Annotated in this window: 96 protein-coding genes and 1 pseudogene (2 of these 97 only partly in view); 60 read left to right on the plus strand and 37 right to left on the minus strand. The window is 74.3% G+C overall.

What is annotated here, in order from left to right; all coding sequences use genetic code 11:
- The 4 genes from ACLJT4_RS28990 to ACLJT4_RS29005 form a co-directional block, all read left to right on the plus strand.
- Window positions 1-618: the final stretch of a purine-cytosine permease family protein gene (locus ACLJT4_RS28990; protein ID WP_411126681.1), read on the plus strand. 843 nt of this gene lie to the left of the window's left edge; only the last 618 of its 1461 coding nucleotides appear in the window; its start codon lies off the left edge, out of view; its stop codon occupies window positions 616-618.
- A 97-nt stretch (window positions 619-715) separates the two neighbouring features.
- A complete protein-coding gene (locus tag ACLJT4_RS28995; protein WP_411126683.1) occupies window positions 716-2383 on the plus strand; it encodes an amidohydrolase in 1668 nt (555 codons plus the stop codon).
- A 96-nt stretch (window positions 2384-2479) separates the two neighbouring features.
- Window positions 2480-4015 (plus strand): ATP-dependent DNA ligase, encoded by a 1536-nt coding sequence (locus ACLJT4_RS29000; RefSeq protein ID WP_411126685.1) that lies wholly within the window; start codon window positions 2480-2482, stop codon window positions 4013-4015.
- Between the two features lie 40 nt (window positions 4016-4055).
- Window positions 4056-4544 carry an NUDIX domain-containing protein gene (locus tag ACLJT4_RS29005; RefSeq protein ID WP_411126687.1) on the plus strand — a complete coding sequence of 163 codons (489 nt, stop codon included), beginning with the start codon at window positions 4056-4058 and terminating at the stop codon, window positions 4542-4544.
- Window positions 4545-4598: 54 nt separating this feature from the next.
- Here the strand turns inward: ACLJT4_RS29005 and ACLJT4_RS29010 are convergent, their stop codons facing one another.
- From ACLJT4_RS29010 to ACLJT4_RS29025, 4 genes are all read right to left on the minus strand, one after another.
- Window positions 4599-5450, minus strand: a complete 852-nt coding sequence (locus tag ACLJT4_RS29010) for a carbohydrate ABC transporter permease (protein ID WP_411126689.1) — start codon at window positions 5448-5450, stop codon at window positions 4599-4601.
- Window positions 5447-6358, minus strand: coding sequence for a carbohydrate ABC transporter permease (locus ACLJT4_RS29015; protein ID WP_044379479.1), 912 nt, complete (start codon window positions 6356-6358; stop codon window positions 5447-5449). Before ACLJT4_RS29015 ends, ACLJT4_RS29010 begins: the two co-directional genes overlap by 4 nt.
- Entirely contained in the window at window positions 6339-7724 is a 1386-nt protein-coding gene (locus tag ACLJT4_RS29020; protein ID WP_411126691.1) for an ABC transporter substrate-binding protein, read from the minus strand. The genes ACLJT4_RS29015 and ACLJT4_RS29020 overlap by 20 nt, the downstream gene beginning before the upstream one ends.
- A 118-nt stretch (window positions 7725-7842) precedes the next feature.
- On the minus strand, window positions 7843-8604 hold the full coding sequence (locus tag ACLJT4_RS29025) for a DeoR/GlpR family DNA-binding transcription regulator (protein ID WP_020931236.1): 762 nt from the start codon (window positions 8602-8604) through the stop codon (window positions 7843-7845).
- Between the two features lie 337 nt (window positions 8605-8941).
- Between ACLJT4_RS29025 and ACLJT4_RS29030 the strand changes: the two genes are divergently transcribed.
- Window positions 8942-9352: an STAS domain-containing protein gene (locus ACLJT4_RS29030; protein ID WP_016578903.1), complete on the plus strand. Its 411-nt coding sequence runs from the start codon at window positions 8942-8944 to the stop codon at window positions 9350-9352.
- 94 nt (window positions 9353-9446) lie between these two features.
- On the opposite strand, the gene ACLJT4_RS29035 is transcribed toward ACLJT4_RS29030, so the two are convergent.
- Window positions 9447-10421: a LysR substrate-binding domain-containing protein gene (locus tag ACLJT4_RS29035; RefSeq protein WP_411126694.1), complete on the minus strand. Its 975-nt coding sequence runs from the start codon at window positions 10419-10421 to the stop codon at window positions 9447-9449.
- 241 nt (window positions 10422-10662) lie between these two features.
- On the opposite strand from ACLJT4_RS29035, the gene ACLJT4_RS29040 reads away from it, so the two are divergent.
- From ACLJT4_RS29040 to ACLJT4_RS29050, 3 genes are read left to right on the plus strand one after another with little or no spacing between them, the layout of a single operon-like run.
- Window positions 10663-11868: an NAD(P)/FAD-dependent oxidoreductase gene (locus ACLJT4_RS29040; RefSeq protein WP_411126696.1), complete on the plus strand. Its 1206-nt coding sequence runs from the start codon at window positions 10663-10665 to the stop codon at window positions 11866-11868.
- Window positions 11869-11896: 28 nt separating this feature from the next.
- On the plus strand, window positions 11897-13333 hold the full coding sequence (locus ACLJT4_RS29045; protein ID WP_411126698.1) for a 2-oxoadipate dioxygenase/decarboxylase family protein: 1437 nt from the start codon (window positions 11897-11899) through the stop codon (window positions 13331-13333).
- Window positions 13334-13359: 26 nt separating this feature from the next.
- Entirely contained in the window at window positions 13360-14934 is a 1575-nt protein-coding gene (locus ACLJT4_RS29050; protein WP_411126700.1) for an aldehyde dehydrogenase family protein, read from the plus strand.
- Window positions 14935-14970: 36 nt separating this feature from the next.
- Here ACLJT4_RS29050 and ACLJT4_RS29055 read toward each other — a convergent pair whose 3' ends face one another.
- Together ACLJT4_RS29055 and ACLJT4_RS29060 are read right to left on the minus strand one after the other, a co-directional pair.
- A complete protein-coding gene (locus ACLJT4_RS29055) occupies window positions 14971-15744 on the minus strand; it encodes a hypothetical protein (RefSeq protein WP_411126702.1) in 774 nt (257 codons plus the stop codon).
- Window positions 15745-15796: 52 nt separating this feature from the next.
- A complete protein-coding gene (locus ACLJT4_RS29060) occupies window positions 15797-16396 on the minus strand; it encodes an RNA polymerase sigma factor (protein WP_233659619.1) in 600 nt (199 codons plus the stop codon).
- 345 nt (window positions 16397-16741) lie between these two features.
- Between ACLJT4_RS29060 and ACLJT4_RS29065 the strand changes: the two genes are divergently transcribed.
- On the plus strand, window positions 16742-17560 hold the full coding sequence (locus tag ACLJT4_RS29065; RefSeq protein ID WP_411126704.1) for an SAM-dependent methyltransferase: 819 nt from the start codon (window positions 16742-16744) through the stop codon (window positions 17558-17560).
- 23 nt (window positions 17561-17583) lie between these two features.
- On the opposite strand, the gene ACLJT4_RS29070 is transcribed toward ACLJT4_RS29065, so the two are convergent.
- From ACLJT4_RS29070 to ACLJT4_RS29090, 5 genes are all read right to left on the minus strand, one after another.
- Window positions 17584-17997, minus strand: a complete 414-nt coding sequence (locus ACLJT4_RS29070; protein WP_016570410.1) for a PTS-dependent dihydroxyacetone kinase phosphotransferase subunit DhaM — start codon at window positions 17995-17997, stop codon at window positions 17584-17586.
- Complete coding sequence (gene dhaL / locus ACLJT4_RS29075) at window positions 17994-18602, minus strand: dihydroxyacetone kinase subunit DhaL (RefSeq protein WP_411126859.1); 609 nt, start codon at window positions 18600-18602, stop codon at window positions 17994-17996. The genes ACLJT4_RS29070 and dhaL overlap by 4 nt, the downstream gene beginning before the upstream one ends.
- Before the next feature lie 69 nt (window positions 18603-18671).
- Window positions 18672-19664, minus strand: coding sequence for a dihydroxyacetone kinase subunit DhaK (dhaK, locus tag ACLJT4_RS29080; protein WP_411126861.1), 993 nt, complete (start codon window positions 19662-19664; stop codon window positions 18672-18674).
- Between the two features lie 1080 nt (window positions 19665-20744).
- The gene (locus tag ACLJT4_RS29085) at window positions 20745-20948 is read right to left on the minus strand and encodes a cold-shock protein (RefSeq protein ID WP_016575107.1); all 204 of its coding nucleotides are present in this window, start codon (window positions 20946-20948) and stop codon (window positions 20745-20747) included.
- A 419-nt stretch (window positions 20949-21367) separates the two neighbouring features.
- Complete coding sequence (locus ACLJT4_RS29090) at window positions 21368-22306, minus strand: alpha/beta fold hydrolase (protein ID WP_411126707.1); 939 nt, start codon at window positions 22304-22306, stop codon at window positions 21368-21370.
- Window positions 22307-22524: 218 nt separating this feature from the next.
- On the opposite strand from ACLJT4_RS29090, the gene ACLJT4_RS29095 reads away from it, so the two are divergent.
- Complete coding sequence (locus ACLJT4_RS29095; protein WP_411126709.1) at window positions 22525-23175, plus strand: TetR/AcrR family transcriptional regulator; 651 nt, start codon at window positions 22525-22527, stop codon at window positions 23173-23175.
- Window positions 23176-24247: 1072 nt separating this feature from the next.
- Window positions 24248-24769 (plus strand): annotated as a pseudogene (locus ACLJT4_RS29100) (solute carrier family 23 protein); the annotation flags it as partial.
- A gap of 184 nt (window positions 24770-24953) precedes the next feature.
- Here the strand turns inward: ACLJT4_RS29100 and ACLJT4_RS29105 are convergent.
- Together ACLJT4_RS29105 and ACLJT4_RS29110 are read right to left on the minus strand one after the other, a co-directional pair.
- Window positions 24954-25382, minus strand: a complete 429-nt coding sequence (locus ACLJT4_RS29105) for a PPOX class F420-dependent oxidoreductase (protein WP_411126711.1) — start codon at window positions 25380-25382, stop codon at window positions 24954-24956.
- A gap of 189 nt (window positions 25383-25571) precedes the next feature.
- A complete protein-coding gene (locus tag ACLJT4_RS29110; protein ID WP_411126713.1) occupies window positions 25572-27065 on the minus strand; it encodes an MFS transporter in 1494 nt (497 codons plus the stop codon).
- A gap of 335 nt (window positions 27066-27400) precedes the next feature.
- On the opposite strand from ACLJT4_RS29110, the gene ACLJT4_RS29115 reads away from it, so the two are divergent.
- The 6 genes from ACLJT4_RS29115 (at window position 27401) to ACLJT4_RS29140 (ending at window position 34713) form a co-directional block, all read left to right on the plus strand.
- On the plus strand, window positions 27401-28147 hold the full coding sequence (locus tag ACLJT4_RS29115) for a GntR family transcriptional regulator (RefSeq protein ID WP_411126715.1): 747 nt from the start codon (window positions 27401-27403) through the stop codon (window positions 28145-28147).
- A 103-nt stretch (window positions 28148-28250) separates the two neighbouring features.
- Window positions 28251-29429 (plus strand): adenosine deaminase, encoded by a 1179-nt coding sequence (locus tag ACLJT4_RS29120; RefSeq protein ID WP_411126717.1) that lies wholly within the window; start codon window positions 28251-28253, stop codon window positions 29427-29429.
- 146 nt (window positions 29430-29575) lie between these two features.
- Window positions 29576-31279: a right-handed parallel beta-helix repeat-containing protein gene (locus ACLJT4_RS29125; protein ID WP_411126719.1), complete on the plus strand. Its 1704-nt coding sequence runs from the start codon at window positions 29576-29578 to the stop codon at window positions 31277-31279.
- Window positions 31276-31683 carry a hypothetical protein gene (locus ACLJT4_RS29130; protein WP_411126721.1) on the plus strand — a complete coding sequence of 136 codons (408 nt, stop codon included), beginning with the start codon at window positions 31276-31278 and terminating at the stop codon, window positions 31681-31683. The genes ACLJT4_RS29125 and ACLJT4_RS29130 overlap by 4 nt, the downstream gene beginning before the upstream one ends.
- A 108-nt stretch (window positions 31684-31791) precedes the next feature.
- Window positions 31792-32763, plus strand: coding sequence for an alpha/beta fold hydrolase (locus tag ACLJT4_RS29135; protein ID WP_331249422.1), 972 nt, complete (start codon window positions 31792-31794; stop codon window positions 32761-32763).
- Window positions 32764-32919: 156 nt separating this feature from the next.
- The gene (locus ACLJT4_RS29140; protein ID WP_411126724.1) at window positions 32920-34713 is read left to right on the plus strand and encodes a protein kinase domain-containing protein; all 1794 of its coding nucleotides are present in this window, start codon (window positions 32920-32922) and stop codon (window positions 34711-34713) included.
- Window positions 34714-34734: 21 nt separating this feature from the next.
- On the opposite strand, the gene ACLJT4_RS29145 is transcribed toward ACLJT4_RS29140, so the two are convergent.
- Window positions 34735-35076: a DUF6300 family protein gene (locus ACLJT4_RS29145; RefSeq protein ID WP_411126726.1), complete on the minus strand. Its 342-nt coding sequence runs from the start codon at window positions 35074-35076 to the stop codon at window positions 34735-34737.
- Window positions 35073-38669: a DNA polymerase III subunit alpha gene (dnaE, locus tag ACLJT4_RS29150; protein WP_411126728.1), complete on the minus strand. Its 3597-nt coding sequence runs from the start codon at window positions 38667-38669 to the stop codon at window positions 35073-35075. The genes ACLJT4_RS29145 and dnaE overlap by 4 nt, the downstream gene beginning before the upstream one ends.
- A gap of 375 nt (window positions 38670-39044) precedes the next feature.
- Here dnaE and ACLJT4_RS29155 point away from each other — a divergent pair, with 375 nt between their 5' ends.
- Window positions 39045-39992 carry a LysR family transcriptional regulator gene (locus ACLJT4_RS29155; protein ID WP_411126730.1) on the plus strand — a complete coding sequence of 316 codons (948 nt, stop codon included), beginning with the start codon at window positions 39045-39047 and terminating at the stop codon, window positions 39990-39992.
- Here ACLJT4_RS29155 and ACLJT4_RS29160 read toward each other — a convergent pair.
- Both ACLJT4_RS29160 and ACLJT4_RS29165 read right to left on the minus strand, forming a co-directional pair.
- Entirely contained in the window at window positions 39989-40930 is a 942-nt protein-coding gene (locus tag ACLJT4_RS29160; protein ID WP_411126732.1) for a GNAT family N-acetyltransferase, read from the minus strand. The genes ACLJT4_RS29155 and ACLJT4_RS29160 overlap by 4 nt on opposite strands.
- A 41-nt stretch (window positions 40931-40971) precedes the next feature.
- Window positions 40972-41463, minus strand: coding sequence for a DNA-binding protein (locus tag ACLJT4_RS29165; RefSeq protein ID WP_411126734.1), 492 nt, complete (start codon window positions 41461-41463; stop codon window positions 40972-40974).
- Between the two features lie 239 nt (window positions 41464-41702).
- Here ACLJT4_RS29165 and ACLJT4_RS29170 point away from each other — a divergent pair, with 239 nt between their 5' ends.
- Complete coding sequence (locus ACLJT4_RS29170) at window positions 41703-43283, plus strand: alpha/beta hydrolase (RefSeq protein WP_411126736.1); 1581 nt, start codon at window positions 41703-41705, stop codon at window positions 43281-43283.
- 15 nt (window positions 43284-43298) lie between these two features.
- Here ACLJT4_RS29170 and ACLJT4_RS29175 read toward each other — a convergent pair whose 3' ends face one another.
- From ACLJT4_RS29175 to ACLJT4_RS29190, 4 genes are all read right to left on the minus strand, one after another.
- The gene (locus tag ACLJT4_RS29175; RefSeq protein ID WP_411126738.1) at window positions 43299-44417 is read right to left on the minus strand and encodes a Ku protein; all 1119 of its coding nucleotides are present in this window, start codon (window positions 44415-44417) and stop codon (window positions 43299-43301) included.
- Window positions 44418-44594: 177 nt separating this feature from the next.
- Window positions 44595-47018 carry a phosphoketolase gene (locus ACLJT4_RS29180; protein ID WP_411126740.1) on the minus strand — a complete coding sequence of 808 codons (2424 nt, stop codon included), beginning with the start codon at window positions 47016-47018 and terminating at the stop codon, window positions 44595-44597.
- Between the two features lie 40 nt (window positions 47019-47058).
- Window positions 47059-47316 (minus strand): DUF5133 domain-containing protein, encoded by a 258-nt coding sequence (locus tag ACLJT4_RS29185; protein ID WP_411126742.1) that lies wholly within the window; start codon window positions 47314-47316, stop codon window positions 47059-47061.
- 123 nt (window positions 47317-47439) lie between these two features.
- The gene (locus ACLJT4_RS29190; protein ID WP_233659638.1) at window positions 47440-47634 is read right to left on the minus strand and encodes a hypothetical protein; all 195 of its coding nucleotides are present in this window, start codon (window positions 47632-47634) and stop codon (window positions 47440-47442) included.
- 106 nt (window positions 47635-47740) lie between these two features.
- Between ACLJT4_RS29190 and ACLJT4_RS29195 the strand changes: the two genes are divergently transcribed.
- The 7 genes from ACLJT4_RS29195 to ACLJT4_RS29225 all read left to right on the plus strand — a co-directional run bounded on the left by ACLJT4_RS29195 (window position 47741) and on the right by ACLJT4_RS29225 (window position 55727).
- A complete protein-coding gene (locus tag ACLJT4_RS29195) occupies window positions 47741-48520 on the plus strand; it encodes a class I SAM-dependent methyltransferase (RefSeq protein WP_411126744.1) in 780 nt (259 codons plus the stop codon).
- A 126-nt stretch (window positions 48521-48646) separates the two neighbouring features.
- Window positions 48647-49822 carry an FAD-dependent oxidoreductase gene (locus ACLJT4_RS29200; RefSeq protein WP_411126746.1) on the plus strand — a complete coding sequence of 392 codons (1176 nt, stop codon included), beginning with the start codon at window positions 48647-48649 and terminating at the stop codon, window positions 49820-49822.
- 125 nt (window positions 49823-49947) lie between these two features.
- Complete coding sequence (locus tag ACLJT4_RS29205; protein ID WP_411126748.1) at window positions 49948-50712, plus strand: VOC family protein; 765 nt, start codon at window positions 49948-49950, stop codon at window positions 50710-50712.
- A gap of 186 nt (window positions 50713-50898) precedes the next feature.
- Window positions 50899-51351, plus strand: a complete 453-nt coding sequence (locus ACLJT4_RS29210) for an SH3 domain-containing protein (protein ID WP_411126750.1) — start codon at window positions 50899-50901, stop codon at window positions 51349-51351.
- A 222-nt stretch (window positions 51352-51573) separates the two neighbouring features.
- Entirely contained in the window at window positions 51574-52773 is a 1200-nt protein-coding gene (locus ACLJT4_RS29215; RefSeq protein WP_016573817.1) for an acyl-CoA dehydrogenase family protein, read from the plus strand.
- Between the two features lie 24 nt (window positions 52774-52797).
- A complete protein-coding gene (locus ACLJT4_RS29220) occupies window positions 52798-53712 on the plus strand; it encodes an oxygenase MpaB family protein (protein ID WP_411126752.1) in 915 nt (304 codons plus the stop codon).
- Window positions 53713-53738: 26 nt separating this feature from the next.
- Window positions 53739-55727: a protein kinase domain-containing protein gene (locus tag ACLJT4_RS29225; protein ID WP_411126754.1), complete on the plus strand. Its 1989-nt coding sequence runs from the start codon at window positions 53739-53741 to the stop codon at window positions 55725-55727.
- A 22-nt stretch (window positions 55728-55749) separates the two neighbouring features.
- Here ACLJT4_RS29225 and ACLJT4_RS29230 read toward each other — a convergent pair whose 3' ends face one another.
- Window positions 55750-57054 (minus strand): glycoside hydrolase family 27 protein, encoded by a 1305-nt coding sequence (locus ACLJT4_RS29230; RefSeq protein WP_411126756.1) that lies wholly within the window; start codon window positions 57052-57054, stop codon window positions 55750-55752.
- A 195-nt stretch (window positions 57055-57249) separates the two neighbouring features.
- Here ACLJT4_RS29230 and ACLJT4_RS29235 point away from each other — a divergent pair, with 195 nt between their 5' ends.
- The 7 genes from ACLJT4_RS29235 to ACLJT4_RS29265 all read left to right on the plus strand — a co-directional run bounded on the left by ACLJT4_RS29235 (window position 57250) and on the right by ACLJT4_RS29265 (window position 65905).
- Entirely contained in the window at window positions 57250-58821 is a 1572-nt protein-coding gene (locus ACLJT4_RS29235) for a phytoene desaturase family protein (protein WP_411126758.1), read from the plus strand.
- A gap of 100 nt (window positions 58822-58921) precedes the next feature.
- Window positions 58922-60025 carry an NAD(P)H-dependent flavin oxidoreductase gene (locus ACLJT4_RS29240; RefSeq protein WP_411126760.1) on the plus strand — a complete coding sequence of 368 codons (1104 nt, stop codon included), beginning with the start codon at window positions 58922-58924 and terminating at the stop codon, window positions 60023-60025.
- 36 nt (window positions 60026-60061) lie between these two features.
- Complete coding sequence (locus ACLJT4_RS29245; protein WP_411126762.1) at window positions 60062-61612, plus strand: acyl-CoA synthetase; 1551 nt, start codon at window positions 60062-60064, stop codon at window positions 61610-61612.
- Between the two features lie 138 nt (window positions 61613-61750).
- On the plus strand, window positions 61751-62371 hold the full coding sequence (locus tag ACLJT4_RS29250) for a hypothetical protein (protein ID WP_411126764.1): 621 nt from the start codon (window positions 61751-61753) through the stop codon (window positions 62369-62371).
- Window positions 62368-63393, plus strand: a complete 1026-nt coding sequence (locus tag ACLJT4_RS29255) for a tetratricopeptide repeat protein (protein WP_411126766.1) — start codon at window positions 62368-62370, stop codon at window positions 63391-63393. Before ACLJT4_RS29250 ends, ACLJT4_RS29255 begins: the two co-directional genes overlap by 4 nt.
- A gap of 59 nt (window positions 63394-63452) precedes the next feature.
- A complete protein-coding gene (locus tag ACLJT4_RS29260) occupies window positions 63453-65024 on the plus strand; it encodes an acyl-CoA synthetase (protein WP_411126768.1) in 1572 nt (523 codons plus the stop codon).
- 80 nt (window positions 65025-65104) lie between these two features.
- Entirely contained in the window at window positions 65105-65905 is an 801-nt protein-coding gene (locus tag ACLJT4_RS29265; RefSeq protein WP_411126770.1) for a VOC family protein, read from the plus strand.
- Window positions 65906-65919: 14 nt separating this feature from the next.
- Here ACLJT4_RS29265 and paaK read toward each other — a convergent pair whose 3' ends face one another.
- On the minus strand, window positions 65920-67257 hold the full coding sequence (gene paaK / locus ACLJT4_RS29270) for a phenylacetate--CoA ligase PaaK (RefSeq protein WP_411126863.1): 1338 nt from the start codon (window positions 67255-67257) through the stop codon (window positions 65920-65922).
- A 120-nt stretch (window positions 67258-67377) separates the two neighbouring features.
- On the opposite strand from paaK, the gene ACLJT4_RS29275 reads away from it, so the two are divergent.
- Both ACLJT4_RS29275 and ACLJT4_RS29280 read left to right on the plus strand, forming a co-directional pair.
- Window positions 67378-68076 (plus strand): alpha/beta fold hydrolase, encoded by a 699-nt coding sequence (locus ACLJT4_RS29275; protein ID WP_411126772.1) that lies wholly within the window; start codon window positions 67378-67380, stop codon window positions 68074-68076.
- 163 nt (window positions 68077-68239) lie between these two features.
- The gene (locus ACLJT4_RS29280) at window positions 68240-68869 is read left to right on the plus strand and encodes a chorismate mutase (RefSeq protein ID WP_411126774.1); all 630 of its coding nucleotides are present in this window, start codon (window positions 68240-68242) and stop codon (window positions 68867-68869) included.
- A gap of 79 nt (window positions 68870-68948) precedes the next feature.
- Here ACLJT4_RS29280 and ACLJT4_RS29285 read toward each other — a convergent pair whose 3' ends face one another.
- Complete coding sequence (locus ACLJT4_RS29285; protein WP_411126776.1) at window positions 68949-70577, minus strand: acyl-CoA synthetase; 1629 nt, start codon at window positions 70575-70577, stop codon at window positions 68949-68951.
- A 163-nt stretch (window positions 70578-70740) separates the two neighbouring features.
- On the opposite strand from ACLJT4_RS29285, the gene ACLJT4_RS29290 reads away from it, so the two are divergent.
- The 5 genes from ACLJT4_RS29290 to ACLJT4_RS29310 all read left to right on the plus strand — a co-directional run bounded on the left by ACLJT4_RS29290 (window position 70741) and on the right by ACLJT4_RS29310 (window position 75110).
- On the plus strand, window positions 70741-71586 hold the full coding sequence (locus tag ACLJT4_RS29290) for a crotonase/enoyl-CoA hydratase family protein (RefSeq protein WP_411126778.1): 846 nt from the start codon (window positions 70741-70743) through the stop codon (window positions 71584-71586).
- A 23-nt stretch (window positions 71587-71609) separates the two neighbouring features.
- A complete protein-coding gene (locus tag ACLJT4_RS29295) occupies window positions 71610-72557 on the plus strand; it encodes a Zn-ribbon domain-containing OB-fold protein (RefSeq protein ID WP_411126780.1) in 948 nt (315 codons plus the stop codon).
- Window positions 72557-73603, plus strand: coding sequence for a thiolase domain-containing protein (locus tag ACLJT4_RS29300; protein WP_275465706.1), 1047 nt, complete (start codon window positions 72557-72559; stop codon window positions 73601-73603). The genes ACLJT4_RS29295 and ACLJT4_RS29300 overlap by 1 nt, the downstream gene beginning before the upstream one ends.
- On the plus strand, window positions 73600-74781 hold the full coding sequence (locus ACLJT4_RS29305) for a thiolase domain-containing protein (RefSeq protein ID WP_411126782.1): 1182 nt from the start codon (window positions 73600-73602) through the stop codon (window positions 74779-74781). Before ACLJT4_RS29300 ends, ACLJT4_RS29305 begins: the two co-directional genes overlap by 4 nt.
- Window positions 74782-74867: 86 nt before the next feature.
- Window positions 74868-75110, plus strand: coding sequence for a DUF397 domain-containing protein (locus tag ACLJT4_RS29310; protein ID WP_016572844.1), 243 nt, complete (start codon window positions 74868-74870; stop codon window positions 75108-75110).
- 120 nt (window positions 75111-75230) lie between these two features.
- Here the strand turns inward: ACLJT4_RS29310 and ACLJT4_RS29315 are convergent, their stop codons facing one another.
- Window positions 75231-75584: a pyridoxine 5'-phosphate oxidase C-terminal domain-containing protein gene (locus ACLJT4_RS29315; RefSeq protein WP_411126784.1), complete on the minus strand. Its 354-nt coding sequence runs from the start codon at window positions 75582-75584 to the stop codon at window positions 75231-75233.
- A 154-nt stretch (window positions 75585-75738) separates the two neighbouring features.
- On the opposite strand from ACLJT4_RS29315, the gene ACLJT4_RS29320 reads away from it, so the two are divergent.
- Window positions 75739-76239 (plus strand): hypothetical protein, encoded by a 501-nt coding sequence (locus tag ACLJT4_RS29320; RefSeq protein WP_016571679.1) that lies wholly within the window; start codon window positions 75739-75741, stop codon window positions 76237-76239.
- Between the two features lie 90 nt (window positions 76240-76329).
- On the opposite strand, the gene ACLJT4_RS29325 is transcribed toward ACLJT4_RS29320, so the two are convergent.
- On the minus strand, window positions 76330-78342 hold the full coding sequence (locus ACLJT4_RS29325) for an N-acetylmuramoyl-L-alanine amidase (RefSeq protein ID WP_411126786.1): 2013 nt from the start codon (window positions 78340-78342) through the stop codon (window positions 76330-76332).
- 344 nt (window positions 78343-78686) lie between these two features.
- Window positions 78687-79820 (minus strand): phosphotransferase, encoded by a 1134-nt coding sequence (locus ACLJT4_RS29330; protein WP_411126788.1) that lies wholly within the window; start codon window positions 79818-79820, stop codon window positions 78687-78689.
- 286 nt (window positions 79821-80106) lie between these two features.
- On the opposite strand from ACLJT4_RS29330, the gene ACLJT4_RS29335 reads away from it, so the two are divergent.
- Window positions 80107-81633: a hypothetical protein gene (locus ACLJT4_RS29335; RefSeq protein ID WP_411126790.1), complete on the plus strand. Its 1527-nt coding sequence runs from the start codon at window positions 80107-80109 to the stop codon at window positions 81631-81633.
- 311 nt (window positions 81634-81944) lie between these two features.
- Here ACLJT4_RS29335 and ACLJT4_RS29340 read toward each other — a convergent pair whose 3' ends face one another.
- Entirely contained in the window at window positions 81945-83411 is a 1467-nt protein-coding gene (locus ACLJT4_RS29340; RefSeq protein WP_411126792.1) for a PP2C family protein-serine/threonine phosphatase, read from the minus strand.
- A 312-nt stretch (window positions 83412-83723) separates the two neighbouring features.
- On the opposite strand from ACLJT4_RS29340, the gene ACLJT4_RS29345 reads away from it, so the two are divergent.
- From ACLJT4_RS29345 to ACLJT4_RS29365, 5 genes are all read left to right on the plus strand, one after another.
- Window positions 83724-85148 carry a HEAT repeat domain-containing protein gene (locus ACLJT4_RS29345; protein ID WP_411126794.1) on the plus strand — a complete coding sequence of 475 codons (1425 nt, stop codon included), beginning with the start codon at window positions 83724-83726 and terminating at the stop codon, window positions 85146-85148.
- A gap of 113 nt (window positions 85149-85261) precedes the next feature.
- Window positions 85262-86395: a glycosyltransferase family 4 protein gene (locus ACLJT4_RS29350; RefSeq protein ID WP_411126796.1), complete on the plus strand. Its 1134-nt coding sequence runs from the start codon at window positions 85262-85264 to the stop codon at window positions 86393-86395.
- A complete protein-coding gene (locus ACLJT4_RS29355) occupies window positions 86392-87630 on the plus strand; it encodes a glycosyltransferase (protein WP_411126798.1) in 1239 nt (412 codons plus the stop codon). The genes ACLJT4_RS29350 and ACLJT4_RS29355 overlap by 4 nt, the downstream gene beginning before the upstream one ends.
- Window positions 87627-88487, plus strand: a complete 861-nt coding sequence (locus tag ACLJT4_RS29360; protein ID WP_411126800.1) for an SGNH/GDSL hydrolase family protein — start codon at window positions 87627-87629, stop codon at window positions 88485-88487. The genes ACLJT4_RS29355 and ACLJT4_RS29360 overlap by 4 nt, the downstream gene beginning before the upstream one ends.
- Window positions 88484-92104 (plus strand): hydantoinase B/oxoprolinase family protein, encoded by a 3621-nt coding sequence (locus ACLJT4_RS29365; protein ID WP_411126802.1) that lies wholly within the window; start codon window positions 88484-88486, stop codon window positions 92102-92104. The genes ACLJT4_RS29360 and ACLJT4_RS29365 overlap by 4 nt, the downstream gene beginning before the upstream one ends.
- 61 nt (window positions 92105-92165) lie before the next feature.
- Here ACLJT4_RS29365 and ACLJT4_RS29370 read toward each other — a convergent pair whose 3' ends face one another.
- The 4 genes from ACLJT4_RS29370 to ACLJT4_RS29385 form a co-directional block, all read right to left on the minus strand.
- Window positions 92166-92450, minus strand: a complete 285-nt coding sequence (locus ACLJT4_RS29370) for a hypothetical protein (protein ID WP_411126804.1) — start codon at window positions 92448-92450, stop codon at window positions 92166-92168.
- Window positions 92451-92616: 166 nt separating this feature from the next.
- Entirely contained in the window at window positions 92617-93510 is an 894-nt protein-coding gene (locus tag ACLJT4_RS29375) for a biotin-dependent carboxyltransferase family protein (protein ID WP_411126806.1), read from the minus strand.
- Window positions 93507-94253, minus strand: coding sequence for a 5-oxoprolinase subunit PxpB (pxpB, locus tag ACLJT4_RS29380; protein ID WP_411126808.1), 747 nt, complete (start codon window positions 94251-94253; stop codon window positions 93507-93509). The genes ACLJT4_RS29375 and pxpB overlap by 4 nt, the downstream gene beginning before the upstream one ends.
- On the minus strand, window positions 94250-95026 hold the full coding sequence (locus ACLJT4_RS29385) for a LamB/YcsF family protein (protein WP_411126810.1): 777 nt from the start codon (window positions 95024-95026) through the stop codon (window positions 94250-94252). The genes pxpB and ACLJT4_RS29385 overlap by 4 nt, the downstream gene beginning before the upstream one ends.
- Before the next feature lie 201 nt (window positions 95027-95227).
- On the opposite strand from ACLJT4_RS29385, the gene ACLJT4_RS29390 reads away from it, so the two are divergent.
- From ACLJT4_RS29390 to ACLJT4_RS29420, 7 genes are all read left to right on the plus strand, one after another.
- Entirely contained in the window at window positions 95228-95971 is a 744-nt protein-coding gene (locus ACLJT4_RS29390; protein WP_411126812.1) for a GntR family transcriptional regulator, read from the plus strand.
- A gap of 163 nt (window positions 95972-96134) precedes the next feature.
- Entirely contained in the window at window positions 96135-96845 is a 711-nt protein-coding gene (locus ACLJT4_RS29395; RefSeq protein ID WP_411126814.1) for a DUF969 domain-containing protein, read from the plus strand.
- Entirely contained in the window at window positions 96842-97810 is a 969-nt protein-coding gene (locus tag ACLJT4_RS29400; RefSeq protein ID WP_016578043.1) for a DUF979 domain-containing protein, read from the plus strand. The genes ACLJT4_RS29395 and ACLJT4_RS29400 overlap by 4 nt, the downstream gene beginning before the upstream one ends.
- Before the next feature lie 62 nt (window positions 97811-97872).
- Window positions 97873-98538 carry a pyroglutamyl-peptidase I gene (gene pcp / locus ACLJT4_RS29405; protein ID WP_411126816.1) on the plus strand — a complete coding sequence of 222 codons (666 nt, stop codon included), beginning with the start codon at window positions 97873-97875 and terminating at the stop codon, window positions 98536-98538.
- A gap of 109 nt (window positions 98539-98647) precedes the next feature.
- Window positions 98648-100186, plus strand: coding sequence for a hypothetical protein (locus tag ACLJT4_RS29410; protein ID WP_103377188.1), 1539 nt, complete (start codon window positions 98648-98650; stop codon window positions 100184-100186).
- Between the two features lie 94 nt (window positions 100187-100280).
- On the plus strand, window positions 100281-101291 hold the full coding sequence (locus ACLJT4_RS29415) for a hypothetical protein (RefSeq protein ID WP_411126818.1): 1011 nt from the start codon (window positions 100281-100283) through the stop codon (window positions 101289-101291).
- A 53-nt stretch (window positions 101292-101344) separates the two neighbouring features.
- Window positions 101345-106018: a hypothetical protein gene (locus ACLJT4_RS29420; protein WP_411126820.1), complete on the plus strand. Its 4674-nt coding sequence runs from the start codon at window positions 101345-101347 to the stop codon at window positions 106016-106018.
- 36 nt (window positions 106019-106054) lie between these two features.
- On the opposite strand, the gene ACLJT4_RS29425 is transcribed toward ACLJT4_RS29420, so the two are convergent.
- The gene (locus ACLJT4_RS29425; RefSeq protein ID WP_411126822.1) at window positions 106055-106858 is read right to left on the minus strand and encodes an IclR family transcriptional regulator; all 804 of its coding nucleotides are present in this window, start codon (window positions 106856-106858) and stop codon (window positions 106055-106057) included.
- Window positions 106859-107020: 162 nt separating this feature from the next.
- Here ACLJT4_RS29425 and ACLJT4_RS29430 point away from each other — a divergent pair, with 162 nt between their 5' ends.
- Window positions 107021-107350, plus strand: a complete 330-nt coding sequence (locus ACLJT4_RS29430) for a bifunctional 3-phenylpropionate/cinnamic acid dioxygenase ferredoxin subunit (RefSeq protein WP_233659679.1) — start codon at window positions 107021-107023, stop codon at window positions 107348-107350.
- A gap of 28 nt (window positions 107351-107378) precedes the next feature.
- Here the strand turns inward: ACLJT4_RS29430 and ACLJT4_RS29435 are convergent, their stop codons facing one another.
- Window positions 107379-107759 carry a hypothetical protein gene (locus tag ACLJT4_RS29435; protein WP_411126825.1) on the minus strand — a complete coding sequence of 127 codons (381 nt, stop codon included), beginning with the start codon at window positions 107757-107759 and terminating at the stop codon, window positions 107379-107381.
- Window positions 107760-108129: 370 nt separating this feature from the next.
- Between ACLJT4_RS29435 and ACLJT4_RS29440 the strand changes: the two genes are divergently transcribed.
- The 5 genes from ACLJT4_RS29440 to ACLJT4_RS29460 all read left to right on the plus strand — a co-directional run bounded on the left by ACLJT4_RS29440 (window position 108130) and on the right by ACLJT4_RS29460 (window position 113619).
- Complete coding sequence (locus ACLJT4_RS29440; protein ID WP_411126827.1) at window positions 108130-110874, plus strand: nitrate- and nitrite sensing domain-containing protein; 2745 nt, start codon at window positions 108130-108132, stop codon at window positions 110872-110874.
- Window positions 110871-111296, plus strand: coding sequence for a roadblock/LC7 domain-containing protein (locus ACLJT4_RS29445; RefSeq protein WP_411126829.1), 426 nt, complete (start codon window positions 110871-110873; stop codon window positions 111294-111296). The genes ACLJT4_RS29440 and ACLJT4_RS29445 overlap by 4 nt, the downstream gene beginning before the upstream one ends.
- Window positions 111297-111327: 31 nt before the next feature.
- Window positions 111328-111741, plus strand: a complete 414-nt coding sequence (locus ACLJT4_RS29450) for a DUF742 domain-containing protein (RefSeq protein WP_411126831.1) — start codon at window positions 111328-111330, stop codon at window positions 111739-111741.
- Window positions 111742-111928: 187 nt separating this feature from the next.
- Entirely contained in the window at window positions 111929-112798 is an 870-nt protein-coding gene (locus ACLJT4_RS29455; protein ID WP_411126833.1) for an alpha/beta fold hydrolase, read from the plus strand.
- 212 nt (window positions 112799-113010) lie between these two features.
- The gene (locus ACLJT4_RS29460; protein ID WP_411126835.1) at window positions 113011-113619 is read left to right on the plus strand and encodes a GTP-binding protein; all 609 of its coding nucleotides are present in this window, start codon (window positions 113011-113013) and stop codon (window positions 113617-113619) included.
- Between the two features lie 199 nt (window positions 113620-113818).
- Here the strand turns inward: ACLJT4_RS29460 and ACLJT4_RS29465 are convergent, their stop codons facing one another.
- A complete protein-coding gene (locus ACLJT4_RS29465; RefSeq protein ID WP_411126837.1) occupies window positions 113819-114190 on the minus strand; it encodes an MFS transporter in 372 nt (123 codons plus the stop codon).
- An 87-nt stretch (window positions 114191-114277) separates the two neighbouring features.
- Window positions 114278-114794, minus strand: partial view of an EAL domain-containing protein gene (locus tag ACLJT4_RS29470; protein ID WP_411126839.1) — the end only. The gene runs 1247 nt beyond the window's last position; the window shows 517 of its 1764 coding nt (coding positions 1248-1764); its start codon lies off the right edge, out of view; the stop codon is at window positions 114278-114280.

Raw genomic sequence — 114794 nt, forward strand, 5'->3', positions numbered from 1 at the left:
CTCGGGGCGATCGGCGCGGCGGCGGCGACCCGCACCGAGATGACCGACGCGGTGGCCGGCACGGAGAAGCTGCTCCCGGGGTGGTTCCAGGCCGCCTTCCTGGCCCTGGTGCTGCTCGGCTCGGTCACCAACTCGATCATCACGCTCTACTCGTCCAGCCTGAACCTCCAGGTCCTCGGCATCCCCTGGAGCCGCTCCAAGGCGATCCTGATCAGCGCCGCCGTCACCGCGCTCGGCGCGCTGGGCGCCCTGTTCTTCACCGACTTCACCGAGTCGCTGCTCTCCTTTCTCTCCCTGTTGATCATCGTCTTCGCCCCCTGGGGCGGGGTCTTCCTGGCCGACATGCTGATGCGCCGCTGCCGCTACGACACCGGGTCGCTGCACACCGGCCCGGCCGGCCGGTACTGGTACCGCAACGGGTACCACGCCCCGGGCATGGCGGCCCTCCTGATCGGCATGGCCTTCGCCGCGCTGACCTGCCACTCCGAACTGTGGACCGGCCCGCTGGTCGCCCCGCTGGGCGGCGCCGACCTCACCCTCCTCGGTGCCGTCGTCTCCGGCCTCGTCTACTGGGCGCTCGCCCGGCGCACGGTCGCCGCCACCACCCCGGCCGCCTGACCCGCCCGCTCCGCCCCGCCACGGCGCCCCTCCCGGCCCCCGGCCCCTCCCGACCAACCGATCGTCCGTACCACCGCACGACCCAGGAGACCCCGCGATGTCCCGTACCACCGCCCCGACCGGACCCGCCGACCTGGTCCTCACCGGCGCCCGCATCCACACCGTCGACCCGGAGCTGCCGGCGGCCCAGGCACTCGCCGTGCGCGACGGCCGGATCGCCTGGCTCGGCGCGGACGCCGACGCCGCCCGCTGGACCGGCCCCGACACCACGGTCATCGACGCCGGCGGCCGGCTGGTGCTCCCCGGATTCATCGACGCCCACAACCACGTCCGGCTCGGCTCCGACGACGCCTGCGTCCAACTCGCCGGCGTCCGCACTCTGGACGCCATCCACCACGAGATCCGCACGTGGCACGCCGCGCACCCCGACGCCGAGTGGATCGAGGCCGAGGCGTTCGACTACTCCGCGATCCCCGACGGCCGGATGCCGCGCGCCACCGACCTCGACCCGGCCACCGGCGACACCCCCGCCTTCGTCCTCAGCTACGACGTGCACACCGCCTGGTTGAACACCGCCGCACTGCGCCGCCTGGGCATCGACCGGGACCACACCAGCCTGCCGTTCGGCGAGGCCGAGACCGACCCGGAAACCGGCGAACCCACCGGATTCATCAAGGACTTCGCGATCAAGGGCCTCTCCCGCGACGGCCACCGCGCCCTCAAGGAGCTCGGCGTCCCGTGGGCCAGCGCCGACCGCCAGTACGGGCGGCTCGCCAAGAGCCTCGACGACGCCGTCCGGTTCGGCATCACCACCGTCGTGGAACCCCAGAACTCCCTCGACGACCTCTCCCTCTTCGAGCGCGCCCGCGCCGAGGGCCGACTCCGTTCCCGGATCGTCGCGGCGCTCTTCCACCCGCGCGGCACCACCGACGCCGACCTGGACGACTTCGCCGCCGCGGCGCAGCGCTTCACCGACGACCGGCTGCGGGTCGGCCCGCTCAAGCTCTACATCGACGACGTCGTAGAACCCCGCACCGCGGCCCTCCTAGAGCCCTACGCCGGCTGCGGCCACCACCGCGGCGAGACCTTCTACCCGGCCGCCGAATTCGGCGAGCTGCTGGTCAAGCTGGACGCGCGCGGCTTCCAGTGCTTCGTGCACGCCACCGGCGACCGCGGCATCCGCACCGTCCTGGACGCCGTCGAGGCCGCCCGGGCGGCCAACGGCCCCCGCGACGCCCGCCACCAGGTCGTGCACGTCGAATGCCTGGACCCGGCGGACACCTCGCGCTTCGCCGAGCTGGGCGTGGTCGCCTGCATGCAGCCCCGGCACTGCGCCCCGGAGATCGCCGGCCCCGGTCAGGACTGGGCGGAGAACGTGGGTCCGGAGCGCTGGCACAAGGCGTGGCCGATGCGCAGCCTGCACTCCGCCGGTGCCGTACTGGCCTTCTCCAGCGACTGGAACGTCGCCGAGATGGACCCCATGATCGGCATCTACACCGCCCTCACCCGGCAGCCGCTGGGCGGCGGCGTGCCCTGGCAGCCCGAGGAGACGGTGAGCGTCGAAACCGCCGTGCACGCCTACACCATGGGCTCCGCGTACGCCAACTTCCTGGAGGAGGAACGGGGTTCGCTGACCGTCGGCAAGCTCGCCGACTTCGTGGTGCTCTCCCGGGACATCCTCCGGGCCGCGCCCGAGGACATCCCCGGCACGGTGGCGGAGACCGTCGTCGTCGGCGGCGAGATCGTCCACGAGAGCGGGCGGTGACCGCCGGCGGGGGACGCCCGACCCCGTAATCGGGCGAATGTTCGAGGAGGGGGTGGTCCGGGGGCGGCGGCGCCGGCACGGGGGCAGGATGACCCTATGCTGCTCGCCGCCGTCGCCCGCGTGTCCGCGGAGGTCGCCGCCACCACGGCCCGATCGCGGAAGACGGCGCTGCTGGCCGAGCTGTTCCGCGCCGCCGCCCCCGAGGACGCCCCGGTGGTCATCCCCTACCTGGCCGGGCGGCTGCCCCAGGGCAGGATCGGCGTCGGCTGGAGCGCCCTGCGCGCCCCGCCGCCACCCGCCGACCGGGCCACCCTCACCGTCCGGGACGCGGACCGGGCACTGACCACGCTGGCCCGGGTGGCCGGCCCCGGTGCCCAGGCCGAGCGGCGGCGCCTGGTCCGGGACCTCCTCGCCGCCGCCACCGCCGAGGAGCAGCGCTTCCTGCACGGGCTGCTGACCGGCGAGGTCCGCCAGGGCGCCCTGGACGCGCTCGCCGTCGAGGGGCTCGCCGCCGCCACCGGCGCGGCCCCGGACGCGGTCCGGCGCGCCGTGATGCTCGCCGGCTCGCTCCCGGACGTCGCCCGGGCGCTGCTCTCGGAGGGGCCGCCGGCCTTGGCCGACTTCCGGCTCACCGTCGGCCGGCCGGTCGGACCGATGCTCGCGCAGACCGCCGCCTCGGTGGCCGAGGCGATCGACCGGCTCGGCCGCTGCGCCGTGGAGGAGAAGCTCGACGGCATCCGGGTGCAGGTGCACCGGGACGGCCCCGACGTGCGGATCCACACCCGCACCCTGGACGAGGTCACCGGCCGGCTGCCCGAGGTCGTGGCCCTCGTCCGGGCGCTGCCCGCCGCGCGCCTGATCCTCGACGGCGAGGTGATCGCCCTGGGGCCGGACGGGCGCCCGGTCCCGTTCCAGCGGGTCGCCGGCCGCTTCGGCTCCCGCACGGACGTCGCCGCGGCCCGGGCCGCCCTCCCGCTGACCCCGGTCTTCTTCGACCTGCTCGCGCTCGACGACCGGGCGCTGCTGGACCTCCCCGGCGAGCAGCGGCACGCCGAACTCGCCGCATGCGTGCCGGAGTCGGCCCGGGTGCGGCGCTGCGTGGTGGCGGACCCGGACGACCCCGGGGCGCGCGCCGCCGCCGCGGAGTTCTTCGACCGCACCCTGGCGCGCGGCCACGAGGGCGTCGTGGTCAAGGCCCTCGACGCGCCCTACGGCGCCGGCCGCCGCGGCGCGGCCTGGCTGAAGGTCAAGCCCGTGCACACCCTGGACCTGGTGGTGCTGGCGGCGGAGTGGGGCCACGGCCGCCGCACCGGCAAGCTCTCCAACCTGCACCTGGGGGCGCGGGCCGCGGACGGCGGGTTCGTCATGCTGGGCAAGACCTTCAAGGGGCTCACCGACGCCACCCTCACCTGGCAGACCGCGCGGCTCCAGGAGCTGGCCGTGGCGGACGACGGGCACGTGGTGACGGTCCGCCCGGAACTCGTCGTGGAGATCGCCTACGACGGGTTGCAGACCTCGTCCCGCTACCCGGCCGGGGTCACCCTGCGGTTCGCCCGCGTGGTGCGCTACCGGGACGACAAGCCGGCCGCGGAGGCCGACACCCTCGACACCGTGCGCGCCGCCCACGGCTGACCCGGCCCCAGGCGGCGGACGGGAAGGGAGCACCGGATCGATGGCAGGCAGACGCAGCGCCGGACTGCTGCTGCACCGCAGCGGCGCCGACGGCGGCACCGAGGTGCTGCTGGCGCACATGGGCGGCCCGCTGTGGGCCCGTCGGGACGCCGGCGCCTGGTCGGTGCCCAAAGGCGAGTACGTGCCGCCGGAGGAGCCGCTGGCCGCCGCCCGCCGGGAGTTCACCGAGGAACTGGGGCTGCCGCCCCCGGAGGGGCGGTACGTGCCGTTGGGGGACGTCCGCCAGTCCGGCGGGAAAGTGGTGACGGTCTGGGCCGTCGCGGGCGACCTCGACCCGGCGGCGATCACGCCCGGCACCTTCGAGCTGGAGTGGCCGCGCGGCTCCGGGACGCTCCGCAGCTTCCCGGAGGTCGACCGGGTGGCGTGGTGCACCCCCCAGCGGGCGCGCGCACGGCTGGTCACCGCGCAGCGGGAGTTCCTGGACCGGCTGGCGGACGCGCTGGCCGACGGGGCCGGCGACGTCCGTTGACCGCATCGGCCGCACCGGCCGGCCCGCCCGGACGGGACGGCCGGTGCGCCGCGGTCACTTCACCGCGCCCAGCGACAGCCCCTGCACCAGCTTGTCCTGCGCGGCGAACCCGGCGACGAGCACCGGCAGCGACACCACGGTGGCCGCCGCGCACACCTTCGCCAGGAACAGCCCCTGGCTCGTGACCAGTCCGGTCAGGAACACCGGAGAGGTGCCGGCCACGACGCCGGTCAGCACCCGCGCGAACAGCAGCTCGTTCCAGCTGAAGATGAACGAGATCAGCGCGGTCGCGGCGATGCCCGGCAGGGCGACCGGTCCCACGATCCGCAGCAGCGTCGTGGGCAGCCCCGCCCCGTCGATCGACGCCGCCTCCAGGATCTCCACCGGCACCTCGGCCAGGAACGACCGCATCATCCACACCGCGATCGGCAGGTTCATCGAGGTGTAGAGGATGACCAGCAGCCAGATGCTGTCCAGCATCCGGGTGTTCTGCGCGACCAGGTAGACCGGCAGCAACCCGGCCACCAGCGGCAGCATCTTGGTGGAGAGGAAGAAGAACAGCACGTCCCGCCACTTGCGCACCGGCCGGATGGCCAGCGCGTACGCCGCCGGCACCGCCAGCGCCAGCACCAGCAGCGTCGAAGCCACCGAGGCCGTCAGGGAGTTGAGCAGCGGCGGCCAGGGACTCACCCCCGCGCCGCCGACCCCGAAGAACTCCCGGTAGCCGTGCAGGGTGAGCGGTGCCAGCAGGCTCGGAGGGTTGGTCGCGGCGTCCGGCTCGCGGTGGAAGGAGGTCAGCACCATCCACGCCACCGGCAGGAAGAAGGCGATCCCGCACGCCCAGGCCAGCAGGCCCAGTGCCGCCCCGCGCACCCGCCGTCCGTCCCTGCGGTCTCCTCGCGTCATCGGGTGATCTCCTCGCGCAGCAGGGACGACACGGTGCGCAGGGCGAAGTTCGCCACCAGCAGTGAGCAGAGCACCACCACGACGCCCTGCGCGGACGCCCGGCCGTAGTCATGGGCCTGGTAGAAGGTCTGGTAGATGGTGTAGGGCAGGTTGGCGGTGCCCAGCCCGCCCGAGGTGAGGGTGAACACCGCGTCGAAGTTCTGCACGACGTACACCGTCCCCAGCAGCGCCGCCAGTTCCAGGTAGCGCCGCAGGTGCGGCAGGGTGAGGTGGCGGAAGACGTCGAACGTCGAGGCGCCGTCCATCCGGGCCGCCTCCACCGCGTCCGCGGGTCGGCTCTGCAGCCCCGCCAGCAGGATCAGCATCATGAACGGGGTCCACTGCCAGATCAGCGACAGCTCGACCGCGAGGAGCGGCGAGTCGGTCATCCAGTCCGGCTGCGGCGGGTCGCCGGCCCCGAACAGGTGCCAGAGCCAGGTCAGCACCCCGTTGAACAGTCCGTACGAGGCGTTGTAGAGCGCGTGCTTCCACAGCAGCGCGGCGGCCACCGGCACCACCAGGAACGGGGTGATCAGCAGGGTGCGGACGACGCCCCGGCCGCGGAAGCTCCGGTCCAGCAGCAGCGCCAGCCCCAGCCCCAACACCAGGCTGACCAGCACCACCGTCACCGTCAGCAGCACCGTCGTGCCCACCGACGAGCGCAACGCCGGATCGGTGACCACCGCCCGGTAGTTGTCGAAGGCGGCGAACCCGCGGTGGTCGGGCGCCAGCGCGTTCCACCGCATGAACGAGATCACCACCGTGACCACGAACGGCAGTTGGGTGACCAGGATCAGGAAGACCAGCGCGGGCAGCAGCGGGGCGCGCCGGGCCCAGCCCTTGGCCCGCTCAGCGACCGGTGTACGCATCGGACACCTCCCGCGCCAGTCGCTGGCCCGCCCGCAGCGCGTCGTCCACGCTCTGCTTGCCGGCGATCGCCGCGCTGATCTCCTGCGACACCTTGGTGCCCAGGTCCGAGAACTCCGGTATGCCCACGAACTGGATCCCGGGCGCCGGCCGCGGCTGCACCCCCGGGTCGTCCGGACGGGCCGAGGTGATCGCCCGCTCGGTCGCCGCGGCGAACGCCCCGGCCTCCTTCAGGTAGTCCGGGTCGCGGTAGAGCGAGGCCCGTTTCCCTGCGGGCACCCGCGACCAGCCCAGTTCCCGCCCCGCCAACTCCTCGTACGCCTTCCCGGACGCCCAGCGGACGAACTCCCAGGCGGCCTCCTGGTGCGTGCTGGCCTTCTGGATGCCCCAGGCCCAGGTGTAGAGCCATCCCGCGCTGGCGGTCCGCTCGACCGGTGCCGGTGCGTACCCGATCCGGCCGGCGACCGGCGAGTCCGCGCTCTCCAGCGAACCGGCCCCCGCGGTCGCGTCGTACCACATGGCGACCTTGCCCTGCTGCATGTCGTTGAGGCACTCGGTGTACCCGGCCTGCGGTGCGCCGGGCTCCCCGTGCGCGCGCAGCAGTCCGACGTAGAACCGGGCCGCCCTGGCGAACTCGGGGGAGTCCACGCGGGCCCGCCAGTCCTTGTCGAACCACGTCCCGCCGAAGGTGTTGACCACCGTCGTCAGCGGCGCGGTCAACTGCCCCCAACCGGGCTGCCCGCGCAGGCAGATGCCCTTCAGGCCCTTCCGGGAGCCGTCCAACTTGGCTGACATGGCGGTCACTTGGGCCCACGTGGGGTGGGCGGGCATGGTCAGCCCGGCGGCCTCGAAGAGGTCCTTGCGGTACATCAGGAACGACGACTCGCCGTAGAACGGCTCCGCGTAGACCTCGCCGTCGGCCGCGGTGAGCGAGGAGCGCACCGGGGCGAGCAGGTCCTTGTGGTCGAACTCCGGGTCCTTCGCGGCCCGTTCGCCCAGCGGGGTGAGCCAGCCGTTGCGGGCGTAGATGGGCGTCTCGTAGTTGCTGAGGCTGGCCACGTCGTACTGTCCGGCCTGGCTGGAGAAGTCCTGGCTCATCTTGTCGCGGAGGTCGTCCTCCGGCAGCACGGTGAAGTGGACCCGGATGCCGGTCTCCTTGGTGAAGTGCTCGGCGGTGAGCCGTTGCAGGTCCACCATCTGCGGGTTGTTCACCATCAACACGTTGAGGGTGCGCGGCCCGTCGTCGCCGGTTCCGCCGGCGCCGCGGTAGCAGCCAGCGGTGGCCAACGACAGGGCCGCCACGACGGCGGCCAGCCAGCGCCCGCGGCGGCCCGTGCCGCCGACGGCTCCGGGGGATCGTGCTCGCACGGCTCCTGCCTTTCCAAGGTGACTCGGCCCGTGGGGGGACGGGCCTGTGCATGAACGAACATGGGCATGTCAGATAGGTGCGGGTGGTCGGACCGAGGGCGGTGCCGGGACCGCGGTGTCAGACCCGGAGCACCTGCGGCCCCAGGAGGGAGTAGCGGTGCGCCTCCGGAGCGGAGAGCCCGGTGTCGGTGACGATCACGTCCAGGTCGCCGATCCCGGCGAACCGGCAGAAGCTGCTGGCCCCGAACTTGCTGTGCACGCCGACCAGCACCCGCCGCCGGGACGACCGCACCGCCTGCGCCTTCACGTCGGCGACCGCCGGGTCGGGCGTGGTCAGCCCGTGCTCCCGGGAGATCCCGTTGGCGCCGACGAACGCCAGGTCCACCACGAAACCGGCGAGCATGTCCCGGCACCACGGCCCGACCGTCGCCTGGGTCCCGGCCCGCACCCGCCCGCCGGCCAGCAGCACGGTCGTGGCGTCGGACGCCGCGACCAGCGAGGCGGTGCGCAGCGACGCGGTCAGCACGGTCAGCGGCCGGTCCGTCGGCAGCAGCGTCGCGACCAGCTCGGGCGTGTACCCCTCGTCGACGAAGACCGTCTCCGCCTCGCCGACCAGCTCCGCCGCGGCCGCCGCGATCCGCCGCTTCTCCGGCACCTGTTGGGTCTCCCGCCGCGCCAACGTGGTCTCGTACCCGGCGCTCTCGACCGGATAGGCCGCGCCGTGCGTGCGCCGGACCAGTCCCCGGCGCTCCAGCTCCCGCAGATCGCGCCGCACGGTCTCGCGGGCCACCCCGAATTCCGCCGCGGCGTCGGCGACCTCGATGCGTCCGGACTGCCGGGCGAGCACCAGGAGGCGGCTCTGGCGTTCCTCGGCCCTCATGGCTCTCTCCTGCCCCGGCGGGAATCCTCCCGCCGCGCTCCGTCCGCCGTCTTCCGTTCGGTCACGATCCGCACGGATCGCTTTCCGTTCGGTCACAGTGGTGCCCGTTTCTGCCCGCAGCCAGGTTTATAGCAACAGATCAATCGCCCGCAGCTGCCCGCAACGGCACCAAAGCTGCCCGTTTCTGTGCGCTTGTGGACGCGGTTCTCCGGGGTGCCGGCCCGGCGCCGGGCCCGTTCCTGGCCGTGCGCGCGCCCGCGGCGGCCGCCCGAGCCCGCCGGCGTGCGCCGGTGACACCCCGGTGGTGTGGGGTACGACGGCGCTTAGGCTGGACGGCATGAGCTCGGAGATGCGGTCGTTGGCGGTCACCGCACTCGTCCAGGAGGACGAGTGCGCGGTGCTGCGGGTCAGCGGGGAGCTCGACCTCCGCACCGAGCAGGCGTTCCTCGCCGAGGCACGGTCCATCGTCTCGGCCGGGCACCGCTTCCTCGTGCTCGACCTGACCGCGCTGCGGTTCTGCGACTCCCGGGGCCTGAGCTGCCTGCTCGCCCTGGAATGGCTCTGCCGTCGCCTGGAGGGCCGGCTCCTGCTGGCGTCCCTGGGCGTCCGGATGCTCAAGCTCCTGGTCGGCACGCAGTCGATGGGGGTCTTCTCCTGCTACCCGACGGTCGGCCACGCCCTGGCCGACGTCCCGGTCGACAGCCGTCCGACCTGGCCGCCGCCCGCGGACGACGCCACCGCCGGCTGATCCCCGGCCGACTGGGCCGTGTGGGGGAGGGGTCACGCCTGCGGGCGACCCACAGCCGACCCGCCGGTCTGAACTCCTGCGTGTGACGTTCCCCTCACCCGTCACCGCACCCGGACGGCGCACCGCCCGCCCCCGGATGCCCGGCCGCCCCGTCCGCCGTCGCGCCCGCCTCCCCCTCCGCCCCCGCCCGCAGCGCCGCGATCAGCGCGGCAACCGACGGCCGGTCCCGCGCCGCCGAGCCGACCGCGACCACGACGTGCCGCTCGACGGTCTCCCGCAGCGGCACCGCCACGATCCCCTCCGACCGCAACCGCAGCATCAGCCCCGTCAGCGGCGCCACCCCCAGCCCCGCCCCGACCATCGCCAGCGACGTCGCGGTGTCCGTCACCTCGTGCACCACCCGCGGTTCGCAGCCGGCCCGGCGACAGGCGTTCCGGATCGCCCGCCCGTAGTACGAGCCGGCCGCCGGCAGGATCCAGTCGTGGCCCGCCGCCAGGGACACCGGCCGACGGTCCGCCGCCCGGGGCGCCCGCCCCGCCGACACCGCCAACGCGAACCGCTCCGAGCGCAGCCGCACCAACTCCACCGCCCCGTCGCGATCCAGCGGCGCGTCCGGATAGTCCAGGCCCAGCGCCAGGTCCACCCGACCGGCCAGCACCTCCGCGTACGCCTGGTCCACGTCCACCTCGCGGCTCGCCACCCGCACCCCGGGGTGCCGGGCCGCCAACCGGTGCAGCGCCGGCGGCAGCAGCACCGCCGCCGCGGTCCCGAACACCCCCAGCCGCAGCCGCCCGCCGACCTCGCCCCGGGCCCGCTCCAGGGCCGCCACCGCCTCGGCCTGGGCGCCCAGGATCCGCTCGGCGTGCACCGCCAGGACCCGCCCGGCGTCCGTCAGCTCCACCCGCCGCCCGGCCCGCCGCACCAGTTCGGCACCGGTCGTCCGCTCCAACGCCGCGATGTGCTGGGAGACCGCCCCCGGCGTGTAGCCCAGCGCCGCGGCCGCCGCGGTCATGGTGCGGCTCCGGGTCAGCTCCAGCAGCGTCCTGAGCTGCACCCCGGGCAATTCCACGGCCGGACCCTACCCACCGGCCCGGCGCACCACCCGCGTCCCGGCAAACCCCCGGACCCGCACGGCTCCTCACAGATCACCTCCAGCGACTCTGCATGGACGGGCGCCCACCCGCCCGTCACCATCGAAGGGCACCGGCCCCGCGGCAGGCCCCGTCCCGCGGCGGCCGGCCGCCCCATGCGACGACGTGCCCCGGCACGGCGTGCCGACACGACCACGTGACGACGGGAAGGCGGCCCCGATGGCCCACCCCACGGCCCTGGCTCACCCAGTCCCCGACCCGCAGCCCACCCCGCTCCCCGACGCCGCCGACGTCGTGGTCGTCGGCGGCGGCGTGATCGGCGCCAGCATCGCCTTCCACCTGGCCGAGGCGGCCGTCGGCCGGGTGCTGCTGCTCGAACGCGACCTGCCGGCCTCCGGCTCGTCCGGCAAGCCCCTGGGCGGGGTCCGCGCCCAGTTCTCCGACCCGCTCAACATCCGCCTCGGCCGGCGCAGCCTGGACGCCTGGCGGGACTTCGCCCGTCGCCCGGGCGCCGACATCGCCCTGCACTCCGTCGGCTACCTCTTCCTCCTCGGCGACGAAGCCGAACGGGACACCTTCGCCGCGGGCGTCGAGGTCCAGCACGCCCACGGGGTGCCCAGCCGCCTCATCACCCCGCGCGCCGCCCGGGACCTGTGCCCCTACGTCGACCCCCGCACCCTGGTCGCCGCCGCCTTCTCGCCCACCGACGGCTACGCGACACCCGAGGCCGCCGTCACCGGCTACCTCCGGGCGGCCCGCCGGCTCGGCGCCACCGTCCGCACCCGCTGCCCGGTCACCGCCGTCGACACCGCCGACGGCCACCTCACGGCGGTCCGCACCCCGCACGGCACCGTCCGCACCCCCACCGTGATCTGTTGCGCCGGCGCCTGGTCCGCCGCCGTCGGCGCACTGGCCGGCGTCACCCTGCCGGTCACCCCGCTGCGCCGCCAGATCGCCTTCACCGGCCCGCTGCGCCCCCGCCCGCCGCGCATCCCCTTCACGCTGGACTACGCCTCCACCCTCTACTTCCACAACGACGGCGCCGACGGCCTGCTCCTCGGTCTGTCCGATCCGGACCAACGGCCGGGCTATGAAAGGGAGTTCAGTCGGGAATGGCTGACCCCCTTCCGCGCCGCCGCGGCCCGCCGGGTTCCGGACCTCGCCGGGATGCCGATCACCGGCGGCTGGGCCGGCCTGTACGAGATGACCCCGGACCGCAACGCCCTCATCGGCGAGGCCCCGCACCCCGGCCGCTTCCTCTACGCCACCGGCTTCTCCGGCCACGGCTTCCTCCAGGCGCCCGCCGTCGGCGAGATCGTCCGCGACCTGTACCTGCGCCGCGAGCCCTTCCTCGACGTCGGCCCGCTCGCCGCCACCCGCTTCGACGACCACCGCGCCGTCCGCCCCGAAGCCCACATCATCTGACCCCGACCGCTCCGGGAGAGGAGTCCCCATGGCCCTGACCCCCGCCTGGCGGCTGCGCGCCGCGTTCGCCCGCCGGCTCTCCGCCATGTACGGCACCGAAGTCCCCGCCTACACCACCCTGTTGGAGGTCACCGGGCAGATCAACGACGAGGTCGCCGGCCGCGACCCGGACGCCGGCCGGCTCGGCGGCATCGCCCGGGTCACCGCCGAACGCCACGGCGCCATCCGCGTCGGCACCCCCACCGAACTCCGCCAGGCCGGGCAGGTGTTCGCCGCGCTGGGCATGCACCCGGTGGGCTTCTACGACCTCCGCGACGGCGACGTCGGCGCGGTCCCCGTCGTCTCCACCGCCTTCCGCCCCCTGGACGCCACCGAACTCGACCGCAACCCCTTCCGGGTCTTCACCTCCCTCCTCACCACCGGCGACCGCCGCTTCTTCGACGCCGACCTGGAGTCCCGGCTGACCGCCTTCCTCGCCCGCCGCCGCCTCTTCCCACCGGAACTCCTCGACCTCGCCGCACGGGCGGAGCGCGAGCACGGCCTCGAAGAGGGGCCCGCGGAACGCTTCCTGACCCTGGCCGTCGACGCGTTCACCCTCTCCACCGAGCCCGTCGACCGCGCCTGGTACACCGAACTGGAACGGATCTCCGCGGTCGCCGCCGACATCGGCGGCGTCACCACCACCCACGTCAACCACCTCACCCCGCGCGTCCTGGACATCGACGCCCTCTACCGGCGGATGGGGGAGCGCGGCATCACCATGATCGACCGCATCCAGGGACCGCCCCGCTGGGACGGCCCCGACGTGCTGCTGCGCCAGACCTCCTTCCGCGCACTGGCCGAACCCCGCACCTTCCGCGAACCCGACGGCCGGCTCCGCCGCGGCGCCCTGCGCGTGCGCTTCGGCGAGGTCGAGGCCCGCGGCATCGCCCTGACCCGCACCGGCCGGGCCCGCTACGACGCCCTCACGGCCGAGACCGACCGCCGCACCGCCGGCCGCCCCGACGCCGAACGCCAGGCGACCGCCCGCACCCTGTGGGGGCGGGGCTTCCCCCGCACGGAAGCCCAACTCCGCGCCGAACGGCTGGCGTTCTTCACCTACCGCCCGGTGACCGACCGCCCCCGCGACGGCCGCCGCCCGCCCGCCGACCCCACCGCCCTGCTCGCCGACGGCTGGCTCACCGCCCACCCGCTCGTCTACGAGGACTTCCTGCCCCGCTCCGCCGCCGGCATCTTCCGCTCCAACCTCACCGGCGACGGCACCCGCGACCCGCACCGCGACGGCACCCCCTTCGACGCCCAGCGCCTCGCCGAAGCCCTCGGCCGTCCGGTGCGTGACCCGTTCGCCGGCTACGCCGCACAGCAGGACCGCTCGCTGCGCGCCGCACTGACCGCCCTGGGCGCCGACGAGGCCCTCCGCGCCCTGCCCGTCCCGGCCCCCACCGTGCCGGGACAGCACACCTAGCCACCCCGCCCCACGAGGAGTCACCGATGACCGTCCGCGCACACCCCGCCGCCCTCGACCTCCCCGACACCGACGCCCTGCGGACCCGCGCCAGCACCGCGCTGCGCCGCTGCGGCGCGGCCGGCCTCGACGCCCACCCGGCCCGCGACCCCGGCACCGGCGCCACCCTCGCCGCCCGCACCCCGCTCACCGGCGCCGTCCTCGCCCTCCTGCCCGCCACCACCCCCGAACAGGCCGAGGCCGCCCTCGCCGACGCCCACCGCACCTTCCTCACCTGGCGCACGGTCCCCGCCCCGGTCCGCGGTGCCCTGGTCAAACGCCTCGGCGAACTGCTCACCGCCCACCAGGAGGACCTCGCCGACCTGGTCACCCTCGAAGCCGGCAAGATCCGCTCCGAGGCGCTCGGCGAGGTCCGCGAGATGATCGACGTCTGCGACTTCGCGGTCGGCCTCTCCCGTCAGCTCTACGGCCGGACCATCGCCGGCGAACGCCCCGGCCACCGACTCTCCGAGAGCTGGCACCCGCTCGGCGTCGCCGGGGTGATCTCGGCCTTCAACTTCCCCGTCGCCGTGTGGTCCTGGAACGCCGCCGTCGCCCTGGTCTGTGGCGACCCGGTGATCTGGAAGCCCTCCGAACTCACCCCGCTCACCGCGCTCGCCTGCACCGCCCTGCTCGCCCGCGCCGCCGCCGACACCGGTGCCCCGCCCGGCGTCCACCACCTGCTGCTCGGCGGGCCGGAACACGGCGAACTGCTCGCCGACGACCCGCGGGTGGCCCTGGTCAGCGCCACCGGCTCGGTGCGGATGGGACGGCAGGTGGCGCCGCGGGTCGCCGCCCGCTTCGGCCGCTGCCTGCTGGAACTCGGCGGCAACAACGCCGCCGTCGTCACCCCCTCCGCCGACCTCGACCTGACCGTCCGCGGCGTGGTCTTCGCCGCCGCCGGCACCGCGGGCCAGCGCTGCACCACACTGCGCCGGCTGATCGTCCACGAGGACCTCGCCGCCCCGCTCGTCGAGCGCCTCGCACACGCCTACGCGCAGCTCCCGCTCGGCGACCCGTACCACCCGGACACCCTCGTCGGCCCCCTGATCAGCACCGCGGCGCACGGCGCCATGACCGAGGCGCTGGCCGCCGCCCGCCGCGACGGCGGCACCGTCGTCACCGGCGGCGACCGCCGCTTCGCCGACGAGGCCCCCGACGCCGCCTACGTCCGACCCGCCCTCGTCCGGATGCCCGACCAGACCGCCGTCGTCCGCACCGAGACCTTCGCCCCGATCCTCTACGTCCTGACCTACCGGACCCTGGAGCAGGCCATCGCCCTGCAGAACGGCGTCCCGCAGGGCCTGTCCTCCAGCATCTTCACCCGCGACCAGCGGGAAGCCGAACGGTTCCTGGCCGCCGACGGCTCCGACTGCGGCATCGCCAACGTCAACATCGGCACCTCGGGGGCGGAGATCGGCGGCGCGTTCGGCGGCGAGAAGGACACCGGCGGCGGCCGGGAATCCGGCTCCGACGCCTGGCGCTCCTACATGCGCCGGGCCACCAACACCGTCAACTACTCCACCGACCTCCCCCTGGCCCAGGGCGTCAACTTCCTCTGAAACAGCCCACGTTGAAGGCGCCCGTCGATCCCGCCATCAGTGCAGCGCCGCCCGCCCCAGGTCCGCGACCAGCGTCGGCGACGGTCGGGGGATGGCGCCGAAGTCCTCGTCGTCCCCCTCCACCACCAGTCGGTTGATCACGTTCTCCAGCGCGGTCGGCAGCGTCGGCGCCAGCCCGCTGTGCCACTGCACGAGCAGGTTGTGCCGGGCCTCGTCCGGCAGCAGCTGCTTCTCGTCGAACGCCGCCACCGCCCGGGGCCCCTCGTCGGGCGCGTGCGCGGCCTGCTCGCGCCAGTAGGCGGCGTCCCGGAACTCGCCGTCCCGGCGGTGCGCCAGGTACAGGCAGTACGCCGCGGTCCGGCTGCCGGCCCCGGCGCCGAAGTGCCACCAGAAGTGCGCCGCCGCGGACCGCCCGGTGATGTGCAGCAGGCACCCGAAGACCAACGCCCCCTCGGGGTCGATGTGGTGGTCGTCCACCAGCCGCTCCAGGCTCGCCGCGGCCGCCGCCGCATTGACCACCAGCGCGCACGCCAACTGGAGTTCCTGGGTGGCCTCGTCCCGAGCGCTGGGATACCCGCTCGGTGCGGCCCGCCCGGGCCGGACCGGCGGCGGCACCACCGCGGGCGGCACCTGCGCCCCCGGCCCCGGCGGCGCGGACGGCGCCAGGCAGCCCAGCCCGTCGAGCGCCCCCGCGTCGTCCAGCGCGCTGAAGTCCGCCAGCCCGCCGATCCCGGCCACCGCCGCCGCGGCGCTGAGCAACGTCTCGACGGTCTCACGCCGTTCGCCCGCTTCCGGATACGCCCTCGTCATGTTCCGTTCCCCCATGTTCGACTCCCGCTGAGCTGTCCGGCCACCCGGCCGGCTATCCCTGATCGATGCCGAGCGCGGCGGCCAGCTTCCGCTTGCCCCGGCTCGCGTACGAGCGCACGGTGACCTCGTCCACCCCGAGCAGCGCGGCGATCTCCCCGTCGCGATACCCGACGACGTGCCGGAGCACGATCACGTCGCACTGCCGCTCCGGCAGCCGCGAGATCGCCGCGTAGAGCCCCAACTGGCTCTCCAACATGGCGAACTGCTGCTGGCACTCGCGCAACAGGGCGTGGGTGACGACGGCGAAGGCGGCGGTCCCGGTGAGCGCGAACGGCTGCCGACGGTCGTAGAGCCACTCCATGACCTGTTCCTTGAGCAGCGACCAGGCGTAGGCATCCACCGACGCCTGCCGCAGCGCGTGCGGCCACACCTGGCCGAGCCGTTCGTACGCCGCCAGGGTCACGTCACGGGCGGCGCCCTCGCTGCCGGTGTGCAGATAGGCGTAGGCCACCCACTTCCGGGCGTGGGTGGCCAGGAACGCCTGGAAGGTGAGCGCCAACTGATCGCCCGATTCCTGTGGGACGGCTATTTCCGCCAGGGCAACACGGTCCGGCCCGCTGGCCGGCAGAAGTCGGTCCCGGTGTGTGCTCACGCGCCGTCCTCGTTCCGTTCGCCGTGCACCGCCGCGACACCACCGGGTACGGGGCCCGCGCCGGGAGGGTGGTTTGCCCTCACCCTCCAATCAACAGGAAACCTCGCTGATTTGTGGCACCGGACGACAAATAATCCTGCGCTCCGTATTCATATGACTACTCACGACCGGGAACGATCAAAACCCGCGCACCGACGTGCACCGAGCGACCACCGGCGCCCCGGCGCACGACACGGGCACCCGGCGCACGGAACCGGCCCGGCGCATGAACGCCCGCGCACCGGGCAGTGCTCTGCACGACGGCGCTCCCTCCGGCGGGCGACGCATCCGGGGAGGCGGCGCGCGATGAACGACCACGAGCCCGTGGTGGACCTGCAGTTGGACCGGGCGCACTCGGCCCGCATCTACGACTACCTCCTGGGCGGCAAGACCAACTTCCTGGCCGACCGGATGGCCGCCGGCCGGGTGCTCGGCGTCTTCCCCGCCGCCCTGGTCGCGGCCCGCATCAACCGCGAGTTCATGCACCGGGCCACCCGACACCTCGCCGCCGCCGGCCTGCGCCAGTTCCTGGACATCGGCACCGGCATCCCCACGCCGCCGAACCTCCACGAGATCGCCCAGCACGCCAGCCCCGACGCCCGCATCGTCTACACCGACAACGACCCCATCGTCCTCGCGCACGCCGCGGCCCTGCTGCGCGGCACCCCCGAAGGCCGCACCGCCTACGTACCGGCCGACGTCACCGACCCCGCGGGCATCATGGCCGCCCCCCAACTCCGCACCACCCTCGACCTGACCCGGCCGGTGGCGCTGAGCCTCAACGCCCTGATGCACTTCGTCACCGACGACGGCCAGGACCGCGCCCACGGCGTCGTGGAGACCCTCAAGGCCGCCCTCCCCAGCGGCAGCACGCTCGCCATGACCCACGCCACCCCGGACTACAGCCCGGACGCGATGGAGCGGATCATCGGGATCTACCGCGACGCCGGCACCGAGCTGCAGTTCCGCACCCGCGCCGAGTTCCTGCGCTTCTTCGACGGCTGGGAACTCCTCGACCCCGGCGTCACCCTCTCGCACCAATGGCGCCCCGACCGCCCCGAGGACGCCACGCACGTCACCGACGCCGAGGCCGCCTGCTACGCCGCGGTCGCCCGCAAACCCTGACGCCGCGTCCCGGGGCCGGGCCCTCACTCCTTGCGGTAGCCGTACGCCTCCTCGGCGGCCGTCGCCACCGCCGCCAGGTCCGCCCCGGCCGACGCGCTGACCACGGCGGCCACCGCACCCTCGACGAACGGCGCGTCCACCAACCGGGCACCCGTCGGGAGTTCGTCGCCGTCCGCGATCATCGCCTTCACCGTCAGCACCGCGCTGCCGAGGTCCACCAGCAGCGCCACCCCCGCACCGCGGTCCACCTTCCGCGCCGCCGCCGCGATCAGCTCGGAGCTGGTGCCCAGCCCGCCGTCCGGCGTCCCGCCGGCCGCCGCCACCGGCGCCTTGGTGCCCCCGCCGGCCAATCCCGTCGTCAGCTCCACGACCGCCTCCGCGACGGCCTTGCTGTGCGACACCAGCACCACGCCCACCAGGGCGTCCGGGCCGTTCACCGCGCCACCTCCGCGAGTGCCGCGAACAGCAGCGCCGAGCTCGTCGCGCCCGGGTCCTGATGACCGATGCTGCGTTCCCCCAGATAGCTCGCGCGCCCCTTGCGGGCGAGCATCGGCACGGTGCCCCGCGCCCCCTCGTCGGCCGCCTCGGCCGCGGCGTCCAGCGAGGTGTCCAAGGCGGCCACGGCCGGCTCCAACGCATCGATCATGGTCTTGTCGCCGGGGGCGGCGCCACCGAGCTCCCGCACCGACGTCAGGCCGGCCCGCAGACCCGCCTGCAACTCCGCCACGGTCACCTGCGGCGCATCGCCGAGGCCCTTCCCGGCCCGACGCAGCAGCGTCCCGTACAACGGCCCCGACGCACCCCCCACGGTCGAGATCAGCTGCCGCCCCGCGGCGACCAGCACGGCCCCCGGCGTACCGGGCGGCTCCGCCTCCAGCGCCTTCACCACGGCCGCGAACCCTCGCTGCATGTTGGCACCGTGATCGGCATCGCCGATCGCCGAGTCGAGCTCGGTGAGCCGCTCGGCCTCCCGGTCCACCAGACCGGCCGCCGCGGCCATCCACCGTACGAAGAACCCACTGTCAAGCGCCGTGTCCACCACACCATCACCCCTCTGCACGAGCGACACCCAACTACCCTTCTACCGCCCTATCCTCTGCCGCCCCACCGTCTACCGTCCCCACCGCAACCCGGGCGTCGCCACCGGCGCGTCCCACAGCCGCAGCAGTTCCCCGTCCACCTGGCACAACGTCACCGAGGCCCCGGCCATGTCCAGTGACGTGACGTAGTTCCCCACCAACGTACGGGCCACCGTCACCCCGCGCTCGTCGAGCACCCGGCGCACCTCCGCGCCGAAGCCGTACAGCTCCAGCAGCGGCGTCGCCCCCATCCCGTTCACCAGGACCAGTACCGGCAACTGCGGCTGGAGGTCGCTCAGCACGGCGTCCACCGCGACGTCCGCGATCTCGTGCGCGGTCATCATCGCCCGCCGCTCCCGCCCCGGCTCGCCGTGGATCCCCACCCCCAACTCCAGCTCCCCGACCGGCAGGTCGAAGGTCGGGCCGCCCTTGGCCGGCGTCGAGCAGGCGCTCAGCGCCACCCCGAAACTCCGCGACGACGCCACGACCTGCCGGGCCACCGCCTCGACCCGCTCCAGCGGCAGGCCCTCCTCCGCCGCGGCCCCCGCGATCTTCTCCACGAACAGCGTCGCGCCGGTGCCGCGCCGCCCGGCGGTGAAGGTCGAGTCGCGCACCGCCACGTCGTCGTCGACCAGCACGCTGGCGACCTGCACCCCCTCGTCCTCCGCCAGTTCCGCCGCCATCTGGAAATTCAGCACGTCGCCCGTGTAGTTCTTCACCACGAACAGCACCCCGCTCCCGGAGTCCACCGCGGCCGCCGCCCGCACCATCTGGTCCGGCACCGGCGAGGTGAACACCTCCCCCGGACACGCCGCGTCCAGCATCCCGGGCCCCACGAACCCCCCGTGCAACGGCTCGTGGCCGCTGCCCCCACCGGAGAGCAACGCCACCTTCCCGGCCACCGGCGCGTCCCGCCGCACCACCACCCGGTTCTCCACGTCCACCACCAGCTCCGGGTGCGCCGCGGCCATCCCCCGCAGGGCATCCGCCACCACGGTCTCGGGGACGTTGATCAACATCTTCATGGATACCTTCCAGGGGTCCTGAGCAAGCACGTCCATGACCTGAGGCTCTGCAGGTCAGATGCGGTTTCGCTGGTTCTCGATCTTGACGCGCCACGGCGTCGAACGGCGGCTTCTGGCGGGGACTGATGCTGACCTCATGCCGACTTCCCTGATGGGTAATCAGCCAATCGGGTGACCTTTCCGTCGGACTGCTGCGGCGGATCAAGTATCGGGCCGCGGAGAGCCGGCTGCACCGCTGTCCACAAGGTTTCTCCACCGCAACGGGCGCCCGCCGCCCGCCGCCCGCCCCTCCCGACGAACGCGCGCTCCTCAGCCCCAAGCGATCCGCCGACACCCGCTGATCGCGCGCCGCTCGACGAGCAGCGCCGCCCGGTCACCCGAACGGCGCATGGGGGACTGCCCGGCGCCCTTCCGCACCCCCAGGAATTCACCCGCCCTGCCCCGCGGCCCGTCGCCTGCCGCGCCGGGCCACTGCCGGCCGACGAGGCCCCGCGACGGCCACCGGCGGGTCGGGGACGAGCGCCGGGTTGGGTGTCGCGCAAACCCTCCCACTGCCAGGTACGTCGGCTTCGCCGATGACGAGGACTGGACTTCCGGCTTCGGTACGGGCGGGGTGCCTCGGTCAATGGCACGGTCGCGGCGTGTGAGCGCCGCCTCGGCGCGGCGATGGAGCCCCTGTCGGCCACGCTCCAGCCGGTCCGGCCGTCCGCATCCGGATCGGCCTGCACGGTCAGCCGGAGCTTTTCCCCGTGCCGTCCACCGACCGCCCGCGATGCCGGTCGTGCACGGTCTTCCCTTCCCGAACCGTGTCGGCAGATCACGCCACGGGACACCGGTCCGCTGCCGGAAGAGCACGGCGCTGACCACCGTGTGAGGGCTTTCCCACATCCACCGGGTCTTGCCCGATTCGGAAAGCGCGGCGCCGGCCGAGCCCACTCCTGATCCGGCGGATCACCCCGCCCCACACCGGTCGGAACGAGGCCGGCGCGACCAGGTCGCATGACCCACCGGTCAGTGTCCGGCGCGCGGCAACGGCAAAGCGCCCCGAACCGTTGTGGTTCGGGGCGCCGTGGCCTTAGGTCAGGCCGGGGTGACGTTCTCCGCCTGCGGGCCCTTCGGACCCTGGGTGACGTCGAAGGTCACCTGCTGGTTCTCCTCCAGCGAGCGGAAACCGCCGGCGTTGATGGCGGAGTAGTGGACGAAAACGTCCGGGCCGCCGCCGTCCTGGGCGATGAAGCCGAAGCCCTTTTCGGCGTTGAACCACTTCACGGAACCGGTTGCCATGTTGTCCCCTTGTCCAGGGTTGGGGGGCACTGGCTTGTCAGTGCCCCTGGGTGAGGTGATCGCCCTGGTCCTCGGGCACTGCTGCACAGCACGACGCCCGCGGCGCGTACCGCGGGCGTTGAGACTTCGGAACCACGACTACTAGTGAAGAAGTTAGCCGATCCGGAGTGGCCTGGCTACCGGGCGCAACGGAACCGCAGGGCAGAGTCGGAGTAACCCGTCGGACTCCTCCTGGGCCCCCGACCCGGGCTGAGGCCCCGAGGACCGCACCGCACCTGCGAGCAATCCCCGGAATGGAGCGCGCCACCGGGCGCCTGATGAGGCCCTCAATCGAAGCGGTGAGCTAGGACAGCAGCCGGACTTTGTGGTCTGAAGTTCGCGCGGCCTGGGGCGGCGCGGTCGGGTGGGTGCGACGGGCGTCAGCCGCGGTCGGCGATGAAGTCTGCTATCGCGGCCGCGGTGGCTTCGGGCTGCTCGTCGGGGATGAAGTGTCCCGCGTCGGGCACGACGATTCCGGTGGTGTTGTCGGCCCATGGGCTGATGGCGGCGGCCATGTCAGGAACGGAGCCGTGGCTGCTGGAGATTCCGAGGACGGGCACGGTCAGGTGCCGCCCCTTGAGCGCCTCGCGGTTCTTGCGCGCTGACTCCGCGGCGTCTCGGTAGTACGCGAGGGAAGCGCGCAGGCCGCCGTCGACGGCGACGGCGGCCGCGTAGTGGTCGACCTCGGCGTCGTCGAACGTGTCGGGAGACAGGGCCTTCCTCTTCAGGAACCAGCCGACGTACTCGCGTTCGCGGCCGGCGAGCAGCGTCTCGGGCAGATCGGGCACGAGGTGGAATGCAAAATGCCAGGTTTTCCACGCCCGATCCGGGTCGGTGGGAATCGCCTCCGGGAGAGTGATTCCGGGAATTCCGGCGTCGAGCAGAGCGACCCCGCGCAGGTGGCTCTCGAAGTTGAGGGCGAGGGAGAAAGCGACCCAGGCGCCGATGTCGTGGGCGACCAGGGAGTAAGTCGACACTCCGAGAGCCTGCACGGCGGCGTGGACGTGCGCGGCGACCGCGTGCGTGTCGTAGCTGCGCTCCGGACGCTCGGAGTGGCCCTGCCCCGGCAGGTCGATCGCGATGACGTGGAACCGGTGGGCGAGGCCGGGCATCACCTTTCGCCAGGCCCACCAGGTTTGCGGGAATCCGGCGAGCAGGACGACGGCCGGGCCGTTCGGCCGTCCGCCTTCGACGGCATGAAGGCGGACGCCGTCCGCGTCGACCCAGCGGTGAGTGAATCCGGCCAGATGCTGCAGGGGCAGGTCGCGGATGGGGTTGCTTTCGGAGTCATGCGGAGTGCTGGTTGCCGGGCCGGTCACGGGGATCCTCCATCGGGGGCGGGTGTGCGGTCGGGGCGGAGTGGCCGGCGGCCGTGGCTGGGGCCACGTGGGGGTGTTTCTCGCACGGTCGCGAAGTGCCCGCAGCATGCCTGGCCATGACCACGTTCGAAGGCTAACTTATCTTGGACCGATCGGTTCAAGATAGAATGGTGCGCAACACGGCCCGAACCATCGACGCATCGGCAAGGAAGTGCCGCGTGGCAGGCAAGAAGCAGTTCGACATGGACACGGCGCTCGACGCCGCGATGATCCAGTTCTGGCGCAACGGCTACGCCGACACCTCATTGGGCGATCTGTCTCGGGCAACCGGTCTGAACCGCAGTTCCATCTACTCCTCCCTCGGCGACAAGGACACGCTCTTCCTGCGCTGCCTGGACCTCTACGCCGCGCGCTACGGCGAGAAGTACGACGCCGCCCTTTCGTGTGCGGCCTCGGAACCCGTGGCCGCCGTTCGTGCGTTCTTCGACGTCACCCTCAAGCGCATCGCCGATCCCGAACTCCCCGATGGGTGCCTGATGGCCCAGTCGGCCATGGCGATTCCAGCGCTGAGTCCGAGCGTCGCGGCGCACGCCAAGCAGGCGTTCGGCTTCCAGCTGCAGCGCCTGCGCGCCGCACTGAAGGCCGGCCGACTGACCGACCAGGACGCCGAGACCTTCGCCGTACACACGGCGGCCGTGAACCAGTCGCTCGCCGTCATGAGCCGGGCCGGGGCGAGCCCGACACAGCTCCAGGCCATCGTGGGCGTGACCGTGGACGCGCTGTCGCAGACGCTGCGCGCGTCACGCACCCGATCACGCACTGCGTCCTCGTCCCGCACCGCGCCCGCGAGCAGGTGCGGGGGCCGGTGAGGGCGAGCGGGCCCCACCACGTGTCGCGTTGATGGCCATCTCGGCGATGCCTTTCGAAACGTGGTCAGGTGGCGGGCCATCAAGCTTCTACGGCATTTCCGTTTTGACTCACCGGCAATACGGCGCCGTGTTGCGCCTTTCTTGTGCCGGCCAATGGCTCCGTTGACCCCGCAGTTTCGGTGGGGTGGCTGCCCAGGCGACGGCGAAGGGAAAGGGGTGGTGAGCCTGGCGGTGGTGGTCGGGTCGTGCGGCGGCCGGCCGGTCAAGGGTCCGCTGGACGCTGGACGGGAGTGACCACGCGGCACCGGTACGCGTCGACTGCGATGCCTTCAAGGAGGCAAAAGCGGCCGCCTCCGGGCTATGTACGATCCAATAGAAAAGGCCGTGATTTTCCGGCCGCTTTCGTGGTCGGAACCAACGACCGGAACGGATCGGCGCACACTCTCACGGGTGGGCCGCAATTCGTCGAACTGGTCCCAGAATTCCATTCCTTGACAGATTCTTGAAACCGTGAGGAACTGACTCGGCTCGGTGAGACCGGAGCCGCCCCGATCCCGTGGACACCACGGCCGTGCGGCTTCTCCGGTCGATCGGCGCAGCCCGGGACACCATCCCCGTTCCGGCCGGCCGCCGATCCACATTCCCGGCGTACGCCGGACTCCCGCTGCGCCAGGCCCCGCCGGGGCCTCCGGTCAGGGAGTCCTGTCGACGCCCCGCGCATCCGCGCGCCGCCGAGGCCCGAACCCCCACCGGCACACCCGGCACCTGCGGCACGTCCGCAGCCGTACCCCTGCCACTTCGCCATCCGACCGCACACCGCGCGGCCGGCCCCTCACGCACGCCCCTGGCGGCGTGTGCGGTGCCGGTCACGCCACCGATCATGCCCATTCCAGGAGCGACCTGACCATGAACGACCCCCAGACCCCCGAGAGCGGGGCGGCCAAGCATCCCGTCGACCAGGCCCTGCCCCCGGTCAAGTTGATCGGTGCCGGGTTGCAGCACGTGGCCGCGATGTACGCGGGCGTCGTCGCGCCGCCCCTCGTCGTCGGCATCGGAGTCGGCCTGTCCACCCCGGACCCTGGCCGCAGCATTGCGCGCCGACGGCCTCGGCACCGCCATCAGCCCCTTCTTCAACGCGTTCGCTGCCAGCGCCTTCGCCCAGAACGTGGGCCTGGTGGCGATCACCAAGATCCGTAGCCGCTTCGTCGTCGCCGCGGCCGGCGGCATCCTCATCCTGCTCGGGCTCTGCCCCATGCTGGCCTCGCTCGTCGCCCTCATCCCTCAGCCCGTTCTGGGCGGCGTCGGCATCACCCTCTTCGGCACCATTGCCGCCAGCGGAGTGCAGACCCTCGCCAAGTCCGCGCTGGAACACGGCGACAACGTCCTCATCGTCGCCATCTCCCTCGGCGCCGGCATCATCCCCATGGCCGCCCCGGACTTCTACCACGCCTTCCCCGAGAGCCTGCGCATCATCCTCGACTCCGGGATCAGCGCGAGCTGCGTCGTCGCCGTCCTCCTCAACCTCGCCTTCAACCACCTGGGACGGACATCCGAGCCGTCACCTGCGCCGATTGCCCCCCAGCCGGTGCACTGACCCCGCAACCACCCCCAGGCGCCGTGCAGTTCGGGCACGCCTCGGTGGTGGGCGGGTGGTGCGTGGGATCGCCGGTTCGGCCAACCGGCGATCCCACGCCGCGTTGCGCCCGCTCGCGCCGGACGTGGGCGGCGGGCATGCGGCGGGCATGCGGCGGCGCGGGTGCGTGCTGTCGGAGGCAGGGCTACCAGCCGGGCGGCTTGGCAGTGCCCATGGCGCGGGTGACGGTGATCTCGATGACGACGCGCTGGGGATTGGGGCGCGGGGTCTTGTAGCGCTCGGCGTAGCGGCGTTCGGCGTCGGCGACGGATGCCGGGTCGTCCTTGACGGTGGCGGTGCCCTCCAGGGTGCACCAGAGTCGGCCTTCGGCCTGGCTGACGGCGACGACGGTGCCGGGAGCGGCTGCGCGGAGGTTGCGGACCTTCTTGCTGCCGGCGCTGCTGATGACCCGGGCGATGCGCGTTTCGGGGTCGTAGGTGACACCCACCGGAACGAGGTGAGGTGTGCCGTCGGGCCGGGGCGTGGACAGGAAGCAGATGCGACGTTCTGTCCAGAAGGTGTCGGCAGATGCTGGAGGCGTGTTGCTCTGGGAGGTCACGGCAGATTTTCGCATGACCGCTTCGCCGGTGTACCGAGGCATGCGGCGCAGCGGTCGATGCGCCGCCGGCGTGGGCGCCGCCCCTCCTACGCAAGCTCACACGGGCGCCGGCAGCGTCACCGACGGAACCGGCGTCGCCGGCTGACTTGGATCTGCGTCACCACCGGAGCGGAGCGGCGGACCGGCGCCGCCGGCGGATCGGCGTCACAGATGGGCGGATACCGCCTGGCGGGGGCGTTCGCCGTCCTCGTGGTCGGCTGCGGTGGCGGGCAGCCGCTTGATGAGGAGGGCGGCTCCCATGGCGAGGACGAGGAGGGCCAGCGAGGCGTACAGGGCGCCGGTGTAGACGTCGGTCCCCTTGGCGCCGCCGGCGCCGGCCGCGGTGATGAGTCCGGAGGCGAGGGCGGTGCCGAGCGACGCGCCGATGCCGAAGCAGGCGCCGGTCAGGCCCGTGAGGGCGCCTTCCTGGCCCTTGGGCGCGGAGACCACGGCGAGGCCGTTGAGCGCGGTGATGCTGATGCCGTTGTAGGTGAGGCCGAGGACGGCGAGTGCCGCGAAGAGCGCCCAACCGCTGTGCAGGAAGGTCACCGCGGCCGCGAAGGCGAGCAGTGAGCCCGCCGCGCCGATCAGTGCGATGCGCCGCCAGCCGAACCGCGGACCGAGGTGGCCGGCGAGCGGGGCGCCGACCACGCCGATGGCGGAGGCCGGGGTGGCGTACATGAGGGCGGCGTGGGTGGCGGAGAGTCCGTAGCCGGCGTGCGGGTCCTGGGTGAAGAGCGGGATGGTCAGGGCGAGGGCCCCGAACGCGCCGGCGAGGGTGAGGGTGACGGTCAGCAGCAGCGGCCAGGCGCGGCGCGAGGCGAGCAGCCGGATGTCGATCACCGCGGTGGCGGCCGTCCCCGCCGCGGCGGCGGTGGCCCGGCGATGGTCGCCGCGGGCGCGTTGGACCAGGACGAAGGCGATCAGGGCGAGCAGGCCGCCCGCGAGGCTGACCGCGCTGGGCAGGGAGGTCCAGCCCCAGGAGGCGCCCTGGGCCAGCCCGACCAGCAGCCCGGTCAGGCCCAGCCCGAGCAGGCCGGCCCCCAGCCAGTCCATCCGGCCCCGGGACGTGGGCGGGACGGCCGGCACGCCGCGGAACACGGCGGCGGTGCCGAGCACGGAGAGCAACAGGCTGCCCAGGAAGATGGCGCGGAACCCGACGGTGTCGGCCAGCCAGCCGCCGGCGATGGCGTCCACGCCCGCGAAGCCGCCGTTGACGGCGCTGATGATGCCGGCCGCGCGGCCGAAGGAGGCCGGGTCGAGGACGTCGTTGAGGGTCAGGAAGGCCAGGGAGAAGGTCGCGGCCGAGACGCCCTGGAGCACGCGGCCGGCGATGAAGACGGTGATGTTCGGCGCCAGCGCGCAGGCCAGGCTTCCGACGATCAGCATCGCCAGGCAGGCCAGCATCATCGGCTTGCGGCCCCGGTAGTCGCTCAGCCGCGCCAAGGTGACTTGCCCGACCGCCGCGAACAGGAAGAACAGCGTCTGTGACAGCCCGACCAGGCCGCTGGTGGTGTGCAGGCGCCGGACCACGTCGGGCAGCGCCGGGCTGAGCATCGTGGCGTTGATCTGGTACCCGAGCACGGCCAGCATCAGGGCCGGCAGCATGAAGCGCGGGTTCGCGGGCCGCGCCGTACGGGGGCGCTCACGGCACGTCATGGGCATGACGGCTCCTCGGGGCTGGGCGGGATGGAGTGCGGAGAGGGGCGTCGGCGGCGGGCCGGCGGCGGGCCGACGGGGGCCGGCCGGTGCGGCGTGCGGTGCCCGCCTGCCTCACGTCGCCTGCTTGTCGGACAAGCTCACGCCGTTCGCACCGGTCTATCTCGCCTTCAACAAAGTGTCAATGCTTCTTTGTCGATCCTTTGTGGGGGCGAAACGGGCCGTGGATGCGTGAACTGCCAGTGGAGAAAGTCGGAACGCAGGAAAAACCGCAGGTCGGTGGCGCGATCGAGGAGAATGGTGGGGTGTCGGACCGCGATCACGGAGAGAGGACCATGGTTGCCAGACAACCTCAACGGAGGCCGGTCGTCCTGCTGTACGAGCGGATGGTGGAGGCCATCCGCACCGGCAGCTATCCGCCGGGGTCAACCCTGCCGACCGAACCGCTGCTCGCCGCCGAGCTGGGGGTGGGCCGGGCGGCGTTGCGCGAGGCGTTGATCCTGCTCCAGGAGGACGGCGTGATCACCGTGCGGCGCGGGGTGGGGCGCACCGTCAACCACCACCTTCCGCCGCGCGGCTTCGAGTTCCTCAAGCCGCTGGAGGCGCTGTTCGGTCAGGGTGGGCCGGTCGTGGTCCGGGCCCTGGCCCGCGGCTACGAGGAGCCGACCGACTTCTCCACCCAGCACCTGCTGCTGCCGGGCAGTGGCCGGGTCCGCTTCTGGGAGAGCCTGCTGGAGGTGGGCGGGACGCACGGCTGCCTCACCCAGGAGTGGGCCGCCCCGGACGACGTGCTGGGCCGGGTCCTGCCGCAGGCCGCCGAGGCGTTCGATGGGCCGGGCGGGCGGACCGCTTCGCTGCTCGGCCTGCTCCTGGACGCCGGACGGCACCTCTCGCTGACCGGCAGCAGCAGCATCACGGCCACCACCCTCGGCCGGCAGCGCGGCGCCCAACTGGGCCGCCCCGGAGACACCCCCGCGCTGCTGGTCACCCAGGTCGTCCGGCTGGATCGCACGCCACTGCTGGCCGCCAAGCACCTGCTGCCGCCCGGGGTGCCGGCGCTCCAGGTCTGGCACGCCCGATGAGGGGCGGCGCAGGGTGGACGCCGCGTCCCGAAGGTCCGGTGTCGGGTGGCTTCGGCCCCCGGCGCTTCGCCCGTCACGGGAAGTCGTGCCATACTCCCGCCCCATGACCTTGTCTGACAAGCTGCGGCTGGAATCCCCGACCTCTTCCCGTTCCCTCACCGAGGACCAGATCCGTCGTGCGCCGAAGGTGCTGCTCCACGACCACCTCGACGGGGGGCTGCGGGCGGAGACGATCATCGAGTTGGCGGCGGAGATCGGCTATCGGGACCTGCCGACCACCGAGCCGGTCGCGTTGGCCGACTGGTTCCGCGACGCGGCCGACTCGGGCTCGTTGGAGCGGTACTTGGAGACCTTCGCGCACACCTGTGCCGTGATGCAGACCGCCGAGGCGCTGTTCCGGATCGCCGCGGAGTGCGCCGAGGACCTGGCCGCGGACGGGGTGGTCTACGCCGAGGTGCGGTACGCGCCCGAGCAGCACCAGGCCGGCGGACTGACCCTCGACCAGGTGGTCGAGGCGGTCAACGCCGGCTTCCGCGAGGGCGAGCGCCGGGTGGCGGCGGCCGGCCGGCGGATCCGCGTCGGCACGCTGCTGTGCGCGATGCGGCACGCCGACCGGGCGGTGGAGATCGCCGAACTGGCCGTGGCGCACCGCGACCGCGGGGTCGCGGGCTTCGACATCGCCGGCGGGGAGATCGGCAATCCGGCCGGTCGGCACGCCCAGGCATTCGACTACCTGCGCAGTCAGGGCGCCCGGGTGACCGTGCACGCCGGCGAGGCGGTCGGTGCGGAGTCCATCCGCGAGGCGGTGCTGCGATGCGGCGCCCACCGCATCGGGCACGGGGTGCGGATCACCGACGACATCACGATCGACGCCGACGGGCGCGTCACGCTCGGCCGGTTGGCCTCCTACGTCCGTGACCAGCGCATCGCGTTGGAGGTCTGTCCGACCTCCAACCTCCAGACCGGTGCCGCGGCCGGCTATCCGGAGCACCCCATCGACCTGCTCCGTCGACTGGGCTTCCGGGTCTGCCTGAACACCGACAACCGCCTGGTCAGCGGCACGACGATGACCGAGGAGTTCCAGCACCTGCGGGACGCCTTCGGCTACGGCGCCGCCGAACTGGAGGAGTTCACCGTCCACGCGGCCAAGGCCGCCTTCCTCCCCTTCGACGAACGCACCGCCCTGATCAACGAAGTGATTCTTCCCGGCTACGCGCACCTGCGGACCCGGGAACTGGGCCGGGTGCCGGTGCGGGAGGGCGACGCCGCCACGACGGCGTGAGCCCCTCCGCACGACGGACGGCATCCGCACCAGGGGTCGGGGCCGGGCTTGCCGGCCCCGGTCCCGGCCCCGCCGAAGTCGCCGCGCCGGCACCGCCCCTCCGGTAGCATCGGCGGCTCCAAGTCGCCGGTACGGGGGAAGTCCGGATGGTCGCGCGGTACGTCGTCTCGCCGCAGGGTGCGCGTCGCGCGCACCCGGACATCGGCTCGGCCCTGGCCGCCGCCGCCCGGCGGGGCCGCGCGGCACGGGTGGAGATCGCGCCCGGCCGCTACGAGGAACTGCTCCTCGTCGAGGGCGAGGTCGAGTTGGTCGCGGTCGACGGCCCGGGCTCCGTGGTGGTGCACCGCCCGCGCGGCACCGTCCTCGACGCCGCCGGCACGGTCCGGGTGAGCGGCCTCGTGCTGAGCGGTCGCGACGCCGACGTCGTCAACTGCCGTGCGGGCACACTGGTGTTGGAGCACGTCGAGGTGCGGGCCCCCAGCGGCGTCGGCGTGCACGCGCGGCCGAACACCACCGTGACACTGCGGGACAGCGAGGTCCGGCACGGCCGCACCCTCTTCGCCGGGGCCGACGGGCGCATCGAACGGTGCCGGTTCGTCGACGCCGCCGACAACGCCGTCGCGGCCATCGAAGGCGCCCGCATCACGGTCCGCGACAGCTGGATCGGCGGCAGCCGCCTCCACGGTGTGCGGGTCAGCGATGCGCGGGCCGAGGTCACCGGGTGCGAGCTGACCGGCACCCGGAAGGCGTCCCTGGTGGCGGACACGCAGGCGGAACTCGCCGTGGCCGACTGCGCGATCGACGCCGTGGACGCCGAGGGCGTCCTCTTCATCGAGCAGTCCCGCGGCTCCGTGGACGGCACCCGGGTCACCGACGCGCAACACGGGATCGCGGTCGCCAGCGGCGCCGACCCGGTGGTGCGCGGCTGCACGCTCACCGGGTGCCGGGACACCGGCATCAACGTCCAGACGGGCGGCCGCGGCAGGTTCGAGGACTGCACGGTCGTCGCCGCCGGCAACGTCGCGGTGTTCTCGACCGACGGCGGGGCCCCCGACGTCCACGGCTGCCGCATCACGGGGGGCAACGTCGGCATCGCGGTGACCGCGGCGGCCAGGGGCCGCTTCGCCCGGATCGAGGTCGAGGGCCTGACGAGCGTGGCGCTACGGGTCCGCGACGAGTCCAAGGCCACCTTCGAGCGGGTCCGGGTGGCACGCTGCCCGTCCGGCCTGGAGACCAAGGGCGGCGTGGGCACCACCGCCGAGGTCGTGGACGCCGCGTTCCGGGACTGCGGCATGTCCGCCGTGGAGGTGCTCGGGCACTCCCGGGCCACGCTCAAGGGCGCGGTCGCCGAGGGCGGACGGCTGGGCTTCGGCGTCGGCGAGGACGGCCAACTGTTCCTGCACGACTGCGCGGTGACGGCGGTGAGCGCCGGTGGCGCGATCGGCTTCGGCGCGGCGCGGCTCGTCGCGCGCGACCTCACCGTGACCGGCTCGGCGGCGTTCGGCGTCTGCGGGCTGGGTTCCGCCTATCTGGACGTGACGAACGGCCGGTTCGTCGACTGCGCGGCCGTCGGCGCGAGCTTCGACGACGGGGCCACCGGCCGGCTGGCGGACTGCGCGATCGACGGCGACCGGGGCGCGGCGGTGCTGGACAACGGCCGCGTCGAACTGGTCTCGCTCCGCACGGCGCTGCGGGTCGTCAAGCGGGAGCCGACGCCGGCCGAGCCAGCGCCGACGATCGTCAACAACTACGGCCCGGTCTTCAACGCCGCTGCCAACGGCGTCCAGTTGGCGTGGCACAACCACGAGGTCCACCAGCAGCAGACCAACGAGGACGGATCCCGCACATGAGCGAGCCGCAGCACGAGCAGCACCCCGCCGGGCCGGTGTTCCACGGCGCCGTCTCCGGCTCCCAGTTCGCCTGGAACAACCAGGCGGTCACCCAGAACCAACAGAACGCCGACGGCGCGGCGCCGGGCTTCGAGGCGCTCGCCGCACTCGTCACCGACCTGCTGCGGGAACTGCCCCGGGTCGGCCTGGCCGAACAGGACCGTGCGGACACCGAGGAGGCGGCCCGCGAGGTGCTCGCGACGATCACCGAGCCGACCCCGCCGGAGGCGGGCCGGCTCCGCCGGGCGCTGGCCGTGCTCAAGGGCGTCCTGGCCCCGGTCGCGACGGGCGTGGCGGCCGGTACGGCGGCCGGTGCGCAGGACTGGGCCCGCACCGCGATCGAGGGTCTGACCAGCAGCCTGTGACCTCCCCGCGCGGCCACCGGGACCGGACGCGGGCGAACGGGGTAGAGCACAGGGAGGGACCGGGGGCGAGCCCGCCGCCGGTCCGACGTCTCACTGAGGGAGTCGGAGATGACGACGGCCATCAAGCACCACGACGTCGAGGTCAACGGAGTGCGGCTGCACGTCGCCGAGCAGGGGGAGGGGCCGCTGGTCGTGCTGCTGCACGGCTTCCCCGAGTGCTGGTACTCCTGGCGGCACCAGTTCGCCCCGCTGGCCGCCGCCGGGTACCGGGTCGTCGCCCCCGACCAGCGCGGCTACGGCCGCAGCGATCGTCCCAAGGACCCGTCCCAGTACACCGTCCACCACCTCACCGGTGACGTCGTCGCGCTGATCCACGCCCTGGGGGAGTCCCGCGCCTTCCTCGTCGGTCACGACTGGGGCGCACCGGTTGCCTGGACGACCGCGCAGCTCCGTCCGGACCTGGTGCGCGGCGTCGCCGGACTCAGCGTGCCGCCGTTCCCGCGCGGCCGGCAGTCGATGGCCGCCGCGTACCGCCAACAGCTGGGCGAGCGCTACTACTTCGTGTACTTCCAGGAGCCGGGACGCGCCGACGCCGAGCTGGCGCGGGACGTCCGCACCACCTTCCGGCGGATCCTGGCCGGGCGGCCCGCGGACGGCGACGGCCTGCTGTGGAACGCCCCGGCCGACGGGCGGCTCCTCGACGCGCTGGCCGACCCCGGGGAGCTGCCGGCCTGGTTGACCGAGGCCGACCTCGACGCCTTCGTCGCGGAGTACGCGCCGCACGGCGCCGAGGCGTTCACCGGCGGCCTCAACTGGTACCGCGCCACCGACCTCAACTGGGAGCTGACCGCCGCACTGGACGGGCTGCCGGTCACCGTGCCGGCGCTGTTCCTCGCCGGCGAACAGGACATCGTCACCGCCCTGCCCGCGGCGCGGGACTTCATCGCCGCGTTGCCGCAGGTGCTGCCCCGACTGCACCACAGCGCACTGCTCCCGGACTGCGGCCACTGGACGCAGCAGGAGCGGCCCGACGAGGTCAACGCGGCGCTGCTGGACTTCTTCGGCAGCGTTCGGGACTGACGTCCGGGACCGACGTCCGGCGGGCGGTGGCGCGGGCGGGGCAGTGCCGCCCCGTCGCGCCCGGCCCGCTCCGGAATCCGTCAAGTACCTTGTCTGGAACCGCAGTTCGGGGTCAGGCGTCCGTACCACCATGGCGAGGAGCACGGGGGTGCCGCTGTGACAGAGCCGTTCGAGATGGGCGTGTTCGCCCTGAGCGGGGAGCTGCGCCGGCTCGGGCCGTACCGGCTGCTCGGCCAACTGGCCACCGGTGGCATGGGCGTGATCTACCTCGGGCGGGATCCGGGCACCGGTCGGATCGCCGCCGTGAAGACGTTGCTCGCCCCCGGCGGCGTCACCGCGGAGGCCCGCAAGCGCTTCGACCGGGAGGTCCGGCTCGCCCGCCGCGTCACGAGCACCTACACCGCCCGGGTGTGGGACTCCGACGTCGAGGCCGGTCGCCCCTGGATGGCCATGGAGTACGTGGCGGCGCCCTCGTTGGAGGCGCTGGTGGTGCAGCAGGGAGCCCTGGAGGACCAGCGGGCCGTGCGCTGGATCGCCTCCGGGATCGTGCGGGCGCTGGCCGAACTCCACGGCAAGGGCATCGTGCACCGGGACGTCAAACCGCTGAACATCCTGCTGTCCGCCGACGGGCCGAAGGTCATCGACTTCGGCATCTCCCACGCCAGCGACCTCACCAGCACCCAGCTCACCCTGGGCACCATCGCCTTCGCCGCGCCGGAACAGGCCGAGGGACAGCCCAGCACCCCGGCCTCGGACATCTACGCGCTCGGCATCACCCTGTACTACGTGGCCTGCGGGAAGCTGCCCTACCCGCCGACCCACGAGCCGTTGCAGCAGCTCAACTACGTGCGGCGGGCCGCCATCGACCTGGCCGGACTGCCCCCGGACCTGACCGGAGTGGTCCGCGACTGCCTCGCGGTGCAACCCGACGACCGGCCCACCGCCGACCAACTGGTCCGACGCTTCGCGAAGGGCACCACCGGGGTCCTGCCGCCCGGCTGGACGTCGCTCATCGGGCGGTACGCCGACCAGGGCCGCCGGCTCCGCCGCGCCGCCGACCAGGCGGAGGCCGAGACCGTCACCCGCAGCTGGACCTCCGACCTTCCGGGCCGGACCAAACTCCTCACCCAGGAGCGGACGGACCGGACGGACGCACCGCGGCGGCCGCGCCCGGAGCCGAGGAACGACCCGCCCCCGGCGCCGCCGCGACCGGACGGGAAACCGGCGCGCAAGGTCGAGTGGGGCGCGATGTTCGGGGCCGTACTCGTCATCCTGGCCATCGTCTGGCTGGTCCGGCACCACAACGACGCGTCGACGGACACGGCGACCGGTGGGCCGACGAGCAGCACCTCCGACGCCACGGCCTACAGCGCCGCCCCGACGACCTACGGCCCCGACCCCACCACCTACGGCCCTGATCCGACCACCTACCGTCCCGACCCCACGACCTACCGCCCGAGCCCCACTCCGTCCAGCGCCGACGACCTCGCCTTCGGCCGGATCGCCACCGACGACTGCCTGGGCAACCGCTACGACGCGAACTGGACGCCCGACACCCCTACGGTGACCGGGTGTTCCGGTTCCGACGCCTACTACCGGGTGCAGTCCGTGTCGCGGTCGTCGACCTGCACCTCCGACGACATGACGTGGTTCCACACCAACGGCGACACCACCGAAGCCAACCTCTGCCTGCGGCGCAACTACGTCGTCGGCCAGTGCATGTTCGCCGTCGCGCAGGGCTCCTCGACGCTCTCCGTCTACACCAACGCCGTCACCCCGTGCGGCGCCGGCATCCCGGCCAAGTACCAGTACACCGTCCAGGTCACGCGGGTGTTCCCCAACGGTGCGCCGAACGACGCCTGCGGCAGCGACCGGCTCTGGAAGACCGACGGCGCCACCGTCTACTGCGGCAAGGCGATCTGGAAGCGGCACGGACTGCCCGACATGTAGGGCGCCGCCGGACGCGGCCCGTCACAGCTCGCCCGCCCGCCACCGGGACTCCTCGTCGGCCAGGGCCGCCGCGCACGGGGTGCGTGCGCGCACCGCGGCCAGCCAGGCGTACAGGTGCGGGCCGAGGGGCTCGGGCGGGTCCGGGGGCGGGCCGTCGCCGTCGCCGAGCAGGGCGAGGAGGGCGAGGAGGGCGGCCGCGGTCGGGTCGTCCGGGGCGCAGGAAGGGCAGAGCACGGATTCCCTGAGACCGTGCACCGGCGCTCCGGAGCGGTTGTGCCAGGTGTGGGGGTGGCGCACCACCAGCAGTACCGGGGTCCGGCAACGCGGGCAGGAGGGGGCGGCGGGATCGGCGGTGGGGTTCATGCCAGGCCCGCCCAGGCTTCGGCGCCGAACGCGCCCTTGACGTCGGAGGCGAGGGTGCCGGCGTCCACCGTGGCGGGCAGGGCGTAGACGGTGGTCTTCGCGCTGCCGCGGACGCTGAGGTGGACGGGGTGGTCGCCGGGATGGTCGGCGAGGAGCCGCTTGAGTTCGCGCACCCCGTCCTCGGTGAGGCGGTGCGCGAGGAAGGCCAGCCGCACCGGAGGACGTCCGCCGTGCTCGGCCGCGGACAGGTCCAGCACGGCCAGCTCGCGGCCGAAGACGTTGAGGGTGCCGTCGCGGTCCTCGATCCGGCCGCGGACGGCGATGACGGCGTCCTCGGTCAGGGCGGGCTGCACGAGCTGGTAGGCGGCGGGGAAGAACAGCACCTCGATGCTGGCGTCGCGGTCAGCGAGGGTGACGATGGCCCAGGCGTTGCCCTGTTTGGTGACCTTGCGCTGGATGCCGGTGATCAGCCCGGACAGTTGCACCTCCCCGGTGGTGCGGCCGGAGCCGAGCAGCTCGGCGAGCGAGCAGTCCCGGGCGCCGGCGAGGACGTGCTCGGCCCCGTCCAAGGGGTGGGCGGAGACGTACAGTCCGAGCATCTCGCGCTCGGTGGCGAGCAGGTGGCGACGCGGCCACTCCGCCGCGTCGATCGGGAGGTCCAGGCCGAAGGCCGGTCGGTCGTCGGCCCCGCCGCCGAGTCCGGCGAACAGGTCGTCCTGGCCGAAGCCGGCCGCCTTCTTCACCGGGATGATCGCGTCGATGGCACCCTCGTGGACCGCGGTCAGTCCCTTGCGGGTGTGGCCGAGTGAGTCGAAGGCGCCGGCCTTGATCAGGGATTCCACGGCCCGCCTGTTCAGCGCGGGCAGGTCGACCTTGTCCACGAAGTCGGCGAACGAGGTGAACTTTCCCTTCCGTCGGCGGGCGTCGACGACGGCCTCGATGACGGCGTCTCCGACGTTGCGCACCGAGCGCAGTCCGAACCGCACGTCGTCGCCGATCGCGGTGAACTCCGCGACGGACTCGTTGACGTCGGGCTGGAGGACCCGGACGCCGTTCTTGCGGGCGTCGGCGAGGTAGACGGCGGCCTTGTCCTTGTCGTCGCCGACCGAGGTGAGCAGCGCGGCCATGTACTCCGCCGGGTAGTTGGCCTTGAGGTACGCGGTCCAGTAGGAGACGAGGCCGTAGCCGGCGGTGTGCGACTTGTTGAAGGCGTAGCCGGAGAACGGCAGCATCACGTCCCACAGGGCCCGGATCGCCTCGTCGGAGTAGCCGTTGTCGCGCATGCCGCCGTGGAACTTCTCCCACTCCGCGGCCAGCACCTCCGGCTTCTTCTTGCCCATCGCGCGACGCAGCATGTCGGCGCCGCCCAGGGTGTAGCCGGCCAACTGCCGTGCGATGGCCATGATCTGCTCCTGGAAGATGAGCAGATGGTGGGTGGAGCCCAGGATCGGCTCCAGGGCCTCCTTCAACTCCGGGTGGATGGGCGTCGGATCCTGTTTGCCGTTCTGCCGCAGGGCGTAGTTGGTGTGCGCGTTGGCGGCCATCGGGCCCGGCCGGTAGAGGGCGTTGGCCGCGGCGATGTCCTCGAACCGGGTGGGCTCCATCAGCCTGAGCAGGGCCCGCATGCCCCCGCCGTCGAGCTGGAAGACGCCGAAGGTGTTGCCGTCGGCCAGCAGCCGGTACGTCGGGGCGTCGTCCAGGGGGATCACGACGGTGGCGGGGTCGCCGTCCAGAGGGTCCACGGTGGCCAGTCGCACGCCCCGGTTCCCGCGGATGTTCGCCAGCGCCTGGTCGATCACGCCGAGGTTCCGCAGGCCCAGGAAGTCCATCTTGACCAGGCCCATCGCCTCGCACGACGGGTAGTCGAACCCGGTGATCCGCGCGCCGTCCGCGGCCCGCATGTGCAAGGGGATCCGGTCGGTCAGCCGGGTCTTGGAGAGGATCACCGCCGCGGCGTGCACTCCGGTGCCGCGGGTCAGGCCCTCCACGCCGCGGGCGGTGTCGATCACCTGCTGCACGTCCGGTTCGGTGGCGTACAGCCGACGGATCTCGCCGGCCTCGGCGTACCGTTCGTGCGCGGGGTCGAAGAGGGCGGCGAGCGGGGCGGACTTGCCGTTCTGGTCCGGCGGGAGCGCCTTGGTGATCCGTTCGCCGTGTGCGTAGGGGTAGCCCAGGATCCGGGAGGAGTCCTTGATCGCGTTCTTCGCCTTGATCTTGCCGAACGTGTTGACCAGGGCGGTGAACGCGTCGCCGTACTTCTCGGTGACGTAGCGGACCATCCGGTCGCGCTGGCGGTCGTCGAAGTCGAGGTCGACGTCCGGAGGGTTGATCCGCTCGGGGTTCAGGAACCGTTCGAAGAGCAGGCCGTGCTCCAGCGGGCAGAGTTCGGTGATGCGGGTGGCGTAGGCGACGAGGGAGCCGGTGGCCGAGCCGCGGCCCGGGCCGATCGGGATCCGGTTGTCCCGGGCGTGCCGGCAGATGTCCGCCACGACCAGGAAGTAGGAGCTGAAGCCCATCGGCCCGATGACCGCCATCTCGGTCTCGAACCGTTCCAGGACGTGCGGGGGTACCGGGTCCCCGTAGCGCAGGCTCAGCCCCTTGAGGACTTCCTTGCGCAGCCAGGACTCCTGGGTCTCGCCCTCGGGCAGGTCCGGGAACTGCGGCATCTCGTCGACGTGGTCGAAGACCGCGTCGTAGGGTTCGACGCGCTCGGCGACCAGCAGCGTGTGGTCGCAGGCCGCCGGGAGTTCGGCGAAGAGGCGCCGCATCTCGGCGGCGGACTTCAGGTAGTAGCCGGAGCCGTTGAAGCGGAACCGGTGGGGGTCGCCCTTGTTCTTGCCGACGCCGATGCACAGCAGGTTGTCGTGGGCGTCGGCCTGGTCCTCGGTGACGTAGTGCGCGTCGTTGGTGGCCAACAGCGGGAGGTCGAGGCCCTTCGCCAGGCGCAGCAGGTCGTCGCGGACGGTCCGTTCGATGTCCAGGCCGTGGTCCATCAGCTCCAGGAAGTAGTTCTCCCGCCCGAAGAGGTCCTGGTAGGCGCCGGCCGCGGCCCGCGCCTCGGCGTACTGGCCGAGCCGCAGCCGGGTCTGGACCTCGCCGGAGGGGCAGCCGGTGGTGGCGATGATGCCGTCCGGCCGCTCGGCGATCAGCTCGCGGTCCATCCGCGGCTTGCCGGCCGGGAACTGGCCCTCGTAACTGGCCTGCGTGGAGAGCCAGAACAGGTTCCGCAGGCCCTGGACGTTCCGCGCCCACATGGTCATGTGGGTGAAGCGGCCGCCCCCGGAGACGTCCTTGGACCCCTCGCCGTCGTCGCTGACGGCGCGTCGGCCCCCGGGACCCCAGAACTCCCGCTTCCGGGTGAACCGGGACGACGGCGCCACGTACGCCTCGATCCCGATGATCGGCTTGACCTCGTCGAAGCCCTTCGCGACCTGCGCGAACTCGTAGGCCCCGAACATGTTCCCGTGGTCGCTCATGGCGATCGCCGGCATCTGCTGCCGGGCGACCTCGGCGAACATCGGCTCCAGCTTCTGCGCGCCGTCCAGCATCGAGTATTCGGTGTGGTTGTGCAGATGGACGAAAGTGTCCGACACGGGTGCGTCACCTCCGGGAAGATGGGCGGCCCCACCCGGCCGGAGCCGCGGCGGTGGCCGTGCGGGCAGGCAGCAACGGAGCCGTGGGATGGACCGACCGGACCGTCCGTCACTCCGGACCCTTGCATGCCAGATACAACCAGAAGTTGTTCATGATGCGGCCGAGTGTCGTGCCCGTGCGGACCGTGCAGGCGCAACCGGCGGACGTACGCACGTCTGCGCGCCGCTGACCTACCGGTTTGTACTGCACACTCCCTGGAGTGCAGTCCGGATCCCCGTTGACGACCGCCATCCAAGCCGCCCTCCGTGCGGCGGATCAAACAACCGCCACATCGGCGTGCCACAACGAACTGTTGTGTATGTAGGGTGGCGGCCGTGGACCTCAAAGCTGTGCGGACCTTCGTCGCGGTCGCGGAGACGGGGCAGTTCCAGAAGGCCGCCGTCGACCTCTCGCTCACCCAGCAGGCCGTCTCCAAGCGCATCGGCGCCCTGGAGGGCGAACTCGGCGTGCGCCTGTTCACCCGGACGGCGCGGGGCGCCGTCCTCACCATCGACGGGCAGGCGTTCCTGCCGCACGCCCGGGCCCTCGTCCAGGCCGAGGAGCGGGCGGCTGCCTCCGTCCGGCCCGGCAGCCGCGCGCTCCGCGTCGACGTGGTCGGCCGGCGGCTGGCGACGGCCGGGCTGCTGCGCGACTTCCACCGCGCGCATCCCGCCATCACCCTCGACGTGGTCACGCTCTCCGACGCCGACGAGGCGGTCGCCGCCGTCCGGGCCGGTGCGATCGACGCCGCCTTCCGCGCCGTCACCCGGCCCGGCGGCCAACTGCCCGACGACGTCCGGGCCACCCCGGTCTTCGACGAGCCGCTCCAACTGTGCGTCGGCCCGGCCCACCGGTTCGCCGCCGCCCCCGCGGTCACCCCGGCCCAGCTCGCCGGGCACCGGATCTGGATGCCCGGCGCCGCCCCCGGCACGGAGTGGCGTGCCTACTACGACGATCTGGCCGCCGCCTTCGGCCTGACCCTCGACACGATCGGACCGGACTTCGGCATCGAGGCGCTCCTCGACGCCCTCGCGGACTCCGCGACGCTGGCGACCTTCTTCGGCCGCCGGACCCCGCTCGTCTGGCCCGACGGCCACGACCTGCGGCGGATCCCGATCCACGGACCGACGCCGGTGTACCCGCACTCGCTGCTCTGGCGCGGCGACAACCCGCACCCCGGGCTCACCGCGCTCCGCGACCACCTCGCCTCGCTGCCCGTCGACCACCCCGACATCGAGACGTGGCGGCCGAGTTGGGCGCAGCGGCGCACGCCGCCCGGTTAGGCCGGCGGCCCGGCGCCGGGTCCGTCTTCCGCCAGCCCTTTGCGGAAGACCGTGGAGCTCCGCACCACCGTCATGCCCACCCGCAGGTACAGTTCGAGCGCGCCGGTGTTCGAATGGGTCCACAGGGTGCAGCGCCGCCTGCCGTGCCGGTGGAAGGCGCGGAAGGCGTGGCGCAGCAGCAGGCGGGCGATGCCCCGGTTGCGGTGGTCGGGGCGGACCGCGACCTGCTCGACGTAGCCCTCGCCGGTCTCCGGGAGGTCCAACGACATGACGGCGCCCACCAGTTGGCCGTCGGCGAAGGCCAGCGACGACAGGCCAGGGGCGAAGGCGGGCCGTTCGACCGTGTGCCGGGCCCACTCCGCGTAGGACTTGCGGCGCGGCTGCCACGCGGCGAACGCGTCCTCGATGAGGCGGTGGGCCGCGCGTTCGTCGCCGGGGCGGAACGGCCGGACCGTGAGGTCCGCGGGGGGCGCGGGCACCACCGGCTCCTCGGGCATGGCGTACGCCAACTGCCAGGAGCGCACCAGGGGTTGGTACCCGCGCGAACGCAGCAGGGCGACGGCGGCGGTGTCGTCGTCCGGCACGGTCTGCACGATCCCGGCGCTCCCGACCTGGCGCGCCCGGACCTCGGCCCAATCCAGCAGGGCGGCGCCCAGTCCACGGCCCCGGTGGGCGGGATGGACGTCCACCTCCGAACGCCGGTCCACCCAGGCCCGGGCGGCCAGTCGGCCCGCCTGGTCGTGGACGAGCAGGGTGTCCCGCGCCGGGTCCAGCCCCGGACGGTGCAGGTCCGCGGCGATGCCGCCGGGATCGGTCTCCGCCCTTCCGTGGAGGGCGCGTTCGCAGGAGGCCACCAGGCGGTGGACCGCGGCCAGGTCGTCGGCCGTGGTCGGACTGGCCCGGTAGCCCGCGGGCAGCGGCGGCAGGAGTTCGGACATCGGCGGAGACTACCTCCGGGGCGGGGCGTCCGCCACGGTCCTCAGCCCGCTCCGGGGTCGGTCGCGGTGCGGCCGACCAGGCGCTCGTAGCGCTGGCGGGCCGCCTGGAGGGTGCCGAGGCCGAGGCCGAAGGAGATCTCCTGCCAGGTCATGCCACGGCCGCGGGCCATCTGGAGGAGACCGGCCTCCAGTTCGTCCATCTCCCCGCGCACCATCGGGACCAGGCTCAGCGCGGCGGTGACGTCCGCGCGGTCCACCTCCGGCTCGCCGTCCTGGAGCAGGGCGGCCCCGCTGAGCAGGAACGACACGAGCCGGACGGCCTCGTGCGGGCTGACGAAGGCGGGGTGCACCTGCCGCCGCCGCTGTTCGTCGGTGGCCGCGTGCCGCTCGGCGATCCGGAAGAGGGCGGCGTGGGCGCGGTGCGCGCGGGCCCGGCCGGGGTCCGGGGGAGTGAACGGGTCGGTCGGGGCGGTCGGTTGGTCGGGCTGCTGGGTTTGCTGGGACTTCTGAGGCTGCTCCGAGGTCGCTGACATGGCGTCAGGATGCCGACTTGTGTGAGGCGTTGTCAATGGATTGCGGTGAACGAGTTGTTCAAGTGTGTCGCGGTCGAGGGAGGAGGGGTCCCTGTCGGGAGCTGATCGGGGTGGAAGGTCGGCGCCTCGCTACCCCCTCGGGGTATGCGGTGCCCCTCCCTTCCCCGTCCCGCCCGTGCGGCCCGTGGGGGCTCCGGCGTCCGGATGCCCGTTCGGGACCGCGGTCCTACCCTCGGGGTATGCCGGGTCTTCGCGGAGCCCTAGCGGTGTTGGCGTCGGGTGCACTGGCCGGCGCCCTGGTGGGGATTCCGGCACCGGTCTCCCTCGCCGGTCCGCGGGTGGCGGCCGGCGGAGGGGCCCTCGACCCGTTCTACGCCCAGCGGCCGGCCTGGCAACCCTGCCCGGCGGGCTTCCCCGGCACCACTGCGTCCGGCCACGGCTCGGCGACGCCGGCCACCACCGCGCCGCCCACCGCCGCCGGCCGCTTCCAGTGCGCCCGCCTTGACGTGCCGCGCGACTACGCCCACCCGGAGAACGGCACGCTGCGCGTCCAGATGGTCCGGCTGCCCGCGACCGGGCCGGGCAAGCGGCTCGGCTCGCTCGTCATCAACCCCGGCGGCCCCGGTGATTCAGGCGTCAACTACCTCATGGGCAACAGCGACGGCTTCGCCCACCTCGGCCAGCGCTACGACCTGGTGAGCTTCGACCCGCGCGGCACCGGCCACACCGAACCGGTCTCCTGCGGCACCGGCTACACCCCGGCCGGCGGCTCGGGCGCGGCCGGCCTCGCCGCCGACGAGCAGCGCATCAACGAAGCCTGCGGCCGGTACTCCGGCGCGCTCCTGCCCTGGCTCGGCACGCCGAACGTCGCCCGGGACATGGACGTGCTGCGGTCCGCGGTCGGCGACCGCAAGCTCAGCTACCTCGGGTTCTCCTACGGCACCCGGCTCGGCGCGAACTACGCCCACCTCTTTCCGCGCAACGCCGGCCGGTTGGTCTTGGACAGCGTCGAGGACCCGACCAAGAACACCTGGCAGACCGCGGTCGCCCAGGCGGGCAGCTTCCAGCGGGTGCTCAACGACTTCGCCGCCGACTGCGTCCGCACCAGCGGCTGCCCGCTCGGGTCGAACGCCACCGGAGCCGAACGCCAACTCACCGACTGGTACAAGAAACTGACAGACCATCCGATTGCGGCGCAGGGCACGGACGTGGACGGCACGACCTACGTCTACGCGCTGCGGGAGGCGCTCTACAGCCGCGACAGCTGGCCCTCGCTACGGAACGCGCTGGCGCAGCTGCGCCAGGGGGACGCCACCGGCATCCTCCAGCTGAGCGGCGGCGGCAGCGGCACCGGCCGGGTCGGCGGCCGTCCCGTACGCGGCCCGACCGCGGCGCTGCCCGCCCAGGACCAACTGGCCCTCCGGGCGATCAGCTGCCGGGACACCTCCGAGCGCTACGGGCCCGCCGACTACCCGCGCGCCGTGCGCGAACTCACCCAGGCATCCTCGCTCTTCGGCCCGGACATCGCCCCGACGCTGCTGGACTGCTACGGCTGGCCGGCCCCGGGCGACGACTCCTCCCGCGAGGTGGCCGCGCACGACGCGCCGCCCGCCCTGCTCGTCGCCACCACCCGCGACCCCGCCACGCCGTACGAGGGCGCCGCGCACATGGCCCGGGCGCTGGGCAACTCCAGTGTGGTGCTGACCTACCACGGCGAGGGCCACGCCGCGTACACCTCCGGCAACCCGTGCGTGCGACAGAAGGTGGACGGGTTCCTGCTGGACGGCGTGCTGCCGGTGGGGGGCAGCGGCTGCCGCTGAGCGGCCCCGCGGGGCTCAGCCCGCCTTCCGCCCGCGGCCGGTGGTCTGCTTGGCCGCGGCCTTCCCGCGCGCCGTCCCCGCGGTCTTCTCCGCACCCTTCCCGCTGCCCGTGGCCTTCGTGCCGGTGCCCTTCGTGCCGGTGCGCTTGGCCGCCGTGGACTTCTTCGCCGCCGTCCCGCCCTTCGTGGTGCCGGCCGCGGTCCGTTTCGCGGGCTGCCGCTCGGCGGTCTTCCGGGCCGCGGTGGACTTCCGGGGCGCGGTCTTCGTCGCCGTGCGGCCGGCCGGCCGCGCCCCGCCGCCCGATCCGGCCGTGCCGTCGGCGCCCTGCGTCCCCCGCGTCCCCTCGGTCTCGCCGCGGGCCCGCTGTGCCGCCCGCACGCTGTCCTGAAGCGCCGCCATCAGGTCGTGCACCTGTCCCGCCGGCCGCTCCTCGCCCGCCTCGAACGCCGGCTCGCGGTGTGCGAGCTTGGCCGCCACGATCTCCTCCAGGGCCTCGCGGTAGTGGTCGTGCACGTCGTCCTCGGACAGCTCGCCGAAGGAGTCCATCAGCGTCTCGGCGGCCCGCACCTCGTTGGCGGCGACCTTCACCTCCCCTTCCGGGAGGACGCCGGTCATCGGGCGGATCTGGTGCGGCCACAGCAGGACCTGCATCACCAGCACGTCCGCCACCGGCCGGATCATCGCCAGGGTCTCCCGGCCGTGCAGGGCGATCTTGCCCAGCCCCACCCGTTGGTGCCGCTCCATCGTGTCCCGCAGCAGGGCGTACGGCTTCGCCGCCGCCGGCCCGTCGGCGCCCAGGTAGTAGCCCTTGCCCATCTGGAGCGGATCGATGTCGCCGCCCGCCACGAAGGCCAGGATGGTGAGGGTCTTGGCGGTCGGCAGCGGCAGCGCGTCCAGGTCGTCGTCGGTCAGCGGGACGACGGCGTCGTCGTCGGTGCGGTAGCCGCGGCCGATCTCGTCGGGGGAGACCTCGGTGCCTTCGAGGGAGCAGACGGGCTGGTTGCGCACCCGTCCGCCGTCGGCCGTGTGGATCCGCACGAAGCTGACCGCGGCGGTGGGGTCGGTGGCGTTGTAGGCGGCCACCGGGATCGTGACCAGGCCGAAGCTGAGGGAGAACTTCGCGGTGGGGCGCATGGGGGAGCCGCCTTCGTGGTGCGGTTCGGTGCCGTTCCATGCTAGGAGGACGGCGCGCCGGCCACCTCCCGAGCCGGTCCGCACGGGCCGTGCCGGCGGCCGGCACCGGCGACCGCGCACCCGACCTGACGTCACGTCACCTGCGGAGCGGGTGCCCGAACGGGGTGCCGGTGGCGCTCACCCGCCGGTCCAGGTCCATTCCGCGACCTCCGGCAGGTCCGTGCCGTGCTCCCGGATCCAGGCGTGGTGGCGGATCCGGGCGTCCGTCATCGCCTGCCGCAGCGCCACCGCGCGCACGCCCAGCCCCGGCACCCGGTCCACCGCGTCCAGCACCAGCCGGAACCGGTCGAGGTCGTTGCGGACGACCATGTCGAACGGCGTCGTGGTGGTGCCCTCCTCCTTGTAGCCGTGCACGTGCAGGTGCTGGTGGCCGGCGCGGCGGTAGCAGAGCCGGTGGATCAGCCAGGGATAGCCGTGGTACGCGAAGATGATCGGCTTGTCCCGGGTGAACAGGGCGTCGAACTCGGAGTCCGGCATTCCGTGCGGATGGACCTCGGCGGGCAGCAGCCGGGCGAGGTCGACGACGTTGACCACCCGCACCGCGAGCTCCGGCAGGTGGTGTCGCAGCAGGTCGGCGGCGGCCAGCGTCTCCTGGGTGGGCACGTCCCCCGCGCAGGCCAGCACCACGTCCGGTGCGCGCTCGCCGGTCTCGGTGCCCGCCCACTCCCAGGCGCCGGCGCCGCGGGCGCAGTGCATCCGGGCCTGGTCCAGGGTGAGCCAGTCGAAGCAGGGTTGCTTGCCGGCGACGATCACGTTGACGTGGTCGCGGCTGCGCAGCGCGTGGTCGGCCACGGTCAGCAGGGTGTTGGCGTCCGGCGGGAGGTAGACCCGGACGACCTCGGGGCTCTTGTTGAGGACGTGGTCGACGAAGCCCGGGTCCTGGTGCGAGAAGCCGTTGTGGTCCTGCCGCCAGACGTGCGAGGTGAGCAGGTAGTTGAGGGAGGCGACCGGCCGCCGCCAGGGCAGTTGGCGCGCGGTCTTCAACCACTTGATGTGCTGGTTGACCATCGAGTCCACGATGTGCGCGAACGCCTCATAGCTGGCGAACAGCCCGTGCCGCCCGGTGAGCAGGTAGCCCTCCAGCCACCCCTGGCAGAGGTGTTCGGAGAGCACCTCCATCACCCGGCCGTCGCGGGCCAGGTGCTCGTCGGTGGGGAGCGTGGCGGCCTGCCACGCCTTGCCGGTGGCCTCGTAGACGGCGTCCAGCCGGTTCGAGGCGGTCTCGTCCGGGCCGACGAGCCGGAAGTCGCGGCGCTCGGCCGTCGCCGTCATGACGTCGGCCAACAGCCCGCCGAGCACCCGGGTCGGTTCGTGCAGCACGGTGCCGGGCTTGTCGACCTCGACCGCGTGCCGCTGGAGCGGTGGCAGCGGCAGGTCGCGCAGCAGCAGCCCGCCGTTGGCGTGCGGCGAGGCACCCAGCCGCCGCCGGTCCTGGGGCACGCACGTCAACACCTGCGGGCGCGGCCGCCCCGCCTCGTCGAACAGCTCCTCCGGACGGTACGAGCGCATCCATCGCTCCAGCTCGTGCCGGTGGTCGGCGTGTTCGCGGACCCCGGGGAGGGGGACCTGGTGGGCGCGCCAGGTGCCCTCGACGGGGTGCCCGTCCACCTCGCGCGGACCGGTCCAGCCCTTGGGGGTGCGCAGCACGATCGCCGGCCAGTGCGGGCGTCGGGCGTCGCCGTCGGCGCGGGCCCGGCGGTGGATCGCCGCGATCCGGTCCAGCGCCCGGTCCATGGCCGCGGCCAGCGCCTGGTGCACCGCCGCCGGGTCGTCGCCGGTGACGTGCAGCGGCTCGTGTCCGTAGCCGCGCAGCAGCGCGTCGAGTTCGTCCTCGGGGATGCGGGCCAGCACCGTCGGATTGGCGATCTTGTAGCCGTTGAGGTGGAGGATCGGCAGCACCGCCCCGTCGTGCACCGGGTCCAGGAACTTGGTGGCGTGCCAGGACGCGGCGAGCGGCCCGGTCTCCGCCTCGCCGTCGCCGATCACGCAGGCGACCAGCAGCTCCGGGTTGTCGAAGGCCGCCCCGTAGGCGTGGGTGAGGGAGTAGCCCAGTTCGCCGCCCTCGTGGACGGAGCCCGGGGTCTCGGGCGCGACGTGGCTGGGCACCCCGCCCGGGAACGAGAACTGCCGGAACAGCTCCGCCATCCCGGCCCGGTCCCGGGTCACGTCCGGGTACGTCTCGGTGTACGTGCCGTCCAGCCAGGAGTTGGCCAGCACCGCCGGGCCGCCGTGCCCCGGCCCCCAGACGCACAGCGCGTCCAGGTCGCGGGCCTTGATCACCCGGTTGAGGTGGGTGTGCACGAGGTTCAGGCCGGGTGAGGTGCCCCAGTGGCCGAGCAGCCGGGGCTTGATGTGCTCCGGACGCAGCGGCTCGGTCAGCAGCGGATTGGCCATCAGGTAGATCTGCCCGACGGCGAGGTAGTTGGCGGCCCGCCAGTGCGCGTCGAGGGCGCTCAGCTCGGCCGCGTCGAGCGGAGCGGCCGCGTCCGCCGCGCCGGCCGCCGAGGGGGCCGTGGTCGTCCGGGCCCGGGTGTGTGCCACAGTCAGCTCCTCATGTCGCGCGGTGCCGCCGCGGAGCGGGCTAGCCGTTGCGCCGGTCGGCGGTCCGCGGCACGGTCCGGCCGGCCGCCAGGTAGCGCTCCGCCTCGATGATCGCCTCGTGGACGGTGCGCCGGCCCATCAGCACGCACAGCGTGTAGGCCAGGTCCTCCAACTGGCGGCGGGCCGCCGGATCGTGCGGATCGGCGAGCACCACGCGTTCCCAGACGCGGTAGCGCCGCAGCAGGTCGACGAGCACGGACTTGTCCGGCAGCAGCATGTCGTCTTCTTCTCCCGACATCGGTCCGGCGTCCCCGAGGCGGCCGACGGCCGTGGCCGGGCGCGGCCGGGCACGGGTCGTTCCCACCTTGCGCCGGGCGCGCGGCGGCTGCAACCGGACGGTCCGTCGGCGGCCGGGCTGCGCTCAGTCGGGCGGCTCGGGCGGTTCGGGGTGCTCGTCGGGGCGGTTGCCGGGCGGTTCCTCAGGCGGCTCCCCGGCCGGCTCCTCGGGCTCCGTCGCCGGCTCCCGCTCGGGGTCCGGCGTCCCCGGGTCGCGCGGTACCGGGTGGGGCGTGCTGGGTACGGGCCCCGGCCCGTCACCCGTCGTTCCTCCGGCCATGCTCGTGGACCTCCTCCTGGTGATTCCATCCTGCGCCGGTCCGCTGCCCGCCGCCCCTTTGCTCAAACCCCCGCCCGCGCCACCCCGCCGTTGATACGTTCAGGTCGTGAACGTACGTGCGGACGACGGCAGCGCCGGGGACGTCGACTACGGCGCGATCGGTGCGGGATACGCCGACCACCGCCGGCCCGACCCCCGCATCGCGGCCCTGATCCACCAGGCCCTCGGCACCGCCCGCACGGTCGTGAACGTCGGGGCGGGCGCCGGCTCCTACGAAGCGGTCTCGCTCGACGTCACCGCCGTCGAGCCCTCCGCGGCGATGCGGGCCCAGCGGCCGCCGCACCTCGCCCCGGCGATCGACGCGGTCGCCGAGCGGCTCCCCTTCGCCGACGACTCCTTCGACGCCGCGATGACCACGTTCAGCGTCCACCAGTGGAGCGACCCGGCGGCCGGGCTGCGCGAGCTGCGCCGGGTGGCGACCGGCCCGGTCGTGGTGCTGACCTGCGATCCGCAGCGGGTGCGGGACTTCTGGCTCCACGACTACTGCCCCGAGGTGCTGGACACCGAGGCCCGCCGCTACCCCGAGGTCGACGCACTGACCGCCGCTCTCGGCGGCACGGTGCGTGTGACGCCGGTCCCGATCCCCCTGGACTGTTCCGACGGCTTCAACGAGGCGTACTACGGGCGCCCCGAGCGCCTCCTCGACCCCGCCGCCCGCCAGGCGTGCTCGGCCTGGAGCTTCGTCGACGCGCCGGTGCGGGACCGCTTCGCCGACGCCCTGCGCCGCGACCTCGCCGACGGCACCTGGGACGCCCGACACGGCGCGCTGCGCGAACGCCCCTCGCTGGAGGGCTCGTTGGTGCTGCTGCGGGCCCTGCCGGCGTGATCCCGGTCGGTCCGGCGCCCGGCACCGATCGCGCGGGCGGGCCCGCTGTGCTCCGCTGGTAGGCAGGACGGTCCCGCTCGTACGGGACGGGCCGCGGACCGAGCACCAGCCGAGGAGCGCCGTGCCATGCCCGCCACCGCCTTCCGCATCGCGATCATCGGGGCCGGCCCCGGCGGGCTGGTCTGCGCCGGGATCCTCCAGCGGTACGGGGTGCCGGTGACCGTCTTCGAACGGGACCCGGGCCCGACGCGGGGCGGGCCGGGCGGCCCCGTCACCCTGCGCGCGGCGACCGGGCTGGCGGCGTTGCGGGTGGCGGGGCTGGAACGGGCGTTCCGCGCCGCGGCCCGGCCCGCCGGGCAGGAGGTCCGGCTGCTCGACCGCACCGGCGCCGTGCTCCACCGGGACCTCCCGGCGCCGGGCCCGGAAGCGGACCGCCCCGAGATCGACCGGAGCGCGCTGCGCCGCCTGCTGGTGGCGGCGCTCGCGCCGGGCACCGTTCACTGGGCCAGCCACCTGCGGACGCTGCACCCGTGCGGCGGCGGCCGCCACCGGGCGGTCTTCGACGACGGCGGGACGGCCGCCTTCGACCTGGTCGTCGGCGCCGACGGCACCTGGTCCCGGGTCCGCCCGCTGCTGTCCGACGCCGAGCCCCACTACTGCGGCGTCACGTTCGTCGAGGCCGGCCTCGACGACGTCGACACCCGGCACCCGCGGTCGGCCCGGCTGGTCGGTCGCGGCACCATGATGGCGCTGTCCGGGAGCCGGGGCCTGCTCGCCCGCCGCGACGGCCGCGGCCGGATCCGGCTCTACGCGGCCTTCCGGGGTTCCCAGGACTGGGCGCTCGGGGCCGGGGTGCGCACCACCGACACCGCGGCGGTCCGGGCCGCCCTGCTGGCCGGGTTCGCGGGCTGGCACGAAAGCCTGCTGGCGCTGCTCAGGGAGAGCGACGGCGGGTTCGCGAGCCACCCGCTGTTCGCGCTGCCGGTGCCGCACGTCTGGCCGCACACCCCGGGCCTGACGCTGCTCGGCGACGCCGCGCACCTGATGGCGCCGCTCTCCGGCCCGGGCGTCGACCTGGCGCTGGCGGACGGCTGCGCGCTGGCCCGGAACCTCGTCGAGGCGCACACCTGGCAGACCGACCCCGACCGGGCGGTGCGCGCGTACGAGGCGGCGCTCTTCCCCCGCGCGACCACGGCCGCCCGGGCCGCCGCGCGCGACCTGGCCGCCGCCCTCCCGCCGGACGCCCCGCGCCGCTCCCACCGCCCGTTCCGCCGTCGGGAACCGCACCCGCACCTGCCCTGACCCGCGCCGCCGCGCCGGGTTGCGGGCCCGCACCGCCCGTCGCACGATCGGCAGCACGGGAGCCGGGGGCGGCGCGGTCCGGTGCGCCGCCCGGCCGGCCGTGGCGCCGAGGGACGGAGCAGCGCGTGAAGATCACCGAGCCGACGCCCGGTGCGCCGTGTTGGGTCGAGTTGGGCACCTCGGACGTGGCCGCCGCCGCGATCTACTACCGCGAGGTCTTCGGATGGCACCCGGCGACCGAACCGCGGGCCGGGGCCGGCGGTTACACGATCTTCTCGGCGGGTGACGCCAGGGTCGCCGCGGCGACCCCGCTCTACGCGGCGGGCCAGCCGACGGCCTGGACCGTCACCTTCGCCACTCGGGACGCGGAGGCGCTGGCCACGACCGTGTCCGAGGCCGGCGGCAGCGTGCTGGTGGACCCGCGGGACGTCTTCGACATGGGCCGGTTCGCGGTGTTCGCCGATCCGCAGGGCGCGGCTTTCGCGGTCTGGCAGGCCGGCTCGTTCGCCGGCGCGGAGCTGCTCAACGAGCCCGGTGCGCTCGGCTGGGTGGAGCTGGCCACCGGCGACCCCGAGACCGCGGTGGCCTTCTACTCCCGGATCTTCGGATGGTCCGTCAGGTCCCATGGCACGTACGCCCAGTGGGGGATCGAGGGCGCCGACTTCGGCGGGATGAGCACCGTGCAGGACCGCGACCGGGAGGACGTCCGGCCGCACTGGCTGCCGTACTTCGCGGTGGAGTCCGTCGACGGGACCGCGACGCGGGCCGCCGACTCCGGGGGCATGCTGCTGATGGCGCCGACCGACGTCCCGGACGGCCCGCGGATCGCCATGGTGCGCGATCCGCAGGGCGCCGTCTTCGGCATCCACCAGGCGGGTACGGAAGGCTGACCGCACGCACCGGCGCGCCGGGGAGCGGGTGATTTCCTTCGCCCACCGGCCCCACACGACGTCACACGATCGGCCGTGCAGTCGTCGTTTCACCACACTGTTTGGGGCCTTTGCGCGTAATGTCCGCATCGCACCGTTGGGTGGCACTGCGCGGCACGCATCGCGCGTCAAGAAATGGAGACCCCTATGTCCACGACCGACGTCCTCGTGGCCCGAGGCAAGAAGCTCGCAGCCGGTGCGGGCGCACTGACCACGGCCGTCGCCCTGGGGGCGACGCTGCTCGTAGCGGCTCCGGCACAGGCGGACCCGCAGCCCCAGCCCCAGATGCAGGCCAGCCCGGGCGACTCGTACGGCACCATCACCGCCGCCCGTGGGATGAACGAGCGCGAGTACCCGAGCACGGACTCCGCCTCGCAGGGGTACCTCCGCAACCGCGCCCGGGTCTACCTCGTCTGCAAGGTCCGCGCCCAGAACATCCGCGGCAACGAGGTCTGGTACCTGATCCGCGGGAGCCGGCGGAGCTGGATCTCGGCCAAGCACGTGTCGAACACCGGCTTCGTGAAGTACTGCAAGGACGGACAGCGCGAGCGCGAGCGCGACCGCGCCCGGGCGGGCGAGGCCGCCAAGCACGCCGGCTGAACCCGGCCGCCCGGCGCGGCGGTTTCCGGGTCGGGGCCCGGTGCGACACCCCTCCAGGGGCGCGCCGGGCCCTTCGGGTGTCCGGGCCGGAGCCGTCACCGCCCTTCCGTATTACTGGAACGCGTTCTACTGTGCCCCCGATCCCGGAATCCGACGGGCCGTCAGCACGCATGACGGCCGCCGGTGCCGGGACGAGTCGACCGGACGACTGGTGGAGGGGCCGTGCACCTGGACTACACCCCGGAACAGCAGCGGCTGCGCGCCGAACTGCGGGCGTACTTCGCCGCGTTGGTACCGGACAACGCCTATGCCCGGTACGCCGACCCGGCCGCCCAGAAGCGTTTCTACCGCGACACGGTGCGTCGGCTCGGGGCCGACGGCTGGCTGGGCGTCGGCTGGCCCACGGAGTACGGCGGGCGCGGGATGACGCCCATGGAACAGTTCATCTTCTTCGACGAGGCCGCCCAGGCCGGGGTGCCGCTGCCGCTGATGGCGCTGAACACCGTCGGCCCGACCCTCATGCAGTACGGCACCGACGAGCAGAAGGCGTACTTCCTGCCCCGGATCCTCTCCGGCGAGCTCGACTTCGCGATCGGCTACAGCGAACCGGACGCCGGCACCGACCTCGCCGCCCTGAAGACCCGCGCGGTGCGCGAGGGCGACGAGGAGAGCGGCCACTACGTCGTCAACGGCCAGAAGATCTGGACCACCAACGGCGACACCGCCGACTGGGTCTGGCTGGCGGTCCGCACCGGCCCCGTCGAAGAGGGCGTCCCACCCCACAAGGGCATCACCATGCTCCTGGTCCCCACCAGCGACCCCGGCTACTCCTGCACCCTGATCAACACCCTGGCGTCGCACGACACCACCGCCAGCTACTACGAGAACATCACCGTCCCCGCCACCCGCCGCGTGGGCCAGGAGAACAAGGGCTGGCGGATCATCACCAACCAGCTCAACCACGAACGGGTCACCCTCGCCGCCCACGGCACCATGGCCATCCGCGCCCTGCACGACGTCCAGCGCTGGGCCGCCGGCACCAAGCTCGCCGACGGCCGCCGGGTCATCGACCTGGGCTGGGTGCGCGGGCGGCTGGCCCGCACCCACACCAGACTGGACGCCATGAAGCTGCTGAACTGGCGGATGGTCGACGCGCTCCACCGCGGCACGCTCACCCCGCAGGACGCCTCGGCGGTCAAGGTCTACGGCTCCGAGGCCCGACGGGACGCCTACGCCTGGCTGATGGAGGTGGCCGGCGCGGCCGGACCGCTGACCGAGGGCTCGGCGGGCGCGGTGCTCCACGGCGAACTGGAACGCGGCTACCGCTCCTCGGTCATCTTCACCTTCGGCGGCGGCAACAACGAGATCCAGCGCGAGATCATCTCGTGGATCGGCCTCGGCATGCCCCGGGTACGGCGCTGACCGTCCAAAGGAGGCGCGACGGCGATGGCAGGCGATCCGGGGCTCTTCGGGCCCCGTTCGGTGACCTGGCAACTGCACGCCGACCCGATGATGTGGATCGCCGGCGTCCGGGCGCTCTACCTCCAGGCGCTGCATCCGCGCGCGGTGCGCGGCGTCCTACAGAACTCGGCCGCCTTCCGCCCGGACGCGCAGGGCCGGCGGGACGCCTGGGGACGGCTGATGCGCACCGCCGACTTCGTCGGCACCCTCAGCTACGGCTCCACCGACGCCGCCGAGCGCGCCGGCGCCGCGGTCCGCGGCCGCCACCGCCGGCTGACCGCCACCGACCCGGCCACCGGCGCGCGCTACCGGATCGATGAACCGGAGCTGCTGCGGTGGGTGCACTGCGCCGAGGTGGACTCCTACCTCCAGGTGCTGCGCCGCTCCGGCTACCCGCTGACCGACCGGCAGGCCGACCGCTACCTCGACGAACAGCGCACCAGCGCCCGGCTCGTCGGCCTCGACCCGGACACCGTCCCCGGCGACCGGGACGCGCTCGCCGCCTACTTCGAGCGGATCCGACCGGACCTCGCGGGCACCGACGAGGCCCACCAGGTCGACGCCTTCCTGCGCCGCCCACCGGTCCCGGACCCGTTGGTCCCGGCCCGCGCCCTGCTCTGGCGACCGGTGGCCGACCTGGCGTACGCGACCCTGCCCGGCTATGCGCACCGGCTGTACGGCCGCCCGGCGCCGCCGCCCGCCACCACCACCCGCCGGCTGCGCACCGCCGGCCGGCTGCTGCGGGCCGTACCGCCCGCGCTCCGCTGGCGGCTGCCGCCGCGGCACGTCCTGCGGGCGGTGGCCCGGCTCGGGCCCGCCGCGCGCCCGGGGACCTTCAAGCTCCGCGACTCCGCCGCCATACTGGACGGGCACGACACACAGGGGGATCCACGCGGCTGAACGCGGGAGCGGGGGCGGCGATCGGGATGGCGGAGCACAGGCTGATCCAGGGGCGGTACCGGCTGCTCGACACCATCGGGCGGGGCGGCATGGGGGAGGTGTGGCGGGCCCGGGACGAGGCGCTGGGCCGGTTGGTCGCCGTCAAGTGCCTCAAGCCGATGGGGCAGCGGCAGGAGCCGGGGTTCCACCGGGTGCTGCGCGAGCGGTTCCGCCGCGAGGCCCGGGTGGCCGCGGCGCTCCAGCATCGCGGGATCACCGTGGTGCACGATTTCGGGGAGGACCGCGGCATCCTCTTCCTCGTCATGGAACTGCTGACCGGCCGCAACCTCAGCCAGTTGTTGGACGACAACCGGCGCCAGCCGCTGCCCGTCCCGGACGTGATCGAGATCGCCGAACAGATCGCCGCGGCCCTCGCCTACACCCACGAACAGGCCGTGGTGCACCGCGATCTGAAACCGGCCAACATCGTCCGGACCACCGACGGCACGGTCAAGATCTGCGACTTCGGCATCGCCCGGCTCGGCCACGACATCGGCTTCACCGCCCGGCTCACCGGCACCGGCATCGCCATGGGCAGCCCGCACTACATGTCGCCGGAGCAGATCGGCGGCGGCACCGTCGACCACCGCAGCGACCTGTACTCCCTCGGCTGCGTGCTCTACGAGATCGCCACCGGCGCCCCGCCGTTCGCCCAGGGCGACGCCTGGGCGGTACTGGTCGGCCACCGCGACACCCCGCCCGAGCCGCCGCGCGCGGTCCGGCCCGACCTCCCCGAGGAGTACCAGCGGGTCGTCCTCGACCTGCTCGCCAAGGACCCGGACGACCGCCCGCGGGACGCCGACGAACTCGCCAAACGCCTCGCCGACGCCCGCCACCCCCGCGCCCACCGGGGCACCGGCCCGGCGCCGGAGGACCTGACGGTGCCCGCCCCACGACTGCCCGCCTGGACCCGCGGCCTGACCGCCGGTCCGCCGGCCGTCGGCGGCCGACCGCCCCGACGCGCCCCGGTGGACCGGGCCGTCGCGGTCCTCACCGACGTCTGGACCGGCCTCGGCGACCCGCTGCGCGGCGAGGCGTCCCCGGCCCTGGGTCCCGAACGGCCGGCTCCGTCGGGCGACCAGCACGCCCTGCTGGGCACGCTCGCCGTCCGGTTGACGCACGCCGACGCGCTGGCCCGGGCCGGCCGGCACTTCGAGGCCCAGGAAATCCTCGGCGAGGTGCTGGCCGGCCGGGAGCGGCTGCTCGGCCCCGACCACCCCGACACCCTCGTCTGCCGCCACCACCTCGTGGTGGGGCTCGGCCGGCTGGGCCGCCTGGAGGAGTGCCGGACCACCGCCCGCGAGGTCGCCGACGCCCGCGCCCGGGTGCTCGGCCCCCACCACCCCGACACCCTCGCCACCCGTTGGCAGCATGCCTTCGTCTCCGGGCAGTTGGGGCGGTGGCCGGAGGCGCTGACGGCCTATCAGGAGGTGGCCGCCGGGCGGGCCGCGGCGTTGGGCCCGGACCACCCGGACACCCTCGCCGCCCGCTACGAGACGGGCGTCGCCCTGGGCCGGTTGGGGCGCAGCGCGGAGGCGCTGGCCCAGTACCGCGACCTGGTGGCGTCCCGCGCCCGCGCCCAGGGCCCGGACGACCCCGAGACCCTGCGGGCCCGACACGGCCTGGGGGTCAACTACGGCCGCCTGGACCGCTGGCCGGAGGCGCTCGCCGAGGCCCACGGGGTCGCCGCCGCCCGGGCCCGGGTGCTCGGCGCCGACCATCCCGACACCCTGGCCAGCCGCCGGGAGGTCGCGGTGGCGCTGGGCCGGCTCGGCCGCTGGGCCGAGGCGCTGGACGCCTACCGCGACGTCGCCGACGCCCGCGCCCGCACGCTCGGTGCCGCCCACCTCGACGCGCTGGCCAGCCGCGGTGAACAGGCCCAGTGCCTGGCGCGGCTGGGCCGGACCGCCGAGGCGGACGCCCTCCACCGCCGGGTCGCGGCACTGCGCCAGGAGCGCGCCGCGCACCGGCGGTAGCGGGCCGCGGGCGGCCCGGGGATCAGCGCTCCGGACGGACCCGGTAGAGCACCGTGGCGTGCGGCGGGACGTCGCGGGCGATGAGCGTCCGGGCGGTCCGCACGGTCCGCCCGGTGACCAGGTCACGCAGCCGGTACGAGTGGGCCGTCGGCAGCCCGGCCGCGCCCGCGGAGATCGACAGCGTGCGGGTGGTGCTGCCCCCGTTGAACAGCGCGATTGCCCGGTCGCCGTTCCGCAGCGGCTTGGACAGTACCGCCGCGTCCCCGTCCTGCTGCACGATGTGGCCCTGGACGCCCAGCGGGTCCTGGTCGACCGCGATCACCTCGCGGTTCCCCAGGATCGCCAGCGCCTGAGGGGAGAGCTTCCCCAGGTCGGTGCTGGAGATCAGCGGCGCGGCCATCATCGCCCACAGCGACATCTGGCTCTGCATCTCGTGGCGGCCCAGCCCCGAGTCGCCGACCAGCAGGAAGTCGGGGTCGTTCCAGCGGCCGGGGCGCTGGAGGTCGGCGAGGTTGGCGTTGTAGCGGAAGTTGCCGGCGATCGAGGCCCACTTCGCGGCCGGGGTGCTCTGCTGCACCGCGATGTCCGCCCCGCCCCGCCACAGGTTGCCCAGTTGCGCGGACCACTCGATGACCCGGTGCCAGACCGCGTCCCCGGCGAACTGGAAGTAGGCGGGTGCGGAGATCGAGAAGGTGATCGGCCGCCCGGTCGCCCGGAGCGCGCGGCTCTGCTGCGCGTACAGGTCGTGGTACACCTGCTCCTTGGTCTGCCCCTTCGGCACCGGCACGTTGCAGCCGTCCGCCTTGAGGTAGTCCACTCCCCAGCTGGCGAAGAGCTTGGCGTCCTGCGCGAAGTGGCCGAAGCTGCCCGGGAACTTCCCGCAGGTCAGCGTGCCGACGTCCTCGTAGATGCCGAACTTCAGGCCCATCTTGTGGAGTTCCTGGCCGAGGTAGGCCATGCCGTGTGGGAACTTCGAGGTGTCCGTCACCAGCTCGCCCTGGGGGCCGCGCTGTTTGGTCATCCAGCAGTCGTCGACGGTGACGGTGCGGTACCCCTTGTGCGCCAGCCCGCTGCGGACCAGCGCCCGGGCGTTGTCCAGGACGACCTGCTCGTTGAGGCCGCCGCACTGGTAGTACGACCAGTTGTTCCAGCCCATCGGGGGCGTCGGCGCCAGGTTGGGGTAACCGGACGCGGCCCGGGTGGCGGGCGTGTGGGAGGGGTCGGCGGAGGCGGGGGTGGTGGCCGAGAGCAGCCCCGCCGAGCAGGCGGTGACGGCGGTGAGTCCGGCGAGGGTGCGGCCGATGCGGGATACCGACGGATGGGACACGGGTCACCTCACGTGGTAGGTGGGTCGGCCGGGACGAACGGCCGACGGGGCGGTTCCAGGGCGCGCACCGCGGGACGCTAGAAGTCAGCTGACGGTCGGTCAAGAAGCCGCACCGCCCGGAACAAACGATTCATTCCGCTGCCGCCGCGCGTTTCCTCCCTGGCGGCCACCGGCCCCCCGTGCTACTCAAGGGGCATGCCGGAACGGACTTCGTACGACGTCGTCATCGTCGGTGGCGGCCACAACGGGCTGGTGGCCGCCGCCTACCTCGCCCGCGCCGGGCGCACCGTGCTGCTGCTGGAGCGGTTGGACCACACCGGGGGCGCCGCCGTCTCCGCCCGCGCGTTCACCGGGATCGACGCCCGGCTGTCCCGCTACTCCTACCTCGTGAGCCTGCTGCCCCCGAAGATCGTCCGGGACCTCGGGCTGCGCTTCGCGGTCCGCAAGCGCACCGTCTCCTCGTACACCCCCACGGTGCGTGCCGGGCGCCCGACCGGCCTGCTGGTCGGCGCCGGAGCGGACCGCACCCGGGCCTCCTTCGCACAACTCACCGGATCCGCCCGGGAGTACGCCGCCTGGGAGGACTTCTACGGCACCACCCGCCGGCTCGCCGAACGGGTCTTCCCCACCCTCACCGAACCGCTCCCCACCCGCGCCGCGCTCCGCGCCCGGGTCGACGACGACGCCACCTGGCACGCCCTCTTCGAACGCCCCCTGGGCGAGACGATCGAGGCGGCCTTCCACGACGACCTGGTGCGCGGCGTGGTCCTCACCGACGGGCTGATCGGCACCTTCACCACCGCCCACGACCCGACGCTCCGGCAGAACCGCTGCTTCCTCTACCACGTGATCGGCGGCGGCACCGGCGACTGGGACGTCCCGCTCGGCGGGATGGGCGCCCTGACCGACGCGCTCGCCGACGCCGCCCGCCGGGCCGGTGTCGAACTCGTCACCGATTGCCCGGTCACCGCCCTCGCCACCGACGGCCGCACCGCGGAGGTCACCACGGAGGGGCACGGCACGGTCGCCGCCCGCCACGTGCTGGTCAACGCCGCGCCCCGCGAACTCGCCCGGCTGCTCGGCGATCCCGCCCCGCCGCCCGCCGAGGGCGCCCAGCTGAAGGTGAACATGCTGCTCACCCGGCTGCCCCGGCTCCGTGACCCGCGCACCGACCCGCGCGAGGCGTTCTCCGGCACCTTCCATGTCGCCGAGGGGTACGCCCAGTTGGAGACCGCCCACCGGGAGGCCGCGGCCGGCCGGCTGCCGAGCTCGCCCCCGTCGGAGATCTACTGCCACTCGCTGACCGACCCCTCGATCCTGGGCGCCGACCTGGTCCGCCGGGGCTACCACACCCTCACCCTCTTCGGGCTGCACGCCCCCGCCCGGCTGTTCGCCACCGACACCGCCGAGGAGCCGGCCACCCGGGACCGGCTGCTGGCCGCCACCCTCGCCCAGCTGGACGCCCACCTCGCCGAACCGCTCGCCGACTGCCTGGCCGAGGACGCCGACGGCCGCCCCTGCGTCGAGGCCCGCAGCCCCCTCGACCTCGACCGCGAACTGGGCCTGCTGGGCGGCAACATCTTCCACCGCGAGCTGGCCTTCCCGTACGCCGAGGACACCGCCGACCTCGCCACCGCCGCCGCCCGCTGGGGCGTCGCCACCGACCACGCCAACGTCCTGCTGTGCGGCGCGGGCGCGCTGCGTGGCGGCGGGGTGAGCGGCATCCCCGGCCACAACGCGGCGATGGCCGTCCTGGAAGAGGGCTGAGGACGGGGCTCGCCGGGCGAGCGGCGGCCCGGCGACCAGTTTCTGACGTAGCATCAGAAAATCTCTTCCCTCGTACGACGCGCTACGGCATCCTGCGCCCATGCAGACGGAGCTGAGCAACGCGCTGGGAGTCGAACACGCCGTCTTCGGGTTCACGCCCTTCCCCGCGGTCGCCGCGGCGATCACCAGGGCCGGCGGCTTCGGCGTGCTCGGCGCGGTCCGCTACACCGCACCCGGCGAACTGGCCCGGGACCTCGACTGGATGCAGGAACACACCGACCAACTGCCCTACGGCCTCGACGTCGTGATGCCCGCCACGAAGGTGGAAGGGGTCACCGAGGCCGACGTCGAGGCGATGATCCCCGAGGAGCACCGCCGCTACGTCGAAGGGCTCCTGGACACCTACGACGTGCCGCCGCTCGCCGCCGGCGAGGCGTCCGGCTGGCGGATCACCGGCTGGATGGAGCAGGTCGCCCGCAGCCAACTCGACGTGGCCTTCGACTACCCGATCAAACTGCTCGCCAACGCCCTCGGCTCCCCGCCGCCCGACGTCATCGCCCGCGCCCACGACCACGGCGTCCGGGTCGCAGCCCTGGCCGGCAGCCCGCGCCACGCGCTGCACCACAAGGCCGCCGGCATCGACGTCGTCGTCGCCCAGGGGTACGAGGCCGGCGGCCACACCGGGGAGATCGCCACCATGGTGCTCACCCCGGAAGTGGTGGCCGCCGTCGATCCGTTGCCGGTGCTCGCCGCCGGCGGGATCGGCACCGGCGAGCAGATCGCGGCCGGGCTCGCCCTGGGCGCCCAGGGCGTCTGGCTCGGCTCGATCTGGCTCACCACCGAGGAGGCCGACCTGCACTCCCGGCGGCTGACCGCCAAACTCCTGGCCGCCGGCCCCGGCGACACCGTCCGCTCCCGCGCCCTGACCGGCAAGCCCGCCCGCCAACTGCGCACCGCCTGGACCGACGCCTGGGACGACCCCGACGGTCCCGGCCCCCTCCCGATGCCGCTCCAGGGCCTGCTGGTCGCCGAGGCCAACTCCCGCATCCAGCGGCACGAGGTCGAGCCGCTGCTCGGCACCCCGGTCGGCCAGATCGTCGGCCGGATGACCAGCGAACGCAGCGTCCAGGCCGTCTTCGACGACCTCACCCGCGGCTTCGAGCGGGCCATCGACCGGATCAACCGCATCGCCGGCCGCGCCTGACCCGCCGATCCGCCACCGCCTGAGGAGGAACCGACCATGACCGACACCCCCAACGGCTTCTGGGCCCAGGCCACCGCCGACCCCGGCCGGACGGTCCTGATCGCCCCGGACGGCGAGGAGTGGACCGCCGGCCGCCTGCACGCCGCCACCAACCGGCTGGTCCACGGCCTGCGCGCGGCCGGGCTGGAACGGGGCGACGCCTTCGCCGTCGTCCTCCCCAACGGCGTGGAGTTCTTCACCGCCTACCTCGCCGCCTCCCAGGCCGGCCTCTACCTCGTGCCCGTCAACCACCACCTGGTCGGGCCGGAGATCGCCTGGATCGTCGCCGACTCCGGGGCCAAGGTGCTCATCGCCCACGAGCGGTTCGGCGACGCGGCCCGGCAGGCCGCCGACGAGGCGGGCCTGGCATCCGAACGGCGCTACGCCGTCGGCACCGTCGCCGGCTTCCGCCCCTACGGCGAACTCCTCGACGACCAGCCGGAGTCCGCGCCGGAGGACCGGACGCTGGGCTGGGTGATGAACTACACCTCCGGCACCACCGGCCGCCCCCGCGGCATCCGCCGCCCGCTGCCCGGCAAGCCCCCCGAGGAGACCCACCTCGGCGGCTTCCTCGGCATCTTCGGCATCCGACCGTTCGACGACAACGTCCACCTGGTCTGCTCGCCGCTCTACCACACCGCCGTGCTGCAGTTCGCCGGCGCCTCCCTGCACATCGGCCACCGCGTCGTCCTGATGGACAAGTGGACCCCTCAGGAGATGCTCCGCCTGATGGAGCGGCACCGCTGCACCCACACCCACATGGTCCCCACCCAGTTCCACCGGCTCCTCGCCCTCCCCGAAGACGTCCGCGGCGGCTACGACGTCTCGGCGATGCGGCACGCCATCCACGGCGCCGCCCCCTGCCCCGACCACGTCAAACGCGCCATGATCGACTGGTGGGGCGGCTGCGTCGAGGAGTACTACGCGGCCAGCGAGGGCGGCGGCGCCTTCGCCACCGCCGAGGACTGGCTGAAGAAGCCCGGCACCGTCGGCCGGCCGTGGCCGATCAGCGAACTCGCGGTCTTCGACGACGACGGCGAGCGCCTGCCGCCCGGCCGGCTCGGCACCGTCTACATGAAGATGACCACCGGCGGCTTCAGCTACCACAAGGACGAGGACAAGACCCGCAAGAACCGCATCGGCGACTTCTTCACCGTCGGCGACCTCGGCTACCTCGACGAGGACGGCTACCTCTTCCTCCGCGACCGCAAGATCGACATGATCATCTCGGGCGGGGTCAACATCTACCCCGCCGAGATCGAGTCGGTGCTCCTCGCCCACCCCGCCGTCGCCGACGCCGCAGCCTTCGGCATCCCGCACGACGACTGGGGCGAGGAGGTCAAGGCCGTCGTCGAACCCGCCGACGGCCACCGGCCCGGCCCCGAACTCGCCGCCGAGATCCTCGACCACTGCACCCGCCAACTGGCCGGCTACAAGCGCCCCCGCTCCGTCGACTTCACCACCGCCATGCCCCGCGACCCCAACGGCAAGCTCTACAAGCGCCGGCTGCGCGCCCCGTATTGGGAAGGACGGGAGCGCGCCGTGTGAGCGTCGGCGGCGTCCCGCACCCCACCCCCGAGGTGCCGGGAGCCGTCCCCACCGCAGCGGCTAGCCTGGACCCCTCACGCGGCTCGCGCCGGGGAGCCTCGTCGGAGCGCGCACGGTCCTCAGGGGGAAGTCGAACAGGTGGAGCAAGGGGCAGCGGACCTCGGGCACGAGCTCCGGCAGCTGTACCGCGCGGCCGGAAGTCCGGCCGTGGACAAGCTCGTCGAGCTGTCCCAGGGACGGCTGCCGGTCAGCCACTGGCCGACGCCGTCGAGCGTCCGAGGCTGGTTCCACGAGGGCGCGGCCCCCGTCTCGTGCGCGGTCCTGCTGGTCTTCGTCGAGCTCCTGGACGGCTTCGCCCGGCAGGCCAGCGACGGCGCCCACCTGCCGCGCTCCGCCCAGTGGTGGGAGCTGCTGTGGTACCGCACCACCCGGCCGCAACCACCCGCCCCGGACGGCCCCGACGGCCCTGCACCGGCCACCGCGGGCGGCGGCAACGTCGTCGAGGGCCACGCCCAGCTCCTCGGCCCCACCGTGCAGGCCGGCGCCATCAACGGCGGGGTGCACGTCCACCCGCCGGCCGAACCCGCCGCCGCACCGCCCGCGCCGGCCCCCTCGGTACCACCGCAGCGCGACCCACCGGTGGTCATCCGGGTCCAACGGGGCACGGAGACCATCGAGTTCTACGATGAGGGGCTGGCGCGCATCTGGATCACCTCGGTGCTCGGCCAGCGGCACGGCGAAGAGGAGGCGGGACGATGAGCGGTGAGCACGGGATCGATCCGGCGACCGCCCTGCGGGCCGGGAAGATCCTGGAGGCCACGCGCGAGCCGCGCCAGGGGCTGGCGGAGACGGACGAGGCGATCGCCGCACTCAACGCGGTGCTCACCGCCACGCCGCCGGGAGCGCTGCGCATCACCATCCTGTCCAACCTGGGCCTGATCCGCATGGTCCGGTTCCAACTCACCGCGGCCCCGGCCGACCTCGACGCCGCCATCGACTGCTTCCGGGACGCCCAGGCGGCCCACACCTCCCACCTCCCGGAAGGCAGCCACCCCGGACTGAGCGCCGTCGTCCCCAACCTGATCGGCGCCCTGCACGCCCGGGCCGAACTCACCGGCCACTGGGACGACCTCGACGAGGCGATCCTCCTGGGCCGGGAGGCGGCGGTGCACATCCCGCCCGGCCTCCCGCAGCGCGCCGCGGCACTCGCCAGCCTCAGCAGCGCCCTGCGCATCCGCTACGAACGCGGCGGCTACGACGGCGACTTGACGGAGGCCATCGACCTGGGCCGGCAGGCCAGCGCGGACCTGCCCGCCGACCACCCGCGACAGGGCCCGGTGCTGTCCAACCTCGGCAGTTCGCTCGTCGCGGCGGGGCTGTGGACGGACGCCGTCCGCGCCTACGAGCAGGCGGTCGAACGGTTCGCGGCGGCGGGCGACCGCCACGGCCGGGCCCGTACGCTCACCAACCTCGCCGCGGCGCTGGCCCAGTCCGGCCTGATCGAGGGGGCGCTGACGGCGTCCTGGGCGGCCCTGGAGGAGTTCCGGGCGCTCGGCGACGCCTCCGACGAGGCCCGGGTGAAGAAGAACGTCGCCTCGTTCCTGACCGGGTGGGCGGAGTCGACCGAGCGGGACGCCCCGCGGCGGAACCGGGCCGGGTACGCGCGCATCCTCGCGGACTGCGCGCGGATCCTGGGGGCGGACGACGCCACCACCCGCGGCCTCGCGGACCGGCTCGCCGCGCTGCCGGACGACGCGGCCCCCGCCGGTGGGACGCCGTGACGTGACCCGCCGCGGTCCGTTGCCTTGACCGGCTCCCCGGTGCGCTCCAGGATCGCCGCATGACGGATGCCACGGACGCCACGGGCGCGCGGAACAACACGGTCGACGGGGTCCTGCGGCGCAGTGCGCGCCGGGTCCCGGAGCGCACTGCGGTCCGGTACGCCGGGCGGAGCTGGAGCTACCGGGCACTGGACGAGGCGGTGACCGCCGCCGCACGGCTGCTGCTGGCCGAAGGGCTGCGCCCCGGCGACCGGGTGGCGTCCTACGGGCACAACTCCGACGCCTACCTGATCGGATTCCTCGCCTGCGCCCGCGCCGGCCTGGTCCACGTACCGGTCAACCACGGCCTGACCGGCGAGGAACTCCACTACATCCTGGACCAGTCCGGCTCCTCCCTGGTGCTCACGGACGCCGCCCTGGCACCCCGGCTGCCCGACGGGGCGCGGTCGGTGCCGCTGCACGGCGCCCCGGACGGGCTGCTGGAGCGACTGGCGGAGCAGCCGGCGGATCCCGGGGAGCCGGCCGGTGCCGACGCGCTGCCCCAGCCGTCCGACGACTCCCTGGTCCAACTGCTCTACACCTCCGGGACCACCGCCCTCCCCAAGGGCGCGATGATGACCCACCGGGCGTTGGTGCACGAGTACACCAGCGCGATCGTCGCCCTCGACCTGGCGGAGGGCGACCGTCCGGTCCATTCCCTGCCGCTCTACCACTCGGCGCAGCTGCACGTCTTCCTGCTGCCCTATCTGGCGGTCGGCGCGGAGAACACCATCCTGGACGGGCCCGCTCCCGAGGCGCTCCTCGCGCTGGTGGAGGCGGGCCGGGCGGACAGCCTGTTCGCCCCGCCCACGGTCTGGATCGCGCTCGCCAACCACCCCGACTTCGGCGTCCGCGACCTGAGCGGCCTGCGCAAGGCGTACTACGGCGCCTCGATCATGCCGGTGCCGGTACTGGAACGGCTCCGCGCCCGGCTGCCGCACCTGGCGTTCTACAACTGCTTCGGACAGAGCGAGATCGGCCCGCTGGCCACCGTCCTCGGCCCCGACGAGCACGCCGGCCGGCTGGACTCCTGCGGACGGCCGGTGCTGTTCGTCGAGGCGCGGGTGGTGGACGGGGACGGCCGGGAGGTGCCGGACGGCACCCGGGGCGAGGTCGTCTACCGGTCGCCGCAGCTGTGCACCGGCTACTGGGAGAAGCCGGCCGAGACCGCGGAGGCGTTCCGGGACGGCTGGTTCCACTCCGGAGACCTGGCCGTGCGGGACGCCGAGGGCTACTTCACGGTGGTCGACCGGGTCAAGGACGTCATCAACTCCGGCGGCGTCCTGGTCGCCTCGCGCCAGGTGGAGGACGTGCTCTACGCCCATCCGCAGGTCGCCGAGGTCGCGGTGATCGGACTGCCGGACGAGCGGTGGATCGAGGCGGTGACGGCCGTGGTGGTGCGGCACGCCGACGGCGGGGACGGCGGGGGCGGCGACGGCGCGGTGGGGGAGGCGGAACTGATCGCCGCGGCGCGGGAGCGGCTGGCGCCGTTCAAGGTGCCCAAGCGGGTGGTGTTCGTGGACGCGCTGCCGCGCAACGCCAGCGGCAAGGTCCTCAAGCGTGCGCTGCGCGAGCGGTTCGGGACCCGCTGAGCGGCGCGTGCGCGGCGACTGTCGGTGCCCGCTGCGATGCTGGGAAACGGCATTGACCCCCGTGCGATCGGAGCCCCACCATGCTGACGACCCACTACGTTCCGGGCGCGCCGAACTGGCTCGACCTCGGCGCCCCCGACGTCGACGCCGCCGCGGCCTTCTACGCCGCGGTGTTCGGCTGGACCTTCCAGTCGGCCGGCCCCGAGGGCGGCGGCTACGGCTTCTTCCAGCGCGACGGCCAGACGGTGGCCGCGGTCGGCCCGTTGACGGAGGAGGGCGCCGCCCCGGCCTGGACCGCGTACTTCCACACCGCGGACGCGGACGCCACCTGCAAGGCGGTGGAGCAGGCCGGCGGCCGGGTCCGCGTCGCACCCATGGACGTCTTCACCGCCGGCCGGCTGGCCATGCTCACCGACCCGACGGGCGCCGACTTCGCCGTCTGGCAGCCGGGCGAGGTCAAGGGCCTGGACGTCGTCATGGAGCCGAACACCCTGTGCTGGACGGAGCTCTACGCCACCGACGCCGCCGCGGCCAAGGAGTTCTACGGCACGGTCTTCTCCTGGCGCTTCCAGGACAAGTCGATGGGCGGCGACCTGCTCTACAGCCTCGCCTCCGCCCCCGGCGCCGGAGCGGGCGAGGACACCGCGCACGGCGGCATCCTCCAGCTCCAGCAGATGCACCTGGACGCCGGTTCGACGTCGGAGTGGCACCCGTACTTCGGCGTCACCGACTGCGACGCCAGCTACCACACCGCCACCCAGCACGGCGGCACTCCCCTCATCGCCCCCATGGACGTGCCCGGCATCGGCCGGATGGCGATGCTGATGGACCCGGCCGGCGCGCCCTTCGCCCTGCTCAAGGGGGACCGGCCGAAGCCCTGACGTCGGCCCCGTCGTCACCCGTCGCGGCGCGCGTCCACGATGCGCTTGAACTTCCCGACCGAGCGCTCCAGGGTCTCCGGCTCGACGATCTCGACGGAGACGGTCACCCCGACGCCGTCCTTGACCCCGCGGGCGATCAGGCCGACGGCGGCCACCCGGTCGTCGGCGGTGGCGTCCGGCCGGGCCTCGGCGCGGACGGTGAGGTGGTCCAGCCGTCCCTCACGGGTCAGCCGCAGCTGGAAGTGCGGGGCGACCCCCGGGGTGCGCAGCACGATCTCCTCGATCTGCGCGGGGAAGAGGTTGACCCCGCGCAGGATGATCAGGTCGTCGCTGCGCCCGGTGACCTTCTCCATCCGGCGGAAGGCCGGGCGGGCGGTTCCGGGCAGCAGCCGGGTCAGGTCCCGGGTGCGGTAGCGGACGACCGGCATGGCCTCCTTGGTGAGCGAGGTGAGCACCAACTCGCCGTGCGCGCCCTCCGGGAGCACCTCCCCGGTGATCGGGTCGACCACCTCCGGATAGAAGTGGTCCTCCCAGATGTGCAGCCCGTCCTTGGTCTCCACGCACTCCTGTGCCACGCCGGGGCCCATCACCTCCGACAGGCCGTAGATGTCCACGGCGTCGATGGCGAACCGCTCCTCGATCTCCCGGCGCATCTCCTGCGTCCAGGGTTCGGCGCCGAAGATGCCGACCTTCAGCGAGGTCGAACGGGGGTCGACGCCCTGCCGCTCGAACTCGTCGAGGAGGGTGAGCATGTAGGACGGGGTCACCATGATGATCTCGGGGCGGAAGTCCTGGATGAGCCGCACCTGACGGCTGGTCATCCCGCCGGACGCCGGGACGACCGTGCAGCCCAGCCGCTCCGCGCCGTAGTGCGCGCCGAGCCCGCCGGTGAACAGCCCGTAGCCGTAGGCGATGTGGACGGTGTGCCCGGGCCGGCCGCCCGCGGCGCGGATCGACCGGGCCACCAGGTCCGCCCAGTCGTCGAGGTCCCGCTCGGTGTAGCCGACCACGGTCGGGAGCCCGGTGGTGCCACTGGAGGCGTGCAGCCGCCGCACCCGGTCCTTGGGGACGGCGAACATCCCGAACGGGTACTGCGCCCGCAGGTCGTCCTTCACCGTGAACGGGAAGTGGGCGAGGTCGGCCATCGAACGGCAGTCGTCGGGCCGCACCCCCGCCCGGTCGAACGCCGCCCGGTAGAAGGGGACGTGCTCGTAGGCGTGGTGCAACGTGGCGCGCAGCCGCGTGACTTGGAGGGCGTGCAGGGCGTCCGCCGAGAGCCGCTCCGCGTCGTCGCACCAGTCGGCCCCGCAGGCCCCGTCGATCGCCCCGCTGTCCGTCGCCGCTTCCGGCATGGATCTCACCGCCTCGTCTCCCTACCGATCATTCGGTAGCTGCGTGCCGCTCCAAGTAATCAGCGCGCAGCGAACACGTCAAGGGGCGTGCCGCGGACGGCCCACGGGTAGCGTCGGCGCATGGGTGACGTACGGAAGGTGCAGGTGGACGGCGTCCGACTGGCGTACCGCGTCTGGGGTGAGACGGACGCCCCCGCGGCGGTGCTGCTGCACTGCCTCGGCGAGGACGGCGAGGACTGGCGCGGAGTGGTCGGCCGACTGGCCACCACGCACCGCGTCTTCGCCCTCGACCAGCGCGGACACGGCCGCAGCGACTGGCCGGGGGAGTACGGCTTCGAGCGCTGGCGCGACGACGCGATCGGCTTCGTCCAGACGCTCGACCTCGGACCGGTCACGCTCATCGGCCACTCGCTGGGCGCCACCGCCGCCCTGCTGTTGGCCGCCCACCGCCCGGACCTGGTCTCCCGCCTGATCGTGGAGGAGCCCGCCCCGCCGGTGCCCGCGGACCCGCCGCAGTCGGTCCCGGCGCCGCCGCCCGGCCCCGCGACCTTCGACTGGCGGGCCAAGGTCGCCGTGGTGGCCGAGCGGAACGCCCCCGCTCCGCATTGGCGCGCTGCGCTGTCCGCGATCGCCGCCCCCACGCTCGTCATCGCCGGCGGCGCCACCAGTCACCTTCCCCAGCGGCAACTCGCCGAGCTGGCCGGCGCCCTCCCCGCCGCCCGGCTGGTCACCGTCGAGGGCGCCGGACACCTCGTCCACGAGGAGCGCCCGGCGGAGTACCTGGCGGCGGTGACGGCGTTCCTGGCGGGCCGCGGCTGAGTGCGGTAGGGCTTACCTGGCACGTACTTGACGTATCGTCAGGAATCGGGTGGAGGTCGGGGCGGGGTGCCGGCGGGGGCGGTCCGGCCGTAAGCTCCCGGCGTCCGCACCACTCCGCGGCCCGCGCCGTGCGTCGGGCCGCGGCCTTCGAGAAGGGCTCGATGTGCAGCTGACCACCTCGATCCGTCGCGCGCTGCTCGCCGGGACCGCGGCCGCGGTGCTGTGCGCCGGCGCCGGGACCGCCGTCGCGGCGCCCGCCGGCGCGGCCGCGCGGCCGACCACTGGGCCGCTCGCCGCCGCGCCCGCACCGGCCGACCGGCTCCGCCCGCTCGCCGCGCTCTCCGCCGACCGGCTGGCCACCGCCGACCTCGTGGCGGCGGCGAAGTGGGGGACCGGCAGTCCGATCGACGACCCGGCCCGGGAGCGCGAGGTGTTGGCCGCGGTGGCCGCCCAGGCCCGCCAGGTGGGCGCCGATCCCGAGGCGACGGTGCGGATCTTCCGCGACCAGATCGAGGCCAGCAAGCTCGTCCAGCGCGGGCTGCACCGCCGCTGGGCGGCGGATCCGGCGCAGGCGCCCACGAGCCGCCCGGACCTCGCCCGGGTCCGGGCGGAGATCGACCGGATCAACGGGGAACTGGTCCGGGCCGTCGCCGCGTCCCCGCAGGCCCGTACGGCCCCGGACTGCGTGCCGCGGCTGGCGGTGGACGCCCTCCGGGTGGGGCGGCAGCGCCACCCGGACCTGCTGCACGCCGCGGGGCTCGCCCGGTCGCTGCGCTCGGTCTGCGGGGGTTAGCGCGTGTCCGATGGGTCGTGGCCGGGCCCAGCGGTCCGCCCGGCCGTCGACCCCGGGGGCCGGCCCGCGCCGTCCCCGCTCACGCCTGCCGTTCGCCCGCCGCCACGGCTTTCGCCCAGCGGTAGTCCGCCTTGCCGCTGGGCGAGCGTTGGATGCGGTCGGTGAAGACGACCTGGCGCGGGACCTTGTAGCCGGCCAGGCGGGTCCGGCAGTGCGTCTGGAGGGCGTCGAGATCCAAGGGGGCGGCGTCCGCGCGGAGTTGGACGACGGCGGCCACCCGGTTGCCCCAGCGGTCGTCCGGCACGCCGGCCACCAGTGCGTCGTAGACGTCCGGATGCGCCTTGAGCGCCTGCTCGACCTCCTCGGGGTAGATCTTCTCCCCGCCGGAGTTGATGCACTGCGAGCCCCGCCCCAGGACGGTGACCACCCCGTCGGTGCCGACGGTGGCCATGTCGCCGAGCAGCACCCACCGGTCGCCGTTCGCCTCGAAGAACGTCTCGGCGGTCTTCGCCGGGTCGTTGTAGTAGCCGAGCGGGACGTGGCCGCGCAGCGCGAGGCGGCCCGCCACGCCGACCTCGGCCGGCCGTTGCGTGGCCGGATCCACCACCGCCATGCGGGAGTTGACGTTCAGGCGGAAGCCCTTGGCGGGGCCGGAGTCGTCGGTGGCGGTGCCGTTGAAGCCCGACTCCGAGGAGCCGAAGTTGTTCAGCAGCAGCGCGTTCGGGACCAGCGCGCTGAACTGGGCGCGGACCGTGTCGGAGAGGATCGCCCCGGAGCTGCTGACGCTGAACAGGGACGAGCAGTCGGTGCCCTTGAGCGGGCCGGCGAGCGCGTCCACCAGTGGCCGCAGCATCGCGTCGCCCACCAGGGAGACGGTGGTGACCCGTTCCCGTTCGATGGTGCGCAGCACTTCCTCCGGCGCGAACTTGCGGTGGATGACGACCTTCTGGCCGAAGTGGAAGGCGATGAACGCGGTGAGCGTCGAGGTGCCGTGCATCAGCGGTGGCGTCGGGAAGAAGACCAGGCCCTCGCCGCCCGCCGCCACCCGTTCGGCCAGCTCCTGCGGGCGGCCGACCGGCTCCCCGGTCGGGGCGCCGCCGCCCATCCCCGAGAAGAAGATGTCCTCGTGGCGCCACACCACGCCCTTGGGCATGCCGGTGGTCCCGCCGGTGTAGATGACGATCCGGTCGTCGGCGGAGCGGGGGCCGAAGCCGCGGTCGGGCGAGCCGGCGGCCACGGCCTGGGCCAGCGGCACCGGGGTGATCCGCGGTTCGGGGGCGCCGGCGGGCGGGGTGCCGACCCGTACCAGGTGGCGCAGCTTCGGGGCCTGCGGCAGCGCGCCGGCCACCCGCTCGGTGAACTCCGCTTCGAAGACCAGCGCCACCAGGTCGGCGTCCCGGTAGAGGTACGCCAACTCCTCCTCGACGTAGCGGTAGTTGACGTTCACCGGAACGGCGCGGATCTTCAGGCAGGCGTAGACGCCCTGGAGGTACTCGACGCCGTTGTACAGGTGCAGTCCGACGTGGTCGCCGGGGCCGACGCCCCGGTCGGCGAGGTGGTGGGCGAGCCGGTTGGCGGCGCGGTCCAACTCCGCGTAGCTGAGCCGCGTTTCGGCGCCGGTGCCCGGGTGGTCGAGGTGTACCAGCGCCTCGCGGTCGGGGACGGCGTCGACGATCGACTCGAAGAGGTCGGCGAGGTTGTACTCCATGGCTCCTCCAGACCGTGCGGACGTCGGCTCGGGCGTCATTAGAGCGCCGTGGCCGAGCGCAGGGAAGGGCCCCGACCAAGAAAACTGACTGGTCGTCAGAAAAGCCTTGAACTCGCCGTGCGGCTACTGCAACCTGTTCTACGTCGTGAGACGGGAGGACGGAATGGGCGGGACCGAACACGCCGCGACCGCGCCGGCTCGGCCGGAGGACGCGGGCACCGAACACCTCACCGTGACGCGCACCGGCGCGACACTGGTGCTCACCCTCAACCGGCCCGAGGCCAAGAACGCGCTGTCCCTGCCGATGCTGGTCGGCCTGTACGACGGCTGGTTGGCCGCCGACGCCGACGACGGCATCCGGTCGATCGTGCTGACCGGCGCCGGCGGCTCCTTCTGCGCCGGCATGGACCTCAAGGCGCTGGCCGGCGGCGGGATGACCGGCGAGGAACACCGGGAGCGGCTGCGCGCCGACCCCGACCTGCACTGGAAGGCGATGCTGCGCCACCACCGCCCGCGCAAACCGGTGATCGCCGCCGTCGAGGGCCACTGCGTCGCCGGCGGCACCGAGATCCTCCAGGGCACCGACATCCGGGTCGCCGGCGAGGGCGCCATCTTCGGGCTCTACGAGGTCCGGCGCGGCCTGTTCCCCATCGGCGGCTCCACCGTGCGCCTGCCCCGGCAGATTCCCCGCACCCACGCCCTGGAGATGCTGCTCACCGGCCGCCCCTACCCGGCCCCCGAGGCCGCCCGGATCGGCCTGATCGGACACGTCGTCCCCGACGGCACCGCACTGGAGAAGGCCCTGGAGATCGCCGAACGGATCAACGCCTGCGGGCCGCTCGCCGTCGAGGCGGTCAAGGCGTCCGTCTACGAGGCCGCCGAGCTGACCGAAGCCGACGGCCTCGCCGCCGAACTCGCCCGCGGCTGGCCGGTCTTCGACACCGCCGACGCCAAGGAGGGCTCCCGCGCCTTCGCCGAGAAGCGCCCACCGGTCTTCCGGCGCGCCTGACCCCACCCACCGAGGAGACCGCCATGTCAGAGGTCCTGACCGCGCCGCTCGTCGTCGAATTCCCCTTCACCCGCTCGCTCGGCCCGGTGCAGAGCGCCTTCCTCACCGGGCTGCGCGAACGCACCGTCCTCGGGGTCCGGGCCCGCGACGGGCGGGTGGTGGTGCCGCCCGTCGAATACGACCCGGTCACCGCCGACGAGCTGCGCGAACTGGTCGAGGTCGCCCCGACCGGCACCGTCACCACCTGGGCCTGGAACCCGTCCGCACGCCGCGGCCAGCCCCTGGACACCCCCTTCGCCTGGGTCCTGGTCCGGCTCGACGGCGCCGACACCGCCCTGCTGCACGCCCTCGACGCACCCGGCCCCGAAGCCGTGCACAGCGGCATGCGGGTACGGATCCGCTGGGCCGCCGAGCGCACCGGCGCGATCACCGACATCGCCTGCTTCGAACCCGCCGACGACGCGGCGGAGCAGCCGCACGGCCGGCCGCACGGCGGGGAGTTCGCCGACCCGGTCACCGGCATCACCGCCCCGGCCCGGCTCGACTACACCTACGCGCCCGGCCGCACCCAGACCCGTTACCTCCAGGGGCTCGCCGAGCACAAGACCGTCGGCGAGCGCTGCCCCGCCTGCCGCAAGGTGTACGTCCCGCCCCGCGGCGCCTGCCCCACCTGCGGGGTGGCGACCGGCGAACAGGTCGAGGTCGGCCCCCGCGGCACCGTCACCACCTTCTGCATCGTCAACATCAAGGCCCGCAACCTCGACATCGACGTGCCCTACGTCTACGCCCACATCGCCCTGGACGGCGCCGACCTCGCCCTGCACGCCCGGATCGGCGGCATCCCCTACGACCAGGTGCGGATGGGCCTGCGCGTCGAACCCGTCTGGACCGAGGGCGCCCGCCACCCCGACCACTACCGCCCCACCGGCGAGCCCGACGCCGACTACGACAGCTACAAGGAGCTGATCTGATGTCCGAGCCAGCGCGCGGCCCGGTGCGCGACGTCGCCGTCGTCGCCTTCGGGCAGAGCGAGCACGTCCCGGACAGCGCGGAGACCTCCGAGGTCGAGATGCTGATGCCGGTCCTGCACGACGTGCTCGCCCGAACCGGCCTGAAGGCCCGCGACATCGACTTCACCTGCTCCGGCTCCTCCGACTACCTCGCCGGCCGCGCCTTCTCCTTCACCATGGCCCTGGACGGCGTCGGCGCCTGGCCGCCGATCTCCGAATCGCACGTGGAGATGGACGGCGCCTGGGCGCTGTACGAAGCCTGGGTCAAGATCCTCACCGGCGAGGCCGACACCGCACTGGTCTACGCGTACGGCAAGTCCTCGCCCGGCGACCTCCGCGAGGTCCTCACCCGCCAGCTCGACCCGTACTACGTCGCCCCGCTCTGGCCCGACTCCGTGGCGCTCGCCGCCCTCCAGGCCCAGGCCCTGATCGACGCCGGCCACACCGACGCGCGGGAACTCGCCACGATCGGGGCACACCGCCGCGGACGGCCGGACGCCGCCCCCGGACGGCAGGTCGTCGGCCCGTTGCGGACCGGCGACTGCCCGCCGGTGGTGGACGGCGCCGCCGCGGTGGTCCTCGCCGCCGGCGACACCGCCCGCCGCCTGGCCGACCGCCCCGCCTGGATCCGCGGCCTGGACCACCGCATCGAGGCGCACGCCCTGGGCGTCCGCGACCTGACCGACTCGCCCTCCACCCGGCTCGCCGCCGAACGCGCCGGGGCCTTCGACGCCCCCGTCGACGTCGCCGAACTGCACGCCCCGTTCACCTCACAGGAGGTCGTCCTGCGCCGCGCCCTGCGGCTCGACGCCCCCGGCAGCACGGTCCGCATCAACCCGTCCGGCGGCGCCCTGGCCGCCAACCCCGTGATGGCCGCCGGGCTGATCCGCCTCGGCGAGGCCGCCGCCGCGGTCCAACGCGGCGACGCCGACCGCGCCCTGGCGCACGCCACCTCGGGCCCCTGCCTGCAACAGAACCTGGTCGCCGTCCTGGAGGGGGAGCGATGAGCAACGCAGCGAGGGCGAAGGAGCCGGTGGCCGTCGTCGGCGTCGGCCAGACCAAGCACGTCGCCGCCCGGCGCGACGTCTCGATCGCCGGACTCGTCCGCGAAGCCGCCCTACGCGCCCTCGACGACGCCGAGTTGACGTGGGCCGAGATCGACGCGGTGGTGATCGGCAAGGCCCCCGACTTCTTCGAGGGGGTGATGATGCCGGAGCTCTACCTCGCCGACGCGCTCGGCGCCGTCGGCAAACCGATGCTCCGGGTGCACACCGCCGGCTCGGTCGGCGGCTCCACCGCCCTGGTCGCGACCAACCTCGTCGCCGCCCGGGTGCACCGCACGGTCCTCACCCTCGCCTTCGAGAAGCAGTCCGAGTCCAACGCGATGTGGGGCCTGTCCCTGCCGGTCCCCTTCCAACAGCCGCTGCTGGCCGGCGCCGGCGGCTTCTTCGCCCCGCACGTCCGCGCCTACATGCGGCGCACCGGCGCCCCCGACACCATCGGCTCCCTGGTCGCCTACAAGGACCGCCGCAACGCCCTCAAGAACCCCTACGCGCACCTCCACGAGCACGACCTCACCTTGGAGAAGGTCCAGTCCTCGCCGATGCTCTGGGACCCGATCCGCTACTCCGAGACCTGCCCGTCCTCCGACGGCGCCTGCGCCATGGTCCTCACCGACCGGGCCGGCGCCGCCCGCGCGCCGCGCCCGCCGGCCTGGGTGCACGGCGGGGCGATGCGCAGCGAACCCACCCTGTTCGCCGGCAAGGACTTCGTCTCCCCGCAGGCCGGCAAGGACTGTGCGGCGGATGTCTACCGACAGGCCGGGATCACCGACCCCCGCCGCCAGATCGACGCCGTCGAGATGTACGTCCCGTTCTCCTGGTACGAGCCGATGTGGCTGGAGAACCTGGGCTTCGCCGCGGAGGGCGAGGGCTGGAAGCTCACCGAGTCCGGCGTGACCGAACTCGACGGGGACCTGCCCGTCAACCCCTCCGGCGGGGTGCTCTCCACCAACCCCATCGGCGCCTCCGGGATGATCCGCTTCGCCGAGGCCGCGCTCCAGGTCCGCGGCCAGGCGGGCGACCACCAAGTCGACGGCGCCCGGCGGGCGTTGGGGCACGCCTACGGCGGCGGCGCGCAGTTCTTCGCGATGTGGTTGGTGGGCTCCGAAGCCCCCGCAGGCTGACCTCCGGCGCCCGTCGGACGTCCTCTGTCCGTCCCCGGGCGCAGTGGCTACCCTGGCCACGGACGACGACCGGGAGGAGCGGTTACGTGGCCGACAGCATCACCGACCAGCGGCTCGCGGGCGGGCCCAGGCCCGCACTCGACCTGTCCCACGCCGACTGGCAAACGAGCACGCGGGGCGTCGGCGGCGACGTCCAGGTCGCCTTCGTCGAGGGGTACGTCGCGATGCGCAACGGCCGCAGTCCGGAGATACCGGCGCTGATCTTCACCCCCGCCGAGTGGCGCGGCTTCGTCCTCGGCGCCCGCGAGGGCGAATTCGACCTCACCTGACCGATAGTGACGATCAGTCAAGGCCGCTCCGGACCCCGCTTGCGGCGGGGCCGGGCGCTTCGGGGGAGCACCGCACCGCCCGTCGCCACCACCGCGCGCCGGACGCCACGCGGCCGTGCGTCAGGGCCACCGCAGCTCCTTCGTCCAGCCGGCCCCGCTGCGGCGGTACGCCAGCCGGGTGTGGTTGCGGTCCTCGGCGCCCTGCCAGAACTCCACCGACTCCGCCCGCACGGTGTGCAGCGTCCACGCGGCCGGCACCAGCTCGGGATCGCGGGCCAGTCGTGCGGCGGCGTCGGCCACCGCGGCGTCCCGCTCGGCGAGCGACGCCAGCGGCCGGTTCTGCCGACCGACCAGCGCCTCGGCGCTGCGGGCCAGGAAGTCGGCGGCGGACCGTTCCGCGTCCTCCCGCACCACCGGACCGCGCACCCGCACCTGGCGGGCGAGCGGCTGCCAGTAGAAGGATCTCGTCGGCACGATCCACCACGACGGACACCGTCGGCACCCCGTCCGCCGCCGACCGGCTCACCGCCGCGCTGGCCCGCGCCGCGGACCTCTGAGGACGCCGCCGACCTGCACCGGAGAGCGCCGTGCGGGCCGTGCTCGGGGCCGGGCCACGTACGATGGCGACATGTCCTTCCTCCGCCGCCGCAGCGCAGCCACGCCCGCCGGTCCAGACTTCGACGTACTGGCCATGGACCCGGGGGACTGGCCCGGCAATCTCGGGGCCGGGCTGCTGCCGGCGCCCGACGGAAGCTGCCAGGGCGTCTTCCTCCGCTACGACCTGTTCGGCGGCCGCGGCCCGGCGATGATCATCGGCAACCTGCCGGAGGGCTCCCCGGCCCGCGAGGTCGAGGAGGACCAGGTCCCCTTCGAGGTCGCCCAGCTGCTCGCGGCGCTCGACAACGACGAGCCGGTCACGGTCGTCGAGACCGAGGACACCCCGGTGATGCACCAGGACAACCTGCTGATCGTCAAGCGGATCAAGTGCTCCGAGAGCCGCATCTCCTGCGTGCAGTTCGACCGCAGCGACGGCGTGCTGGTGACCATCGCCAGCTGGGACCGCCCGATCACCGACGACCTCTACGCCCTGCTCAAGCCGCTGCCCGCGGAACTCTTCCAGCAGGGCTGACCCGGCGGACCGGCCGCGCGGACGGGACGCGCCCGGTGGACGGCTTCCGAGCCGCCACCGGGCGCACCGCGTTCCGGCACCGCGCGAGGGCTACGCCCCCGACGACCGGACGTCCACGTCGGCCGCCCGCACGTAGCCGACCCGGTGCCCCAGCTGGATCTCGAAGTACTTGTCCTTGCCCCGGACCACCGCGTGCTGGTTGACGTCGAAGGTCGGCGAGTAGAAGTAGTCCGACCGCACCTGCCCGCCGACCGCGTACTCCTGCCCGGCGAGCAGCTTGTACGGCAGCGGCGTGACCGACTGCACCGGCACCTGCGACGGGTACGCCCCCTTCTCCGGGTACGCCCGCCCGTACACCGGGATCTCCGCCCGGCCCGCCTTCGGCGCTGCCACCAGGCCCTTGCCGTCCACCGCCGTCGGGTTCGCCCGCGGGTTGTGGAACCAGGCCCGCTGCCCGAGGTACCAGATCGCCGTCCAGTCGCCGTCCCGGCCGGCCACCGCGAACCGCTGGCCGGTCGTGGCCCGCGCCCCGGTGTCGTTCACCCCGGTCGTGCTGGGCGAGCCGTCCGGGTGCAGCCCGACGTCCTGGACCAGCGGCGCGCTCTCGCTCGGCGCGGTGTACAGCCGGACCGCGGCCGAACCGTGCGCCGCACAGGTCTGCCCGGCCTTTTCGCAGCCGGTGTAGACCGGCCGGTTGCCGTCGTAGGACGGACGGATGGTGACCAGACCGCCGTGCGGACCCGCGGTGGCCTCGAACGGGCGGCCCAGCAGGGTGAAGTAGTGCGCCCAGTCCCAGTACGGACCGGGATCGGTGTGCATCCCCGCGATCGTCGACGGGATCGTCCCCGGCACGTTGTCGTGGCCGAGGACGTGCTGCCGGTCCAGCGGGATGTCGTACTTCTCCGCCAGGTACTTCACCAGCCGGGCCGAGGCGCGGTACATCGCCTCCGTGTACCAGGCGTCCGGCGCGGCGAGGAAGCCCTCGTGCTCGATGCCGATCGAGTGTGAGTTGACGTACCAGTTGCCCGCGTGCCACGCGACGTCCTGGGTTCGCACGTGCTGCGCGATCAACCCGTCCGCGGAGCGGATGGTGTAGTGCCAGGACACGTACTTGGGGTCCTTGATCAGCCGCAGCGTGGTGTCCCACGAGCCCTCGGTGTCATGGATGACGAGGGTGTCGATCCGCTGGTCCTTGGGCCGGTCCGCCAGGTCGTGGTTGCCGTAGTTGGTGCCGTTGTCGTACTGCTCGTACGGCGCCGGCCAGGACTCGCACGCCACCGTCCAGGGGCACTCCAGCGCCCCACCGGATTTCTGCGTCGAGGCGCGCCGGGCGCTGGCGGCCTTGCCGAGACGTTTCTCCTGCGCGGGGTCGGCGGTCAGCCGCGGCGCGGCGGCCAGCGCGACCCGCTGCCCCGCGTCGGTGGTGCGGCGCTGCCCCTGCCGCATCACCTCGAAGACGTCCCGCGCGAACACCGCCCCGCTGCGCGGATCGTCCGCGCTCCCGTAGCGCGCCACCGCCGCGTACCACTTGGCCGGATCGGCGCTGGCCGGCAGCCCCAGCTGGCGCTGGGCGGCGGCGAGCAGCGCGGCGCCGCCCCGCACGTTCGCGGCCGGATCGGACCGCAGCTTCGCCGCCGACAGCCCGGTCAACCGCACCGCGGTCGTCAACGTACGCAACCGGGACGGGAGTTCGGCGGGCAGCACGGCCCGCCGCGTCGGCGCGACCGTCCGCAGCGGCCGGGCGGTGTCGCCGCGGGCGTCCTCGTCGTCCGCGCTGAACTCCGGGTCCCGCGCCACCGCGGTCCGGGCGTCGGTCAGGTGCATCGGCCCGTAGCCCCCGGACACGCTGGGTGCGCCGCCGTGGCCGTCCCAACGGGACTCCAGGTACGCGACGCCCAGCAGCACGCTGCGCGGCACGTGGTAGCGCGCGGCGGCGTCGCTGAAGGCGCGCTGGAGGGCGCCGGACGGCGGCTGCCCGGCCTGCGCGGACGGCGACGCCGCGACCAGCGGCACCAGCAGCGCCGCCGCGGCGACGGCGGTGGCGGATCTGCGTAGGACGGGATGGCGGGTTCTCGACGCGTCTTCCGGTGCGGATCCTCGCAAAACAGCCTCCTCAAGCCGGCCCGAGCCGGGGCGGTGTGACGGTGGTGTGCCTTGCCAGGGCCTGCCCGGTGGAGCGTGGCACCGGCCCAGGCCGCGGCCGTGCGGGAGAACCCGAGACTAGGGCCCAGGTCGGCCGAGAACCATAGCTGTGCCGACGTACCGTCAATCACCACACCCGCTCGGGATTTCGCATGTCAGGGCATCACCTGAGGAGCCTTCCCGGCGCGGGCCCGGGAGCTGCGGGGCGTCAGTGGAATGGACCAATGCACGGGTGAGCGGCGCGGCCCGGGTAGGGCGCGCCGCTCACGGATTCCCTCTCGGGGTGCCGCCGGCACCCCCGGCGGTCAGCGGGTGCCGACCGCCGCCCGCACCGCCCGCCGCGCCATCTGCGCGTCGTCGTGCAGCCTGCGCAGCAGCAGCCGCTGCTCCTCGCTCGCCCCCGGTGCCCCGGGCGCCCCGGTGCCCGGCACGGTGGCCGGCGCGGGCTCGCGCATGGTCCGCTGGACCGCGGTCTCGTAGCGCCGGATCTCTCGGGTCAGCACCAGCATCAGGTTCACCAGGAAGGCGTCCCGGGCCGCGGTGCCCGCCGCCTGGGCGAGTTGGCTGATGTGCCGGCGGGCGACCGGCGCGTCCCCCAGCACCGCCCACAGCGTGGCCAGGTCGTAGCCGGGCAGGTACCAGCCCGCGTTGTCCCAGTCCAGCAGCACCGGGCCGACCGGCGAGAGCAGGACGTTGTTCAGCAGCGCGTCGCCGTGGCAGAACTGGCCCTGGGTGTGCGCCAGGCCGTGCAGCAGCTTCTGCAGGTCACCCAGATCGCGGTCGGTCAGCAGCCCCAGGTCGTGGTAGCGCCCGATCCGACCCGCGTAGTCCAGCGGGGCGTCGAACAGTCCGGCCGGCGGACGCCAGGCGTTGATCCGGCAGATCGCCCCGAGCGCGGCCCGCACGTCGGCCCGCGGCGGCGCCTCGGTGGGGTGGCGCGTCAGGGCCGCCACCCGACCCGGCATGCGCTCCACCACGAGCGTGCAGTTGTCGGGGTCGGCCGCCACCAGCCGCGGCACCCGGACCGGCGGACGGTGCCGGACGAACGCCCGGTATGCGCTTATTTCCTGCCGGAAGCTGTCGGCCCAGGCGGGAGAGTGGTCCAGTAAACACTTGGCGACGGCGCTCATCCGACCGGTCGTCCCCAGGAGCAGTACGGACTTCCCGCCGCGGCGCAGCACCTGGACCGGGTTGAACTCCGGACAGATGCGGTGCACCGAGGCGACGGCGGCGCGCAGCTGGGCGCCCTGGGGGCCGGACAAGTCGAGTCTCCCGCTGAGCGGTTGGGTGCCCATTCCCTGTGCCCGCCGGTTCCGGCCGCCGGAGAGACCGGTCACCGCCCCCGCGGAAGGGGTGGGATCCAGATACGGCCCGCTCCCGTGAGGGTGTGGGCGGTACGTCCGGGTGGGGGCGGTCACGGCGGACGATGCTGCATACATGGGTGAGACAGGTCCCTTCGTGCGCCGACGAGTTGCGTGCGCTCCCGGCCCGGCGGCGGGAACCCGTGAACGGGCCCCGTACAGGCGGCCGATCCTCAAGGTCCCCGTGCAGGGCACGCACCCTGGGGAATGCGGTCCCGCCACCGGGCCGGGGGCTGCACACCTACCGAACACGCGGCTGCGGGTGGCAGACCATCTGGCGCACCCTGGCGAACCCTGGCGAATGCTCGCAGCCCCCGTCACCGGCCGTTACTGTCAACTCAGTCGAGGAACCTGGGGGCTTGACGTGAGCAGGGAGCCGAACGCTCGTCTCGCGGACCTTTTCGGCCTGGCCGGATGGTCCAAGGGAGAACTCGCGAGACTGGTCAACCGGCAGGCGGCGGCCATGGGGCATCCGCAGTTGGCGACCGACACCTCGCGGGTCCGGCGCTGGATCGACATGGGCGAGACGCCCCGGGACCCGGTGCCCAAGGTGCTCGCCTCCCTCTTCACCGAGCGCCTCGGCCGTGTCGTAACCACCGAGGACCTCGGGTTCGCCCGGACCGGTCGCGCGGGGAAGCGGCAGGCCATGGACGGTCTGCCGTGGGCGCCCGAGCGGACCGCGGCGGTCCTCACGGAATTCACGGGAATGGACCTCATGCTCAATCGACGCGGCTTGGTGGGGGCCGGCGCGGCGCTCGCCGCCGGCTCCGCACTCGCCGGTGCCATGCACGAGTGGCTGCACACCGACCCCGCTCCGCTCGCCCTCCGCCACGACGATCCGCTCGCCCACGAATCCCTGTACGAACTCGACCAGATCGGCCTCGACCGCTACGAGGCGGCCCCGGTGGGGTCGCAGGAGATCGACGCCCTGGAGCACTCCGTCGACGTGTTCCGCCGCTGGGACGCGGCCCGCGGCGGCGGCCTCCAGCGCAAGGCCGTGGTGGGCCAGCTCAACGAGGTCGGCGGGATGCTCGCCTACCGCCACCCCGACCACCTCCAGCGCCGCCTCTGGGGCGTCGCCGCCAACCTCGCCGTACTGGCCGGCTGGATGTCCCACGACGTGGGCCTGGAGCCCACCGCGCAGAAGTACTTCATCATCGCCGCCCACGCGGCCCGTGAGGGCGGGGACCGTCCGCGCGCCGGCGAGGCGCTCTCCCGCGCCGCCCGGCAGATGGTCCACCTGGGCCGTCCCGACGACGCCCTGGACCTGATGAAGCTGGCCCAGTCCGGTTCCGGCCAGGAGACCCTGCCGCGCACCCGCGCCATGCTGCACACCATCGAGGCGTGGGCCCACGCCTCGAAGGGCCACGGCCAGGCGATGCGGCGGACGCTCGGCGAGGCCGAGGAACTGTTCGTCTCGGACAAGGGCGACGTGCCGCCGCCGGCGTGGATGCAGATGTTCGACGAGGCGGACCTGCACGGGATGCAGGCGTTGGCGTTCCGCACCCTCGCGGAGCACGACCCGTCCGCCGCCAAGGTCGCACAGGGGCACGCCAAGCAGGCGCTGCACCTGCGCAGGAGCGGCCACCAGCGGTCGCAGATCTTCGACTACATCTCGATGGCCTCGGCCTGCTTCCTCGGCAACGAACCCGAACGGGCCGACCGCTACGCCCGGTTGGCGCTGGTCTCCATCGGGGAGAACTCCTCGCACCGCACCTGGGACCGGCTGCGCGAGATGTTCCGGCTCACCGGCCAGTTCGCCGGCTGCGGCAAGATCCAGGACCTCCGCGAGGAGCTCCAGCAGGTCCTGCCGAAGCCGCGGGCCAAGGGGAAGGGCGCGGTCCTCAAGCCGGGCATCGGGCCGGACCTGGGGCCGAACTTCTCGCTCTGAGGGCCCTACGGGGCCGTGTCGCCCCCCTGTTGCCGTCGGGGCGGACCCACACCCGCGCCCGGGAGCACGGCGACGACGCTGCGCCCGCGCCCTCGACGACCGGCCGGTCGTGCCGAGCCCGCTCGCCCCTTGTCACCGACACCACCCGATGCCCGCGGGAGATCAAGTGGAACACCCTGCCCGAAGACCCGTCCGAAGATCCGCCCGCTGATCTGCGGAGGCCGAGAGCTGACGGCCCCTCAGAAGAGGGTCAGGTCGCTCGGGGTGACCGGCGCCCCCGCAGCCGGTCCGCCCGACGACCGTGCCGTGCGTCAGTCGCCGACCTTGGCGAGCAGCACGCAGGCGTCGTCCTCCCGCTCGGTGGCGCCGAACTCCTCCACCACGATGCGGACGCTCTCCTGGGCGCTGCGGGCCGCGCCGAGCCGCGGTGCCAGCGCGAGCAGCCGCTCGGTGCCCTCGTGGGCGCTGTCCGGACCGTGGGTGCGGCGCGGGACGAGCCCGTCGGTGTGCAGCACCAGCAGGTCGCCCGGCTCCAACTGCTCGGTCCGCTGGCCGTAGCTGGCGCCGGTCGTGGCCCCGAGCAGGACGCCCTCCGGCGGGTCCAGCGCGCGCCCCGTGCCGCCGCGGAACAGCAGCGGCGCGGGGTGCCCGGCCTGGGACCACTCCAGTGCCCGCGTCGCGGGGTCGAACTGGCAACAGACCGCGCTGCCCAGCGCCGGCTGGGTGGCACTGTCCAGCAGTTGGTTGAGGAAGCCCATCAGCTGTCCGGGTCGGTGCCCCGCCACGGCCATGCCGCGCAGCGCGCCGAGCACCATCGCCATGCCGGACGTCGCCGCGACGCCGTGCCCGGTGAGGTCGCCCACGCTCAACAGTGTGCGCCCGTCGGGGAGTTGGAGGGCGTCATACCAGTCGCCGCCGATCAGGGCGGAGGTGTCGGCCGGTAGGTAGCGCCCGGCGAGGTCCAGGGTGACCGGGCCGCCCTCGGGGAAGCGCAGCGAACCGCGCCACGGCGGCAGCACGGCCTCCTGGAGCTCGACCGCGAGCCGGTGCTCGGTCTGGGCGATGTGCCGTTGGCGCTGGAGCGAGTCACCGGTCTCGCGCACCGCCGTCTGGCTCCGGCGCAGCTCGCTGACGTCGCGGAGCACCGCCCACATGCAGGCGGTGCTGCCGTCGGCGTCGAGCACCGGCTCGCCGACCATGTGGACGGTGCGGATGCCGGAGTCGGCGCGCAGGATGCGGAACTCGCCGTCGATCGGCCGGCCGTCCACCAGGCAGTCGGTGACCATCACGGCCAGCTTCTCCTGGTCGTCGGCGTGCACCAGGGACGGCAGCTCGTCCAGCGTCAGCGGGTCGTCGGCCGGCTCCCGGCCGAACATCGCGTAGAGCTCGTCGGACCAGGTCACCTCGTCGGTGAGGAGGTTCCACTCGGCGCTGCCCACCCGGCGCAGCAGCGCGCCCCGCTCGGGCGCCGCCGGCTCGGGCGGGGCCACCGGCAGCTCGGCGTGCGGCTCCGCGACCCCGTCTGGCGAGGTGGGCAGGCCCTCTCTGAGCTGGTCGAGGTGGCCGCCGAGGTCGTCCAGGTGGTGGACGGCGAGGTCGCACAGTGCTCGCTGCCAGCGCAGCTGAGGGTCGGCGGCGAGGTCACCGGCGACCGAGGACTCTCTGCGTACCGCGTCGAGGCCACCGCGCAGGGTGCGGGCCTGCGAGATGAGTGCCTCGACCGCGCCACGCTCGGGGGTCTGATCGGCTGGGTGATCCGCGAAGAGAGGGGGCGGCATGACGTACTCCGTGATCAGGCGGCGCCGGAACGTATGGGCCGGTTACGACTCTTGCACAGGCTGCGACGGACCGTAAGGGATTTGGCACTACCCGATACGGTGGTGCACCCGGCATATGTCATCGGCCTCCTTGTGGCAACCGGGCCCGAATCGGCGGAAGCAGTGGTTCCACGCTAGGCTGCGGCCGCCGTACAGCTGTCTACCCCGCCGATCCATGGTGGGAACGACGCATACGGCCCGCGGTCACCGGCAAGAATGCCGGTCAGCGGAAATCCCGTTGCCAGCCTGTCCCCCGCACCGGATGCTGACCTCATGTTCGATCCAGACATAGCGCCCAGTGGCACCCTGCTCGGCCTCCTGCAGCGAGGCCGCGGCGACGGGACCCTGCATGCCCTCGCGGCGCCGCGGGCCGAGGCGCTCGCGGCACTCAACGACAGTGTGCTGTGCGACGCGCGCCGGGACTGGCAGGTGGAGAACCGCTCGCTCTATTACGCGCGCCTCTACATGCAGCTCGACGGTGGTCTCGAAGAGATCGAACGGCACCTCTTCCACCCCGACGACCTCATCGACACCGGCGAGGAGCGCACCGGGCTGACCCTCTCCGTCCTCGGCCACCTCGCCGCGTACGGCAAGGACGCCGCCCGGCTGCTGCTGCGCAGCTACGCCGCGGTGGGCAGCAACTGGCGCTGGGCCCTCGACGAGCTCGCGCTGCGCGACGACGACGCCGGGCTGATCGGCCTGGCGCCGGCCGTCCTGGCCCGTTTCCCCGAGACCCCGGAGGGCGACGCCCTGCTGGCCACCACCGTGCGGGACGCCTTCGAGCCCCGCCCCTGGCGGTTGTGGGCCGAGGACGCCCGGTACGGCGCGCGGCTGGCCGCCGCCGACGAGCAGGGTTCCTTCGACCGCTGGCAGCGCCAGCTCCGACCGCGCGGCCCGCGCCCCGGCTGGAGCGTGGCCGAGGTGCTGGAGTGGGCCCAGCACGAGCTCGAACCGCGCCCCGGGGAGCACCGCTACCTCGCCGCCGCCCGCTGCCTGAGCGCCGTCGCCGGTCCCGAGGACCGCGCCGAGCTGCTGCGGGCCGGTCGCGGCGGACCCGACGCGGCGCGTGCCGCGGTCCTGCACCACCTCGCCGAGCGCGGCGACGGAGCGGTCCTCGACCTGATCGAGGCCGCCGCGACCGATCCGCTCTCCGGCGAACCGCTGGTCGCCGCCGCGCTCTCCGCCTACGAACGGATGCGCAGCGTGGCCGCCGTCGAGCGGGCCCGCACCTGGGCCGCGCGTCCGGACCGGCTGGGGGCGTCCGCCGCCGCCATGCTGGCCCGTCGCGGCGCCCGCCGTGACACCGACCTGGTGCTCGCCGCGCTGCGCCGCACGGTGCGGGAGGAAGGGCCGGACGCCTGCGCGCTGTGGGCGCTGGTGGACGGCGCCGGTCGCCTCGGGATCGCCTGTGCCGCCCCCGTGCTGCGCCACCTCTATCGCGAGACCTCGTCCTCGCACCTGCGCGGCCGGGCCGCCGCCGCGCTCGCCGCCACCGACCCCGGCTTCGCGGCCGGTTTCGCCGTCGAGTGCCTCTGGGACTGCGAGGAGACCACCCGGGAACTCGCCGCCCGGCACGCGGCCACCGGCGACGACCGGGTGGTGGAACAGCTCCGCCGCCTCGCCGCCGACCCGGCCGAGGAGGCCGAGGTGCAGACCGCCGTGCGCGCCCGCTTCGGGCCGGACGCCTCGGCGGTGTGAGGCCGCGACCGACGCCCGGCTGAGCGGGCGCAGGGGCGAACGCTCATGGGACGTTCGCCGGTTGGAAAGATCCCCTTGGTGCGGCCCACGCACGGTGCGCCGACAACAGCGGTATGCGTGTCGCCCTCGTCACCGAATCCTTCCCGCCCGACGTCAACGGCGTCGCACACTGTGCCCTCCAAACCGCCCGCCACCTCGTCCGGCGCGGGCACGAACCGCTGGTCATCGCCCCGTTGGCGAACTCCGCACCGGCCGCCACCGGCCACGGCCACGAAAGCCCGTGCCCGGTGGTGCGGGTGCCCTCGATGCCGTTGCCCGGATACCCGCAGGTGCGGATCGCGCTGCCCGGGCGGCGGCTGTCCGCTGCGCTGGACGGCCACCGGCCCGACCTGGTGCACCTGGCCAGCCCCTTCGTTCTGGGGGCCCGGGGCATGGCGGCCGCGGCCCGGCGGGGGGTGCCGGCGGTCGCGGTCTACCAGACGGACATGGCGCGCTACGCGCGGACCTACCTGGGGCGGGGCGGGACGGCGGCCTGGCGCCGGATCCGGGCGGTGCACGCCGCCGCCGACCTCACCCTGGCCCCGTCGAGCGCGGCGCTGCTGGACCTCACCGAGCACGGGGTGCCCCGGGTGCGGCTGTGGCCGCGCGGGGTCGACTCGGCGCGGTTCCACCCCGGGCGGCGGGACGCGGTGCTGCGCAGTTCGTTGCTGGCAGGGCGGGAGCTGCTGGTGGGGTACGTGGGGCGGTTGGCTCCGGAGAAGGACGTCCGGTTGCTGGCCGAGACCTCCCGGTTGCCCGGCGTCCGCACCGTGGTGATCGGGGACGGCCCCAGCGCCGCCGCCCTGCGGGCGCAACTGCCCGAGGTGCGGTTCCTGGGGCGGCGGACCGGTGACGAACTCGCCCGGCTGTACGCGTCGTTGGACGTGTTCGTGCACACCGGGCCGTACGAGACCTTCTGCCAGACCGTGCAGGAGGCGATGGCCTCCGGGGTGCCGGTGGTCGCCCCGGCCGCCGGCGGGCCGCTGGACCTCGTCGACCACGGGCGGACCGGACTGCTGGTCCCCTCCGGGGACGGCGCGGCGGTGCGGGACGCGGTACGGACGCTGTTCGGGGACGCGGAGCTGCGGGTGCGGTACGGCGACGCCGGCCGGCGTGCGGTCGCGGCCCGTACCTGGGAGGCGGTCGGCGACCAGTTGCTGGCCCACTACGACGACGTGCTCGCCGACCGGACGGCGGTGGCGGCGTGAGCGCCCGTCGTCGGGCCCGGAGCGGCCGGGCGGGACTGCGGATCGTCCGGATCGCCAACTTCGTCGCCCCGGCCTCCGGCGGGCTGCGCACCGCACTGGGCGAGTTGGGCGCCGGCTACCGGGCCGCCGGCCACGAGCCGGTGCTCGTCGTGCCGGGACCGCCGGACGCGGTGGGGCCGCGCGGCATCCGCGACGAGGAGACCGCCCAGGGCCGGGTGCTCACCCTCCCCGGGCCCCAGGTGCCCGGTACCGGCGGCTACCGGGTGCTGGCCGACCGCCCCCGGCTCCGGCACCTCCTGGCCGAACTGGACCCGGACCGGCTGGAGGTCTCGGACCGCACGACGCTGCGCTGGACGGGGGAGTGGGCGCGGCGGGCCCGGGTCCCGGCGGTGATGGTGTCGCACGAGAGCGTGGACGGGGTGCTGCGTACCTGGGGCGTGCCGCGCCCGTTGGCCCGCGCGCTCGCCGACCGGGCCAACGCCCGTACCGCGTACGCCTACAGCCGGGTGGTGTGCACGACCGACTGGGCGGCGGCGGAGTTCCTCCGGGCCGGGGCGCGGAACGTGGTGCGGGCGCCGCTCGGGGTCGACCTCGCCGCCTGGCACCCGGGTCTGCGCAGCGCCGCGCTGCGCGGGCGGTACGCCGACCGGGCCGCCGTCCTGCTGCTGATGTGCTCCCGGCTGTCACCCGAGAAACGGCCCGGGCGGGCCCTGGACGCCCTCGCCGAGCTGCGGCGGCGGGGCGTGGACGCGGCGCTGGTGGTGGCCGGCGACGGGCCGTTGCGCGGCCGGCTGGCGGACCGGGCGCGGGCCGCCCGGCTGCCGGTGACGTTCCTCGGGCACCTCGCCGACCGGACCCGGCTGGCCGCGCTCCAGGCCGGCGCCGACCTGGTCCTGGCGCCCGGCCCGGCCGAGACGTTCGGGCTGGCGGCGCTGGAGGCGCTGGCCTGCGGCACCCCGGTGGTCGCCAGTGCGGCGTCGGCGCTGGCCGGGCTGGTGGGCGACGGCGGGGACACCGCCCTGGACGACGGACCTTCCTTCGCGGACGCGGTGCAGCGGGTGCTGGCCCGGCCCGAGCCGCTCCGCCGGGCCGCCGCCCGGTGGCGCGCAGAGGGGTACGGCTGGCAGCCGGCGGTGGCCGCGTTCCTGGCGGCCCACGACGCCCCCAGGCCGGCCGGTGGGCGGCCGGCTGCGCCGGTCGGGCCGCGGCCGGTGGGTCCCTGGAGCCGGCGGTGACGCCCGGGTTCGTGGCCCTTGGGGACTCGCTCACCGAAGGGCTCGGCGATCCGGTGGCGGGCGGCGGTTGGCGGGGCTGGGCGGTGTTGTTGGCCGACGCGCTCGGACCACGGCCGGGCGACGTCCCGCTGGTGAACCTGGCGCGCAGCGGGGCGCTGGCGGCCGACGTGGCGGGCGAGCAGCTGCCGCAGGCCCGCGCGCTCGCCCCGCGCTTCGCCTCCGTGCTGGTCGGCGCCAACGACACGCTGCGCGCCGCCTTCGCCATCGACCGGGTGGCGGCGGCGCTGGACCAGGCCCACGGAACCCTCAGCGCCGGCGGGACGGTGGTGCTGACGGCGTGCCTGCCCGACCCCGGCCGGATGCTGGCGCTGCCCGCGCCGCTGGCCCGCCCGTTGGCCCGCCGGATGCGGGCCGTCAACACCGTCGTGCACGCGGTCTCCGCACGCTACGGCGGCGTCCACCTCCATCTCGCCGACCACCCCTGGGTGGCCGAACGGACCACCTGGAGCGTGGACCGGCTGCACCCCAGCGAGCGCGGCCACCGGCTGCTGGCCCGCGGCTTCCACACCGCACTGGCCGCCCGCGGCCTGGCCTGCGGGCCGCCGCCCCCGCTGGCCCTCGACGGTCCGGCGCCGACCCGGACCGGCTCGCTGGTGTGGATGGCGACCCGCGGCACCCGGTGGGTGGCCGACCGGTGCACCGACCTGCTGCCCGGCCTGCTGGCGCTGGCCGTACGGGAGTGCCGGTACGGGGTGGCCGGATCCGGGCGGTTGCTCGACGCCGCCGCCGAACGGGCCACCCGTAGCGCCCTCGCGGCCCTGTCCGAACCGGGCGGCGCTGCGACAATGGCGGGATGACCGGACGCTGGGAGTTCTGGATCGACCGCGGCGGAACCTTCACCGACGTGGTGGGCAGACGGCCGGACGGGCGCCTGGTCACCGGCAAGCTCCTCTCCCACCACCCCGAGCGCTACCGGGACGCCGCGGTCGCCGGGGTCCGGATGATGTTGGGCCTGGGGCCGGAGGAACCGGTGCCCGCCGAGCGGGTCTCGGTCGTCCGGATGGGCACCACCGTCGCCACCAACGCCCTCCTGGAGCGCACCGGCGAGCCGACGGTGCTGCTGACCACCGAAGGGTTCCGGGACGCGCTGCGGATCGCCTACCAGAACCGGCCGCGGATCTTCGACCGGCGGATCGTGCTGCCCGAGGCGCTCTACGACCGGGTGATCGAGGTGCCGGAGCGGATCGGCGCCCGCGGTGAGCAGGTCCGGCCGCTCGATGCGGAGCCCGTCCGCCGGGAGTTGCGCCGGGCCCGTGCGGACGGACTGCGCAGCGCCGCGGTGGTGCTGCTGCACGGCTACCGGCACACCGCGCACGAACGGGCGGTCGCCGAACTGGCCAGGGCCGCGGGCTTCACCCAGGTCAGCTGCTCGCACGAGGTCAGCCCGCTGATGAAGCTGGTGGCCCGCGGCGACACCACCGTCGTCGACGCGTACCTGTCGCCGATCCTGGCGCGCTACGTCGACGGGGTCGCGGCCCAGCTCCCGGGCATCCGGCTGCTGTTCATGCAGTCCAACGGCGGGTTGCGGGAGGCCACCCACTTCCGGGGCAAGGACGCGGTGCTGTCCGGGCCGGCGGGCGGGGTGGTCGGAATGGTCCGGGCGGCCGCGGAGGCCGGTGGGTCGGACGGGCGCGCCGGTTTCGACCGGGTGATCGGGTTCGACATGGGCGGCACCTCCACCGACGTGTCGCACTACGCGGGCGAGTTCGAGCGGATCTTCGGGAGCGAGGTCGCCGGCGTGCGGATGCGCGCCCCGATGATGAACATCCACACCGTCGCGGCCGGCGGCGGCTCGGTGCTGCACTTCGACGGCCGACGCTACCGGGTCGGCCCGGACTCGGCCGGCGCGGACCCCGGACCCGCCTGCTACCGGCGCGGCGGCCCGCTCACCGTCACCGACGCCAACGTGATGCTCGGCCGCATCCAACCGGACCACTTCCCGGCGGTGTTCGGCCCGGACGGCGACCAGGGGCTGGACGCCGCGACGGTCCGCACCCGGTTCGGGGAGCTGGCCGCGCGGGCCGCCGCCGCGACCGGGGACGCGCGCGGGCCCGAGGACGTCGCCGCCGGCTTCCTGGACATCGCGGTGCTCAACATGGCCAACGCGGTCAAGAAGATCTCCGTGCAGCGCGGGCGGGACGTCACCCGCTACGCCCTGGTCAGCTTCGGAGGCGCGGGCGGCCAGCACGCCTGCGCGGTCGCCGACGCCCTGGGCATCGACACCGTCCTCGTCCCGCCGCTGGCCGGGGTGCTCTCCGCCTACGGCATCGGGGTGGCCGACGCCACCGCGATGCGGGAACGGGCCGTCGAGGAGCCGTTCGACGAACCGGGGGCGATCGACCGGGTCCACGCGGTGTGCGACGCCCTCGCCCGGCAGACCCGGCAGGAACTCCTCGACGACGGCGTGCCGGCGGCGTCGCTCACCACCCGCGCCCGGGTCCTGGTCCGCTACGCCGGGACCGACGCCGCCCTCGGGGTCCCGCTCGCCGACGCCGCCACCATGGCCGCGGAGTTCGTCCGGGCCCACCGCGAGCGGTACGCCTTCGCGATGGACAAGCCGCTGGTCGCCGAGGCGGTGTCGGTGGAGGCGCTCGGCGCGGCCGGCGGCGCGGCCGACTACCACGCCCGACTACCGGAGCGAAAAGGCGAGTTGCAGGCAGAGACGACCGTCCGGATGTACGTCGGCGGGCGGTGGCGGGACACCGCGCTGTACCGCCGCACCGCCCTGCGGCCCGGCGACGCCCTCAGCGGGCCGGCGATCGTCGCCGAGGACGACGCCACGACGGTCCTCGACCCCGACTGGCGGGCCACCGTCGGCGAACGCGGTCACCTGGAGCTCACCCGGGTCCGTGCGCGCCCCGGGCGGACCGCCGTCGGCACCGCGGCGGATCCGGTGATGCTGGAGGTCTTCAACAGCCTCTTCATGGCCATCGCCGAGCAGATGGGCGTCCGTCTGGAGCACACCGCCCACTCGGTCAACATCAAGGAGCGGCTGGACTTCTCCTGCGCGCTCTTCGACGCCGAGGGCAACCTGATCGCCAACGCCCCGCACATCCCCGTGCACTTGGGCTCGATGGGGGAGTCCATCAAGGAGGTGCTGCGGCGCCGCGGCGACGACCTGCGGCCGGGGGACGTGTACGCGGTCAACGACCCGTACCACGGGGGAACGCACCTGCCGGACGTCACCGTCGTCACCCCGGTGTTCGACCCCGCCGGGCGCGAGCTGCGGTTCCTCGTCGCCTCCCGGGGGCACCACGCCGAGATCGGCGGGATCACCCCGGGCTCGATGCCCGCCTTCAGCCGCACCATCCAGGAGGAGGGGGTGCTCTTCGACAACTGGCTGCTGGTGCGCGACGGCGCGCTGCGGGAACGGGAGACCCGCGACCTGCTCACCACCGGGCCGTACCCGTCGCGGGCGCCGGACGTCAACCTCGCCGACCTGCGCGCCCAGATCGCCGCGAACGAGAAGGGCGTCCACGAACTGCGCCGGATGACCGACCAGTTCGGACTGGACGTCGTGCGGGCGTACATGGGCCACGTCCAGGACAACGCCGAGGAGTCGGTGCGCCGGATCCTCGGCGGGCTGTCGGACGGGAGCTACCGCTACGAGACGGACAGCGGTGCGCAGATCCGGGTGGCGTTGACCGTCGACCGGGCGGCCCGCAGCGCCGTGCTGGACTTCGCCGGCACCTCGCCGCAGCAGCCCGGCAACGCCAACGCGCCCCGCTCGGTGGTGATGGCGGCCGTGCTGTACGTGCTGCGGACCCTGGTCGCCGAGGACATCCCGCTCAACAGCGGCTGCCTCAAACCCGTCGAGGTGCGCGTCCCGGAGGGCTCGATGCTGGCGCCCGTCTACCCGGCGGCCACCGTGGCGGGCAACGTGGAGACCTCCCAGGCGGTCACCGGCGCGCTCTACGCCGCGATGCGTGTCCAGGCCGAGGGCTCGGGCACGATGAACAACCTGACCTTCGGCAACGCCCGGGTGCAGTACTACGAGACCATCGCCAGCGGGGCGGGCGCCGGCGACGGCTTCGACGGGGCGGACGCGGTGCAGACCCACATGACCAACTCCCGGCTGACCGACCCCGAGGTCCTGGAGTGGCGCTATCCCGTCCGGGTCGACGGCTTCGCGCTCCGCGAGGGCAGCGGGGGCACCGGCCGCTGGCACGGGGGCCGCGGGGTCGAGCGCCGGCTGCGGTTCCTGGAGCCGATGACGATCGCCCTGCTCTCCCACCACCGGCGCATCGCCCCGTACGGCATGGCCGGCGGCGGACCGGGCGCGCTGGGCGTCAACGTCCTGGAGCGGGCCGACGGTTCGCGCGAGGAACTGCGGGGCTGCGACGCGGCGGAGGTCGGCGTGGACGACGTGCTGGTCGTCCGGACGCCGGGCGGCGGCGGGTACGGGGTGGCGTAGCCGGTGCCCGGCCGCGGACCCGGTCAGGTCCGCGACCGGGCGCGTCGGATGCGGCCGTTGCCTACCTTTCCTCCGCCGCGCGGCGGCACGCCTCGAAGGCGATCGTCGCGGGCACGTAGTCCCGGCGCAGTTCGACGTAGCAGGCCCGCACGGCCTCCGGGCCGCCCTCGGCCCCGCGCAGACAGGCACGTTCGACCACTTCAGGATTGGCGTCGGGATGCTGTTCCAGGACGGTGTAGAAGCATGCCTGCGGGGTGGCGTGGGCCGCCGGGGCGAGGGCGACGACACCGCCGAGGGCGAGGGCGAGTCCGCTGAGGGCGGCGGCGAGGCGAGGGGCGAGACGCATGGCGATCACGGTTCCTTCCGTACGGATACCCGAGCTGGTCACTCAGGGCGCTTGATCCGCTACGGAAAGTGCCCAACGGGCGGGCCGGGGACGCCGACGGAACCGGGGCGCCGGGCGTGAACGGCCGGCGTACGGAGCGCACCTCGGCCGGCAGGGTGCGCCGGTGTCACCCGGGGTGCGCCGCCCGGCCCGACCGCCGGCCGATCCGCGCGAACCGGATCGGCGTGCCCGGCGTCGCCTGGGCGGCCGAGGCCAGGAAGCGTTCCGGGACCACGCCGACGACCGGGTAGCCGCCGGTGGTGGGGTGGTCGTGCAGGAACAGCACCGGCAGGCCGTTCGGCGGGACCTGGAGGGCGCCCAACGGCATCCCCTCACTGGGGAGTTCGCCGTCTCGGACGCGCTCCAGGGCCGGCCCCTCGGTGCGCAGCCCGATCCGGTTGGACGCCGCGGAGACCCGGAACCGGCCGGTGGCCAGGGTGCGCAGCCCGTCGGCGGTGAACCAGGCGTCGCGCGGCCCGGGCAGGAACGGCAGCACCAGTTCGGCCGCCGCCCCGGCGAGCGGGGCCGCGTCGGCGGCGGCCGGGGGGCCGTACGGGGAGCCCAGCGGGAGCACCGTGCCGTCCGCGAGCGGGTCCGGGCCCAGTCCGGAGAGCAGGTCGGTGGCGCGGCTGCCGAGCACCGGCTCGACGGCGATGCCGCCGGCGCAGGCGAGGTAGCAGCGGACGCCATGGGTGGCCGCGCCGACCTCCAGCACGGCACCGGCCGGGACGTGCACCGGCGCGCCCCACGGGGCGGGGCGGCCGTCCACGGTCACCGGGCACGCGGCGCCGGTGACCGCGACGGTGGTGGCGGTGCGCGGGCGGACCGCGCAACCGGTGAGGGTGGTCTCCAGGGTGGCCGCGAAGGCGGGGTTGCCCACCAGACGGTTGGCGAGCCGGTGCGCCGGCCCGTCCAGGGCGCCGGAGCGCGGCACCCCGAGGTGGGCGTGGCCGGGCCGGCCGAGGTCCTGGACGGTGGTGAGCGCACCGGCCCGGACCACCGAGAGGGCGCGGTCGGTCATCGGGCGGACTCCTCGGTGGTGCGGTCGGGGCGGGCCGGTGCGGCGCCGGCCCGGGGGCCGCGCGGGGGCGGTACGGGCGCGTCCACGGGGACGAAGCGGACGGGCGTGCCGGGGGCCAGGAGCGCCGCGGGCTCGCGCCGCGGGTCCCACAGGGCGGCCTCGGTGCGGCCGATCAACTGCCAGCCGCCGGGGGAGGAGCGCGGATAGACCCCGGTGTACGGGCCGGCCAGTCCGACCGAGCCGACCGGGACCCGGGTGCGCGGGGTCGCCCGGCGCGGGACGTGCAGTCGCTCCGGAAGGCCCGTCAGATAGCCGAAGCCGGGCGCGAACCCGCAGAAGGCGACCCGGAAGCGGGCGCCGGAGTGCAGGCGGACCACCTCGTCGGGGGTGACGCCCCACAGCGCGGCGACCTCGGCCAGGTCGGGCCCGTCGTAGTGCACGGGGATCTCCACGGCCGGGCGGTCGCCGCTGGTGAGCGGCGGGATCCGCCAGTCGGCCAGCTCCGCGGCGAGCGCCCGGGGGTCGGCCAGGCCGTCGAGGAAGACGGTCCGGGCGGCCGGCACCACCTCGCGCACCGCCGGCAGGGTGCCGGCGGCGGCCCGGCGCAGCACTTCGGCGTGCAGGGCCTCCACGTCCGCCGCGCGGGTCAGCTCGATCAGCACCCCGTGGTCGCCGACCGGCAGCGCCGTCAGGGGGAGCCGTTCCGCCCCGTCGGCTGCCGCACCCGCCGCGCCGCCCGTCATGCGAAGCTCCGGACGGGGACGCCGGCCGCGGCCAGTTCGGCCCGCACCCGCCGCGCCAAGTCCGCGGCGCCCGGGGTGTCGCCGTGCAGGCACAGCGAGCGCGCGGCGACCGTGATCCGGGTGCCGTCGCGGGAGGTGACCGCACGGTCCCGGGCCAGGCCCACGGCGCGCTTGACCACCGCGTCGGGGTCGTGCACCACCGCGCCGGCTTCCCGGCGCGGGACCAGGGTGCCCCGGTCGGTGTAGGCGCGGTCCGCGAACGCCTCGCCGACGACCGGGAGGCCGGCCTCCTCGGCGGCCCGGTGCAACTGGGAGCCGGGCAGGCCGAGGACCGGCAGCCGGCCGCCCGCGGCGCGGACCCCGGCGACCACCGCGGCGGCCTGCTCGACGTCGTCGACGCAGCGGTTGTAGAGCGCCCCGTGCGGCTTGACGTAGCCGACGCGGGCGCCGGCGGCGCGGGCGAAGACCTCCAACGCCCCGATCTGGTAGGTGACTTCGTCGGCGAGTTCGTCGGGCGGCAGGTCCATCGCGCGGCGTCCGAAGCCGGCCAGGTCGCGGTAGGAGACCTGGGCGCCGATCACCACCCCGCGCTCGGCGGCCAGCGTACAGACCCGGCGCATCGTGGACGGGTCGCCGGCGTGGAAGCCGCAGGCGACGTTGGCGCTGGTGACGACGGAGAGCAGGGCCTCGTCGTCGGTGAGGTGCCAGCGGCCGAACCCTTCCCCGAGGTCGGCGTTGAGGTCGATGGGGGGAAGGGCGGCCTGGTCGCTCATGGGTGTCCGTTCCGGGTGCGGGGTGCAGTGCGGATGCGGGAGGTGGCTGCGGCGATGCCGGAGCGGATGTCAACGTACAGATCGTTGAACGATCCGACAAGGGGTGTGTTGTCCCGTCCCGTCATCTGGGATTGACTGCGGCTGACAGTGCAGTGGGCGGGCCGCCTCGACCGGCCCGAACGGGACGGAACGGACGGCGGCATGGCGGGCCAAGTGGCGAAGAACGACCGGCGGCGGCTCGCCGAGGTCGCCGGACTGGAACGGGACCGCGCCCTGCTCGGCCGCGCCAGCACGGCCGAACGGGTCGCCGACATCCTGCGGGACCGGATCACCGAGGGCTACTTCTCGCCCGGTGCGCGGCTGTCCGAGGAGAGCATCGGCGGCGCACTGGGCGTCTCCCGCAACACCCTGCGCGAGTCGTTCCGGCTGCTCACCCACGAACGACTGCTGGAGCACCGGCTCAACCGCGGGGTGTTCGTGCGGATGGTGACCGTCGAGGACCTCGACGACATCTTCCGGGTGCGGATGCTGGTGGAGTGCGCCGCGGTGCGCGGACTGGGCCAGGGCCCGTACGACCCCGCCACCGCCGCCTCGGTGGCGGCGATCGAGGCGGCGGTGCGGGCCGGCGAGGAGGCCGCCGCGGACCGGGTCTGGGACGAGCTCTCCACCGCCAACCTCCGCTTCCACCAGGCCGTCGTGGCGCTCGCGGGCAGTCCGCGCACCGACGAGCTGATGCGCGGGGTGCTGGCCGAACTCCGGCTGGTCTTCCACGTGATGGACGACCCGCAGCGCTTCCACTCGCCCTACCTGGTCCGCAATCGGCAGATCGCGGAGGCGCTGGTGGCCGGGGACGCGGTCGCGGCCGAGCGGCTGCTGCGTGCCTACCTGGAGGACTCGCGCGGCCAGTTGTCGGCGGCGTACGCCCAGCGCATCGCCGAGGGGTAGACGCACTTCCGTTTCGTCGGCACCGACCCCTTGTCGGATCGTTGAACAATCGCATAGCCTCCGCAGCAATCTCCCGAGCAACCCCTCATCGCTCCCCAGATGCCTGCGGCCCGTCATCCGTGGCCCGCATCCGTTGGGGAACCCGTACGCGGAAGGCTGATCCATGATCGTGCTCCTCGGCGTGCTCGTGGTCGTCATCGGCTTCGCCACGAAACGCAACCCCCTGCTGGTCGTCGCGGTGGCCGGCATCGTCACCGGCCTCCTAGGCGGCCTCTCGCCCACGAAGGTGCTGGCCGCCTTCGGCGAGGGCTTCGCGGGAAGCCGGGCGGTGACCATCTTCGCCATCACCCTCCCGATCATCGGCCTCCTGGAGCGCTACGGCCTCCAGGAACAGGCCCGCTCCCTCATCGCCCGCTTCGGCCGGCTCACCACCGGGCGCTTCCTCGCCCTCTACCTGGGGCTGCGGCAGATCGGCGCCGCCGTCGGACTGACCAACGTCTTCGGGCACGCGCAGACCGTCCGCCCGCTCGCCGTCCCGATGGCGGAGGGCGCCGCCGAGCGCCGCTACGGCAAGCTGCCCGCCCAGAGCCGGGAGAAGGTGCGCGCGTTCGCGGCCAGCGCGGACAACATCGGCCTCTTCTTCGGCGAGGACGTCTTCCTGGCCGTCGGCTCGATCCTGCTGATCACCGGCTTCGTCAACACCACCTACGGGACCCACCTCGAACCGCTGCACCTGGCGCTGTGGGCGATCCCCACCGCGGTGTGCGCCTTCGTCGTCCACGGCTGGCGGCTGCTGCGCCTGGACCGCCAGCTGGAGCGGGACCTGCTCACCGCCAACGCCCGCCCCACCCCCGCAGCGGAGGCCACCCGATGATCAAGGCAGAGTGGTTCTACTGGCTGGTCGGTCTCAGCTTCCTGGTGATGGCCGCCCAGATGGTCACCGACCGCGGCAACCCCAAGCGCTTCGGCACCGGCGCCTTCTGGGGCCTGATCGGCGCCGGGTTCATCTACAGCAGTTGGGTGGTCACCAAGCAGGCGCCGGCCGAACCGCTGGGCGTCGCCGTGCTCGTCATGGCCGTGCTGGCCGGCTTCGGCTTCACCGGGCGCGGCACCCCGCGCACCACCACCCCCGAGGAGCGCACCGCGAGCGCCGCCCGGCTGGGCAACAAGCTCTTCGTCCCGGCCCTGACCATCCCGGTCGTCGCGATGGCCTGCGCCATCGGCGTCAAACACCTCACCATCGGGGGCCGGCCGGTCCTCCAAGAGGGCAGCGAGACCATCCTGGGCCTGGGCATCGGCGCGGTCGTCGCGCTGGTCGTCGGCATGGTGATGTTGCGCGAGAAGCGCCCCTCGGTGCCGGTCCAGGCCGGCCGCACCATGCTGGAGGCGATGGGCTGGGCGATGCTGCTGCCGCAGATGCTGGCCACGCTCGGCGCCATCTTCCAGGTCTCCGGCGTCGGCGGTCAGGTCGGCAAGCTCGCCACCGCCGTGCTGCCCGAGGACTCCCTCTACGTCGCGGTGGTCGTCTACTGCGTGGGCATGTTCGCCTTCACGCTCGTCATGGGAAACGCCTTCGCCGCCTTCCCCGTGATGACCGCCGCGGTCGGCTGGCCCGTCCTGATCGGGCACTTCCACGGCAACCCGGCCGCCGTACTGGCCCTCGGCATGCTCGCCGGCTTCTGCGGGACGCTGGTGACCCCGATGGCCGCCAACTTCAACATCGTCCCGGCGGCGCTGCTGGAACTGAAGGACCAGTACGGGCCCATCAAGGCACAGTTGCCGACCGCCGGCATCCTGCTGGGCTGCAACGCCCTGATCATGGCGCTGTTCGCGTTCTGACCGGCAGGGCCACCGACCGCCGGCGCTCCGTCCCGCCCCCGCCCGACCCCGAGAGAAGCCGCATGCACGCCACCACCACCCCGCCGACCCGCGTCCTGCTCACCGGCTTCACGCCGTTCGGCGGCGAGGCCACCAACCCCTCCTGGCAGGCGGTGCGCACGGCCGCCGCCACCCCGCTCGCCGGGCTCGCGCTGCACACCGTGGAACTGCCCTGCGTCTACGGCGCCTCACTGGCCGCCCTGCGCACCGCGATCGCCGAGACGTCCCCCGACCTCGTGGTGTGCGTCGGGCAGGCCGGCGGCCGCCCCGACGTCACCGTGGAGCGGGTCGCCGTCAACGTCGACGACGCCCGCATCCCCGACACCGCGGGCGCCGAACCCGTCGACGAGCCGATCGTGCCGGGCGGGCCCGCCGCGTACTTCGCCACCCTCCCCATCAAGGCGTGCGTGGCCGCCGTCCGTGCCGCCGGGCTGCCGGCCTCGGTCTCCAACACCGCCGGGACCTTCGTCTGCAACCACGTCTTCTACGGGCTCGCCCACCTCATCGCCACCGAACTGCCGCACGTGCGCGGCGGGTTCGTGCACGTCCCGTACGCGCCCGAGCAGGTCACCGACCGCGCCCAGCCGTCGTTGCCGGTCGACGCGGTGGCCACCGCACTGCGCGCGATCGTCACCGCCGCGGCCCGGACCCGCACCGATCTCAAGGTCGCGGAGGGGGCCACGCATTGACCGGTCGGCGCCACCGGTAAAATGACCGGTCGGCCGGCCCGCGGGTCCGCCCATGAGCGGATCCGCGCCGTTTCGTCCGTTGTCCGTGCCAGCGCCTACGCTGTGCGACGTGACTTTTTCCGCCCCGGGGGCCGCTGCGCCCCAGCTCAACGGCCACAGCCGGCCCGCGCCGGGCCCGGCCGCCGACGAAGGACTGGCCCGCCGGCTGCGCGCGCTGGCGTGCACCGCGCCGCTGCACGACCTCGACGCGCGCAAGGCCAACCTCGCGGGCGAGTACGGGGTCTACGCGATGGCGGAGGTGGCGCTGGCCGTCATCGACCTGGTCACGCTGAACATGGACTTCGACACCGGCGCCGACCACGAGGAGATAGTCGCCAAGGTCCTGCCGCGGGTGGCCGCCCAGGCCCCGGACCGCCCCTCGTCCGAGCACGAGCGGGTGGCCCGCTGGGTGCTGGAGAACCTCATCAACGTCGGCAGCGTCGACCGCGGCTTCCGCGCCGTGTACGGCACCTTCTCGACCGACGGCGCGTACGTCCGCCGCGACTACGACTTCAAGCTCATCGAAGAGGTCCCCGGCGCCGGCGGCGTCGTCTACCTCCGCGCCACCGACGAGGCGGTCAACGTCCTCGTCGGCGCCCTCGACACCGACGTCACCAGCGCCCAGATCGCCGCCGAGGTGAAGCTGGAGGTGCTGATCAGCCGCGGCCGGCTGGCCGACGCCCAGCTCGCCGCCGAGCAGGCCCGCTACCGCACCGTCCAGTACGCCGAGACGCTGCGCAAGACCCTGGAGGCCACCCGGCGCAACGTCCGCTCGGTCGACTGGCTGCGCACCGTCCCCGACATGATCAACGAGGCCCTGGACCACGTCGCGGACCGCTATCGCCACGAGAACGCCATCCTCACCAACATCCGCAAGGCCCGCGACGAGGCCGAGGCCGTCGACGCGCGGACCAGCGAGCACAAGCGGCGCGCCGCCGAACTCGTCGACATCGTCAAGGACTGCATCCGCCGCCACACCCAGCTCCAGTCCCGCCTGCTGGAGGCCGGCCCGCTCTTCCGCGCCGAGCAGGACCGCCAGGCGTTCGCCGCGCCCGCCGCCCGCACCGGCCTCGACCTGTACGGCCAGCTCGTCGCGCCCCTGCTGCCGCTGCCCGTGGAGCAGGCCACCCGGGTCACCGACGCCTTCTTCGCCCGCGGCACGGGCCTGCGCACCCCCGCCGCGGTCCGCGTCGGCGACCTCGTCGAGGTGCTGCTCACCCCGCCCGTGGAGCGCGAGCACCTGGGCGCCGAGATGCCCGAGCCCGACCTGGTGGCCACGCCCGACGACAGCCGCTTCAGCGAGGCGCAGCTCGACGCCGCGATGGCCCTGCTCGACCTGCCCTCCGACGCGCCCCGCCGGCTCTCCGGGCTGCTCGCCGAGGCCCGCCGGAGCGACCCCGAACTCCCTTACCTCGTCGCCCTGTTGGCGGTGCACGCGGCCAGCCCCCCGGTCGGTACCGCCTACCGCCAGGGCGAGCAGCAGCTGCTCTTCGCCGTGGACGACGGCACCGAGCTGGTCGACCCCGAGTTCGGCGGCGCCGACCTCATCGTCGGCACCGCCCTGCTGGACGCGGTCGGGATGGCCGCCGACCGCTCGGAGGGGGCCTGATGCCCGCCGCGCACCGCCGCCGCCCGATACCGGCCGGACCGACCCCGCCGCGCCACGAGATACCCCCGACCGTCCCCCGCAAGGAGCTCCGCCCGTGACCCAGTACGACGCCGACGAGGTGCCCGCGCCCGACCCGGCGCCCGGGACCGGCGAAGCGGCCCGGAGCACCGCCGACGCCCCCGGGCCGGTCCCCGGCCACCCGTTCGCCGAGGCCCCGGCCGCCGCTCCCTTCCCGGCCCCGTTCGACCGCGCGGAAGCACCCGACCAGGTCCGGACGCCGTCGCTCACCCCGGCCGACGCCGCCGACGCCGCCCGGCTCGTCTCCTTCGGCCTCCAGCCCAAGCTGCTGCCGGCCCGGGACGCCGAATACGCCGAGCTGCTGCGCCGCTACCGCGACGAGCCCTCCTTCGCCCGGCTCGCCGACGCAGTCGCCAGCGGTCTCGGTCTGGTCGTCCTGGAGGTCTCCACCCGCGCCGGGATGGCCGTCACCGCCGCCGAGGACTCCGTCTTCGCGGTCCGGATGGGCGACTACGCCCGCCGCGCCTCGGCCGACTCCGCCGACCGCTTCCTGCACGGCCTGGCCCACCTGGCCGTCGCCGCCATGTCCTTCCCCCGCCCCGAGGACCTCGCCGACGACGGCTACATCGGCCGGATCACCGTCAACGGCGTCGACGCCTTCGTCCGGCAGGCGTGCCGCCGCCTGGAGGAGCGCGCCGAGCAGGACGGCGAGAACACCGACCCGGTCACCGAGGCCCCCGGTCTGGAGTCCGCCTGGCGGGTCTACGCCCGCCGCAGCGCCACCGGCGCCACCAAGGACGCCCGGCGACTGGCCGGCTCGACCACCGGCATCATCGCCAAGGCCGTCACCTTCCTCGTCGACTCCGGCTTCCTCCAGCGCACCGGCGACGACGCCGGCGGCGCCTACCGCACCACTGCCCGCTACCAACTCCAGGTCCGCGACATGGCCGGCACCGCCGCCATGGCCGAGCTGCTGGAGCTGGGCATCGTCCCGGTCTCCGACGGCACCGCCTCGCTGCTGCCCGGCGAGGAGACCGACGACCTCGACCTGGTGGCCGAGGCCGGCCTGCCTTTCCACTCCGGCTGACGCCCCCGGCGCCCCACCCGCCCCGACCACCCACACACCAACGAGAGTCCGCCATGTACGAGCTGTCCCGGGTCCGCCTCTACTCCATCGGGCCGGCCGGTGCGCGCTACGCCGACACCGTCCTGGACCTGCGCGGGGTCGGCGCGCCGGTGCCGCAGCCGGCCCCCGCCCAGGCGGACTTCTTCGAGGACGAACCGGTCGGCCCGCCGCGCCGCCCGGCCCCGGCCGGCGTGCTCTTCCTGGAGAACGGCGGCGGCAAGTCCGTCCTGCTGAAGCTGATCTTCTCGGTGATGCTGCCGGGCCACCGCAACACCCTCGGCGGCGCCAGCTCCGGCGTGCTGCGCAAGTTCCTGCTCGCCGACGACTGCGGCCACGTCGCCCTGGAGTGGCAGCACGTCGTCACCGGCGAGAGCGTCGTGGTCGGCAAGGTCAGCGAATGGCGCGGCCGCCAGGTGTCCAACGACCCCCGCAAGTTCGCCGAGGCGTGGTACAGCTTCCGGCCCGGCCCCGGGATGAGCCTGGACTCCCTCCCGGTCGCCGAGGCCACCCTCGTCCGCCCCCGGACCGCGCACGGCGAGGGGGGCTCCGGCGCGCAGGGCCGCCGCCGCACCATGAAGGGCTTCCGCGACGCGCTCACCGACGCCGGCAAGAACTACCCGAACCTCGACGTGGTCTGGGAAGAGGTCCACGAGCGCTGGAACGAACACCTCGGCGACCTCGGCCTGGACCCCGAACTCTTCCGCTACCAGCGCGAGATGAACGCCGACGAGGGCGAAGCGGCCGGCCTGTTCGCGGTCAAGAACGACTCCGACTTCACCGACCTGCTGCTGCGCGCCGTCACCGACACCCGGGACACCGACGGCCTCGCCGACCTCGTCCACGGCTTCGCCCACAAGCTCGGCCGGCGCGCCGAGCTCACCGCCGAACGCGACTTCACCGCCGGCTCACTGGACCTGCTCTCCAAGATCGCCGAGGCCGCCGAGACCCGCGAACGGGCCCGCGAGGTGCACGCCGGCGCCGAACGCCGCACCCGCGCTCTGGCCCAACGGCTGCACGCCCGCGGCACCGAGGAGCGCGGCCGGACCGCCGAGCTGGCCGAGGCGGTCGCCGCCGCCGCGCACCGGGTCACCGACGCCGAACGCGGCCGCGAGCGCCGCGCCCTGGTCTCCGCCGAACTCGCCTACCGGCACGCCTCGTTGGCGCTGGCCGCCGCCGAGAAGGGCGCCGCCGCCCAGCGCCGCGAGCTGAACGACGCCCGGACCCTGCACAGCGCCTGGCAGGCCGCCGAGACCGCGCTGCGGCACCGCGCCGCCGCCGACCGCTCGGCGCGGGTCGCCGCCGCCATCCGGGAGGCCGAGCGGGACGCCGCCCCGGCGCTCGCCGCCCGCGCCACCGCCGCCACCGACCTGGTGCGCGCCCTGCACGGCGCCGCCGAGGCCGGCGAACGCCTCGCCAACGAGGAGGAGGAGCGCTCCGCCGGCCTCCAGGAGGCCGCCGAGTCCGCGCACCGCGACGCCACCAGCGCCGCCACCCACGCCCAGCGCGCCCGCAGCGAGTCCGACCACCTCAAGCAGCGGCTCACCGAGGTCGCGGAGGAGACCGCGGAGGCGGTCCGGGCCGGCTGGCTCGACGCCGCCCAGGGCGCTGACCCCGACACCGACCCGGCCCGCGCCGCGCTCGCCGCCTCCGACGCCGAGAAGACCGCCGTCGAGGCGTGGGACGCGGCCCGCGACGCCGCCCGGCAGGCCACCGACCGGGCCCGCGAGACCGCCGCCCGGCACTCCGCCGCCGAACTCACCGCGGCCCGCGCCGCGGACGCCGCCGAGGCCGCCGAGCGGGCCCACGACGCCGAGCGGCGCGCCGCCGAATCGATCGGCGCCGAACAGCGGCTGACCGAACTCCTCGGCCTGCCCGAGGCGTCGGCGATCGCCCTGCCCGGCCCCCGTACGGCCGACGGCGCCGGATCCGCCGCCCCGCGCCGCGCCGCCGGTCCGCTCACCGCCGAGGAGCTGGACCGCAGCGCCGACGCCCTGCACGAACTGCTGGAGCAGGGCGTCGCCGCCGCCGAGCGGCAACTGTTCGACCTGCGCACGGCCGCCGCCGACGACGCCCGGATCCTGGGCGCGCTGGGCGACGGTGGGCTGCTGCCGCCGGGCCCCGACGTGTTGGCCGCGGTGGAGTACCTTGGCGAGCACGGCGTCCCCGCCCTGCCCGGCTGGCGCTACCTCGCCCAGTCCGTCGACCCGGCCGACCACGCCCGGGTGCTGGCCGCCCGCCCCGAACTCGTCGACGGCGTGATCATCACCGACCCGGCCACCCACGCCCGGGCCCGCGAGGTGCTCGCGCAGGCCGCGCTGCTGCCGCGGTCCGCCGTCGCGGTGGGCACCGCCGCCGCGCTGTTGGCCCCCACCCCGGCCCCCGACGCCCAGGACACCGGCGTGTTCCTCGTGCCGCCGAACCCGGCCATGCACGACGAGTCCGCCGCCGACGAGGAGCGCCGCGCGCTGCGCACCCGCGCCACCGAGCGCGACGAGGAGATCCGGACGCTGGCCGCCCGCCTGGCCGGGGACCGGGCGCTCGCCGCCCGCCTGGGCTCCTGGCGCGCCGGCTGCCCGGCCGGGCGGCTCGTCGAGCTCGCCGAGGCCGCGGCGAGCGCCCGGACCGCGGCCGAGGAGGCCGCCGCGGAGCTGACCGAGGCCCGCGTGGGCCGCGCCGAGGCCGACGAGGTCGCCGCCGAGGCCACCCGGGTGCGCGACGAGCGCCAGGAGGCCGCCCAGCGGGCCCGGCGCGCCGCCGACCTGCTCGCCGGCCTCGCCCACCGGCTGCGCGAGCGCGCCGGCTGGCAGTCCCGGATGCGGGAACTCGCCGACGAGGCGGTGGAGTTCGAGGCCCGCGCCGAGGAGTGCGTGGACCGGGCCCGGGCCGCCGACGAGGACCGCCGGGCCGCCCAGCGGGCCGCCGACGACGCCCGCCGCACCGCCCGCGCGCTGCGCGCCGAGCGCGCCGAGATCGCCGGTGTCCCCGACGACCTGGGCGAGGCGCCCCAGGAGTCGGGCGCCTCGCTGCCCGCGCTCCGCGAGGCGTACCGCGCCGCGTCCCAGCTCTACGAGAAGGTCGGCGTCGGTGCCGACCTGCGCGCCGAGCAGGCCCGCGCCGAGGGCGACGAGTCCGCCGCGCTGGCCGAGCTGAACCGCCTCACCAACAAGGTCCGCACCCGCGCCGAACAGCTGCTGCAGAGCCCGGACGCCGCCGACGGCCCGTCCCGCCAGGCCGCCGCCGGTCGCGCCGAATCGCTGGTGCAGATGCTGGAGACCCGCGCTTCGGCCGCCAGCGAGCAGCTGGGCCGGCTGCGCGGCGAGGCGGAGCGGCTGGCGCCGACCGACGGCGCGGCCCACACCGAACTGCCCGAGGACCTGGTGCCGGCCGACGCCGACCGGGCCAAGGAGCTGCTGCGCACCGCCAACGGCGAACTCGGCACCGCCACCGAGGCGCTGGAGGCCGCCCGCACCGAGCACGAGGAGCTGTTGCGCGCGCACCGCGGCGCCGAGGACGCGGCCGGTGGCTTCGACGAGACGGCCGCCCTCCTGCGCGACCTGCTGCGGGACCACCAGGACGCCGAGGAGGGCGAGGAGACGTCGATCGAGCCGTACGGCGACGGCCTGGCCGCGGCCCGGCAGGCCGCCGCGGAGTCCCGGCGCTCGTTGCGCGGCTGCGCCGGGGACCTCTCCGCCGCCGAGGCCGCGGTCCGCGAGGCCGCCGACGTCCTCGTCCGGCACGCCAACTCCACCCGCTACGAGCAGGTGCGCACCCCCGCCCGGCAGCAGATCCGGGAGCTGCCCGCCGCGGCGCTGCCGGACCACGCCGCCAAGTGGGCGGAGGCGTTCGCGCCCCGCCTGCGGGTGCTCACCGACGAACTCGCCCAGCTGGAGCGGAACCGCGATTCGATCGTCGACCGGCTGCGCGGCCTGGTGGAGTCGTCGCTGACCACGCTGCGCTCCGCCCAGCGGCTGTCCCGACTGCCCGAGGGGCTGGGGGAGTGGTCCGGTCAGGAGTTCCTGCGGATCCGGTTCGAGGACCCCGACCAGGCCACCCTCACCGAGCGGTTGGGCGAGGTCATCGACGAGGCGACCCGCGCGGCGGTCAGGAAGAACAGCGATCTGCGCCGGGACGGGATGTCCCTGCTGCTGCGCGGGGTGCAGGCCGCCCTCCAACCGCGCGGGGTGGCGGTGGAGATCCTCAAGCCGGACGCGGTGCTGCGCGCCGAGCGGGTCCCGGTGGGGCAGATGGGCGACGTCTTCTCCGGCGGCCAGCTGTTGACCGCCGCCATCGCCCTGTACTGCACGATGGCGGCGCTGCGCAGCAACGACCGGGGCCGGGACAAGCAGCGGCACGCCGGCACGCTGTTCCTCGACAATCCGATCGGCCGCGCCAACGCCACCTACCTGCTGGAGCTCCAGCGCGCCGTCGCCGACGCCCTGGGCGTCCAACTGCTCTACACCACCGGCCTGTTCGACACCACGGCGCTCGCGGAGTTCCCGCTGGTGATCCGCCTGCGCAACGACGCGGACCTGCGGGCCGGCCTGAAGTACATCAGCGTCGAGGAGCACCTGCGTCCGGGCCTGCCGCAGCCGGACCCGTCCGGCGAGGTGGTGCACGGGCAGATCACCGCGACGCGGATGTACCGCCGTCCGGAGGAGGCGGCACCGGCGGAGCCGGCCACCGGCTGAGGGGCCGCCCGGGCGGGGCGGCCACCGCGCCCGGGCTCAGCCGGCGTACCCCATGCGGCGGGAGAGTTCGGCGGCGGCCTGCACCGCCGCCTTCGCCAGCTCCGGGAGGCGTTCCCGGGCCATCCGGTAGGCGGGCCCGGAGACGCCGATCGCGCCGATGACCGTCCCGTCGTACGAGCGGACCGGCGCCGCGACGGCGTTCAGCCCGGTCTCGAACTCCTCGACGGTGCAGGCGAACCCGTCCTCGTGGGCGGCGGCCAGCTGCTCCCGCACGGCGGCCGCGGTGGTCAGGGTGCCGTCGGTGAACCGCGGCAGCGTGCGGCCCAGCAGCGCCTCGCGGCGCTCCCGCGGCAGGTGGGCCAAGAGGACCTTGCCGCTGGCGGTGGCGTGCAACGGGGTGCGCCGGCCCAGCCAGTTGTGGGCGGTCACCGCGGCGGAGCCCCGGGCCTGCATGATGTTGACCGCGGCATCGCCGTCCAGCACCGCGATGTTGGCGGTCTCCCCGGTCTCGTCGGCCAGCGCCCGGCAGACCGGCTGGCCCTCCTGGGAGATGTCGAGGCGGATCGCCGCGGCGCCGGCCAGCCGCAGCACCCCGGAGCCCAGGAAGTACTTGCCGCGCTCCTTCTCCTGCTCGACCAGGCCGCGGTTCTCCAGGACGCCCAGGATCCGGAAGGCGGTCGACTTGTGGACGCCCAACTCGTCGGCGAGTTCGGTGACCCCGGCCTCGCCCAGCCGCGCCAGGCTCTCCAACACGCTCACCGCGCGGTCCACGGACTGTACGGAACCGCTCCCGCGTCTGTCCTCGGCGCGTCCGTCCGCCGGGTCCGTCGTCTTCGCCATGGCTGTCGCCTCACCACCCCGTCGCCCCCGACGGGCACGCCGTGGGGCCGCTCTCCGGAAGGCCCTTGACGCGGGCTCCCCCGACTTGGATTCTGTTGCGCATCGCGCGATGCGATGCGCAATTCACAACGCCATGATACCGATCAGTGTGAGGGGGGCCAGATGTTTCCCGTCTGCCGCATCGAGGATCTGCCGGTCGGCGAATCCGTCCGGATCCAGATCGACGACACCACACCCGCCATCGCCGTCTTCCACACCGAGGACGGGCTCTACGCCGTCGACGACACCTGCAGCCACCAGGACGCCTCGCTCTCCGAGGGCTGGGTCGAGGGCTGCTTCGTCGAATGCCCGCTGCACGCCGCCCTGTTCGACCTGCGCACCGGAGCGCCGACCTGCCTGCCCGCCCGCCGCCCCGTGCGCACCCACGAGGTCGGGGTGCTGGACGGAACGGTCCACGTGCGGCCCGCCGTGCGTGAAGGGGCGGTGGCCTGACCGCCGACCCGGTCGGGGCGCTGGCTCGTCACGCCGCTGCGCGGTCCGTCCGCGACGGCTCCTGCGACGGCCGGCGCCCCCGCCGGCGGGCCCGTCGGCGCTCCCGCCGCAGCTCCCGGGCGGTGCTGCTCGGCTCCGACCGCACCCCGTGCCGCTGCACCCAGACCTGCCGGGTCACCCACACGTCCAGCACGCCCCAGGTCGCCACGATGGTGCTGGCGACCGTGCACAGGACCGCGGGGAACGCGAACCAGGACCCCGCGAGCGTGCACAGGAAGGCCACCATGGCCTGGATCAGGGTGATCGCCACGATGATCACGGCCCGCACCGCCGCGGTGCGTACCGGGTCGGCCATCCGGCGCCGGCTCGCCGGCTCCTCCCGCCACAAAGGACGCCTGTCGCGGTCCATAGCGTCACACTCCCCGCACTCTCCCCGGACCCTGCCCCGCCGCCCGACCCCTCGGTGGCTGCCCGGGTTTCACCGGATACATGCCACACGGACCGGCCCGCTGTCCACTCGGCGTCCCCCTCAGCCACCACGCACCGGGGTGCGCGGAAGCATCCGGGCGGGACGGCACCGGCCGCGCGCCCCGGGTGGCCATAGCCACACTCGACGGCCGGCCGGCCGGGCATCGCCGGACATCTCATGACGATCCCGCCCCGCCGACGTGCCCCGCTGCTGCGCCGGGCCTACGGATCGGTCGCCCGACAGTAGTAGGCTCACGCCGCTGTTGACGGAACACCACCCCCGAACGCGCGGGGTTGACGTAGGGGAGGCCATGCGCTTTCGCGGGAAGTCGGTCCGCCGGAAGATCGTGGCGCTGCTGCTCGTGCCGCTGGTGTCCCTGACGCTGATGTGGACGATCACGACGTACGTCGCCGGGCGGGAAGCCAACCAACTCCTCGATGTCGGCACCGTGGTCCGCAACCTCGGCTACCCGGTCGAGGACACCATCCAGGCCATCCAGCGCGAACGCCGCCAGAGCCTGCTGTACCTCGCCGACCGCCGCGGCGCCAACGCGCTCAGCGAACTCCACCACCAGACCCGGGCCACCGACGACGCCGTGGCCCGGCTGCACGACAACGTGGACACCCCGGACGTCCGCGCGGACCTGGCCGGTTCGGCCGTCGGCCGGCTCGACGACCTGGTCAGGGGCCTGGACGGACTGGAGGACCTGCGCACCCAGGTCGAGGACAACCGGCTCGGCCGCGAAGAGGCCATGGAGTCCTACAACGCCGTGGTCGACCCCGCCTACGACCTGCTCGCCGCCCTCCACGCCCTGGAGAACGTCGAGATGGACAAGCAGGGCCGGGCGCTGGTCAACCTCACCCGCGCCCGGGAGGCGTTCTCCCGCGAGGACGCCCTGATGTCCGCGATCCTCGCCTCCGGCAGCATCAGCAAGCGCGACCAGCGCGCGCTCTCCGACCGGATCGCCGAGCGCCGCATCCTCTACGCCACCAACCTGCCGCTGCTGCCCGCCGCCGACCGCGGCGTCTTCGAGGACTACTGGCACTCCGCCGGCGCCCGCGAACTCACCTCCCTCGAGGACCGGGTGATCGCCGCCGACCCGTCGACCGCCGCGCGCACGGTCAACGCCGACCGCTGGAACACCGCCGCGGAGCAGGTCCTCGGCGACCTCGGCCGGTTGGGCAGGGACGCCGGCGACCGCTATCAGGAGCGGGTCGCACCGATCGCCACCCGGATCGTCTTCAAGGCCGTCGCCACCGGCGTCCTCGGCTTCGTGGCGCTCATGGTCTCGGTCGTCGTCTCGCTGCGCATCGGCCGCCGGCACGTCCGGGACCTGACCCGCCTGCGCAAGACCGCCCACGAGATGTCCGGCGTCCGACTGCCGAGCGTGATGCGCCGCCTGGCGGCCGGCGAACGGGTCGACGTCGAGACCGAGGCGCCCCGCCTGGAGTTCGGCCCGGACGAGACCGGCCAGGTCGGGCAGGCGCTCAACACCCTCCAGCGGGCCGCCGTCGAAGCCGCCGTCAAACAGGCCGACATGCGCCGCGGCGTCTCCGAGGTGTTCGTCAACCTCGCCCGCCGCAACCAGGTCCTGCTGCACCGCCAACTGACCCTCCTGGACGCCATGGAACGGCGCACCGAGGACACCGACGAACTCGCCGACCTCTTCCGGCTCGACCACATGACGACCCGCATGCGGCGGCACGCCGAGGGCCTGGTCATCCTCTCCGGCGCGGCCCCCTCCCGGCAGTGGCGCAAGCCGGTCCAGCTGATGGACGTGGTGCGGGCGGCGGTCGCCGAGGTCGAGGACTACGAACGCATCGAGGTCCGCCGGCTGCCGCGCCTCGCGGTGGACGGCCCCGCGGTCTCCGACCTCACCCACCTCGTCGCGGAACTCCTGGAGAACGCCACCGTCTTCTCCCCGCCGCACACCGCCGTGCAGGTCCTGGGCGAACGGGTCTCCAACGGCTACGCCCTGGAGATCCACGACCGCGGCCTGGGCATGGCCCCCGACCAACTGCTGGACGCCAACCTCCGGCTCGCCGAGACCCCCGAGTTCGAGCTGTCCGACACCGACCGGCTCGGCCTGTTCGTCGTCAGCCGGCTCGCCCAGCGCCAGGGCGTGCGGGTCTCCCTCCAGCCCTCGCCGTATGGCGGCACCACCGCCGTGGTCCTCGTCCCCGGCACGCTCCTCACCGACACCGGCGAGGGCGCCCGCGACACCGGTCCGACCGCCGTCGACACCGCGGCCGAGACCGCCGAGGATGCCGCGACCGCCGCCCTCGACCCGCTCGCCCAGGTCCCGGTGCCGCTGCCCCGGCGCACCCGGCGGGGCGTCCTGGACGGGCCGGTCGAGCCGGAGGCGCCGGTGACGCCCGACGAGCAGGACGCGGCGGACCGCGCCGACGACGGGACCACCCCCTTCCCGGCCCTGCCGCGCCGCCGGACCGGCCGGGCGGCGTCCGGCGGCCCGAAGGCCGTGCGCGACGCCGCCGACGTCCCGTCCGGCGAACAGCACCAGCAGGCCGGCGACCAGGCACCGACCGGTGCCCCCGCCCCGCTGCCGCGCCGGCCCCGCACGCCGGTCCTGGTCGCCGACCACGGCCGGACGGTGGACGGCGCGCGGACCCCGGACGCCCCGCGCGACAAGGAGCGCCCGTCGTCGTCCGCGCCGTCGCGGCCCACCGCCGCGCACACCCCCCGGGACGCGCCGGCCGACGGCACCCCGGCCGACGGCACCCCCGCCCCGACCGCCACCCCCACCGGCCTGCCCCGCCGGGTGCGCCAGGCCAGCCTGGCCCCGCAGCTCAGGACCGACCAGGGCGCCGAGCCCCCGGTGGACCAGCCGGCCGCGGCGGCCGCACCGGCCGCGGACGACCGGGACGCCGAGGCGGTCCGGGCCCGGATGTCCTCGCTCCAGCGCGGCTGGCAGCGCGGCCGGCGGGAGAACGGCGAGGCCCCCCACACCCCCACACCCCCGGACCCGGGCACCCCAGACGGTGCCGCCGGGGGCGCAACAGCACCACGAACCACATCGGGAGAGGACGGTCCATGACCGCACCGAAGGCAGCCGCTTCCACCACCGCCTCGCCGCACGGATCCGGGGAGTTGAACTGGCTCCTGGACGAGTTGGTCGAACGGGTCGGCAGCATCCGCCAGGCACTGGTCCTCTCCAGCGACGGCCTGGCCACCGGCGCGTCCAAGGACCTCACCCGCGAGGACAGCGAGCACCTGGCCGCGGTGGCCTCCGGCTTCCACAGCCTCGCCAAGGGCGTCGGCCGGCACTTCGACGCCGGGCAGGTCCGACAGACCATGGTCGAGCTGGACGACGCGTTCCTCTTCGTCAGCGCTGCCGGCGACGGCAGTTGCCTGGCGGTCCTCGCCGACGCCGACTCCGACGTCGGGCTGGTCGCCTACGAGATGACCCTGCTCGTCAAGCGGGTGGGCACCCACCTGGGCACCGCGCCCCGGTCCTGACCGGCCGGCCGAGTACGACTACGGTGACGCCATGACCGAGCAGGAGGGCCGGCCGGCACCGGAACGCCATCCGGCCCGTTGGTTCGACGACGACGCGGGGCCCGTCGTCCGTCCGTACGCGATGACGCGCGGGCGCACCCGCACGGCCGCCGAGGGGCGGTTGGACCTGATCGCGCTGGTGGTCGCGGAGAGCCGGGCCGAGGGGACGATCACGGACCAGACGCTCTCGCCGGAGCACGTCGACATCGTCGAACTGTGCCGCGACGCGCCGCAGTCGGTCGCCGAGCTGGCGGCCGAGTTCGACCTGCCGGTCGGCGTGGTCCGGGTCCTCATCGGCGATCTGCTGGACGCCGGGCTGGTCCACGTCACCCGCCCGGTGCCGCCGGCGGAGCTCCCGGACGAGCAGGTGCTGCGCGAGGTCATCGACGGCCTGCGCGCGCTGTGACGGCGCGGCCGGACGCCGCCGCGGACCGCACCACCGCCCGCCCCTGACCCGGGCGGGCGGCGCCCGTCCCCGGCCCGCACCACCCCGCGCCAGGCGTGCCCGGTGCCCGACTACGGTTGCCGTGATCATCCGTCACCCCCCGCCGGCCGGCACACCGTGCCCGACCCCGGACCCCAGGAGCCCCACCATGGCCGCCGACCCCACCCCCGTCACCCGCCTGCGACTGACCGCCGGACCGTACACCTTCGACGCACTGGCCAGCGGCCCGGCCGACGGCGAGGTCGTGCTGCTGCTACACGGCTGGCCCGAGTTCGCCGACTGCTGGCACGCCGTCCTGCCCGCCCTGGGCGCCGCCGGCTACCGCGCGCTCGCCGTCGACCAGCGCGGCTACTCCCCGGACGCCCGCCCGCCGCGGATCGCCGACTACGCCGTCCCCGAACTCGTCGCCGACGCCCTCGCCTTCGCCGACTCCCAGGGCGCCGAGCGCTTCCACGTCGTCGCCCACGACTGGGGCGGCATGGTCGCCTGGGCGCTGGCCGGCGCGCACCCCGAGCGGCTGGCGTCGCTGACCGTGCTCGCCACGCCGCACCCCGAGGCGCTCAACCGCGCGGCCGCCGGCGACCCCGAACAGCACCACCGGCTGGACTACGTCCGCTTCTTCCGCCGCCCGGACGGCGCCGCCGAGGCGTCCCTGCTCGCCGACGACGCGGCCCGCCTGCGCGCCGTCTACGGCGGCAAGGTCCCCGCCGAACTGGTCGAGTCCAACGTGCGGCGGCTCGCCGAGCCCGGTGCGCTGACCGCGGCTCTGAACTGGTACCGCGCCCCCGAGTCGGTGATCTCCGTGCCCGCCGGGCGGATCGCGGTGCCCACCCTGTTCCTGTGGGGCAGCGAGGACGTCGCCCTGGGCCGCGGCGCGGCCGAGTCGACGGGGGAGTGGGTGGACGGCCCGTACCGCTTCGAGGCCCTGGAGGGCGTCAGCCACTGGCTGCCCGAGGAGGTCCCGGCACGCGTCACCCCGCAGATCCTCGACCACCTCGCCGCCCACCGGCAGGACTGAGCCGCCCGCCGCGCGGTCCTTTTGGGGCGGTTGGCGGCCTCTGCCCGGCTGCCGGACCGGGCCGGCAGGCCCTCAAGTGGGCGCCGTACGAAGCACGTTGTACGGTGCAGGGGCGACCGCCGTCGGTGGTCGCCCCTGCACGGGCCGCCCGGGGACACCTGGCGTCGCCCCCTGCGCGTCCCGCATCCTCGGCAACCACGAGAAGGAATCCCATGGTCTGGCGTTCTGAGCGCCATCGCCGGTCCGCCCCGGTCGAGCCGGTGACACTCAAGATCCTCGTCGCCGGCGGGTTCGGCGTCGGCAAGACCACCCTGGTGGGCGCGGTCAGCGAGATCCGACCGCTGCGTACGGAGGAGCGGCTCACCGAGGCCGGTCGCCCGGTCGACGACCTGCACGGCGTCGAGGCCAAGTCCACGACCACCGTCGCGATGGACTTCGGCCGGATCACCGTGCACGAGGGACTGGTCCTGTACCTCTTCGGCACCCCCGGCCAGGACCGCTTCTGGTTCCTGTGGGACGAGTTGGCCCGTGGCGCGCTCGGCGCGGTCGTGCTCGCCGACACCCGCCGGCTGGCGGACAGCTTCGCCGCCATCGACTACTTCGAGCGCCGCGGCCTGCCCTTCGTCGTCGCCGTCAACTGCTTCGACGGCGCCGACCGCTACCCCGTCGACGCCGTCAAGGACGCCCTGGACCTCGACCCCGCCGTCCCGGTGGTGCTCTGCGACGCCCGCGCGCAGGACTCGGCCCGGGACGTGCTGGTCGCCGTCGTCGAGCACGCGATGCGGCGCGGCGCCCAACGGCGGGAGCCCGCCCTGCGCTGACCGGCGCCCCGGGACCGCGCCGGCGCCGCGCGGCCCGACCGCATGGTCCCGACTGCGCCGCCCCGACCCGCGCTTCCCTGACAGGGCGCGGAAGTACGGCCCGCACCCCGCCGCCCGGGGTGCGGGCCGTACGCCTGTCGGACCGCCCGGCCACGAGCAGGTGCCCGCCGACGGCTCGTCCCCGGCCGCGCTGTGAGACCTATGCGCGGGGCGTGCTCGCCGGCGGTTCCGGCCGGGGCGCATGCGGCCGGAACCGAGCGGGTCGACCGCGATCCCGCCCCGAAGTCCCGGTGTGCCGCGCCTGTTCCGGTGCGCGTTCTTGTTCCCGTTCGCGAGGTACTGCGTGCGTGCGCGTGCCACGGCTGGGGGCCCACACCAGAGCAAGTGCCGCGACCCCGGCGGTGATGAGGAACATGGCTCGCAGGCCATGGTGTTCGGCGTACGCGCCGAGCAGCGCGGGCCCCGCGATGGTGCCCAGCCCCAGGCAGAAGACGGTGATGCTGAAGCCGGCAGTGGGCCGCTCGGGAAAGACGCGGTAGCTCCACACCGCGAGAAGCCCGGAGCCGGCCATGAAGCTCGGGCCGTAGAGCAGGGCGGAGAGGGCGACCGGCGATGGCCGGGGAGGCTGCCCGCCCGGCTGTCGGGCGGTGCGCGACGGTCAGCCGGCGGTCCGCGCACCTTCCCGTCCCGTCGGCGCACGGTCCTCGGCCCCGTCCACGCCCACGGCCGCCGCCGGGTCCACCGCCGCCGCGGGTCCCGGTACCCGCGCGGCCGCCCCCCGCCGCACCTCGGTGCGCGTCGACCCCGGCCGCCCCACCACCCAGCTCGCCCCCGGCAACTCCTTGGCGGCCTTCTTCAGCGGCGCCAGCGCGGCCGCCGCCGGACCGTGGCCGGTGACGCTCCCGGGGGGACAGACCACCGTCGCCAGCGACAGCGTCACCGGCATCTCGCCCGCCGACCACGCCACGTCGAGCAGTGTCTTGGCGAACGGCTCCAGCCCGTCCGGTTCGGCCAGTACCAGGAAGTCGTCGCCGCCGATGTGCCCCACCCGGCTGGCCGGCTCGCCCGCCGCCACCTCCGCCAGCGTCCGCCCCACCGACCGGATCAGCTCGTCCCCCGCCGCGAAGCCGGCACCGTCGTTGACCTGCTTGAACCCGTCGACGTCCAGCCAGCTC

Source organism: Streptomyces sp. x-19 (assembly GCF_046549115.1).
Classification (GTDB): domain Bacteria; phylum Actinomycetota; class Actinomycetes; order Streptomycetales; family Streptomycetaceae; genus Streptomyces; species Streptomyces albulus_C.

Excerpts from the sequence above, each read along its gene's own strand:
- ACLJT4_RS28995 (WP_411126683.1), top strand. The coding sequence starts at position 716 with ATGTCCCGTACCACCGCCCCGACCGGACCCGCCGACCTGGTCCTCACC.
- ACLJT4_RS29000 (WP_411126685.1), top strand. The coding sequence starts at position 2,480 with ATGCTGCTCGCCGCCGTCGCCCGCGTGTCCGCGGAGGTCGCCGCCACC.
- ACLJT4_RS29005 (WP_411126687.1), top strand. The coding sequence starts at position 4,056 with ATGGCAGGCAGACGCAGCGCCGGACTGCTGCTGCACCGCAGCGGCGCC.
- ACLJT4_RS29010 (WP_411126689.1), bottom strand. The coding sequence starts at position 5,450 with ATGACGCGAGGAGACCGCAGGGACGGACGGCGGGTGCGCGGGGCGGCA.
- ACLJT4_RS29015 (WP_044379479.1), bottom strand. The coding sequence starts at position 6,358 with ATGCGTACACCGGTCGCTGAGCGGGCCAAGGGCTGGGCCCGGCGCGCC.
- ACLJT4_RS29025 (WP_020931236.1), bottom strand. The coding sequence starts at position 8,604 with ATGAGGGCCGAGGAACGCCAGAGCCGCCTCCTGGTGCTCGCCCGGCAG.
- ACLJT4_RS29030 (WP_016578903.1), top strand. The coding sequence starts at position 8,942 with ATGAGCTCGGAGATGCGGTCGTTGGCGGTCACCGCACTCGTCCAGGAG.
- ACLJT4_RS29040 (WP_411126696.1), top strand. The coding sequence starts at position 10,663 with ATGGCCCACCCCACGGCCCTGGCTCACCCAGTCCCCGACCCGCAGCCC.
- ACLJT4_RS29045 (WP_411126698.1), top strand. The coding sequence starts at position 11,897 with ATGGCCCTGACCCCCGCCTGGCGGCTGCGCGCCGCGTTCGCCCGCCGG.
- ACLJT4_RS29050 (WP_411126700.1), top strand. The coding sequence starts at position 13,360 with ATGACCGTCCGCGCACACCCCGCCGCCCTCGACCTCCCCGACACCGAC.
- ACLJT4_RS29055 (WP_411126702.1), bottom strand. The coding sequence starts at position 15,744 with ATGACGAGGGCGTATCCGGAAGCGGGCGAACGGCGTGAGACCGTCGAG.
- ACLJT4_RS29065 (WP_411126704.1), top strand. The coding sequence starts at position 16,742 with ATGAACGACCACGAGCCCGTGGTGGACCTGCAGTTGGACCGGGCGCAC.
- dhaK (WP_411126861.1), bottom strand. The coding sequence starts at position 19,664 with ATGAAGATGTTGATCAACGTCCCCGAGACCGTGGTGGCGGATGCCCTG.
- ACLJT4_RS29085 (WP_016575107.1), bottom strand. The coding sequence starts at position 20,948 with ATGGCAACCGGTTCCGTGAAGTGGTTCAACGCCGAAAAGGGCTTCGGC.
- ACLJT4_RS29105 (WP_411126711.1), bottom strand. The coding sequence starts at position 25,382 with ATGCGAAAATCTGCCGTGACCTCCCAGAGCAACACGCCTCCAGCATCT.
- ACLJT4_RS29110 (WP_411126713.1), bottom strand. The coding sequence starts at position 27,065 with ATGACGTGCCGTGAGCGCCCCCGTACGGCGCGGCCCGCGAACCCGCGC.
- ACLJT4_RS29115 (WP_411126715.1), top strand. The coding sequence starts at position 27,401 with ATGGTTGCCAGACAACCTCAACGGAGGCCGGTCGTCCTGCTGTACGAG.
- ACLJT4_RS29120 (WP_411126717.1), top strand. The coding sequence starts at position 28,251 with ATGACCTTGTCTGACAAGCTGCGGCTGGAATCCCCGACCTCTTCCCGT.
- ACLJT4_RS29125 (WP_411126719.1), top strand. The coding sequence starts at position 29,576 with ATGGTCGCGCGGTACGTCGTCTCGCCGCAGGGTGCGCGTCGCGCGCAC.
- ACLJT4_RS29130 (WP_411126721.1), top strand. The coding sequence starts at position 31,276 with ATGAGCGAGCCGCAGCACGAGCAGCACCCCGCCGGGCCGGTGTTCCAC.
- ACLJT4_RS29135 (WP_331249422.1), top strand. The coding sequence starts at position 31,792 with ATGACGACGGCCATCAAGCACCACGACGTCGAGGTCAACGGAGTGCGG.
- ACLJT4_RS29145 (WP_411126726.1), bottom strand. The coding sequence starts at position 35,076 with ATGAACCCCACCGCCGATCCCGCCGCCCCCTCCTGCCCGCGTTGCCGG.
- ACLJT4_RS29160 (WP_411126732.1), bottom strand. The coding sequence starts at position 40,930 with ATGTCCGAACTCCTGCCGCCGCTGCCCGCGGGCTACCGGGCCAGTCCG.
- ACLJT4_RS29165 (WP_411126734.1), bottom strand. The coding sequence starts at position 41,463 with ATGTCAGCGACCTCGGAGCAGCCTCAGAAGTCCCAGCAAACCCAGCAG.
- ACLJT4_RS29170 (WP_411126736.1), top strand. The coding sequence starts at position 41,703 with ATGCCGGGTCTTCGCGGAGCCCTAGCGGTGTTGGCGTCGGGTGCACTG.
- ACLJT4_RS29175 (WP_411126738.1), bottom strand. The coding sequence starts at position 44,417 with ATGCGCCCCACCGCGAAGTTCTCCCTCAGCTTCGGCCTGGTCACGATC.
- ACLJT4_RS29185 (WP_411126742.1), bottom strand. The coding sequence starts at position 47,316 with ATGTCGGGAGAAGAAGACGACATGCTGCTGCCGGACAAGTCCGTGCTC.
- ACLJT4_RS29190 (WP_233659638.1), bottom strand. The coding sequence starts at position 47,634 with ATGGCCGGAGGAACGACGGGTGACGGGCCGGGGCCCGTACCCAGCACG.
- ACLJT4_RS29200 (WP_411126746.1), top strand. The coding sequence starts at position 48,647 with ATGCCCGCCACCGCCTTCCGCATCGCGATCATCGGGGCCGGCCCCGGC.
- ACLJT4_RS29210 (WP_411126750.1), top strand. The coding sequence starts at position 50,899 with ATGTCCACGACCGACGTCCTCGTGGCCCGAGGCAAGAAGCTCGCAGCC.
- ACLJT4_RS29220 (WP_411126752.1), top strand. The coding sequence starts at position 52,798 with ATGGCAGGCGATCCGGGGCTCTTCGGGCCCCGTTCGGTGACCTGGCAA.
- ACLJT4_RS29225 (WP_411126754.1), top strand. The coding sequence starts at position 53,739 with ATGGCGGAGCACAGGCTGATCCAGGGGCGGTACCGGCTGCTCGACACC.
- ACLJT4_RS29235 (WP_411126758.1), top strand. The coding sequence starts at position 57,250 with ATGCCGGAACGGACTTCGTACGACGTCGTCATCGTCGGTGGCGGCCAC.
- ACLJT4_RS29240 (WP_411126760.1), top strand. The coding sequence starts at position 58,922 with ATGCAGACGGAGCTGAGCAACGCGCTGGGAGTCGAACACGCCGTCTTC.
- ACLJT4_RS29245 (WP_411126762.1), top strand. The coding sequence starts at position 60,062 with ATGACCGACACCCCCAACGGCTTCTGGGCCCAGGCCACCGCCGACCCC.
- ACLJT4_RS29255 (WP_411126766.1), top strand. The coding sequence starts at position 62,368 with ATGAGCGGTGAGCACGGGATCGATCCGGCGACCGCCCTGCGGGCCGGG.
- ACLJT4_RS29260 (WP_411126768.1), top strand. The coding sequence starts at position 63,453 with ATGACGGATGCCACGGACGCCACGGGCGCGCGGAACAACACGGTCGAC.
- ACLJT4_RS29265 (WP_411126770.1), top strand. The coding sequence starts at position 65,105 with ATGCTGACGACCCACTACGTTCCGGGCGCGCCGAACTGGCTCGACCTC.
- paaK (WP_411126863.1), bottom strand. The coding sequence starts at position 67,257 with ATGCCGGAAGCGGCGACGGACAGCGGGGCGATCGACGGGGCCTGCGGG.
- ACLJT4_RS29275 (WP_411126772.1), top strand. The coding sequence starts at position 67,378 with ATGGGTGACGTACGGAAGGTGCAGGTGGACGGCGTCCGACTGGCGTAC.
- ACLJT4_RS29285 (WP_411126776.1), bottom strand. The coding sequence starts at position 70,577 with ATGGAGTACAACCTCGCCGACCTCTTCGAGTCGATCGTCGACGCCGTC.
- ACLJT4_RS29290 (WP_411126778.1), top strand. The coding sequence starts at position 70,741 with ATGGGCGGGACCGAACACGCCGCGACCGCGCCGGCTCGGCCGGAGGAC.
- ACLJT4_RS29295 (WP_411126780.1), top strand. The coding sequence starts at position 71,610 with ATGTCAGAGGTCCTGACCGCGCCGCTCGTCGTCGAATTCCCCTTCACC.
- ACLJT4_RS29300 (WP_275465706.1), top strand. The coding sequence starts at position 72,557 with ATGTCCGAGCCAGCGCGCGGCCCGGTGCGCGACGTCGCCGTCGTCGCC.
- ACLJT4_RS29305 (WP_411126782.1), top strand. The coding sequence starts at position 73,600 with ATGAGCAACGCAGCGAGGGCGAAGGAGCCGGTGGCCGTCGTCGGCGTC.
- ACLJT4_RS29320 (WP_016571679.1), top strand. The coding sequence starts at position 75,739 with ATGTCCTTCCTCCGCCGCCGCAGCGCAGCCACGCCCGCCGGTCCAGAC.
- ACLJT4_RS29330 (WP_411126788.1), bottom strand. The coding sequence starts at position 79,820 with ATGTATGCAGCATCGTCCGCCGTGACCGCCCCCACCCGGACGTACCGC.
- ACLJT4_RS29340 (WP_411126792.1), bottom strand. The coding sequence starts at position 83,411 with ATGCCGCCCCCTCTCTTCGCGGATCACCCAGCCGATCAGACCCCCGAG.
- ACLJT4_RS29345 (WP_411126794.1), top strand. The coding sequence starts at position 83,724 with ATGTTCGATCCAGACATAGCGCCCAGTGGCACCCTGCTCGGCCTCCTG.
- ACLJT4_RS29350 (WP_411126796.1), top strand. The coding sequence starts at position 85,262 with ATGCGTGTCGCCCTCGTCACCGAATCCTTCCCGCCCGACGTCAACGGC.
- ACLJT4_RS29365 (WP_411126802.1), top strand. The coding sequence starts at position 88,484 with ATGACCGGACGCTGGGAGTTCTGGATCGACCGCGGCGGAACCTTCACC.
- ACLJT4_RS29370 (WP_411126804.1), bottom strand. The coding sequence starts at position 92,450 with ATGCGTCTCGCCCCTCGCCTCGCCGCCGCCCTCAGCGGACTCGCCCTC.
- ACLJT4_RS29375 (WP_411126806.1), bottom strand. The coding sequence starts at position 93,510 with ATGACCGACCGCGCCCTCTCGGTGGTCCGGGCCGGTGCGCTCACCACC.
- pxpB (WP_411126808.1), bottom strand. The coding sequence starts at position 94,253 with ATGACGGGCGGCGCGGCGGGTGCGGCAGCCGACGGGGCGGAACGGCTC.
- ACLJT4_RS29385 (WP_411126810.1), bottom strand. The coding sequence starts at position 95,026 with ATGAGCGACCAGGCCGCCCTTCCCCCCATCGACCTCAACGCCGACCTC.
- ACLJT4_RS29390 (WP_411126812.1), top strand. The coding sequence starts at position 95,228 with ATGGCGGGCCAAGTGGCGAAGAACGACCGGCGGCGGCTCGCCGAGGTC.
- ACLJT4_RS29395 (WP_411126814.1), top strand. The coding sequence starts at position 96,135 with ATGATCGTGCTCCTCGGCGTGCTCGTGGTCGTCATCGGCTTCGCCACG.
- ACLJT4_RS29400 (WP_016578043.1), top strand. The coding sequence starts at position 96,842 with ATGATCAAGGCAGAGTGGTTCTACTGGCTGGTCGGTCTCAGCTTCCTG.
- pcp (WP_411126816.1), top strand. The coding sequence starts at position 97,873 with ATGCACGCCACCACCACCCCGCCGACCCGCGTCCTGCTCACCGGCTTC.
- ACLJT4_RS29420 (WP_411126820.1), top strand. The coding sequence starts at position 101,345 with ATGTACGAGCTGTCCCGGGTCCGCCTCTACTCCATCGGGCCGGCCGGT.
- ACLJT4_RS29425 (WP_411126822.1), bottom strand. The coding sequence starts at position 106,858 with ATGGCGAAGACGACGGACCCGGCGGACGGACGCGCCGAGGACAGACGC.
- ACLJT4_RS29430 (WP_233659679.1), top strand. The coding sequence starts at position 107,021 with ATGTTTCCCGTCTGCCGCATCGAGGATCTGCCGGTCGGCGAATCCGTC.
- ACLJT4_RS29435 (WP_411126825.1), bottom strand. The coding sequence starts at position 107,759 with ATGGACCGCGACAGGCGTCCTTTGTGGCGGGAGGAGCCGGCGAGCCGG.
- ACLJT4_RS29440 (WP_411126827.1), top strand. The coding sequence starts at position 108,130 with ATGCGCTTTCGCGGGAAGTCGGTCCGCCGGAAGATCGTGGCGCTGCTG.
- ACLJT4_RS29445 (WP_411126829.1), top strand. The coding sequence starts at position 110,871 with ATGACCGCACCGAAGGCAGCCGCTTCCACCACCGCCTCGCCGCACGGA.
- ACLJT4_RS29450 (WP_411126831.1), top strand. The coding sequence starts at position 111,328 with ATGACCGAGCAGGAGGGCCGGCCGGCACCGGAACGCCATCCGGCCCGT.
- ACLJT4_RS29455 (WP_411126833.1), top strand. The coding sequence starts at position 111,929 with ATGGCCGCCGACCCCACCCCCGTCACCCGCCTGCGACTGACCGCCGGA.
- ACLJT4_RS29460 (WP_411126835.1), top strand. The coding sequence starts at position 113,011 with ATGGTCTGGCGTTCTGAGCGCCATCGCCGGTCCGCCCCGGTCGAGCCG.
- ACLJT4_RS29465 (WP_411126837.1), bottom strand. The coding sequence starts at position 114,190 with ATGGCCGGCTCCGGGCTTCTCGCGGTGTGGAGCTACCGCGTCTTTCCC.